The following is a 115343-nucleotide window of genomic DNA, read 5'->3' as shown; positions in this document are numbered from 1 at the left end:
TAAATGTCATTGGTTGGTCGTTTTCTGTCGTTTGGCGAGATTTTTTTTTACAGGCCCAATCACCTCATACTTTTATCATGAAAACCAATTAACAATATTTTTATGAAAAAAATTAACTTAGTATTTATTACGATTTTTTCCATGCTGTTTAGCCTTCAGGTTTCGGCACAAGAAAAAAGTATTACTGGTACAGTAACCACGGCTGCTGATGGAGTTCCCCTACCTGGAGTTTCTGTATTTGTGGTAGGAACTGATAGAGGTACCACAACAGATTTTGATGGTCTATTCTCTATAGAAGCATCTGCAGGTGAGCAATTGAAGGTTTCGTTTTTAGGAATGAAAGATGTTTCGGTAACGGTGGGAGATTCGAATTCTATCACTGTTGCCATGGAAGAAGATTCTCAGGCCTTAGACGAAGTAATCGTGACTGCCCTTGGTATTAAAAAAGAGAAAAAAGCCTTGACATATTCTGCACAAGAAGTTGGCGGTGCTGAATTAACTAGAGTAAAACAAACCAACCCAGTAAATAGTTTATCTGGTAAATCAGCCGGGATTTCTATTACGCGTAGTTCTTCGGGTGTGGGTGGAGCTTCAAAGGTTGTATTAAGGGGTAACTCTTCTACAACAAACAATGATCCTTTGTATGTTATTGACGGTGTGCCAATGCAAAATAGCGGTAACGGTTCAAATGGTGAAGCACCAGGAACAAATGTTTTCGGAAGTCAAACAGGAAACCGTGATGGTGGTGATGCAATGTCTATGATCAATCCTGATGATATTGAGAGTATGTCGGTTCTAAAAGGAGCTTCTGCTGCTGCACTATACGGTTCTCAAGGAGCGAATGGGGTAATCTTGATTACCACAAAAAAAGGAAAAGAAGGTAGATTGTCTGCCAACGTAAGTTCTGCTTTTACAATGGATAATGTGTTTGTAACCCCTAAATTACAATCAGAATATCAATCTAATTCTGTAGGGCAACCTATTGCAGAGAACGGAAATGTTGCAGACCCAAAATCATGGGGAGCTAAAGCAGATGGATTGTCAAATAATGCTGAAGATTTCTTTCAAACGGGATATACAGCAATTCAATCTATTGCTTTAACAGCAGGTACCAAAAAAGCACAAACGTATTTATCTTATGCAAATACTTTGGCAGAGGGAGTTATTCCTCAAAACAAAATGATTCGTAACAACTTAACTTTAAGAGAAACGATGAGTTTTTATAAAGACAAGTTGCAAATCAATGCAAGTGTAAGTTTGTCTGATCAGAGAATTAATAACAGACCTACAAATGGTTTGTATTCAAATCCTTTAACAGGTTTGTACTTGCATCCTGTAGGAATTGATAGAGGTGTTTATAAAAATAAATATGAATATTTCAATGAGGCAACAAATATGATGGATCAATATGCAACCTCTTTTGATGAGAATATTCAGCAAAATCCATATTGGTTGATTCACAGAAATCCATCACAAGATATTGCAGAAAGAGTTTTGGCAAATGTATCTGTAAATTATAAAATTACAGAAGCCTTCTCTTTACAATCAAGAGTTAGTTATGATAAGTCCTTCTTTACGTTTGACAAAAAAATGTACGCTGGTAGTGATTTGACATTTGTGCCTGCAACAGGACGATATATTGTTGAAAAAACAGAAAACACACAGCAATACATTGATTTAATAGCAAATTATAACAAGAATATTTCTGAAAATATTTCTTTAACAGCTTTGTTGGGGACAAGTTTGACAAAATATTCAACTGGTGATCAAATCTTTTTAGATTCTGGAAATGGTACAGGATTAAACTATCCTAACTATTTTACAATTGCAAACTTTACTTCTACAAATGATATTCAACAAACAGTATCTAATAGAGAGGTTCAGTCGGTTTTTGCATCAGCAAACATAGGTTTCTATAACAAAGTATTTTTAGATGTAACGGGAAGAACTGACTGGTCTTCTACATTGGTAAACACTGCATCAGAATCTTTCTTTTATCCATCGGTTGGTTTAACAGGAGTTTTATCTGATATTATTGAGTTGCCAGAAGCGATCTCATTTGCGAAAATTAGAGGTTCTTATGCAGAGGTTGGTAAAGATATTCCACCATATGCTACAATTCCACTAAACTCTATTCCACTAGGACAAGGGAATTTTGCAAAACCTACTTTTGGTGTAAAAGAAGGAGAAACATTAAGACCAGAAAGACAAAAATCATTTGAAATCGGTACAGAATGGAGATTCTTAGGAAATAGAGTAGGGTTTGATTTGACTTACTATAACTCAAAAACGACAGATCAAATATTTTACATCCAAGCAGAGCCTAATACGCAAGGATATGTTCAGAATATTGTAAATGCTGGTGAAATTTCTAACGAAGGTATTGAGTTGGTAATTAACGGTAAACCTATTGTAAATGATAATTTCGTTTGGAATTCTTCATTGAACTTTGCAATGAATAAGAATAAAGTAGTTTCTGTACATCCAGATTTAGAAAATGGTGAAGCGGTTCTTACAGCTCCAGGAGTAAATGGTTATGGATATTCATTAGTTGAAGGAGAAGATTTTGGTTCAATTAGAGGTAGATCAGTTGTTAGAAACGCAGACGGTTTACCAATAGTAACAGATGATGGTGCAGGAAACTTAACCATAGAATCTACAGATTTTGAAACGATTGCACATGCACAACCTGATTATACTTTAGGATGGAACAATAATTTTGAATACAAAAACTTTAATGTAAGCTTTTTGATTGATGCCAAAGTTGGAGGTAGTGTTGTAAGTGTTACAGAGGCGGTAAATGACTTTTATGGAGTGTCTCAAGCTTCTGCAGATACAAGAAACACCAATGGAGGTATGGTAAATGTTGTTGATACAGACGGAAATCCTTTACAAATGACAGCACAAGATTATTACCTAAAAACAGGTGGTAGAGCCGGTATGTTGGGTGAGTATGTTTACGATGCTACTAATGTAAGTTTAAGGGAGTTTTCTGTAGGGTATAATTTAAACTTTAAAGAAAGTGTTGTGAAAAACTTAAGACTTTCTTTAATCGCAAACAACCTTTTCTTCTTTTACAAAAATGCGCCATTCGATCCGAATATTGCGGCTAGTACAGGTAATGGGTTGCAAGGAGTTGACATCTACGGTCAACCTTCAACTAGAAGTGTAGGATTAAATGTTAACGTAAATTTCTAAGACGATGAAAAAATTAATAAAATATACTTTAGCTTCTATGATTGCACTGACTTTAGTGGATTGTACTAGCGACTTTGAAAACATCAATACAAACCCATCAGGGGTTTCTAATGAGAGTTTGACACAAATGAATAATCATATTGGAGGTTCTTTTACTCCTATGTTTTTAAATGTAATGAATGTAACACCTGCATGGAACTTTCAGTTACAGCAAAATTTAAATGGGGATGTGTACTCTGGTTATATGACACCACCGACACCTTTTGCAGGAAACGTGAATAACATGACCTATTCTTTGGTAGATGGTTGGAATGGGTTTCCATGGTCTGATGCCTATGGGAATGTGATGCCTTTTGTTTTGGATATTAAAAATGCGGTAGATAATGGAGGAGATCCTGCGGGAGTGAAATTCGTGTATTTGGCGGATATAATCAAAGTGACTGCAATGCATAGAGTTTCTGATGTATATGGGCCAATTCGTTATTCTAAGTATGATGATTTTGCTACTACTGGAGAATATGATGCGCAAGATGTTGCTTATGCCACTTTTTTCGCTGAATTAGAAGAGGCAATAACAGGTTTAAAGACTTTTGAAGCAGATACTCAATTTGTGCCTTTTGATATGTCGTCTTTAGAAGGAGATATTGCTTTATGGCGTGCATTTGCAAATTCTGTAAGATTACGTTTGGCTTTAAGAGTTGCTAAGGTAGATCCTACACTTGCGAAAACCCAAGGAGAATTGTCTTTGGCTTCTGATGCAGGTTTTTTGGAGTCTGATATGTTTATCAATACCGGATTTGCACACCCTTTAACGGTAATTAGTGGTTCATGGGGAGATATTCGAATGGGAGCAGAAATGGAATCTATTTTGACAGGTTATAACGATGGTAGAATAGAGAAATATTTTTCTCCAGCGGAAGATGAAGCTTTAGCGGGTGCCTACAAGGGAATCCGTATGGGAATTGAAATTGAGGCAAAAACAGAATACGGAGCTCACTCTGCAATTGGTTCTGTTGTGGAAGGAGAAACGATGCAATGGATGACTGCTGCTGAAGTAGACTTTTTACAAGCAGAAGCTGCTTTAAGAGGTTGGGCAGGTGCCGGAACTGCAGCTACGCATTATGAAAATGGTGTAACCGCTTCTTTTGCTCAGCATGGCGTGTCAGATGTGGCAACTTATTTAGCAGATAACACGAGCACACCAGCTGATTTTGTTGATGCTTTGAATAGTGATAATGATATTGCTTATGCAAGCGATGTAAAAATTGCCTATAACGCATCTGGTACGAATGAAGAGCAGTTAGAGCAAATCATTACTCAAAAATGGATTGCAATGTTCCCTGATGGTCAAGAGGCTTGGTCGGAATTTAGAAGAACAGGTTACCCGAGAATTTTTCCGGTAATGGTGAACAATAGTGGAGGTACTATTGATACAGACATTCAAATAAGAAGAATCAATTTTGTGGAAAGCGAAAGAAACACCAATGGAGCAAATGTTGATATTGCTGTAGGATACTTAGGAGGTCCTGATACAGGAGGTACACGTTTATGGTGGGATGTTGCTGGAAGTAATTTTTAAAACATAACCACTGGTTATTTTAAGTTAGGAAGTTTCGATTAGTGATAGGCGGGAGCCTTAAAAAGCTCCCGTTTTATTAAAGAAACAGAAAATGAAAAAGCTAAACTAATTAAAATGTCGAAAAAAAATAATATCGCATATAGTCCAGCTGGGAAATTTGAAGAGACAAGATTTGAGAAAATACACAATGTTATTTTCGATGATTCTAAGCAGGCTTCAATTGAAGTTGCAAATGAAATTGCTAGTTTAATCAAACTAAAGGCTCAAGAAAACAAACCTTGTGTACTTGGCTTGGCAACGGGCTCTACACCGATAAAAGTGTATGAAGAGTTGATAAGACAGCATCAAGAAGAAGGCCTTAGTTTTCAGAATGTAATTTCTTTCAATTTGGATGAATATTACCCAATGAATCCTGAAGATATACAAAGTTACTATTACTTTATGCATGAATATTTATTCAAGCATGTAGATATATTACCTGAAAATATTAATATTCCTGATGGTTCTTTACAAGGAACAGATTTACATCAATATTGCATCGATTATGAATTAAAAATAAAGGAATTAGGAGGCATAGATTTTCAATTGTTAGGAATTGGTAGAACTGGGCATATTGGATTTAATGAACCCGGGTCTCATTATAATTCAGGTACAAGAACCATTACTTTGGATTCTATGACAAGAGAAGATGCTGCACCCGCATTTTTAGGTTTAGACAATGTGCCCAGAAAAGCCATTACAATGGGAATTGGGACGATCACCAAGGCGAAAAGAATTGTTCTTTTAGCATGGGGAATCACCAAAGCAGATATCATAAAAAAAACAATTGAGGGTGAAGTTACTTCTTCAGTGCCGGCTACCTATCTTCAGAGTCAGGAGAATACTACATTTATTTTGGATAAGGAGGCTTCTTCGGAATTAACAAGAAATAAAACACCTTGGTTAGTTACCTCTTGTATATGGACAGAAGACTTAAAGAAGAAGGCTATTTGTTGGTTGAGTGAATTGTTGAATAAATCCATTCTAAAATTAACAGACAAAGATTATAATAATAATGGGATGTCTAGTTTGATTGCTGAGGAAGGAAGTGCCTATGAGTTGAATATAGAGATGTTCAATGCCTTGCAGAATACCATTACAGGTTGGCCTGGCGGTAAACCAAATTCTGATCACACCAAACGACCAGAAAGAGCGACTCCAGAAAAAAAACGAGTGATTATTTTTAGTCCACATCCTGATGATGATGTAATTTCTATGGGTGGGACTTTTGATAGGTTGGTTGAACAAGGTCATGAAGTGCATATTGCATACCAAACGTCAGGAAATATTGCTGTTTCAGATGATGAAGCATTAAAATTTGCTGAGGTTACGGGATACATGAATATTCAATCTGATCTAATGAGAGGGGTAATAAATGATATTCAAAGCAAACAACCTTATAGTATTGATAGTCCAGAAACTAGAAAACTAAAAGGAATGATTCGTAGAGGAGAGTCTCTTGCTGCTACACGTTATTTAAGCTTGCCAGATAAAAATGTTCATTTCTTAGATCTTCCATTTTATGAAACAGGTACTGTTAAAAAAGGAAACCTTACTCAGGCTGATATTACAATTATTAGCGATTTGATAACTGATATCAAACCGCATCAGATTTATGCCGCGGGTGATTTAGCGGATCCGCATGGAACACATAAAGTATGTTTAGATGCTATTTTTGCCTCTTTGGAGGAGTTAAAACCACAGAAGTTTATGGACGATTGTTGGGTTTGGTTATATCGTGGTGCTTGGCATGAATGGGAAACACATGAGATAGAAATGGCGGTTCCAATGAGTCCAGATCAGGTATTAAAAAAGCGACATGCAATATTTTTTCATCAATCTCAGAAAGACGGAGTTATGTTTCAAGGAGATGACTCACGTGAGTTTTGGGTACGTGTAGAAGATAGAAATAGGCTTACGGCAAATAAATACAACCATTTAGGCTTGGCAGACTATGCTGCAATCGAGGCATTTAAACGCTATCATTTCTGATGAAACAGCTAGTTGTGTTATTGCTGTTGGTTGGACTTGTTTCTTGTGAAAAAGAACCGAAGAATAGCATCGTTGGGACTTGGGAGTTACAGACAGGAATTATTATCAAACAAGGTGATTCCGTATTTACAGATTACACGAAAGAGCAACGTTTGATAAAAATCATTAATAGTACTCATTTTTCCTTTTTACGACATGATTTGAAAAAAGGGACAGGTACTAATAGCATTTTTATTGCGGGAGGTGGTTCTTATAGTTTTGATGGAAAAACGTATAAAGAAAACCTTGAGTTCTGCACAGGAAGAAGTTGGGAAGGAAAAGATTTTTCTTTTGAAATGGAATTTAAAAATGACACATTGATCCAAAGAGGATTTGAAAAAAATGAAGAGGTAGGAATTGATCAAGAAATTATTGAAACCTATGTCAGAACAAAAAAATAAGACCATGAAAAACTATATATATCTATTGTTTTTGGGTTTAGGAATATTATTCCCTTTTTCAATACACGCTCAACAGGCGGAAGAGAAATTGAATCTTATGCCTTGGCCTCAGAAAGTTGAAATACACGAAGGGAAGTTTTTATTAAACAAAAATTTTAATTTACGTATTAACGGGAATTATAATGACAGAATTTTTAGTTATTCTAATTCTTTTTTAAGAAGACTTGACGGAAGAACTGGCTTGTTTTTTACACAAGGAATTATTGATAATAAATCATCTTTTTCAGATGAGGCAAGTTTGAATATTGAAATCGAACGCGCTGGAATTGTAGAGTTGCATGAAGATGAATCTTATACTTTAAAGGTTGCCGAAGATGGAATTACTATAAATGCAACTACAGATATTGGAGCCATAAGAGCCTTGGAAACATTATTGCAGTTACAATCCTATACTGAAAACAACTATTATTTTCCTTTGGTCTCTATTTCGGATGCACCGCGTTTTGCATGGAGAGGTTTGATGATTGATGTTTCTCGTCATTTTCAACCTGTGCATGTTATTAAAAGAAATTTGGATGCAATGGCGGCAGTGAAGCTGAATTTGTTTCATTGGCATCTCTCGGATGATCAAGGGTTTCGAGTGGAGATAAAAAAACATCCAAAATTGACACAGTTAGGGTCTGATGGGGATTTTTATACGCAGAGTCAAATAAAAGATGTTGTTGCATATGCTGCAGCTAGAGGGATACAAGTAGTTCCAGAAATTGATGTGCCAGGTCATGCCTCTGCATTGTTAACGGCCTATCCAGAACTTGGAAGTGCCGTGAGAGAAAATTCTATAGAAAGGAATGCTGGAATTTTTGATCCAACTTTAGACCCAACAAACAAAAGAACGTATAAGTTGCTGGCTGATATCTTTAAAGAATTGGCAGCTTTATTTCCTAGTAATTATGTGCATATTGGTGGGGATGAAAACGAAGGGAAAGATTGGGACAGTAATAAGGATATTCAGGCGTTTATGTTAAAGAATGGTTTACAAACAAATCATGATTTACAAACGTATTTTAATATCAAACTTCAAAAAATCCTTCAAAAGAACGGGAAACAGATGATTGGGTGGGAAGAGATCCTAACACCTACCATTCCTACTTCCGCAATTATTCATTCTTGGAGAGGTGAAAATGAAGGCTTACCAGCAAAGCAATCTTTAGTGAATGCTACTAAGAATGGAAATCAGACAATATTATCTAATGGGTATTATATTGATTTGATGTATTCGGTAGAAGATCATTATAAGGTAGATCCTATGCCAAATGTTAGTTTGACAGAGGAAGAAAAAAATAGAATATTGGGAGGGGAGGCTACCATGTGGAGCGAATTAACGACGTCTAGAAGTATAGATTCAAGAATTTGGCCTAGAACCGCTGCAATTGCAGAAAGATTTTGGTCTCCAAAAGAAATAGTATCTATCGAAAGTATGTATAGAAGATTGGAAGTTGTAAATCATCAATTAGAAGAATTAGGATTGTTACATATTTCTAACCGAGCAGTGATATTTAGGAATTTAACGGATAATCAGTCTGTTCAGTCTATTAGGGTTTTGTCTGATGTGTGTGAGCCGCTAAAGGGATATACTAGAAATAAAGACGGAGTGGAGTATCAAATGTATTCTCCGTTTACCTTGTTTGCTGATGCATGTGTTGCTGATGCCAAACAGAAAATAAATTTTGCTTCTTTGGTTGATTCTTTTGTGTCCGATGGAACAAAAACCAGTGAGTTGAGAGAACTATTGTTGCTATGGAAAAACAATTATAATGAATTTGTGAAACTGAAAAGTAATCCAAAATTACAGCAGTTGGAGCCAATGGTTGCAGATTTAGCGACGGTTTCTGAATTGTTGTTAAATAGTATTGAGGCTACTGAAAATGGTGCAGATCGATTTAAGGAATTGGATGCGGCTATTTTAAAGCTGAATGCAAACACTGTTGATGTTGAGTTTGCGATTTTAGAAAGCTTGCAGTCATTGAGTGATTATTTGAAGAATAAAAAATATTTAGAGTCAAATACAGTGTCTCAACAATGAGATAATGTAAGTTTAGTATGTTTAGTTCGGTGTCCCAAATAGAAAGAGATTTTTATTTGGGATTTTTGTATGATACTATTCTAGATATTTAAAAATAGAAAGATTATCATTATTATGAAACAATATAAAATGGGTGGTTCCTTGAATTTCTATTTTTTTTATGGCCTTGGTGTTTTTTTGGACAGGAAAGAAAGGGGTTAATTTACTAGTTAATTCTTTATCTTGAATATTTAAAACAAAACCTTTAGCGGCATCGTATCGAACTGTTTCTACTTCGGCTTCATAGATGTTACCAACTCCAATAAGCTTCTTGTTATTTTGTTTGTCCTGATGTGTTACAAAATCTAAAATAGGACCTAGTTGACAGTTGATAGGTAATTTAATTTCTTTAAATTTTTTATTTCCTAAGTTTTCTAGTAAAATAGATTCAAAAGTATTGGCGTACTGGTGCAGGGCCTTTTCTAGCTTTTCTTTCCCATAAATTTGATCTAAAGTAGCATTTGCAAATTGTTGGTACGTAGCAATTTTTTTTGCTAAAAAAGGGGTTTGTTCCGTAGAGCATTGTTTTCCTCTAACAGGTACTAAATTACCATTTAAGGTTTTACTTAGGATAATATCGAAACTAGAATTATTGTCAAAATAGTCCGCATAGATATGCAAGGGTTTTGTAGGACTAGGATGGAATTTATTGTTTAAACCCATGTTTCCAATGAAATAATCCTGATCTCCGTCTCCATCGTAATCATAAGCTTTAATGGATTGATACCAGCCTTTATTTTTGTCAAGTTTAGGGAGGTTTAGTTTTTGAAATTTACCATTTGTGTTTTCAAATATGCCAATAGATTTCCATTCAGCAGCGAGTATTAAATCTTGATCGCCATCATTGTCAATATCACTGAATATACTTTGATTGATCATCCCAAAATCTCTTAATCCTTTTGAGTATTCATCTGTAATATCTTTAAAAACACCTAGATTGTTTTGTAGTAAATATGAGTTGGGTGCGGTTGGATATTTTCCAGGAACCACCCTACCTGCAATAAAAACATCTAAATCATTATCTTGGTCAATATCAGCGATGGTTATATCATTGGTAGATGACAGCATTTTTGGAAATGAACCTTCTGAAAAAACGCCACTTCCATTATTGAGGTAAATTCTATCTTGTAGCAAAGGAGAGTTGGGTTTCAATTCGTAACCACCGCTGGTTACAATCAAGTCTAAATCAGTGTCTCCATCGGCATCGAAGAAAATCGCATTTTGATCTTCGTATTTGGCATGTTTTATAAAAATTGGATTATGGATTTGGCTAAAGGTTCCTTTGTCGTTTTGTAGTAGGATTTGCCCGGGTTTTCCAAATCCATTTCCCAAAAATAAATCCTGTAATCCATCGTTATTTACATCCCCAATGGCTATAGCCTTACTTTGAGTAGATTGTTTTTGTGGTAGTAATAGTTGAAGTTTGTAATCATTAAAATTATTTTCAAAATGTTGAAATTCAATACCCAGATCTTTGGTAGAGATTTCAAGAAAAGAATTTTTTACTTTTGGTTTTAAGTATTGATTCTTCTGCGCTGTATATTGAAACTCAATGCAAGTATTTGCGCTAATTTGTTTTTTAATTTCTGTGGTTTTATCAGGCCATATCACTTGAATACTATCAATAGTTGTGCTAGATCCAATTCCAAAATTAAGGATGTTACTGATGCTAGATTGATATCCTCTACTGGTATTTTGTGAGAGTAATTGTTTTTGGTTGTTATGATACAAAATCACATCAGCACCTAAGGCATTTTTATTCTTTATGGAGCCTGTTAAGTTTACCTTGAGATAATTATTTTTACTGTTGTTTTTGTAGATAAAAGCATTTTCGTTTTGATTATTTACAATCAAGTCTAAGTCACCATCATTATCTAAATCTGCGTAGGCTGCGCCATTTGAGTTTACTTTTTCTTCTAACCCTGATAGTTGTGAATGATCCTTGAAACGAAGGTCCTTAGAATTTAAATAAAGGTAATTATGTAATTTTTCGGAAGGCATCATATTGATTGCTTCTTGCAAAGAAACTTTTCTTTTGTTTTGAATGTTTCCCTTCAGTTTGTTTCTGAAATCTTGATTGGATAAATCATTTTCTATTCCATTAGTGATAAAGATATCTTTGTAGCCATCATTATTGAAGTCAGCGATTAAGGGTGCCCAGCTCCAATCTGTTTTTGAGATTCCTGCAAGTTGACCTATTTCACTAAATTGTTTAACACCTCTATTTATTTGAAGCATATTTGCCATGTATTGATAATGATATCCTGAGGTTACCAAAGCATTGAAATTATCAGTACTCATGGTAGCCATATTTTTTTTGCTTCGCTTATGATCGGCAGCCATCATATCTAAAACAATTAAATCAGGCAATAAATCATTATTGATATCTGCGAAATCCGAACCCATACTATTGGCAGAAATATGATTGAAAAATTGTTTTGCAGATTCTGTAAATGTTCCGTTTTTATTATTGATATATAAGAAATCAGGTTGTAAAAAATCATTAGCAACAAATATATCTGGATAGCCATCTTGGTTAAAATCACCGATGGAAGCACTTAAGCCCCAAGCACAATTTTTGATTCCTGATTCAGTTGTGATGTTTTTAAAGGTTCCTTCTATATTTTCGAAAAGTTGATCAGACATTTCCAATATTGAGGTTTCTTTCTTTTCAATAATGGCATTGTTTTTAAAATCTGGTCTGTGATTGACTAAATACATATCCAAATCTCCATCGATATCAAAATCAAAAAAATAAGCCTGAGTTGAGAACCCTTGATGGTCTAGCTGGTATTGTTTTGCAGATTCTGTAAATGTTCCGTTTTTATTATTAACAAAGAGTTTATTTTTCCTTTTTTCACTATTTCTTAAAGATCCTGATTTACAAACATACATATCAGGCCAAGAGTCTTGATTGATATCTACAACGGTTACTCCAGTGGTCCATCCTTCTTTGTCTGCTGCGTTTGCTTTTTGCGTGATGTCTTCAAAAATAAAATTTCCTTTATTTAAGTATAGTTTATTTGAATTTTGGTTTGAAGAAAAGTAAATATCCTCTAGTCCATCTTGATTGAAGTCTAAAATAGCTACACCACCACCATTGTAAATATAAGGGTAGTTTAAAAAGTTAAAAGATAGGTTTTCCGTTACTTGGTTGGAGAAATCTATGTTGGATGTTGCAACAGGAACTTTACTAAATAAAATGGTGTTTTCTGTGTTCTTTTCTGAAGATGCATCAGAGCAAGAAAAGATAAAAAATAGAAGGGTACAGTAACTGAAAAATCTCATAATTCACTTTTTTTAAATTTACAAAGAATTTAAAATCAAATGAATTATGAGAAGGTACTTATGTCTATGTTTTTGGGTTGTTTGTCGATAAATTGACTTAGTTAACTAACTCAAATTGTGTTTTTATTGGTACACCATACAACGACTCAAGATCATTTTTGATTTTTTCGTAAAATTTAGTCATCGGAGGAACACTAAAATTTTTCCAAAATTCAGGGTGATAAGGAACCTTAATATCTCCCATGTCAACACCTTCAACCATGTTATCTTTTACTTTTATTTTGTCTTTATCTGTAATTACTTCAAGTACAAAAGCTTCATGTTTGTAGGCAACTGGAAGACTAGTTTTTGTTGTGTTCAAGGCCGCTTGCTGTTGTGGGGTTAATTTTTTACTATGCTTCATTTCTCGTTTGTGATAGCTTAAATATAGTTTTCCATCTTTGTTTTTTTTATAGATATATACAGCGTTGTTAAGTGTTGTTTCAAACCTGTAAACACTATAATTATCTAAACCAACATAAAGTTTGATGCGTAACCATTTGTGCTTTGTACTCTGCCCTTCAACAATAACAACACTTTCTCCATCATAACTTGTATCATCAATTTTGGTCCAGGTATAATTTTTGTCTTTGATTTTTTTTCTAAGAAGGTTTTGATCAGCCATATATTTTATGGCATGTTCCCATTGTTTTGTTTTTAAAAATCTATAGTCCGCAGATTTTCTTCCTTCTACTAATTCAATACTTCGCATTGTAGGAGATGAAGGACCGTTGTCTTTTATTTTCAAATAATGTTCTACAAAAAAACGAGAAACATTGTTTTCAACCGACGATCTTCTATAAAGAACATTGTATTGAAAGGTATTTCTAAGGGTGGTGTTTTTGATGTTTTTTATTGCAAGCTTTGGGTATTCTCCTGTTGCTAGAATTTCAATATCATCAAGCTGTAGGATGTCTTCTTCAATAATTATGGTTTTGTCGTCAAGCTCAATAAAATCTTTTATTAGAATTTTAAAGGTTTTGTAACCAATTGTTGAAATTTCTAAAGTATCGTTTACAACTTCTTTCGGGATGGATAATAAAAATGTTCCTTCGTCAGTACTAGAGGTACCAATGTTTTTAGATGGAATAGTAATCGCCGCATAAGGAATTGTGTAATCATTGGTGTCCTTGATAAGGCCTTCAAAGGTTAATTTTTCTTGCGAGAAGATGCTTTCGCAAAAAAAGATTGAGATGACTCCAAGGAGCATCATTTTTAGTGAGATTGATTTCATATGAGTTCTATTGGTTATTGTTTTACAGAATTTAATCCGTGTTAATTGGTTGTTTTTTTTCGATCAATTTTGAAGTAAACATGTTTTATAAAAATAATATCTTTTCATGAATCTTCCATAATGTTAGAAATTAATTGCTGAGAATAAGACATTTATTCTGTTGTTTTTTTTAGAGATGCAGTTTTTGTGCAGTTTATTTGAGAATATAGGAGGGTGTCCAAATTATGTCCATACTGTATTTTTTTCTTAGTAAAGACGAGGTGGTAACTTTGGAAGAAATTATTTAAACACCTATTTATTTATGATTTATTTAAAAAAAATAAGTTCTGTTGTTGTCTTACTTATGGCGGTATTCTCAATGAATGCTCAAGTATGGAAAGATGCAAATGCAAACATTGATGAAAGAGTAGAAGATCTATTGTCTAAGATGACGCTAGAAGAAAAAATAAGCTATTGCGGTTCAAGAATTCCTGCTATAGAGCGTTTAGACGTTCCTTATTTTGAATGGTATGGTGAAGCGTTGCATGGAATTATTGCATGGAATTGTACACAGTTTCCTCAAAATATTGCAATGGGATCTACTTGGAATCCTGATTTGATGTTTGACGTTGCAACTGCAATTTCAAATGAATCAAGAGCCCTCAAAAATATGGGTAAAAAAGAAGTTATGATGTTCTCTCCTACTGTAAATATGGCTCGTGATCCAAGATGGGGAAGGAATGAAGAATGCTATAGTGAGGATCCTTATTTAATGTCAGAAATGGCTCGAATGTATATTAGAGGAATGCAAGGTAATGATCCAAATTACTTAAAAACAGTTACAACTGTAAAGCATTATGTAGCTAATAATGTAGATAAAGGAAGAGAAAGGTCTCATTCAATGATTGGAAAAAAAGATTTGTATGAATATTACTTTCCAGCATATAAAACATGTATCGTAGATGAGAATGCTACCGGAATAATGACGGCTTTGAACGGGTTGAACGGAGTTCCTTGTTCTGCGGATGAATGGTTAGTAAATGCTGTTTTGAGAAATGAATGGGGATTTGAAGGATATGTGATTGCAGATTGGGCGGCAGTTCAAGGATTAGAAACTCGTATGCGTTATGCTTCTTCACAGGCAGAGGCTGCAGCGATGGCGATTAAAGCGGGTGTAGATCAAGAGTGTTTTAGAAATGCAGTGAAAAAAGCACCGATGGTAAATGCTTTACCGGAAGCTATTAAGCAAGGTTTATTAACAGAAGAGGAAATCAATGTATCTGCAAGGAGAATGTTAAAATTAAGGTTTAGAACAGGAGATTTTGATGCTCCTTCCTTAAATCCTTATTCTAAAATTCCAAAAAGCGTTTTGGAATGTGATGCTCATAAAGAATTGGCATTAAAAGCGGCTGAACAATCTATCGTATTACTGAAAAATAAAAAAGACATACTTCCTTTAAAAAAGACCATCAAGAGCATTGGAGTGGTAGGTCCATTTGCTGATAGATGTTGGTTAGGGATTTATTCAGGAAATCCTAAAAGTAAAGTGTCCCCTTTACAAGGAATTAAAAATAGTACTTCTGCGGAAATATTATATGCTGAAGGTTGTGCTTTGGCCAAAGATAAAGACGATGCAAAAAAAATAGCTGAAGCTGTTGAGGTTGCCAAAAAATCTGAATATGTTGTGGTTTTGGTTGGTAATGATGAGGCTACAGCTACGGAAAATGTAGATAGAAAATCATTGAAATTACCAGGAAATCAGCATAAGTTGATAAAAGCCGTACAAAAGGTAAATAAAAATGTGATCGTTGTGTTGATTCCTAGTGGTGCAACGGATGTTTCTTGGGAGCAGAATAATGTACCTGCGATCATATGCGCTTGGGCAAATGGACAAGAACAAGGAACAGCTTTGGCTAAAATGTTGTTTGGAGATGTAAATCCAGGAGGGAAATTGAATGCAACTTGGTTTAAATCTGATAATGATTTGCCAGATTTCAACGATTATAATGTTCAAAACGGAAGGACTTATATGTACTTTAAGGGAGATGCTTTGTATCCATTTGGTTATGGTTTGAGCTATACTGATTTTGAAGTAGGAAAAATGACTCTTGATACGAAAACCTTAAAACAAGAACAATTTCTTACGGTTACAGCAACAGTTACCAACACAGGTGAAGTAGCTGGTGATGAGGTTGTGCAAGTATATATTAAGGATGTTAAGTCGTCTCAAAAAACTCCTATGAAAGCACTTAAAGGATTTCAAAGAGTGTCTGTAAATGCAGGAGAAAGCAAGACGGTTGAGGTTAAAATACCTTATGAAGCGTTTTCATATTATAATGTTTCAGAAGAGAAATTTAAAGTGGAAGCTGGGAAGTTTGAAATTTTAGTTGGAAATTCTAGTGAGGCAATTAGTGAAGTGAAAACGATAAAGGTGGAAGCAGGTACCATCCCAGACATTAAAGTGGGTGACAAAAGTGGTTACTATAATTTTGATGCTGCAAAGCATGGTAGAAGTTGGGATTATCTCTATAATAAACCATCAGATATGAATAGTGTATCTAAAAAGGAAAAAGATACTTCAAGCTGGGTTGAGTATGAGATTACCTTTATTGATCCTGGTTTTTATGTGAATACTTGGGATGCAGAGTTAACTTTTAAGTCGGCAAGTAAAGAAGCAATTATTGAGACTTTTATGGCTGGGAATTCAATAAAAACCTATACGATTCTGAATAAACAACGAAAATTACAAATTAAGATTCCGATTCCACCAGAATATGGTCAGCCTGTAAGGTTAAGAATTAACACTAGAAAAGGGGATGTAGATCATGAGTCAATTAAAATAATTCCACCAGGTGATGTGAAACCTTTTGTGATTACAAAGATTGTGAATAGGTCTAAGAAATAAGTTTTGTGAGTAGATTATAGTTAGTGAAATTCGGGTAGACTTTGGTTTATCCGAATTTTTTTTAAATAGAATTTATATAAGAAACAAGGTTGTCATCTCTTTGTAAATCTAGTTTTTTTCTGAGACGATATCTAGCTTTATTTACACTGTCTGGTGATATACCAAGTAGATCGGCCATTTCCTTTGTAGAAAAATTAAGTTTTACTAGAGCGCATAATTTCAATTCATTTCTGCTCAGGTTTTTGTGTTTTATTCCCAGTCTTTCGTAAAAAGAACTATTTACTTGGATAAATCTAGCCTCAAACTCATCCCAGGTTTTGGTAGAATTGACCTTTATGGTACTTTTTATTTTGTCAACAGAAGAAAAATTATGTTTGTTTACTTCATCTAAACCTTTTTTTATTTCCTCTAATAATTTGTCTTTTTCTATTAATTGAAGTGCAGTAACAGCTAGTTCTTTTTTCTTAATTTCAATTGCTGCCAAGGCTCTTTCTTCAGTCAGTTTTTTCTCTATGTGGTGTTTTTTTCTCAATAATTTAATCACAATAAATGCAGAAATAATTAAAATTACGATTAATAGGATAGAGAATAATAATTGAGAATTCAGAGTTGCTTTTTGGGCATTGACTAATTTTAATTCTTGTTCTTTTTTGATTCTATTGTTAGCAATAATCGATTTTCTATATGAATCTTTTATTTCAAATAATTGTTTGTTTCGTTCGCTTTGGCTTCCAAATAAACTATCGCCAAGGGTTTTGGCTTCGTTAATCTGTTCGTAAGCTAGTTTGTAGTTTCCAAGTTCTTTATAAAGCAGTGATGTTTTTTCTAATAAACCTACTCTAAGTCCCAATCTGATTTTTTGTTCAGAAATTAACTGTAAGCTTTTTTTGTAAGATTGTAATGCAGCTTTTGTTCGATTTTGCTTCGCGTACAAATCACCCAACATAGAGTATATGATGGATCCATAATTATGCTTTTCTGGAATTTCCTTCAAAAGAGAAGAAATTAATTTTTCAGAAGCTTTATAATCGCCAGTAAGAGTATACAGATGCGCTTGCTCTGTAAGTACATAAATTTGGCTTTTTAAAGGGGTATGTAGTGAGTCAAGAATTATTTTACTAACCGTGAGGTATTGTTGCGCTAATTTATATTCTTGATTCATTCTATAGGTAAGCGCTGCGGTATAATAAAGATTGGATTTTTCTTTCGGATTGCTATACATGCCAGATTTTTTAGCATTATATAACATGGAATCAATAGCAGAAATAGCTTTGGTTTTTTTATTAAAAATGGAGTATAAAAGGGTCAGGTTTTTATAGGCATCGTATTTTATTTTTGGGTTTTGTAAAGAATCAGAAGTTTTTAAAACATCCCATATTTTGTCATATGCTTCTGGGTAATAAGCAAGTGAAGTAAGGTGCTTAGATTCTTTTAGATCTTGTTGAATTTTTAAAACAAGGCTGTCTTTAACAAAAATTGTATCTTTTGATTTCGCTGATGAAATAAATGAAAAACAGCATAAAAAAAATACAATCCATTGACGCATAAGCTATTTTATTTGTGAGGAAATTTAAGGTTACAAACTAAGAATAATATTTAATATAGCCTTGTTTCAACTAAAAAATCCCCTTACTTTTTAAGTAAGAGGATTTAGATTTAGATTTTTGTTAGAACAATTTTTTTCTTTTGTTTGTTCACCATTTCAGCATAGAAGTTTTTTAGGTCTGCATAGAACATGGGTGAAATAATAGGACTGTTAATAGCCTCTTCGGTTTTGATACTTATGCTGTTTCCATTAGCATTAATTAGAAACTTGTAGACTCCTAGATTTTCTGGTAAGCCAATTCCAAAAGTTTCTGGAATGGATTCAATCTGGTATCCGTCTGGTATTTTAATTGAAATAATGTTTTTTTCCTTCCATGGGCTACCGTAATCTACAGGGAATTTTCTGTCTTCTGTTTTAAACGGATTTACTCTTGTGGTAAAGAAAAATAAAGGATCTATGTACATTTTTCCGTTAATCACTTCAATGATATCGTCGCTCTCAAACTGAATCATTTGAGAAATAGGTTTGTATGGAAGATCTTTATTGCTAATTCTAAAATTATTGATTTCAACATGAAATTTGTTTTCTAGTTTTTGAATCAAATCTTCATCCTTTTTTTTGCCGTTTTTATTCCTGTAAGAAAAAGCCTTAAGTCCATCTATTTTACATCTAAGCAAACCTTTTACGTGAAAATTTTCGTCGATAGAGATACTCAAAGAGTTCGTTTCTTCAGAGTATTTTTTAGGAACTAAACTAATTGCCTTAGAACGCCCATCATCCGCAATCATTCTACCGTCCCAATTCAAGTCTCTTAACGGAAGGTTATTTGGTGAGCTGTATTTTTCTGTTGCATCCAATAGAATATAGCCAGATCCTTCAGCATGAACTGCTGCAATGACATAATTATATCCTTCTAAAGTTGGGAAAAATGGGATTCCATGGTCTCTGGTACTCAATAAAACAGGATTCGCTGTAAAGCCTGCTTCTCTTAGCATAGAGACTAACATTAGATTTATTTCTGCAACATTTCCAGATCCTTCTTTGTAAGCTTTCCGCACACCTTGGTTGGTGTATTTTCCTGAATATCCATTCCATTTTACCTTTGATTTAGCAAATTCTAAAATGGTGATTAATTTTTGTTGGTAGGTTGTTTTTCCTTCAAGAATTCTGGCTAGATCCTCTTTAAAATAATTGGAATATTTTAACTCTTGGCCAAAACTTGAGTTTTCAAAAATAGTTTTGCTTACTGATTCCCATGTGGTACTGTATTGTTCTGTATTTGAGTTTGGTAATCTAGTAGAACTTAGTTCGTATTTTACACCACCTCTATAGTTGTTGATACTACTCATATAGGGTTCATTGTCTCTAAGTGCAGGGATGTCTTTTTTACTATAAACCGTGTGTTTTGAAGTATGGTTAATTTTTTGATCGTCATAAGTGGTAGAAACAACATCCCCAGTTGATCTACTTTTATTCGTCCAACTGATACTTCTGTTTAAAGTTTCTTCTTGTGCTGGAATAAAGTAAAAGCCTTTGTTGCGTTTGCTAAAATTAAAGTATTCAGGAATCTCGGTAGAATAGTAAAGTTCTTTGATTGGTATTTCATATTGAAAGTCCAAATCACGAATATCCCAGTAGGGAGAAATTATTGTATAGCTGTATTCAATAATAGATCCTTCGTTTATATTAGGCATTGTAAATTTTTTATTTGCCCAAAATTTGTTAGTTTGATCATGAAAGACATTTTGAGAAGAAAGTTTTTCTTTTTTGATCTTGCCATTTTCAAGGTTATAAGTATAGGCTTTTATTTTATGTACCTCTTCATCGGTAGAGCCCGTTTCAGGGTCATAATAATTAATGGTTACTGTTGCATTATCAAAACCATCTTTATTATATATTTTGATAATTTCATGGACTTTGGTAACCAATTCAAAATTGAATTTCTGTTCGTTAAATACAAAATTTGTTTCTCGTTTTTTATAGAGATAGCATGCATTGGCAAGACTGTCTCTTGCATAAGAAGTTTCTTGAAGTTCTTCTTTTTGTATTTTTCCAAATTTTCTTTTTTGGGCAAATGTCAATGTTGTTACGAGTAACGTAACAAACAATAGTTGTAGGTTTTTCATGCTTATTTTTTAGTTAGTGCAATTCTTAGGTTATCGTATTTTGATATGGTTTTTAAAAAATTCCTATAAGTGTTATAAGATTCCTTAGGGAAAGTGCCATCATAAATTGATAGGCTTCTATGATAGGTAAAATGAGTTTCATCTATTTTTTCAAAATAAACTTCATAATGCCCAAAGTCATTTGTGATCTCTTTCTTTTCTGGTAAGTAGGAGGCTTGATAAGATGCAGGTATTTCAAAAGTATATGCATCAACATCCTTAAAGCCCCTAGAAATCTCAATAGGTAATTTTCTAGAAGCAACCCTAGGAGGTAGTTTTTGATACTTATTGAAAATATTAACTCTAAGGAGTAAATCGTTACCGGCAAAAGAGGCATAGTTGTTTATTTTAACCGCAACATGCTCATTAAAAATTATAGAATCTTTGTTGTTCTTAAACGTGTAAGACTCAAGTTTTAAATTATTGAGATTTTTCCAATAATTAGAGATATAATAGGTTTGTACTTCTTTCGGGTTGTTGTTTTCTAAATGATAATGTTGGTTGTATTGCGTACCCTTTGTTTCAATGTTTATATTGGCTGCAATATTTCCTTCTTCAGTTAAGTTTATTTTCCCTAATGTTTTTTGCAGATTGGTCGCATTTTTATAAATAGCTGTGTGTTTGATAAACCCTCCTTCTGGACTTAGTATCAAAGCATCTCTATCGTCTGTAAACGTACCAAGAAATCCAAAGGGTATCGTTTGGCTGGTACATTCTAACCAATAATCTTTTCCCTTATAAGGTAGATTTAATATTATATGATCTCCTTGGATAGAATGAAAATCTTTTTCAATATTTCTTTTGCTACTTTTGGAGTAGATTTCTGTATAATAAGATGTTATTCCAACGGCTTCTAATAGAGATTTAGTGTAGTTTGTAAGGCCTTTGCAATCTCCATAGCCTAATTTGTCAACATCATTGGAATACGCAGGTGTTAGTCCTCCAATACCATATTGAACACTTATATACCTTGTGTTTTGCTGAACGTAATTATAGATAAATTTAGCTTTTTCTAAGGTGTCTGTTATATGCTCTGTAAGTTTTTGAATTCTTGATTTGGCTTCGTCTGATAGATTGTTTTTTTCTTTGATCAAAACATCGTATTCCCACTTTCCAAATTCTTTCCAATTTGTGGCGCTTCCTTTTAAGCCTTTTATGGCATACGTATCTAACCCAAATAAAACGGTGGGAAATAATTTTGAAATGCTAGGAGCGTAACGCTCATATTGCTGCGCCTTTTGTTTGTTTATCTCATAACTAACTCTGGTTGGTTGTTTTGTTGATTGGATGTCAAAACCTTCAAAATTTCTTTCCTTTGTTCTTAAGTTAATTTCTTTAGGGTTTAGAATAGTATATAGGTTTTTTTCTACGGAAACATGAAAGCCTTCTATGGGAAACCAGCGTGCTATAGCACTTGTTGTATTGGTCTCAATTTCAGATTCTAGAACAACAGTATAAGGATAGGAACTAGCAGTATATTCTAAGTATTTATACCTGCCGTCAGAAGCTAATGTTCCACCATCTGTTGCAGTCACATCTTGGAATTTTGATTTGGAGTATTTTTTAATCTTTTTGCCAGCTGAATTATAAATTGTTGCTTGAAGGGCAATTATTTTTTGATGGTCGCTATAATAGAAAGTTCCATTTAGATTTCGTTTCCCTACTTTATTTAGGATGGTTACTATACGTTTCTTTTTAATTTTCATTTTGTCACTATCCTCAATAATAGCCGTAGTTTCGTTTAACCTAACAACAGCATTTGCATTTTCTTTTAATTCCTTTGGAATTAAAAATGAAGCTAACGAGATTTCTTGAGAAAGTAAGTCGGTATTTGATATCAGAAACACCAAAAAAAATAGGGGTAATTGTTGTAGTTTCATAGCTTGTTTTGAAGGTGTAAAAGTAATAAAATGAATTGTTAAAGGTTTGTTTTTTAACAAATGTTATTTTTACGTTTAACTGTGTTTTTCCGGAGTTTATTCCAAGTGAAATGGTACAGTTTGAAAAACGAAAACCCTATAGACTTGTATCTATAGGGTTGGGAGTATTGATAGTAGTAAATTAAGCCATTTTGATTTTTTTTCTTTTGTTGAAGTTAGAAAACACCTTAAAAGTATAGGAGACTAGAACACCAATTGCAACTGCGAAAATAAGATCCCAAAACACGGTTAAGGTTAAAACTAGAAGCATCACGATAGTGTCTTTTACGGGTTGGGAATGAAGACTTTTTAAACCCTTTTTATCCAAAACACCGATTCCCACAGTCACTAATATTCCTGCAAGTACTGCGTTAGGTATATGCGAGGCAAGTGGACCTAATAACATCAAGAAACATAGAAGTAATACAGCGGCTACCATACCTGATACCCTAGATTTTCCACCAGCATCTATATTGACAACCGTTCTGATGGTGGCTCCAGCACCTGGAATTCCTCCAAATATAGCGGCTATGGAGTTTCCTATTCCTTGTCCAATTAATTCTTTGTTACTGTTGTGTTTTGTGTCTGTCATATTATCTGCCACTACAGAGGTTAATAAAGAGTCTATTGTTCCTAAAAGAGCCAAAGAAAGCGCTGTCAAAAAATATGGAGAAAAAGAAGCTATTGAAAAACTTGTAAAAAGATCGAAGTTTAGTTTAGGAAATCCGGATGGGATATTTCCTATTATTCCGAAAGATTCGGCTGGAAGAAATAGAATAGAAAAAATACTAACGCTTAACAATGCAACTAAAGTGCTAGGTACAGCCTTTGTAATTCTTTTAAATCCATATATGATTGCAATAGTTGCCACAGCAAGCAAAAATTCTATTGTATTGATATGTGTGATTGCGTATGGTATTGTTTTGATAGAGGCTATGACACCTCCAGTTTTAAATCCTAATACATTTGGAAGTTGGGTAATTAAGATGATACAACCAATTCCGCTCATAAATCCGGATACTACGGATGCAGGTATGTATTTGATAAGCGTACCTAATTTTAAGATGCCAAAAAGAATTTGAAATAAGCCTGCTGCAAAAAACACAAAAAGTATAAGTGGTAAAGCTTTAGAAATATCACCGTTATTTGCATGAAGTATGGTAGCTACTGCAACTAAACTTACAGCGGTCATGGGGGCTGTTGGGCCGCTTATTTGTGTGGAGGTACCTCCAAATAATGCAGCGAAAAATCCTATAAATATGGCTCCATATAATCCAGCTGACGCCCCTAAACCTGATTGTAATCCGAATGCGAGTGCTAGAGGTAACGCTACGATTCCTGCGGTTATTCCTCCTAATAAATCTCCTTTAAAATTTTGTAACATAGTCTTGTGATTTTGATACTGTAAAATTATTAAACCACATTGTTAAAAAAAGACTAAAAAGTCTTTTTAACGAAAACGATATATTAATAAATTCACTTATTTAAAGGGATGAATTTGATAGAGTTCAAAAGAAAAGCCCTTTTCAAATGAATGAAAAGGGCTTTTGATATTTGAGTTAAATGTAGTTTTATAAACTAGCTTTTAAGAATTCTCTGTTCATACGAGCAATATTTTCTAAAGAAATTCCTTTAGGGCATTCTACCTCACATGCACCTGTATTCGTACAGTTTCCGAAACCTTCATCATCCATTTGCTGAACCATGCTTAAAACTCTTTCAGTTGCTTCCACTTGCCCTTGTGGTAATAAAGCATACTGCGATACTTTGGCTCCAACAAATAGCATTGCAGAAGAGTTTTTACAAGTTGCAACACAAGCACCACATCCGATACAAGTTGCAGCATCCATTGCCTTGTCTGCATCAATTTTAGAAATAGGCGTAGCATTGGCATCTTGTGTATTTCCAGAAGTGTTTACAGAGATATAACCACCTGATTGTTGAATTCTATCAAAAGCAGTACGGTCTACAACTAAATCTTTAATTACAGGGAAAGCTGTAGCTCTAAATGGCTCAATATGGATTGTATCTCCATCTTTGAAAGAACGCATGTGTAACTGACAAGTAGTGATTCCTCTATCAGGTCCATGAGCTTCACCATTGATGTACATAGAACACATACCGCAAATTCCTTCACGACAATCGTGGTCAAATGCAACAGGCTCTTCACCTTTATTGATCAATTGTTCATTCAAGACATCCATCATTTCTAAGAACGACATATGCTCTGAAATATCAGTTACTTTATAATCCACTAATTGACCTTTGTCATCAGCGTTTTTTTGTCTCCAGATTTTTAGTGTTAAATTCATAGTGTCTTCTTATTTGTATGAACGTTGTTTTAGTTCAATGTCATTAAATTCTAATTCTTCTTTATGAAGTACCGCATCTCCAGGTTCTCCTTTGTATTCCCAAGCAGAAACATAAGCAAAATCTTTATCGTTACGTTTTGCCTCTCCTTCTTGTTCTCCGTCTAATTCAACAGATTCTTCTCTAAAGTGACCTCCACAAGATTCGTTTCTGTTCAAGGCATCTTTAGCAAATAATTCTCCTAATTCTAAGAAATCTGCAACTCTTGTTGCTTTTTCTAATTCCGGGTTCATTTCGTTAGAGTTTCCAGGTACAGTTACGTTTTTCCAGAAGTCTTCACGTAAAGCTTTGATTTCAGCCATTGCTTCTTTCAAGCCTTTTTCATTACGAGACATTCCTACTTTGTCCCACATGATTTTTCCTAACTTCTTGTGGTAATAATCTACTGAGTGTTTTCCTTTGTTCGTCACAAAGAAATTAATCAATTCTTTAACTGATTTTTCAGCCTCATCAAATTCTGGGGAATCTGTTGGGATTTTTCCAGTTCTAATATCATCAGATAAGTAATCTCCGATAGTGTAAGGCAATACGAAGTATCCATCAGCCAAACCTTGCATTAAGGCAGATGCTCCAAGTCTGTTTGCTCCGTGATCAGAGAAGTTTGCTTCTCCAATACAGTAACATCCTGGGATGGTAGTCATCAAGTTGTAGTCTACCCAAACACCACCCATAGTGTAGTGAGTTGCTGGGTAAATCATCATTGGAGTTTTGTATGGATTCTCATCAACGATTTTCTCATACATTTGGAATAAGTTTCCGTATTTCGCTTCAACAACAGCTTGACCTAAGTCATATATTTCTGATGCCGATGCATTGTCAATACCTTTGATTTTAGCCTGTTCTTTTCCGTAACGCTCAATTGCCGCTGCGAAATCTAAGTATACAGCTTCTCCAGTTGCATTTACTCCGTAACCAGCATCACAACGTTCTTTTGCCGCTCTTGAAGCAACATCACGAGGTACTAAGTTACCGAATGCAGGATATCTTCTTTCTAAGTAATAATCTCTATCTTCTTCAGCAATTTCAGTCGCTTTTAACTTTCCTTCTTGAATTGCTTTTGCATCCTCTAATTTAGCAGGAACCCAGATACGACCATCATTACGTAAAGACTCTGACATCAAAGTCAATTTAGATTGATAGTCACCTGATCTAGGAATACAAGTTGGGTGAATTTGAGTATAACAAGGGTTCGCGAAGAATGCTCCTTTTTTATGAATTTTCCAACCAGCTGTAACGTTAGATCCCATGGCGTTTGTAGAAAGGAAGTATACATTTCCATATCCTCCAGATGCAATTACTACTGCATGAGCAGAATGACGTTGAATTTCACCAGTAATCATGTTACGAGCAATAATTCCTCTTGCTTTTCCGTCTACCAAAACTACATCTAGCATTTCGTGACGGTTGTGCATTTCTATCTTTCCACGAGCAATCTGACGGTTCATGGCAGAATAAGCTCCTAATAATAATTGTTGTCCTGTTTGACCTTTAGCATAAAAAGTACGAGATACCAATACCCCACCAAATGAACGGTTGTCTAACAATCCTCCATAGTCACGTGCAAAAGGAACCCCTTGAGCAACACATTGGTCAATAATATTTCCAGATACTTCTGCTAAACGGTGCACGTTTGCTTCACGAGAACGGTAATCACCACCTTTTACAGTGTCATAAAATAATCTGTAAGTAGAGTCACCATCACCTTGATAGTTTTTAGCAGCATTGATTCCTCCTTGTGCAGCAATAGAGTGTGCTCTACGAGGTGAATCTTGGTAAGCAAATGCTTTTACGTTATATCCTAACTCAGCTAAAGAAGCAGCAGCAGAACCACCGGCCAATCCTGTTCCTACAACAATAACATCAATGTTACGCTTGTTCGCAGGGTTTACTAAGTCGATTTTGTCTTTGTAAGTTGTCCACTTATCTTTAATTGGACCTTTAGGAATTTTTGAATTTAAAGTCGTCATATGTATATAAGATTAATGGTTTAAGAAATGAAATACTGCTACTAAAACAAATCCAGCAGGGATAATAATAGAGTATAGTTTACCTGCAGCTTTCACTGTTTTTGTGTATTTGTTGTTGAATCCCATTGACTGGAAAGCCGATTGAAATCCGTGTGCTAAATGCAATCCTAACAATACGAAAGAAACCACATAAGCAAGTACACGTAATGGATTTACAAATTTATGTTGTAATTCTTCAAAGTATCTAAAGTCTTGAGTACCTTCAAGTAAACCACTCATGTCTCCATGAATATATTTTGTGTTTAGTTCAGGAATCCAAAAATCAATAAAGTGTAAAACGATAAAAGCAAGAATTACCAATCCGCTGTAAATCATGTTTCTTGAAGTCCAAGTTGAGTTGGCAGCTCCATTGTCTTTTGCATACTTTACTGCAGTTGCTTTTTTGTTTTTTAATTCTAATACAAATCCCATTACAAAATGAAATACAACACCAAAAATTAAGATAGGCTGTAATACAAATTGAACCATTGGGTTTGTTCCCATAAAGTGAGATAAATGGTTGAATAATGTTTCGCTAAATAATGAAGTTAAATTAACCGATAAATGCATTATTAAGAAAAAGATAAGGAACAGTGCTGACAGTGCCATGGCCACTTTCCTTGCAATTGATGAAGATAGAAATCCGCTCATTTTTAATTTAGTTTTATGAATCGCACAAATGTACTACTTAGATTTTCTTTTGAGAAAAAAAGACACTGTTTTTTTGCTTATTTAGAATGGTTTTAAGAAAACGATTTCGTGCCCATTATCTCAGTGATTAGTAGCTATTTGGTTTTTGGTTCTTTTGATGAATTCGGGGTGTTTTAATTGTTTTATTTACATTTTAAAAAACGAATAACTGCGTATTTATACGTAGTTATTCGTTTGTTTCATGGCTAATTATAAGGCCAAATCATTGGAATTAGAATGATGCTAACGATAAAAAAGATACCTAATAGGATGGCTCCACTTTTAAGATAATCTGTGAATTTATAGTTACCTGCATTCATAACCATTGTGTTTGTAGGGGTTCCAAAAGGTGTTAAAAATGCTGTGGAAGCACTTACCGCCAAGGCCATCATAAATGGATGTGGAGAATATCCTAATTCTAACGAAGCTACCAATACGATTGGCGCCATTAAAATTGCAGTTGCAGTGTTACTCATTACCTGACTTAGGAATGAGGTGATTAGAAATATTCCGGCTAAAAAGTAGGTAGGATGCATATCTCCTAAAAGGGTAATCATAGAGTCCGCAATGTATTTGGCACCACCTGTTTTTTGCAAGGCAACACCCATCGGAATCATACCTGCCATGATAATAATTACATTCCAGTTAATTGCTCTGTAAGATTGGTTCATGTTGATACAACCTCCTGCAATCATTATAAACGCGGTTAGCATAACGGTAATTGAAGAAGAAAAAGGTCCCCAAATAAACATAGATACCATAAACACCATGGCTAGAATTGAAATAACTCCTTTTCTGGTGATTTTACCAACTTCTTTCGATAATTCTTCTGGGGATCCAATGATTAAGAAATCTCTACTTTCTTCTTGAATCGCTTTAATGTCTTCCCATTTGGCTCTTACCAAAATAGAATCTCCTTCTTGCAGGTCAAATTCTCTGCCTCTAATACGTCTGTTGTGCCTGTTCAAAGCCATAACCTGAACATTGTATTTTTCTCCAAATCGCCCAGTGTTAATATGTCTTCCTTTATAGCTAGATTTTGGAGCGACAATCAATTCACAAATACCAACTTCATCAGAAAGTACATTTTGTTTTACAAACTCGCCATCAACTTCTTCAAGCTTTGTAGCAGCAACATTGTGTTTGTCAATAAATCTATTGATACGCATTTCGCTACAATTCACTAAAAGTTCATCTCCTGCTTTGAAGGCTCTATCAAGATCTGGAAATTCGTCTGGTTCAGATTTTTTAAAACCTACTTTTTTAAGGAAAGAGGTTGTAGAGTCTTCTTGAGGAATAATTTTTATAATATTTACTCCCATTGTAGAACCAAGTTTCATCTGTTTGATCGTCTGTCCAATTGCAGAAGAATTGGGTCTAATTCTAACTTTCCAAAACCCTTCGAACAATTGATAAGAATCTTCGATATTCTGAATAGATTCGTCAATATCTTCCATTCTTCTAGATTCGTTGTTTGGAAGTAATTTTGTTCCAAAATATCTCATGTAAACAACAGTTAGAAGAAGTAGCGGAACTCCAATTAATGAAAATTCAAAGAATCCGAATTCTGGAATACCTGCATCAATCATGGCTTGGTTGGTAACAATATTAGTTGGTGTTCCTGTCAAGGTTAACAAACCACCTGTTGCCGCGGCAAATGATAATGGAATCAACATTTTAGAAGCTGGAGTTTTTAAACGCCAGGCTGCAGCAATAATTACGGGCATCAAGGACGCTACAGTTCCAGTATTACTCATAAATGCAGAGAGAATTGCAGAGCCAATAATAATCAAAACTAAAAGCTTATTTGAATTGTTTTTTGAAAGTTGAATGATTTTGTTTCCTAGCCAAGAGGTAAGTCCCGCTCTACTCATCGCTTCTCCAACAATAAATAGTCCTGCAATCAGGATGATACTAGAGTTGCTAAAGCCTGAAAAAGTTTCGTTTACTGTTAAAACCCCTGTCATGCTTAGTGCCATCATACTGGTGAGGGCAACGATATCAGGTCTTATCTTTCCTGAAACGAAAAGAACGATTGTGATTGCTAAAATGATAAATGTAATTTCCATAATTCTGATGTTTATTCTACAAATTTATACCTAACAAAAATGGACAATTATGATATATGTCACTTCTGTTATTGCGGCGTTTTAATGATGTTATTGAAGGCTTGTAACCTCTTGTTTTCTAGCTACGAATACGATATCGTAGATAATTTCAAATATTTATATCTTTTTTTGGTTTGAGTTTATCAAGCATTTAGGATTGTTCCATTCGCCTTTATATTCTTCTAAATTTATTTGTTCTCCGTAACAATTTTGATAGTTGCCTGAGGAGTCTTTTTTTAGGATTATTAATTTACCTTCGTTTATATGCTGGATAACGATCTCAATAAGTTCCTTTTTGGGGGCTTTTTTGTTTTCTTTGAAAATTGAGATGCCAACTTGGTTGTTGTATAAGTCCATTTCCGAAGAGGCCTCATCAGGAATAGTGCCGTCTTCTAGTTTGTTTTTTTTATAATATTTGTAGTTTCCTTTTTCGTGTGCTTTGCCTAAGCTTTTTGCAGATCGTTTTCCGATCTTTTGTGATAAGGTTGCCATCCAATAGGCATGTCTAAAAGCATCTACTTGACCTCCGTTTTTATCTCCATCTAATAGATTTGTAGTTGCAATAGAGTCTGCTGTTTTTTGTGCCGCAATTGAAGCTTTATAGGCTTTTTTCGCTTTGAAAGGATGAAAAATGACCCAGCACTTTTCTGCAGACGAGAGTTTTTTAAACCCAGATGCTTTGGACTGTCCAAAACTTATGTTTAAGCAAATTAGAATACATAGAGAAGAGAGGTGTTTTTTCAAGGCAATGCTAAATTAAATCTAACAATACAAATTTATGGAATTGTAGGTATAGTTTGGGTTAAGGTTTTATATTTTTACGAGACAAAATTTTTATTATGAAATACGATCCAATCAGCAGTAGTTTATTTGTTAAAAATAGAAACAAGTTCGTGTCTCAATTGAAGCCAAATTCAATTGCGTTTTTCAATTCAAACGATATCTATCCGGTGAGCGCCGATAGTACTTTGCCTTTTGCTCAGCATAGAGATATATTTTATTTGACAGGTGTTGATCAAGAAGAAAGTGTCTTGTTTTTGTGTCCGGATGCTAAGAAAAAAGAATATCGTGAGATTTTGTTTGTGAGAGAGACAAATGAACATATTGCGATTTGGGAAGGTGCAAAATTGACCAAGTCAGAAGCTACCAAAACTTCTGGTGTGGAGACTGTACTTTGGTTGGATGATATGAATGCAGTTTTGTCTGAATTGATGCTGGAGGTTGAGAATGTTTATGTTAATATCAATGGTCATTATAGAGCAAAGGTAGAGACAGAGACAAGAGAAGATAGATTTATAAAAAAGGTTAAAAAAAATTTTGGTGGTAAAAATTACGAAGAAAGTAATCCTATTTTACAAAGAATAAGATCTGTGAAAGAGGTAGAAGAACTAGAATTGATTCAAAAGGCTTGTGATATTACTGAAAAAGGATTCAGAAGGCTGCTATCTTTTGTGAAACCAGGCGTTTGGGAGTACGAGATTGAAGCGGAATTGATTCATGAGTTTATAAAAAATAGATCTAAAGGTTTTGCTTATACACCAATTGTGGCTTCTGGGAACAATGCCAATGTGTTGCATTATATTGAAAACAATCAACAGTGTAAGTCTGGTGAATTGATATTGATGGATGTAGCTGCGGAATACGCAAATTATTCTTCGGATCTCACAAGAACGATTCCGGTTTCAGGTAGGTATACTGAACGTCAGAAAGAAGTGTACAATGCAGTCAATAAAATTAAAAAAGCCGCTACAAAAATGTTGGTTCCAGGCACTATCTGGAAAGACTATCAAGAAGAAGTTGGTAAATTGATGACATCTGAATTGATTGATTTAAAGTTGATAGATAAAATAGACGTGAAAAATCAAGATCCTGAATGGCCTGCTTATAAAAAATATTTTATGCATGGAACTTCTCATCATATGGGGTTGGATACTCATGATTATGGAGTTTTGACAGATCCAATGCAAGAAAATATGGTGTTTACGGTAGAGCCAGGTATTTATATCCCAGAAGAGGGGTTTGGAATTAGGTTAGAAGATGATGTGGTGATTCAAAAAGCAGGAGCTCCATTAAATTTGATGGCTAATATTCCTATTGAAGTAGAAGAAATTGAAGAATTAATGAATTCGTGAAAATGAAAGTTTCTTTATGATTTTCTAAAAGTGTACTTTTGCGATCTTATACAATAGAGGAGTAATTTTAGATATTAGAATATGAAAAAAATAACAGTAATCGGTGGTGGAAATATGGGATTCACATATGCGGAATCTATATACAATTCTCAATTGGAAGCGTCTATTCAAGTTTTGGAAAAGTCTCAAGAGAGAATTGAGGAAATAAATGCTTTGCAAACTATTTCTGCTGGAGATAATTTTGAAGTATTGAAAGATGCGGATGTTATTTTTTTGGCTGTGAAGCCTCAGATAGCTCCATTAGTGTTTGAAGAGATAAAGCATTTGATGAATGAGAATCAATTGGTTGTGTCAATTATGGCAGGAACAACAATTGAAACAATTCAAAAAGGGTTAGGTTTGGATAAAGTAGTAAGAGCGATGCCTAATTTACCTGCTCAAGTAAAACTTGGAATGACTACTTATGTTGGTTCAGATCAGGTTTCTAAAGAAGAGCTTGATTTGGTTGCTGCGATTTTAAAAACAACTGGTGATGCGGTTTTAGTGGCTAGTGAAGATGATATTGATAAATCGACAGGGGTTTCTGGAAGCGGACCTGGTTTTGTTTTTTACATGATGAATGCCATGGTTACGGCAGCAGAAAATCTTGGTTTTACTGCAGAGCAATCTAAAGTACTGGTGTCTCAGACTTTTGGAGGTGCTGTAAAGTTATATGAAGAGAATGATATCTCGTTAACAGAATGGATGGATAGAGTTTCCTCAAAAGGAGGTACTACTATTGCTGGATTAAACCATTTAGCGGCTGCTAGTGTGGGGCCAGAGATTCAAAAATGTGTTGAAACTGCGGTTGCCAGAGCTTTTGAATTAGGAGGTAAAAAACTGTAAATATTTTATAGATGTTCGTTTCTTATAAAAATACAGAAATCCATTTTACAGAATCGGGTAAAGGGACTGCTGTTGTTTTATTGCATGGTTTTTTAGAGAATACAACAATGTGGAATACTACTATTGCCTTTTTGTCTCAGAGATATCGAGTTATTGCCATAGATTTGTTGGGGCATGGTTTGTCGGAAAACTTAGGCTATGTGCATACAATGGAGCAAATGGCGGAGGCTGTTCAAGAAGTTTTATATCATTTAAAAATTCGAAAATCATTTTTGATAGGTCATTCCATGGGAGGGTATGTTGCATTGGCGTTTGCTGAGTTTTTTCCGGATAATGTAAAAGGACTTTGTTTGTTGAATTCAACAAGTCGTGCTGATTCAGTTGAAAAGCAAATAGGTAGAGACAGAGCCATTCAAATTGTAAAAGAAAATCACACATCATTTATTAGAAATTCTATTCCAATGTTGTTTAGATCAAAGAATAGAAAGTTGTTTCGATCAGCAATAAATGAAGTGAAAAAGGAAGCTTTAAAAACTTCGAAACAAGGAATCATAGCTGCTTTAGAAGGGATGAAAATTAGAAATGACAGAGAGGTGTTATTGCATTTCGGTCCCTATCCAAAAATGATGATAATTGGTGAAAAAGATCCTGTATTAAAATTGGAAGATTTATTAGATCAGGTAACAGGAACAGAAACCGTTGTGCATAGGTTTTCAGAAGGACATATGTCTCATATTGAAAACAAAACTGAAATGCTTAGTGCAATTTTAGAATTTTTGAAAAAGAATTAATGCTTATTTTATGTAAAGCCAAGCGTCTTTTGCAATACTCTTTTTGATGATTTCTAAATGTTCAGCAGCTTCTTTTCTAGTGGTATAGCTTTCAAAGCTTACTTGAGTTAAGCCCCATTTATTAACTCCCACGATTTGAGCATTGAAGCCTTTTTTCTTTAATTGGTTTACTTTTTTTAAGGCGTTGGCTTTTTCTGAAAAAGCACCTGCAATTAAATGAAACTTTTTAGGGAGTTCTTTTTTAACAACATCAAGATTGATTTCTGGTAAAGGGTTGCTAATTACAAAAGTTGCTTCTTGTATTTTTCTAGAAACGGTTTCTTGGTATTCTTTAGCTAGAGTTGATGCTTTTTTCTGGTATACTGAGTTCCAGCTAAGAGCTCCAATAGTTAAAAAAGCTGCAACAGTAGCTGCATACTTCAAATAACCTGGTGATTTTCGTTTCTCAGAGGTTTCCAGTTGTGTTACCTTTTGTTTGTATTCTACGCGTTTTATTGCGTTTGATTGGAAGCTCCCAAGTCCGAAAGAACTTGCTAGGTAATTTGTTGTTTCAGTTGGAGCAAAAATGATTTTATTTTCATTGTTTAAACGTAACGTTCCAATAGTTTTTAGGTCTATAGGGTTGTTTTGTAGTAGTTTATTCCAATGAGAAACTGCTAGTTCAATTTTGGTAACCGCCTCTTCAAACGAAATGTTTTCTGATGCAGCAATGTAGTTAGCAAGTAGTCCATCATTGTTTACCAATTGACTATTGAAACTAAGTTTCTTAGTCGGAGGGGTAAATGTATGAGTGAATTGATCGATAGTAGATGAAATTGAATTTGAAACAAATCCTCCAAAACCAGGTACGATTACGCATTCGTAACGGTATAATAAATCACTGATGTATTTTGATAACTGCATAAAACAAATATATATAAAATCTTATTTGAGAATGATGATGTTATTAAAAAATTATGAACATTTATTTTGTAACTTATATATCAAATTGTTACAAGATGAAAGATGACGAATTATTATATGCCCTAGCCCTACAAAGGGTTAAAGGGGTAGGAGATATTATCGCAAAAAAGCTTATTGAGACCTGTGGAAGTCCAAAAAGTGTGTTTAAGGAGGGGGCTAATTCGTTGCAGAAAATAAATGGAGTTGGAGCTGTTTTATTGAAAAATATTTTCAATTCGGAGTGTTTGAATGAAGCGGAAAGAGAATTGGATTTTATTCAAAAACAAAAATTGAAAACCTGTTATTTTTTAGAAGAATCCTATCCGAAACATTTAAAAAATTGTATTGATGGTCCTTTTTTATTTTTTCAGGATGGAGATTTTGTTTTTGAGGATAAGAAAATATTGAGCATAGTCGGAACTCGTAATATGACAAATTATGGTAGAAATATTTGCAATGAATTAATTGCAGGTATTTCTTCCTATGATCCAATGATAATTAGTGGTTTTGCTTATGGTGTGGATATTTGTGCGCATCGTGCAGCGCTTGAAAATAATCTTCAAACCGTTGGCGTTTTTGCGCATGGTATGGATCAAGTGTATCCTAAAGTTCATAAAAAATATATGGCGAACATGTGTGAGCATGGTGGTTTTATTTCTGAGTTTTGGAGTGAGGAACAGCCATTGAAAGAAAATTTTTTAAAAAGAAATAGAATTGTGGCAGGTATCTCAGAAGCTACCATAGTTATTGAATCTGCAGCTAGGGGCGGTTCTCTGGCTACGGCAACTATTGCAAATTCTTATGGGAGAGATGTATTTGCGGTACCAGGTAGAAGTACTGATGTTTATAGTGCTGGGTGTAATCAATTGGTGAAATCTAATAAAGCCGCTTTGATTACTTCTGCTTCTGATTTGGTAGAAATGTTAGGGTGGAAAAAAGTAGTATCAAAAAAGGTGATTCAACCAACCTTGTTCCTTGACTTAAAAGAGGATGAGCAAAAGGTATTTGATTATTTAAGTCAGAGGAAAAAGGAACTACTTGATATTATTGCTTTAGAATGTGATATTTTAATTCATAAAACGGCTTCAATTTTGTTTCAGCTTGAGATGAAAGGCTTAATAAGACCACTTCCAGGGAAGCTTTTTGAAGTGATATAGCTGTCTTATTTTAATTCAATCAATTCAATGTTTCCAAAGTCTTTTCCTCGTTGTTGCTCAAATATTTGTATCAATTCTTTTAGTTTTTTTGGATGTGTTTCTGCAAGGTTAGTTTGTTGTCCTTTGTCTAGTGAAAGATCATAAAGTTGATATACGTTTGAGTTTCCAACTTCTATATTTACAGATTCAATAATTGCTTCTCCTTCATATGGAGGGATCATCACCCAGTTTTCATGTCGTAGGGCAGTGCGTGTAGTAGCTTCAATTATAAGGTTGGTTCTTCCTTTGTCAGAAGTTCCTAAAAAGGTATTGATCATTGCTTCACTGTCCTTGGTTTTGATGTCGCTGCCAACTAGTTGTGCTAATGAACTTAATAAGTCCATTTGACAGATGAGAGCATCGGAAGTTTTGGGTTTGATTTTGTTTTTCCAATAGGTAATAAAGGGAACATGTGTGCCAGCTTCGAATAAACTATATTTTCCGCCTCTAAATGGTCCCCATGGAGTATGTTTTCCAAGCTTTTCAACTGCTTCATCGTAATAACCATCATTAAGAACAGGTCCGTTATCACTAGAAAAGATAATCAATGTATTGTCAAGAATTCCTTCTGTTTTTAATGTGTTGATGAATTGTCCAATACACCAATCAGCTTCTAAAATTACATCTCCTCTAGGTCCTAAACCCGAAGCTCCTTTGAACCTTGGATGGGGTGTTCTCGGTACATGTGGTTGTTGCATGGCATAATAAAGAAAAAATGGATTTTCTTTATGTGATTTTACAAATTGTTGTGCTTTTTGCAAAAAATGATCTGCCATTTCTATGTCCTTCCATTTTGCGGCCTCTCCACCTTTCATGAATCCAATTCTGGGTATTCCGTTAACAATTGTGTTTTTGTGTCCGGTGTGCCATTTCATAGTTAAAAGTTCTGGATTGTCGGCTCCCGTAGGTTGCCCTTCGTAGTTGTGTTGATAGTTAACTTCAATAGGGTCTGTGGGGTCAAGGTTTACAACATTTCCGTTTTTTATATACACAGTAGGGACTCTATCTTGAGTGGCGGCCATGATATATGAATAGTCAAATCCAACTTCATTTGGACTCGGGGTAATTTTTTTGTTCCAATCAACAGAGCCGTTTCCTAATCCAAGATGCCATTTTCCTACAATTCCCGTAAAATATCCTTTAGTTTGAAGCATTTTAGGAATTGTGTTTTGCTCTGTTTTTATTAACAATGGTGCTGTTCCGGGTAGGATTTTTGCCTCTTTGTTTTTCCAAGGATATTCGCCTGTCAATAGTGCATATCTACTAGGGGTGCATGTTGCAGAACTAGCATAGCCATTTGTAAAACGTATTCCTCCATGGGCTAAAAAATCAATATTAGGGGTAGAAAGATGTTTCGCGCCATTTGCACTTATGTCTCCATAGCCAAGGTCATCTGTATAAATGATAACGATGTTAGGAAGTTTGTTCTCTGAGGTTTTTGTGGTTTCAGATTTCTTACAGGAAGTAAGAGTTATCAGTGTGAGTGCTAGGGTGTATAGTAATTGTTTCATTTTGTTTTTTAAGTGTGAAAACGTTGTGAAACAAAATTACAATATGTCAAATCTTACTAGAAGGGGGATTTTGATCTAAGGAGGGGGGTAATTCGAGTTTAAAATGAAAAGTACTTAACTGAAAAGATTTTTAAGGAAGTCGTTTTCAAATATTTTTTGAGGATCGATATTTTTTTTATGAGTGTCGAATGTATTCCATTGAGGATACAGGTTTGCTAATTCCTGGAAATTGTAAAAGTGTTTTTTTGCCCAATGTGGTCTTCCTTTATATTTTTTAAATATCTCATGTACTTTATAAAAGTAAGTATCGTGTTCAATTTCTTTTCCAAAAGGTTTGTATGAAATGATACCGATATAACAGGTCTCCCTTGCGTGTGCCATACTTAAAATAGCATCGTTTTTTGGAGCAAACCTAAGTTCTATAGGCATGTGGACTTTGAAGTTTTCTTTTGATATAAGTTCTCTAACTTCTGAGATAGCTTCTTTTGAGTGTTCTAAAGGGATTCCATACTCCATAACGGATTGTTTTACGTTGATGTCCAATGTGAACATCTTGTGAAAATCTCCAACTTCATAATTCCTTTTAGCAAACAATAAATGATGCATGAAATTATTTAGTTTTGGAACTAGTTTTGGCTGAAATGAGCTCAACCAAAGTCCTATTTCATGAATGATGTTTCCTTTAAGGATTCCGTCAATCCAGTTAGAAAATTTATCTTGTTTTGTAGGTGACTTTTGAGTTTTGTTGGCTTTCCATAATTGAACCTTATCTGTATGGGGTACCCACCAAAATCTTACATAATCATTTGAATGAATAAGTTGAAAGCTGTGGAGCATTTCATCAAAGGAGATACTTTTGGCGTTCACTTCTAAGTTATAAAAGGGTACGCATTGTATACAAACCTTTGAAATAACTCCGAGTGCACCCAGATTTATGATTGTTTGGTTGAACAGTGTTTGGTTTTCGGTTTTCTTGATTTTAATTATTTCTCCTTTGGAGTTTATAAGTTCTAAACTAATGATTTGCTGATCTAACGATCCGTATTTGATACCGGTTCCGTGTGTTCCTGTGCTTATGGCTCCAGCGATAGATTGCGGATCTATGGTTCCCATGTTTGCGAGAGCAGCATTGTTGTTCTTTAAGAATACACAGATGTCTTTAAGTGAAATACCTCCTTGAACCGTCAGAGAAAGCGTGTTTGGGTCAAAAGAAATTACGGAGTTGTATTTTTCTAATGATAATAGTATTCCAGAATGGGTTTCAGCAATTTTAGAGCAAGAATGCCCTGAGCCAACAAGTTTTATTTTTGATTTTTGGTCATACGCATCTTTTACGATTCCAATAATTTCTTGTTCAGAAGTTGGAAATAAAATTTGTTCTGGAAAAGAACTAAATGAATTTGACCAGTTTGTCCATTTTAATGTATGCATCAAAAGTGATTCAGTGTTGGTGCAAAAATACATTATTATTAAATGAAAAAACCACTTAGGGAAACTAAGTGGTTTTTATAGATGCTAAATCAAGAAGAATTTATTTCAATTCGATCTCTTTTATTTTTCCAGTTTGTTTTCCTCTAATAGCGGTATATCCAGCTATCATTTCTTCTAGCTTTGCTTTGTTTGTGTTTGCTAGATTGTTTTGTTGACTTGGATCTTCTTTTAGGTTGTATAATTGATATTCTGAAGAATTTCCTAATTCAATATTCACTTGAGTTAATACGGCTTTTCCTTTGTATGGAGGGATCATTGCCCAATCTCCATTGCGATAGGCTGTTTTAGCACTAGCTTCTAATACCAAGTCTTTTCTTCCTTGTGCAGATTTTCCTAACAATGCATCAATTACGTTTTCGCTATCCCCTGTTCTAACATCTGAACCGATTAGGGCAGCTACAGAAGATAACAAGTCCATTTGGCAAACTAAGGCATCAGATACACCTGGCTTGATCGTTCCTTTCCATGAAGTGATAAATGGGACATGAGTTCCTGCTTCGTATAAACTATATTTCCCACCTCTTAATACTCCAGCAGGTGTGTGTTTTCCAAGTTTTTCAACTGCATCATCATAATAACCGTCATTTAAAACAGGTCCATTGTCACTAGAAAAAACAATCAATGTATTTTCTAAGATTCCTTCTTCTTCTAATGTTTTGATAAATTCACCGATGATCCAATCAGCTTCAACAATAACATCACCTCTAGGTCCTAATCCAGATTTTCCAACAAAACGTGGGTGAGGAGTTCTTGGCACGTGTGGTTGTTGCATACCATAGTATAAGAAGAATGGTCCGTCTTTATGTTTTTTTACATACTCTTGAGCTCCTTTTAAAAAGTGATCTGCCATATCAACATCACTCCATTTTGCAGCTTCACCACCTTTCATGTAACCAATTCTTGGAATCCCATTTACAATTGTATTATTGTGTCCATGGTGCCATTTCATAGTTGTTAACTCTGGGTTGTCTTTACCGCTTGTTTGACCAGGGAAATTGTTTTTGTAATCAATTTCAATTGGATCGTTAGGGTCTAACCCAACAACATCACCATTTTCAATATACACTGTAGGCACACGATCTTGTGTTGCTGCCATGATATAAGAATAATCAAATCCTACTTGATTTGGACCAGGAGAAACAGTTTTGTTCCAATCTACATTTCCTGAACCTAATCCAAGGTGCCATTTCCCTACGATTCCTGTTTGGTATCCTTGAGATTTTAGCATTTTTGGTAAAGTTATTTGTTCTGTGCCAATGATAAGAGGTGCAGTACCAGGAAGTATTTTTGCGTTTTTGTTTTTCCATGGATATACTCCTGTTAGTAAAGCGTATCTACTAGGTGTACACGTTGCAGAACTAGCATATCCGTTTGTAAAACGCATACCTCCAGCAGCAAGTTTGTCAATATTAGGTGTTTTTATTTCAGTAGCTCCGTTGGCTCCAATATCTCCATACCCTAGATCATCTGTATAAATAACGATAACATTTGGTTTGGTAGCAGATTTCTTTTCTGCTTTTTCGTTCGACTTACACCCTGTAAGGATGCTCAATGCAACAATTGCGATGAAATGTAATTTGTTCATTTTTTTGTGTTTAAGTTATTTTTTATAATTGTAAAAAATACATTTATAAAAGAGAATGTAAAGCTACTAAATATTATGTAACTTTTTGAATCAAAAATTACCATGATATCTAATAATGCTACAATTTAGGGTAAAATTTGTTCATTTGAATGGAGGTAGGGGGAGTCCTCCGAAAGGAGTTATTTTTTATTAGCTAAAAAACTTTCTATAAAGACCGTAGAAAGTATCAATGCTCCTCCAATTATTGTTAAAAAGTTAGGTATTTCTTTTAGAAAAAGAACTCCTAATAGAATTCCAAAAACGGGTTGGGAACTAGCTATGATACTTGCAGTTGCTACATCAAAATTTTTAAGACTTTTTACAAATACAGTATGCCCAATTGCGGTTGCTAAAACGCCGAGACAAATTATATATGGCATGTACTCTTGGGTTTGATTGTTTGGGATGAACATCAAAAATGGAGTAAAGGCAATTGCAACAAATAAAAATTGATAGAACATTAATACAGAGCTGTCGTATTTAGATGAACTGGATTTCATCATTAGATTTCTCATTGCAAAAAATAACCCTGACAAAACTCCTGCAATAATTCCCTTGGTGCTATTATTTGCAAAATTGATTTCTGGAGCCATAATATAAAGTCCGATTAAAACAATCAAAGCAAGAATTAAATGACGCTTGTTGAATTTTGTTTTGAAATAAAAAGGTTCAATAAAAGCTGTGATAACGGGGAATGTAAAAAGAGATAGCATTCCAATTGCCACAGAAGAAACTTGTAAAGCATAAAAATAACTTACCCAATGTAGGGCAAATAATAAAGATGAAATAAGGAGTCTTCTTCTGTCTTTTTTGTCTGATACTTTAAATGAGGTTTTTTTGAATAGCATCACTGCTCCTAATGCAATAAAGGCAATCACTCCTCTCCAAAAAGAAATTAAAGTCGGATCTAAGGGAATAAATCGAACCAATACAGCGGCACTACTAATTAAGAGTACGGAAAAATTGAGTTCTGAAATATTTTTTAGGGACGACTTATTCACTTTAATTAGTTATTTAAAAGCTTTGATTTAATCGCAGGATAGTTGTTACTTCTTATTGGTAACAAACCATAAAGAGTTTCGCCTGGTTTTATTGTTTTGTTATATAGCTCGTTAGATGTTAGTTCTGTTTTGTATTGTGTGTTGGCGTTACTAGCAACAATCATATTTCCAAAGCAAAGTCCCGGTCCTATTATTAGTCCTACCGGAAACCCTCCAGAGACTTCTTGTTGACCATATTGATTGGTCTCATAAGTTTGAATTTGGATAAAAGATAAAAGTAAATACCATAAATGTGAAGCAGGATGTTGCTTAGTTTTATCAAAGGCTTCTTCAGTTGAAAGAACGGATAACTGTGAACCCGAATACGATGTTAGGACAAAATCTTCTCCAAATGTAAGGTCCTTATCAGTTGTGTTTTTTAGTTTTACTGAAACAATTCGTATGTCATTTCTGTCTGCGTATTTTTTGTATTTTTTTCTTAAAGAATTGTATTTGTAGGAAATTTCTAAGCCGTTTTCTGTTGATTTATCGTTGAATTGATTAGCTTCTGGTTTCAATGCGTGGTAATTATCTGCACAACTAGTTAAGAAAATTACAGATAAGAATAATAAGATTAATTTTTTCATTTAATTATTTTTTTTCGCGAATGTATCAAATATTATCCAATGTATCTAATGCTTTCTTGATGGTGTCAATTCTAATAAAAGTTACTAGCAGTCTTAGTCCGTTTTTGGTCTCTTTTTCTTTCATAACACACATTTTAGAATTCTTTTGAACGTATTTTAAAATGGAGTTGAATTCATCGGTGTTGTAAAATTCACTTTGTTGGTCTGAAAGGAAGTAACCAATCATTCTTTTTTTCTTAAGAATAAGTTTTTCAATCCCGAGTTTTTTGGCGAGCCATTTGATGCGAACACTATCTAGTAGATCCTCTACCTGACTAGGTAATTCTCCAAAACGATCTACAAGTTTTTTCTCAAATTCTTTGAGTTGAGATTCTGTTTCTAATTCTCCTAAATCTTTGTATAACAATAGTCTTTCAGAAACAATATTTATATAATCATCAGGGAATAAAATTTCAAAATCGGTATCTATTTGTATGTCTTTTACGTATTCTTTAGGAATAGATTTGTCCGTTGGGTAGAGTTCTTTAAATTCGTTTTCTTTAAGTTCACTAATAGCTTCTTTTAGGATTTTTTGATAGGTGTCAAATCCAATATCATTGATAAATCCACTTTGCTCACCGCCTAATAAATCTCCGGCTCCACGGATTTCAAGATCTTTCATGGCAATATTGATACCGCTTCCTAGATCAGAGAATAATTCTAGGGCTTCGATTCTTTTACGGGCCTCATCAGTCATCATATGATATGGAGGCGTAATGAAATAACAAAATGCTTTTTTGTTTGATCTTCCAACTCTTCCTCTCATTTGATGTAGGTCAGAAAGACCAAAATTATTGGCGTTGTTGATGAATATGGTATTGGCATTCGGTACATCTAAACCGCTTTCAATTATTGTGGTAGCAACAAGAACATCAAAATCTCCGCGCATAAATGCAAGCATTAGTTCTTCAAGTTTTTTTCCATCCATTTGTCCATGACCGATGCCTATTTTTGCATCCGGTACAAGTCGTTGGATCATGCCAGCTACCTCTTTTATGTTGTCTACACGATTGTGTACAAAATAAGCTTGTCCACCTCTAGAGATTTCATAGGTTAAGGCATCTCTCAATTCATCTTCATTAAATCGAATAACGTTTGTTTCAATTGGATGTCTGTTGGGTGGTGGGGTTGTAATTACAGATAAATCTCTAGCGGCCATCAAAGAAAACTGTAAAGTTCTAGGGATTGGTGTTGCTGTTAAAGTAAGTGTGTCAACATTTTCTTTGATTGTTTTTAGTTTGTCTTTTACACCTACACCAAATTTTTGTTCCTCGTCAATAATAAGTAATCCAAGGTCTTTGAATTCTACTTTTTTACTTACCAATTGATGGGTACCTACGATAATGTCGATTTTTCCATCTTTCAGGTCTTTGATTACTTCATTTCGTTGTTTGGTTGTTCTAAATCGGTTTAAATAATCTACCGTTATCGGGAAATCTTTTAATCGTTCAGAAAATGTTTTAAAGTGTTGAAATGCTAAAATGGTTGTAGGAACTAAAATAGCGACTTGTTTTCCGTTGTCGGCAGCCTTAAAAGCAGCACGAATGGCCACCTCTGTTTTACCAAAACCAACATCACCACAAACCAATCTGTCCATCGGCTGTTCCCCTTCCATGTCTTTTTTTACATCTTGAGTTGCCTTGAATTGGTCGGGGGTGTCTTCATACATAAAACTAGCTTCGAGCTCATGCTGTAGGTAACTATCTTGATTGTATTGGAACCCTTTTTCTAGTTTTCTTTTCGCGTATAAGTTGATCAAGTTAAAGGCTATTTCTTTAACTCTAGCTTTGGTTTTTTGTTTGATTTTTTTCCAAGCTCCTGATCCTAATTTGTAAACTTTTGGAGGTGTTCCATCTTTCCCGTTGAATTTAGAAATCTTATGTAACGAGTGAATGCTGATATATAAGATATCTCTATCTCCATAAATTAATTTGATGGCTTCTTGTTTGTTGCCTTCAACATCAATTTTTTGCAACCCCCCAAATTTACCAACTCCATGATCCATGTGAGTAACATAATCCCCAACCTCAAGATTGGTCAGTTCTTTTAATGTTATGGTTTGTTTTTTGGAGCTGTTGTTTTTTAAATTGAATTTATGATAGCGTTCAAAAATCTGATGATCACTATAACAGGCTATTTTATTTTCGTAGTCAATAAATCCTTCATGAAGTGGGAAAACAATGGCTTTGTATTTTATTTCTTCTTGAGTATCTCCTTCGGTAAAAGAAGAAAGGATATCATGGAATCGTTGTGTTTGTTTTTCATTCATACAACACAAATAATTGGTGATGCCATTATTTGTATTTGCATTCAAATCCTCTACTAGTAAATTAAACTGTTTGTTAAATGAGGGTTGGGGTTTGGTATTGAAATTAAAAGCTCCTTTGGAAGTGCTTTCCTTTTGGTTGGTACTAATTGAAACTCTTGAGTAGTCTAAAAGGTCATTTTTTAGACTGTTACTATTGATAAAAAGCTCGTTTGGCGAAAATTGTTTTACAGTGTTGTTTAGGTTTTCAAATGCTTCTTCAGATTTTTTGAACAGACTATCGAGTTTGTCAAATAAAATATCCGTAGTTTTTGTAAAAACAACAGTGTTTTTTGAAATATATTTTAAAAAGCTTTCTCTATTTTCTTGAAGTTGCTTGTTCTCAACATTAGGCATAATATTTACCTTTTTTAGCGAACGCGTAGATAGTTGTGATTCAATATCAAAACTTCTTATGCTGTCAACTTCATCCCCAAAAAATTCGATTCTATAAGGCTCATCATTAGAAAAAGAGAATACGTCAATGATACCTCCTCTTACAGCAAATTCTCCTGGCTCTGAAACAAAATCTACTCTGTTGAATTCGTACTCAAACAATACTTCATTTACAAATTCTAAGGATATTTGATCCTCTACACCAATTTTTAAAGTGTTTTTTTCAAGTTCTTTTTTTGTGACTACTTTTTCAAATAATGCAGTTGGATAGGTGATGATTATCGCTGGCTGTTTTTGAGAATTAATTCTATTTAATACTTCAGCACGCAATAAAATGTTGGCATTATCCGTTTCTTCTATCTGATAAGGTCTTCTGTAAGAACCCGGGTAGAACAGAACATTTTTTTTACCTAATATTTCTTCTATGTCATTTAAGAAATAAGCGGCTTCTTCTTTGTTGTTAAGAATAACTAAAAAAGGTTTTTCAGTTTTTTTAAAAATTTCAGCAATATTGAATGCTAAAGAAGAACCGAGAAGATTTGAAATATGGAGATGGTTTTTCTCGTTGGATAGTAATTCTGCTATCTTTTGCGTATTATTCGCTTGAGAAATTTTATCTATTATTATTTGTTTGCTCAAAAGAAAAAAATTTTGTCAAAGATAAATTAATTATAAATAGATTTGTAACAAGAAATCAGAATATAACGAGGGTTTTGTTTTGGTAAAGTATAGGGAATAAGAATTTTAAAGAGGTTCTGTTTTCTATAAAAAATTAGAAAATATGTTTAGAAAAAATATTGTTTTAATAATGCTTCTTTTTTGGGGAGTTCAAACCTTTGCTCAAGATAGTACTGTAAAGTGGGCTGTTAGTTTTGGAGGTAGTTTTATTAATTTTTCTGATACTTCTGGGTTTGAAGGAGAAGGAATTAATTTTCAAATTCCGAATATTAGTATTATGCGTTACCTTGATAAGGGATTTACGATTGGAGCAGGTATGACTATTACTGGGATTTCTAGTATTGATGGATTTTATACCAATCAATATGATGTAACTATCATGGACTTTTTTGCAAAATATGATTTTGGTTTGTCTGAAGAAAAGTGGGTTCCAAAATTAATAGGAGGAGTTGGATTGTTGGTGAAAGATGGAAATGATAGGTCTATTTCGTTTAATGGTGGTGTTGGATTAACGTATTGGGTGTTGCCTAAACTTGGGTTGAATGGTCAAATTGTACATAGATTTGTTTCCGAAACAACCAATGAAAATTTTGGATCGCATACTCAGGTTTCTGGAAGTTTGATATTGACCTTTGGAGAAAGTACAGGGAAAAGAAATAAAAGAAGAACAGGATATGGTTTTACAACTAATAATTAGAACCGGATAAAGAATAAAAAAGGGTGATTGAATTTTCAATCACCCTTTTTTTATATTCCAAACTTTAGTCCTACGAAAAATGTTCTAGGCCTTTGTGGGCCATAGTTGTATGTTACATCTCTTTCTGGTCCTTGGTCAAAATCATTTTGATAGGAGTTAAAAATGTTTTGTATTCCCCCGGAAACTTCTAGGTAGGTGTGCTTATGGTTGTCTAAGTAGAATTCGTAAGAACTCTTCCAGTTCAATTCGAAAAAGGATTGTGTTTTTTCTAATTTGTCATTAGGGATGTATCCTGCTAAATGTTGCACATACATAGGACCTGTGTAGACTGCTGATATATTATTCTGAAATTCTTTGATAGGAGCATAGGTAATTATGAAGTTACCATAGGCTTTTGGAGTTTCGTTAAATTCTTTTGTTGCTTGGTTCGGTTCGTCTTCAGACCATTCTATCTTTTCATTGTAGAAGGATCTTTGCAAGGTTCCTCCTGCTTGTATTAGCCATTCTTCATTAGGAGCATATTTTAACTCTACATTTAATCCATAGACCTTTGCGCCAGATGAATTGACTCTAATCCATTCAAAAATTCCTGAGTCTGGTGCTGTTTCAGTTCCCTGCTCCAAAGCAAAAGCATCGTTTAATTGTGTAAAGAAAAGTTCTGAAACTAAAGAAAAGTCACCATAGCCAATTTCTTGAGACCAGTCTAATGAAGTTAAGAAACTATGCGAAGTTTCGGATTTTAAGTCATCAGCGTTTCTCACTCTACTGATTTCTCCTCCTGCTAATCCAGCATGTACATCTTCTCCGTAAATTTGTGGAGCTCTAAATCCTTTGGCGTAGCTAGTTCTCCATCTTAGGTTTTTACTAATGTTGTATAGAATGTTTGCTCTTGGATTAAAAACCACTTTTTCGTCGGCCAAATTATGCATGTCCGCTCTTAAACCACCAAGCAATCTCAGTCTGCTATTTACAATCCATTCTTGTTGTGCATAGATACCGTATAATCTAGTTACCTGAATGATTGGTTCATAATCGGGGTTTTCTTTTCTGTCGTCAATATCGTTGTATTTGTATTCAATTCCTCCGGTAAAGGTTCCCTTGTTGTTCAAGAATTGCTTGAATAAATGTGAAAATTGAAAGCCAGTGACAAAGGTGTTGTCTTTCGATTTTCCATAGCCCTCTATGCTCTGAATGATATTTTCATCGGTAGCATCTTCACCAGTAAGTCCGCCATAAAAATTATTATTTTTTGAGATTGATGTTGAGGCATATAAAGAATATTTATCTCTAAGGTTTTTACTTTGATAATCATAGGTAAGTCCTCCTCCAACAACGGTAGAGTAAATTTCTTCGGTTACATCGCTTAAAAACGGAAGTTCATTTAGTTTATTACCTCCTCTTCTAAACTCATTGATAGCATTGAATTCTGCCGTGATTTTTTTTCTTTGTCCAGGTCTGTTGAATGCTTTGAATCCGAAAGAAGTATTTTCTAATTTCGGGATTTCAGTATAGCCATCACCGTCAGCATCATAAGAATCTCGTTCCCTTTTCATACCAAACAAGGCGATCCCAGAATTAAAGTCTTCGGTTACAATTGTTCCGTTGAATAGAATGGAATTGTCACTAGATTGACCATCAATCAAAGCAAGGTTTGTTCCAATGGAGAATTTGTTTTCAAGTGGGTCTTTAGTGATTATATTTATGGTTCCGGCAATTGCATTAGATCCATATAAGGCAGAACCACCTCCACGAACAACTTCAATTTGTTTGATGATATTTGCTGGGATTTGATCAAGTCCGTATACACTATTTAAGGAGCTAAAAATGGGTCTGCTATCAATCAGGATTTGCGAATATGCCCCTCCTAAACCATTCATTTTTACTTCAGAGGTACCACAGTTTTGACAGTTGTTTTCTATTCTTAAACCAGGTTGAAAGTTCAATCCTTCTGAAAGACTAACAGATTGAGTAGCTTCAAGTGTTTTAGCATCTGTAACAGTTACGATTACGGGTGCCTTTTTTCTATTTAAATGTCCTCTAGTAGCTGTTACAACAACTTGATCTAAACCTAGGATATCTTCTTTAAGTTCTATGTTTAAGTTTTTTGTTTCTCCTTCCAAAAGGTTGATTTCGATTTCTTTTGATTTGAATCCAACAGCGGTAACTAGAATTGTTTTTGCTTTGCTCGATATTTTTAGACTATAGTTTCCGTCGAAATCTGAAGTAGTTCCTGTTTGTGTGTTTTTTACAATAATATTAGCAACCACTGGGGTGTTTTTTGAACGAATCACCCCTTCAAGAATACTTGTCTGAGCTTGTATTCCTATGGAGAATAATAAGATTGAAAAGATAAATAAGTGTTTCATTTCTATTGAAATTGTATACGATGTTGTTTTAAGTCTTGTAGCTAGATAGTTAGCTTTTTAGAATAAATTTTCGCAAATATAAAACATATTTTTAGATTAGTCTAAAAATATGTTTTCGTAAATATAAATTTTGTGTATATATTTGCGGACCATGAATTTAGAGCTGTCTCAAACGGAAGAAAATTATTTAAAGGCAATATTTAGTTTGTCTTTTACTGTCTCAAAGGCAGTAAGTACAAATGCTATTGCAGACAAATTAGAAACAAAGGCATCTTCTGTTACGGATATGGTAAAAAAATTGGCCGAAAAAAAATTAGTCGATTATAAAAAATACCAAGGGGTTTCTTTAACCCAAGAAGGGAAAGCAATTGCGGTTCGTATCATAAGAAAACATCGTTTATGGGAAGTCTTTTTGGTAAAACATTTGGATTTTAATTGGGATGAAGTACATGAAATAGCCGAACAATTAGAACATGTTAAGTCCATAAAGTTAACGAAAGAGTTAGATCGTTTTTTAGAGTATCCAACGCATGACCCTCATGGAGATCCAATACCAGACGAAAACGGAAATATTGCCCATCATACAGATGTAATGCTTTCTTCATTAGAGAAAGGTGATTGCTGTGTTGTTTTGGGAGTAAAAGATTCTTCTAAATCATTTTTGAAATATTTAGATGGTTTGGAGATTAAATTAGGAAGTAGTATTAAAATTATAAATATTGAAGTGTTTGATAACTCTATGAAAATAGAATTAGGTGATAGGGTTGTGTCTATATCGCATCAGATTACTAAAAATTTATTTGTTAAAAAAGAAGTAGAATGTTAGATCAAATTGTAGATTATTTAGAGGGGATAGATCCTGTATTAGCGGCTTTGTATGCCACGTTGTTTACTTGGTTTTTGACTGGTTTGGGAGCGTCATTGGTGTTTTTCTTTAAAACAATGAACAGGGCGGTCTTAGATGGAATGTTAGGTTTTACAGGAGGTGTAATGGTAGCAGCCAGTTTTTGGAGTTTGCTAGCTCCTGCAATTGAGATGAGTTCTGGTGAAGGGTTTGTAAAAGTTATGCCTGCGGCCATTGGTTTTTTTCTTGGCGCTTTGTTTTTGTTTGGATTGGATAAGGTGTTACCACATATTCATATTAATTTTAAAGAAGCGGAAGGGATTAAAACACCTTGGCATAAAACAACATTGTTAGTTTTGGCTATTACCTTGCATAATATTCCTGAAGGACTCGCTGTGGGAGTCTTGTTTGGAGGTGTTGCTGCTGGTTTTGACGGTGCAACAATTGGAGGTGCAGTAGCTCTTGCTATTGGTATTGGACTTCAAAATTTTCCTGAAGGTTTTGCAGTTGCTATGCCTTTAAGAAGACAAGGTGTAAGTAGGTTTAAAAGTTTTTGGTTTGGTCAGTTGTCAGCAATTGTCGAACCGATGGCGGGTGTTCTTGGAGCATGGGCGGTATTGTCTTTTCAACCTATATTGCCATACGCTTTGGCTTTTGCTGCTGGAGCGATGATTTTTGTTGTAATTGAAGAGGTTGTGCCAGAAACACAACAAGATAAATATACGGATATTGCCACGATGGGATTTATTGCAGGCTTCATTATTATGATGAGTATGGATGTCGCTTTAGGATAATTTTAAGTATTCTTTTTTTGATATTTTGTATCTTAGGGAGGGTAACTTTAAAATTATAACATATGGCATTTGCAGATATATACAAGACAGGAGGGCATAAAAGGAATTTAGGACACTTTGCTAATATTATTAAATTAGCATTATCAGATAATAAAATTTCAGAGAAAGAACAGGAGGTAATTAGTCATTTAAAACGTCAATTACATATTTCTGATGCAGATTATAAAAAAGTTTTGAAGGCTCCTAATTCTATTCCAATCAACCCGCCGGCAAATTTAAATGCAAGATTGGAGCGTTTTTTTAATTTGATTTCTGTTGTGATAGCAGATAATAAAATAAAGGAAAAACAACTTCGCTTATTAGAAAGAATATCAATAGGGTTAGGTTTTGTAGTTTCTGATACAAAAAGAATAGTTTCGAAAGCGGTTAATTTTGTAGTGGAAGGTTATGAGTTAGAAAAATTTTCAATGGAGATGAAAAAAATTCTATAATTCTAAAGAAATAAGTTAATTTTAACTACCGAATTCAATATTGGATTCGGTATTTTTTTGTGATATTCATTTATGGTTGATTCAACATCTTTTCAAGTTTATAATGCTTCTGCAGGTAGTGGTAAAACATTTACTTTGGTAAAAGAATATTTGAAAATTTTACTTACTTCTGAGAGTGAGTATGTGTTTCAAAATATTTTAGCCATTACTTTTACCAATAAAGCAGCTGCTGAAATGAAGGAGCGTATCTTGGAGAATTTAAGAAGTTTCGCAGACAATGATCCAAATGATATGTTTGATTTGATTGTTGCTGAGAATAGTTTAGATGCGGTAAAGCTAAAGCATAAAGCTAAAAGGATTTTAGAAAATGTTTTACAAAATTATTCAGCATTTAATATAACTACCATTGATAGCTTTACGCATAAATTAATTAGAACTTTTGCCTTTGATTTGGGTTTGCCCTTAAATTTTGAGGTAGAAATGGATGGGACGAAGTTGATTAGTGAAGCCGTAGATGTGTTAATATCAGAAATAGGGTTGCATAAAGAGCTAACGGATATTTTAGTAGCCTTTTCATTGCAGAAAGTGGAAGATGATAAGGCATGGGATATATCAAAAGAACTTAATACGATTGCCTCTATATTGATAAATGAAACTGATGCAAGCTATATTCAAAGTTTGCAAATGAAGTCAATTGCAGATTTTCAGAAAATTGAAAAATTATTAAAATCTAATAAATCAAAAATAGAAAGTCTATTCTTTGAAAATGGAGAAAAAGGATTAAGTATAATTGACCAAAATGGATTAGAACATAAGAATTTCTCTTATTCAGAGCTACCGAAACATTTTATAAAATTCAAAAAATTAGCAAGTTTAAAGCATGATGATATAAAATATGTTGGGCGTTTACAAAAGAATTTAGATAATGGCGTTTTTTATTCTAAATCAGCAAAAAAGGATATTCAAAATAGCATTGATGCCATTAGTTCTGAATTATTGCAGGTATACGAAGACGGTAAATTGTTGTATGAAAAACATCATGGAAACTATGTTTTAATCAACATGGTTTTAAGTGATATCATTCCTTTGGCAGTATTGAATCATATACAAAAGGAGTTAAATGAGATCAAAGATCAAAATTCAATTTGTTTGAGTGCGGAGTTCAATGCGTTGATCAGCGAAAAAATAAAAAATGAGCCAGCTCCATTTATTTATGAAAGAATTGGAGAGAGGTTTAAGCATTTTTTTATTGATGAAATGCAAGATACTTCCTCTATGCAGTGGCAGAATTTAATTCCATTGGTTAGTAATACTCTTTCACAAGAAGGGGGAAGTTTGATGCTCGTTGGAGATGCAAAGCAGGCAATATATCGCTGGCGTGGTGGAAAAGCAGAACAATTTATTGATTTGTCTTTAGAAGGGAATAAAAGTGTTGCCAGAAATCCTTTCTTTATTGAGAAAAAATTAGAAAATTTAGAAACCAATTATCGAAGTTTTAGTGAAGTAATCGGCTTCAATAATGCTTTTTTCTCACATATTGCTTCTTTTTTAACCAATCCAACGTACGAATATCTATATGAAATTGGAAATCGGCAAAAGTTGAACAAGAATACAGGAGGCTATGTACAGCTGGATTTTTTAGATCAGACAGATCTAGAGAAAGAAGCAAAGGATCTTTCTTATCCTAGAAAAGTTTTAGAGATAATTGAGGGATTGGATTCCGGTTTTAGAAAGAAAGATGTCTGTATAATTGTTAGAACTAAAAAAGATGGTATTCAAATTGCAAATTATCTTACAGAAAATAATGTATCAATTATTTCTTCTGAAACCTTGCTTTTGCAGAATAGTTTAAAGGTTCAGTTTATTATTGATCTATTGATCTATATTCAAAATCCAATGAATTTGAATGCAAAATTTAAGTTGCTGAATTTTATTAAAGATTTTATTTCATTAGACACATCTGACCATTCTTATTACGATGAATTGTTGCAATTAGAGCCTGTTTCTTTTTTTGAGAAACTTTCGGATTATGACATTCAATTTAATTATGAGCTGTTTTTACAAATGCCCTTTTATGAGTGTATCGAATATATTATAAGAGGCTTTAAATTATTAAACTCTACAGATGCCTATGTTCAGTTTTTCTTAGATTTTGTTTTAGATTTTCAAAGGAAAAATCATCATGATTTAGCTGCTTTTTTATTAGAATGGGATCAAAAAAAGGAAAAATTAAGCATTGCTGCTTCAGAAAGTGAAGATGCTGTTAGAATAATGACGATACATAAGTCCAAAGGTTTGGAGTTTCCAGTTGTGATTTTCCCCAGTGAGAGAAGTGTGAATACAGAATTAAATCCTAAGGTTTGGTATGATGCTTTAGAGGAATCCATATTTGGAGATTTACAAGTGTCAAGGGTTTCTTGTAGTAAAAATATTGGCTTGACTGGAGAAAAAGGAGCGCAGTTGTTCGAAGAAAGGCAGTCAGAATTGTTTTTGGATAATTTTAATTTACTGTATGTGGCCCTTACTAGATCTGTAGAACAATTATATATCGTTACAGAATATAAATTGGATGCCAAAACAGGAGAAGAGAATTTGAATTTTTTCTCAGGATTATTTATAAATTATTTAAAAACTTTAACGGATGAAAATTCCTGGGATGTAGCCAAATTATGCTATCAATTTGGAGCAAAAGAAAAATCAAACTTTTTAAAGAAAGAAGATCAAAATGATGGATTTGAATTTCAACAAAATTTTATTTCCAGTCCTTGGGAAAGTCATGATATAAAAATTGTAGCAAATTCTTCTAAGCATTGGGGAGAAGAATATGAATCGGCTGTAAATTATGGATTGTTAGTACATGAAATGTTTTCAAAAATAATTTTGGAAACCGATATCGATTATGTTATTCAATCTTATGTTGATTCAGGTTTGATATTGAAAAGTGAAGTGTTGCCGATAAAAACAAAAATTAAAAAGGTGGTGTTTCATGAACAGCTAAATTCTTATTTTCAAGAAGGAGTTTCTGTTTATACAGAAAGAGAAATTTTAGATGAAAACAAAAACATATTAATTCCTGATAGGCTCATATTCATGGAGAATGATGTTGTGATTGTTGATTTTAAAACAGGGAAAAAAATGCAAAAGTACCAATATCAATTAGAGGCCTATGCGAAAGTTCTTGAACAAATGAATTTTAATGTGGTAGCTAAATATTGTGTTTATATCGATCAAGATGTAGAAATAGTTTCTTATTGACTGTTCTGTAAATTCTTTGTATAACGGTTGAACGTAAGATCTGATTTTTTAAACGGCATTTATCCGGGATTCAACGAAAACTAATTTTATTTTTTTTGGGTTCCGCTACTTTTGATGTATTAATATCGGAGCTGAAGCTAAAAACATGTAATTGGACTAAACTTTACTTGAATTAAACTATTTGTTATAAAAAGAGTGTTGTTTGTTGTTCTTTTGTGGTTTTTAAAAGGGATAACAAATGTTTAGTGATGCCTGTTGTGTCTTGTCTAGCTAATATTTTTACCTAGTTTCGCCGCTGAATTTTTTTCGTTTAATCTAACAAACAATTATGAAAACAATCAAATTAAGTATTATTTGTGCTATTTTATTTTCTTTAAATTTAGTACAAGCCCAAGATGAAAATAATAAGTGGGCGTTGAGTATTGGAATTAATGCGGTGGATATTAACAAAGGTGGTTTTAACGACTTTGGAAATATGGTAAAGGATTACCTAGGAACTAGTGATTGGAATGTTATTCCAGCAATTTCTACAGTATCTGTTTCTAGATATATGAATTATGGTTTGAGTGTAAAACTTGCAGGATCATTAAATAAAATCAATAAGGCTCCTAGTGGAGATGTAGATGGACTTTCATTCTTTGCATTGGATGCAGCTGCTGTTTATGATTTAAATCATTTGTTTGGAGAAACAGGTTGGTGGGATCCTTTTGTAACGTTTGGAGTTGGTAATGCTTGGATTGATGGAGATTCAGGATTTACCATCACACCAGGATGGGGATTCAATAGTTGGTTTAATGATAATGTGGGGATTGCATTTAGCAGCACTTATAATTCTTCTGCTTGGACGGGAGGAAATTTTAAATCTGTAGATGCATCGAGTTATTTTCAACATTCCTTGGGAGTTGTTTTTAAATTCGGTGGTCCAACAAAACAAGATACTGACGGAGATGGTGTAGCAGATGAAAAAGACGCATGTCCTGAAGCTGCTGGAACTAAAGAAAACGGAGGTTGCCCAGATACAGACGGTGACGGTGTTTTAGATAAAGACGATTTATGTCCAGAAGCAGCCGGAACAAAGGAAAACGGAGGTTGTCCAGACACAGATGGTGACGGTGTTTTAGACAAGGATGATGCTTGTCCAGATGCAGTTGGTACCCAAGAAAATGGAGGATGTCCTGATACAGACGGAGATGGAGTTGTTGATAAAGATGATGCTTGTCCTGAGGTAGCTGGTCCTGCAGAGAATAAGGGTTGTGTTTGGCCAGATACAGATGGAGATGGTGTTCCAGATAAGGATGATAAGTGTCCAGAGGTTGCAGGAAGTGTTGAGAAACAAGGATGTCCAGAATTGACAGAAGCTCAGGTGAAGAAATTAGGTGAGTTCTCAAAAACGATTAGTTTTAATTCAGGAAAAGCAACATTTAAGCCAGGAGTAGGAGAACGTTTGGACCAATTGGCAGAAAAAATGAAGGAGTATCCAACAACAGATTTCGTTATTAATGGATATACGGATAGCACAGGTTCTAAAGCAAAAAATCTTGAAATTTCTAAAGCTAGAGCCAAAGCAGTAAAAGATAGATTGGTAAAAGCAGGGGTAAATGCGAAAAGATTAAAATCAGAAGGATTTGGAATCGCAAACCCAATTGCCTCTAACAAAACAGCAAAGGGAAGAGAAGCAAATAGAAGAGTGGAGATAATTGCTCAATAATAGCTGAATTTAAAAAAAACAGAAAACGTTCAAAACTTAAGTTTTGAACGTTTTTTTTATTGAGTTTGTTTTTTTTGTCTGATTTTCAGGGTGATAGGTTCTTGATTTTCTGTAAAGTTAAATTTTTATTTAAAATTAATATTTTTTCGTAGATTTGTTTCATTCTGAGCTGTTTAATGCAATGGTTTCAGATTAAAACGAAACTAAACTAATTTAAATTACAAAAAATGAAAAATTTTAAAATTGCAATGCTTGCATTCTTAATGTTTGCAGGTGTAAGTTCAGTACAAGCGCAGGATGAAGATAACAAATGGGCATTAAGCTTCGGAATCAATGCTGTTGATTTCAACAATGGAGGTCTAAATGATATCGGTAATATGGTAAAGGATTATTTAGGTACTTCCGATTGGAATGTGTTACCAGCAATCTCAACAGTTTCGGTATCTAGATATATGAACTATGGCTTAAGTGTTAAAGTATCAGGTTCTTTAAATAAAATAGATAAAGTACCTTCTGGTGATGTGGATGGATTGTCTTTCTTTGCGTTAGATGCAGCAGCTATTTATGATTTAAACTCGCTATTTGGTCAAACAGGTTGGTGGGATCCTTTCGTTTCTTTTGGAGTTGGAGGAGCTTGGATTGATGAAGATTCTGGTTTTACAATTACTCCAGGTTGGGGATTCAACAGTTGGTTTAATGAAAATGTAGGATTGTCTTTTAGTAGTACATACAATTCTGCTGGTTGGACAACGGGTGATTTTGATTCAGTAGGAGCTAGTTCTTACTTCCAACACTCTTTAGGATTGATTATCAAATTTAACGGTGACGAATAGTCTCTGGAAATCATGGTGAGAACCATGTAAATAATTTTTAAATAACCGTTTTCAAGCAATTGAAAACGGTTATTTTTTTATATTCGTGTATGAAAAGTTTTTTGTCTGAAGTAGTAGAGCAATTGTTAAAAAATAATACCTCCATAGTGGATATGGTGTGTGTCTTGCCCAGTGAAAGGGCTGGAGTTTTTTTAAGAGAGGAGTTGAAAAAGCAAATTCAAGGAACTACTTTTTTTCCTAAAATAATTAGTATTGAAAAATTTATTGAAACCATTTCTGGGTTTCAAAAAGCAGAAACGGTTCCGCTATTGTTTGAGTTCTATAAAGTTTATCTAAGCATAGAAAAGAATAACCCAGAGAGCTTTGATTCTTTTGCACAATGGGCATCTATTGGTTTGCAGGATTTTAATGAGGTAGACCGTCATTTGATTGATTGTAATGATCTATTTAGCTATTTAAAAGATATTAAACGAATTGAAGATTGGGATGTTGAAAACGGAAAATCTACCGAAATGATGACAAAACATCTAAGTTTTATGGAAAACTTAGGTCGTTATTATTTTAACTTTTATGAATACTTAAAAAAAGAAAAAAAGGGATATCAGGGACTTTTATATAGGGAGGCGGCGAACAATATACAAGATTATATAAAAGTTAATGAACATAATAAAATTGCCTTGATTGGATTTAATGCTTTAAACAAAGCAGAAGAGAAAATTTTTAAGGCTTTATTAGATAGTAAAATTGCCAATATTTATTGGGATTGTGATGCGTATTATGTGAATTCAAAAAAAGAGGCTGGTTCATTTTTAAGGAGCTATAAATCTAGCTGGACATATTTTGAATCATATCCTTTTAATAAAATTTCAGATAACTTTAATTCCAATAAAAAAATCACTGAAATTGCTGCTTCTAAAAATATTACGCAGATAAAGGGAGTTGGAGAATTGTTAGAGAAATTAGAAAGTAGTGAACGTACCGCACTTGTTTTAGCGGATGAAAGTTTGCTGTCGCTAACTTTAAATTCTCTACCTGATAATGTTGATAAATTAAATATAACCATGGGGTATCTTTTAAAGGATATGCCCATATCAAGCTTTTTTGAAACAATTTTTGATTTGTATTTGAATCAAGTGAAATTGGATAAAATTGAAGCAAATGAATTTTATTTTAAGGATGTTTTTAGGTTGTTGGAAAATCCATTTACAGTAAAGCTTTTTTCTAATAGCGAATGGTTATCGAAACTCAAACAGAACTTGATCACAGAAAACCAAGTTTTCATATCTTCGGAGTTGGTGGATGGATATATGCGTGAGAGTGAGATGTTTCATCTAGTTGGAAGTTTGTTCAAAATGTCTCAATCTGTTGAGAGGTTTTTAGCTTCTTTAATTAGTTTGATCGATGCTCAAAAAGAGAATTTTGAAGGTTTTGAAAAGGAATGTTTGTATCGTTTTTATAATCTTTTTATTCAGTTGCAAAATTTAAATGGAGATTATAATCATATAAAATCTATTAAAACATTAAAGTCCATTTACAAGCAGCTGGTTGCAACAGAAAAACTTTCCTTTCAGGGAGAACCATTGAGCGGACTGCAATTAATGGGGATGCTAGAAACACGTGTATTAGATTTTGAAACGGTGATTCTGACTTCTATGAATGAAGGGATTTTACCTGCTGGTAAGTCTGAAAATTCATTTATCCCTTTTGATGTTAAGCAGCAATATAAACTGCCAACGTATCAAGAGAAAGATGCAATTTTTGCTTACCATTTTTATAGACTGATTCAAAGAGCAAATAACGTTTATTTATTTTATAATACCGAGACTGATGCCTATGGTGCTGGAGAAAAAAGTAGGTTTTTAACTCAATTGGAGATTGACGGGATTGATATTTCTAAAAAATCGATTGCTCCCTTGGTTACTAGTGATTCAAAAGATGAAATTATTGTAGAAAAGACAGACGAAGTTATATCAGCGTTAAAAAAAATTGCAGCGAATGGCTTTTCTCCTTCAGCGCTAGCAAAATATATTGAAGATCCACTATCTTATTATAAGAGATATGTTTTGAAAATAAAAGATTTGGATGAAATTGAGGAGACTATCGCTGCAAATACGATGGGAACGATTATTCATGATGTTTTAGAAGATTTTTACAAACCTTTTATCAATCAATTTTTGAAAATAGACGATGTAAAATTAATGTTGTCTCAATATATTCAGAAAACTGAGTTTTATTTCAAAAAACACTTTATAAATGGAAACATTGTTTCAGGTAAGAACAAATTAATTTTTGAAGTATCAAAAGATTTTATTTACAGATTTTTAAAACAGGAATTAGAAGTTTTAAAAAGCGGAAGTTCTTTAAAAATATTAGGTACGGAAACGGTTTATTCTTATGGTATTAAGATCCCAAACCTTGATTTTCCTGTAAATATTGGTGGATCTGTTGATAGGATTGATGAGTTAGATGGTGTATTACGAATCGTAGATTACAAAACAGGAAAGGTTACTCAGTCAGAATTAAAAATATTAGAATTTGATAAAATTCCGACGGATTATAAATACACCAAAGCAATGCAAGTAATGTTATATGCATTCTTGTATACCAAAAATAACAATCATACTTTCGCAACACCTTTAGAGGCTGGGATATTTTCTTTCAAAAATAGAAATGCTGGATTTTTAAAATTAAATTTTGGAAAAGGTAGGAGTATGGATAGTATGGTGACAGAGGAAAGAATTATCGAATTTATGGATGTGATACATGAATTAATTGCTGAGATTTTTGATAAGAATATTCCTTTTAAGGAAAATAAAGATAGACCCTTTCAATAAATGAAAATAAAAAATAGAAGTATTCAAGGAGTGCATAACAAGCCCATTTTAATTGATGTTTGTTATCAGAAAAATCATACTAAAAAGCCATTGGTTATTTTTTGTCATGGGTATAAAGGCTATAAAGATTGGGGAGCCTTTGATTTGATGTCGAAAAATTTTATCGAAAATGATCTGTTTTTGGTGAAATTTAATTTTTCTCATAACGGTGGAACGGTAGAGAATCCAATTGATTTTCCGGATTTGGAGGCTTTTGGACAAAACAATTATTCTATAGAACAAGACGATTTAAATTCAGTAATAGATTGGGTGTTGTCAAGTCAAGAATTCTCAGATGAAATTGATATTAAAAATGTCGTATTAGTTGGTCATTCTAGAGGAGGTGGAGCTGTGATTCTTAAAGCAGCTTATGATGTTAGAATAACGAAATTAGTAACATGGGCTGCGGTGTCAGATTACAAATTAAGATTCCCTGAAGGCCCCATATTAGAACATTGGAAAAAGGAAGGTGTGGCCTACATTGAAAACTCACGGACGTTACAGCAGATGCCTCATTATATTCAGTTTTACGAGGATTTTGTGAAAAATGAAGAGAAGTTGACAATCAAAACTGCAGCTAAAAAACTCCGTATACCGCACTTAATTGTACATGGAACAGAAGATGCTACGGTGTCTATAGAAGAGGCTCGGAGAATTCAAAATTGGAGTGCAAAAAGTAGTTTGAATGTGGTAGCAGGTGGTGATCATGGTTTTGGAGCCAAACAACCATGGGAAAGTTCAGAGTTGCCTAAAGATTTTGCTGAGGTTCTTGTAAATACGATAGCGTTTATCAAAACAGAAAATGAGTAAAACCAATAGAGTTGGATTTAAAGAAATTAATAGGCTGGCCATTCCATCCATCATCGCTGGAATAGCAGAACCATTATTATCAATAATTGACACAGCTGTGGTGGGTAATGTGTCTTTTGATTCTATTGAGGCCTTGGCAGCTGTCGGTATTGCTGGCTCTTTTATCTCTGCAATTGTATGGGTGATAGGTCAAACACGAGCAGCTATTTCATCTATTGTAGCCCAGTATGTTGGGAAAAATCAATTAGATAAAATTATCTCCCTACCTGCTCAGATGATTGGTATCAATTTAGTGTTGAGCTTGGTTTTATTTTTTGCAACTTCATTTTTTGCCCATCAGATTTTTGAATTATACAATGCATCAGGTTTGGTGTTAGACTATTCGGTTAGTTATTATAAAATTAGAGCATGGGGATTGCCTTTGTCCTTATTTGTGTTTACTGTAATGGGGGTTTTTACAGGACTGCAAAATACATTTATACCCATGTTAATAAGTATTACAGGTGCGGTTATTAATGCTGTTCTAGACATATTGTTGGTGTATGGAGTTGAGGGAGTGTTGAGTCCTATGCATGTAGAAGGAGCTGCATATGCGAGTGTGATTTCTCAGTTTGTAATGGCTTTTATGGCCTTACTATTTTATTTGAATAAAACACCTTTTAAATTGGTGGCTTTTAAAAAATTCCATTTCGAGATAAAACGTCTTTTGTTGGTAAGTGTAAATTTATTTGTTCGTGCTTTGGCATTAAATTTGGCTTTGTATTTAGCCAATTCGTATGCAACCGATTATGGAAAAGAATATATTGCAGCGCAAACCATATGTTTTCAAGTCTGGTTGTTTTTTGCCTTTTTTGTTGATGGTTATGCTAGCGTAGGTAGTATCATTTCAGGTAAATTAAAAGGAGAAGGTTCTCAGAAAAAACTAAGCTTTTTGGTAAAGGATTTATGTAAATATGGAGTCATAGTTGCCTTGGTGTTGATGTCTCTTTGTTTTCTGTTTTACAATCAAATAGGAAAAGTATTTACCTCGGATACGGATGTGCTAGAAGTGTTTTATATGGTTTTTTGGTTAGTGATCTCAACACAGCCATTAAATGCAATAGCCTTTGTGTATGATGGTGTTTTTAAAGGTTTGGCAGAAGCTGTTGTGCTAAGAAATACAGTTGCCATAGCTACTTGTTTAGGTTTTGTTCCAACGCTACTAATTGCAGATTATTTTAATTTACAATTGATAGGTGTGTGGCTTGCTTTTACCGTGTGGATGTTATTTAGATCCGGAATTTTATATGTTTATTTTAAGAAAAATGTCAGTCTGCTTTTAAAAAGATAGGTAGGGTAGCTGTTCGATATCCTATAATAACGTAAATTTGAATTATGAGTTTAGGAACAATAGATACAAAAATAGAAAATGAAATTGCTACAGTAACTTTTTACCATCCTGCAAGCAATTCTTTTCCAAGCTCCTTGTTGGAAAAGTTAAGTAACGAGTTTAAAGTGTTAAGTAGTCGAGAAGACGTAAAAGTAATCGTTTTACGAAGTAAAGGAGATAGAGCTTTTTGTGCTGGTGCTTCTTTTGATGAGCTTTTGTCTATAAAAACAAAAGAAGAAGGAATGGCATTTTTTATGGGGTTTGCTAACTTGATAAACGCCATGAGAGAATGTTCTAAATTGATAATTGGTTGTGTTCAAGGAAAAGCTGTTGGTGGAGGCGTTGGTTTGGCTTCAGCTTGTGATTATGTTGTCGCATCTGAAGGAGCATCAATTAAATTATCTGAGTTTTTTATTGGTATAGGGGCATTTGTAATTGAACCTGCGGTCACTAGAAAAATAGGAAAGGCCTCTTTTTGTCAATTGTCTATGGAGGCAGCGGAATGGCATTCTGCTACATGGGCTCAGGAGAAAAACTTATATGCAAAGGTTACCACTGATCAAGAATCAATGTTGCACGAAGCTTATCATCTTGCAAAACAATTGGCTGGTTATAATCCCGAAGCCTTAAAACAAATGAAAAAAGTTTTTTGGGAAGGAACGGAAAACTGGAATGAATTATTGAAAGAACGAGCCTCTATTAGTGGTGATTTAGTATTATCAGACTTTACCAAAGAAGCGCTTAGTAAGTTTAAGAAATAATGTAACTTTGCCGAATGAATAAAATTAGAATTACCAAACAATTTGATTTTGAAACAGGACATGCCTTATATGGCTATGATGGGAAATGTAGAAATGTACATGGTCATAGTTATAAGCTTTCTGTAACTGTAATTGGGACACCAATAGATGATAAAAACAATGTTAAATACGGAATGGTAATTGATTTTGGAGATTTGAAAAAAATCGTTAAAAATGAGATTGTGGATGTTTTTGATCATGCTACCGTTTTTAATAAAAATACTCCGCATGTTGAGTTAGCTCATGAACTTGAAACACGAGGACATTCTGTTATTCTTGTGGACTATCAACCTACAAGTGAAATGATGTTGATTGATTTTGCAGCAAAAATTAATGCAAAAATTCCATCGTCAGTGAAACTACATTCTTTGCGTTTACAAGAAACAGGAACCTCTTACGCAGAATGGTTTGCTTCAGATAATGCATAGCAAGTAAAAAAAATAATATTAGTTTAATATAAGGTCGGTGGTAAATCACTGACCTTTTTTTGTATAGTTTTTTATACCATCATGTTAAGTGGTTGTAGAGGTAATGTTCGGCTTTTAAAATTTATACTATGGTAACTTGCAAACCTAACATTTTGTTGAGAAATCAATAAATATTACTAATTAAACTAAAAATAGAAATATGTCAGTTAGGTATGAAAAAATGATGTCCTTGACCGGAGTAGAGACGTCAAACAAATCAAAAGAGCAATTAGAGCTATTGTTTAAAGAAGTATTGAATAAAGGAATGCATGGTTTGTGTTTTAGCCCGTATGAAGAAGGACAACAACCAGGAGATATTCTTACTGAAACTCAAATTAGAAGAAGGTTAGAAATAATAAAACCGTATACGAAATGGGTAAGATCTTTTTCGTGTACAGATGGAAACGAATTGATTCCAAAAATAGCACATGAACTAGGAATGAAAACGATGGTGGGTGCTTGGCTTGGTGATGATGCAGAAATAAACAAAAAAGAAATAGAGAATCTTATTAGGATAGCTAAAGAAGGCCATGTAGATTTAGCGGCAGTAGGTAATGAGGTTTTGTATAGAGGAGATCTAAAGGAAGAGGAGTTATTATCGTTTATTTATGAGGTCAAAAATGCTTTGCCAAATGTTCCTGTGGGCTATGTGGATGCTTACTATGAGTTTGAGCAGAAGCCAAAAGTAACCGAAGCTTGTGATGTTATTTTTGCAAATTGTTATCCTTACTGGGAGGGATGTAGCATGGAGTATTCATTGATATATATGAAAGAAATGTATGCTAGAGCGGTAAAGGCTGCAAAAGGGAAAAAGGTAATTGTGTCTGAAACAGGTTGGACAAATAAAGGACAAACTTTTCATGGTGCGGTTCCTTCTTATGAAAATGCTATTAAATATTTTATAAATGCCCAAAAATGGTCTGCTGAAGAGGATATTGATTTGTTTTATTTTTCTTCTTTTGATGAATCATGGAAAACTGGAGCTGAAGGTGATGTAGGAGCCTACTGGGGACTATGGGATAAAGATGAAAACTTGAAATTTTAGAATAAAATAAAAAAACACCCCATTTGAAAAAATGGGGTGTTTTTTTATGTGAGAAGATGAAATTTGTTATAGTTTTCCTCTACGTTTTACTAATACTTCTTTAATTTCTCTTGCTCTTTTTTCATCTAAACTATAACTCCACATGACCCAAACAGCCAAAGCCGCTGTTATTGCAGGAATAATGATATCTGCAAGTCTTAGTCTGGTTAAAGTCTCAACAGATTGCATGGCTGCATTTTGATCGAATCCAACAATTTTTAATACCAAACCACCTAAGACTAAGGCTAAAGCCTGTCCAAGTTTTACCATCCACCAATAGATAGCTCCAAAGGTTCCTTCTTTCCTCGGCATTCCATTCTCTAGTTCGTCCAAATCACATACATCAGCCGTCATACTCATCATTAAGGTAAATAGGCCTCCGATACCAAAAGAAATAAAAGGGATTGGCATAAACAGTAACCAAGGCATGTCAGGGTCGAATCCCCACCATTTTAGAATATATCCGACAATTGAAATTAGTGTTGAATATATAAAGGCTTTTCGTTTTCCATATTTATTGGACATCCAAGAAACTACCGGAATTACAAGAAAAGCAGTAACAAACGCCATTACGGTTGAAAACCAGGCGGGCCATGTGCCAGCCAATCCATAGTCGCCATTAAACATAAAGAATACAATGATGAAAAAACTGAAGGATGCAACTAGTTGAAATCCGTTGAAAACTAAAAAGGTAGCACCACAGAGTTTCATGAAAGGTTTGTTTTTCGATACTTGAACGATTCCTTGAAATAAATCTTTTACGTTAGAAAACATGGTTTTAAAGGTTATTTTCTTTCTGTTTTCCATATGTGCGGAATCAATTCCTTTGCAAAATAAAGCCGGTAGCAGCCCAAGAACGATACAAATAGAACCTACGATTACCGATAGTTTTTGAACTCCGATGGCTTGCGTTTCAAATACGTTTGGATTTGCAATTAATACCCAAAACCAAGGAACAATCATCCAGGCGATTTGACCAATAATTTGTGAAAAGGCCATTAATCTAGTTCTTTCATTATAGTCAGAAGTCATCTCATAGCCAAGTCCGATTAAGGGCGTTGCAAACATGGTATTTCCAATTAAAAACACCATAGATAAAATTAAGAAATACCAAAAATTGAACATTTGTGAATTTTCAGGATCTAGTTGCCACAGAATAGCAAAAAGAACTCCACTTGCGATGGCTCCTATAAAAATATAAGGTCTTCTGCGTCCCCATTTTGATTTAGTATTGTCCGATATAAATCCCATTATAGGATCTGTAATTGCATCAAATATCCTAGGAAGTCCTCCCAAGAGACCTGCTAAAAAGGGGTCCATACCAAAGGCAGTTAAAAGAAAGAACATAAAAATAGCAAGAGATCCAGGTAGTAAATTTAATACTAAATGCCCTGCTCCAAAGGCTACTTTCTGGCCGATTGGTACAATATCTTCAGGTGCTGTTGTTGGTTTTTTCATAAGTGTAGTTTTGTTATATTAAAAATCGTGGTTAATGATTTTTAGAAACTGTATGGTATTTTTCTTTTACGATGTAATAGGCTTGCTTTGGTGTTCTGTTAATTGTAACAATACCCCAATATTCTTCATTTGGTGTGCCGTCATAGGGAACTCCGCTACTGTTTGGAGCCCATCCTCCAGGATCTAGTTGATTGTTGTTACCCGCTTTCCATAGTTCGTCAACAAAGGCAAATAGCGTAACTCCAGAACAAATGTTTTGATTGTTGAAAATGCTTTTTAGGATGTTTTTAGTAGCATCTGCTTGTGCTTTCTCATTGACTCCCTTAGCGTAGTTTAGTTTTTCAATCGTCATATAACTATCAGTACCTGCTTCCGATAAATACATCGGTTTATCAGAGATAGATTCCCATTCAGAGAATATTTTTTCTGGGTTGTCCCAACGGTATACATTCATGCCCCAAACATCAATACTTGGCGACAATTCCAATGCCAAAGCATCTGGTAATTCGCCATGGGCAGTTGTGATAGGATGCGTTTGATCAATTTTTTTTATTTCATTCGCAGCATTGTTCATCGCGTTATACCAGTTTTTTATGGCCCCATCGAACCATTCAGGATGATAGTTGTATTCATTGCCAAGTTCCCACATTAAGATTGCGGGGTGGTTTTTAAATTTTTCTATATACTGTAAATAACTTCCTGATCGTATATCATAATTGCCATTTTGGTTGTACCCAAAACCGATGATGATTTTCATATTGGCTTGATGAATCTTATCTAAAACTGTTCTGTCGTGTATAGGTTGGTACACACGTATCGTATTGATGTGTGCTGCTTTCATGAGTTTTAAATCCATTTCTAAATTGGAGAAACTTCTGCTGTCTTCGCCTTTAGAAACAGGATGATAGCAAATACCTCTGATAGCATAAGGTTGTTTGTTCACAAGGATAGATCTCTTATGAATCGAGATTTTATCTTGAGTTTTATCTTCACCACAACTAACAAAGCTGAAGCAGATCACTAGAATTATGTAAATGATTTTTTTCTGCATGTTTATTAATAATGTAACTGTTCAGAATAATTTTCTGGTAATTGAACTTGGTTTAAAAGCGCTTCCAGATTCCCTTGGTAAGTTTTTTTAATGGAATGTCCATTTCTTGAAAGTCCTTTAAAATTTCCTTGATCTACTAAATCCCATAAAGCATATTTTGCTTCTCCGTTTAGGGTGAATAATCCAAAATGATTCTCTGATCCTCCCGGGTTATTTGCATCTTTCCATGGTTCATCAAAAGCCTCAAAATAGAAACAGGATATGTTTTTAGAGTTTGTCCATTCCCTCATAAGGTTGTAATAGATAGCTTCTTTGTATTCGTCTGTGGCCTTAGATCCTTCATTCCCATAGAGTTCATTTGAGTAACTAGCCCATCCTGTTTCACCAATGTGTATGGGTTTGTTCGCACCAATGTTTTGCATATAGTTTTTTACACTTTCATATTGTGAAATAGCGTAATTTTTAGATCTTGACATTAGGGAGTCAATTTTATGAATTGATGTTAGTTTAGATTCATCATTTTCTAAGCCCCAAAATATTGGATGGTAATGCGTGTCATGCATAGGATAGGTATGCATAGAAATATAATCAACAGCATGAATCAGATTATTTAAATCTTCTGTGTGGTATTCTCCGTCACCTCCACCCCAAGAGGCAAAATTATCGGAACTTGTAATCCAAATATCTGAGGGTAATTCACCTGATTTTTTTAACTCTTGCAAATGATTTACCCATTTTAAAATTACTTTGGGTTGTACATAATAGCTTGTAGCCCATTTCACCATTGCTTCATTTCCTACAGCAATAATTTTTACAATATCTGCATGTTTTTTAGCTAGAGAAACGGCTCTGTTTATTTCGTCTTGGTTGAATTCACTTTCTTGATTATGGTCAACTGGGTATTCTGTCCAGGCATTTTTACAATCAATCCAAGCTCCAAGCATTACATACATTTCAAAACTTTTATCTTCTTTTTTTAATTCTGTAATGGCTTGTAAAATGTTTTTTGCTTGATCCAGTTGAACGTTATAAGTTCTGATAATTTTTACTCCCATAGCAGCAAGAATTTTCATGTCGTCTTTAAGTTCGTTAAAACTAGGTTGGATGGATCTAGAGTTTTGACGATATCCTCCGTAAGACATCGCTAAGTAATCTGGATTTCCTAATATTTCTGAAGCAGTTTTATTCATGGTTTTATGCTTATTTGAACATCCTAAAAGAGAAAAACTAATAAGCACAATAAGAAGTGATTTATTAATAATTCGCATTTATGTAAAATTTATTTAGTGATTGATACGGTTATCTGCTCAATCTCTCCAGAACGACTAAAGAGTTTATTGCTTATATTTTGCTCAAGTTCTTGTTGGTTAATTGTAATTTGTTGCTTGTTTGAAAGTGCGATTTCAATTGTGTTTTTGTCGCTCAGTTTATAGATGATAGGCGTTTGACAGTAAGTAAAGCATAAGGAGTTTTTCTCAATAAGCAATTCTTTATAAGTTCCCATGAGGTTTTTGTATCGAAAAGTTTTGGCTTCTTTTAAAAATTCCTCTTTGCGTAACATAGTAGGGTTAAAACCAATTTTCCCATTTTTAACATAGATACCTAGTTCACCGAATCTACTTAATACATCTTCCTTTACTTGCCCTGTCATTCCAGGTTGTTGTGCTCCTTTTCCTCCAGGAGTATGTGAATAAGGGTCGGTAGGGAATGCTCCGTATAATTCAGGAGATTTGTGTACTCCGATTCCTTCATTGGCCTCGTAGTAATGGTCAAATAATCTTCCGATAATTTTTGAGTCTTCTTGCTTTTCAACAGCAACTAGACAGGTTTCTTGAATACTTAAAACTAATTTTGAGACCATGTGCCAATAGATGGATCCTAAACCTTCGTATCCAAAGAAAGTACCTGATCTACCTGTAAAAGATTTGTGATCAAAAATTTGTTCAAAGGATTGTAATAGGTAATCTGTATCTTTTTCTACAAGTGCGCTATAGCTTTCAGATAATTTATTTAAGGCTGATTTTAAGCTATCTGCATTGTTAAAGTTTGCATTAAAATGGAAGTTTCCATTAGCATCTTTTTCAACAATTGTTGAGTTGCCATCATTTAGAAGCTGAGCTAATAGTTCTGAATTGTTAATGGTAGTCTTGGAAATATTATTTTTTAAAGAAAATCTTGGAAGGTCTTTGTTTGGATATAAAATATAACTGTACTGATCTTCTCTAAATAGGGCGCTATTTTTTAAGGCATCTAACAATTCTAAAGAGCTTTTTCCTGAAATAAAACCAGAACTTAAAACAGCCACTTGACCTTCTAGCATTTCTGGTAGATAGGAGATAGAAATCTCATAGTCATTCTCAATGGTCATTAAATTATAAGAATGATATAGATTATCTTTCCTTTTATTTGCGACGATTGTTTGATCTAAATATTCTTTAGTAAGTGCAAAGAAATTTAATAGTTCTGATTTAGTAATTGATTTTTTATGACTCGTAAAACCATTTTCATAAATAGAATTTCTATAAGCACTTCCAGCACTTCCTAATCCATCCAAAACATTTTTTCTATCAGCATCTGAGATAGTTGATTTTAGTATGTTTTTGTTCTCATCTAGACTTTTAACAACTTGATGGAAAAACTGAGCTAATTCTTCTGAAACGCCATTGTCTTCCGTTGAGGTTTTTTTTACAATTTCTTCGAAGAAATTTAAAAATCTTCTTAAGTAATAGAGGGTAACCATAGAAACTCCATTTCCAACCAAAGCATTGTTTGCATCATTCCATTCAGGTCTTTGCGTATTCATCCAAATTCCCCCTTCAGGAATAAAATTAGAAACTTTCGCTAGCACAGTAGCCAATAATTTTTCAATCATATTTACTTTGTAAACAGAATGAATTTTATCTGTAATTAAAGCTCCATCTGCGCCAAGCTGGTTTCTTCTTTGATTGATTTCATGATCTAGTTCCTCATCAAAAACAATTGTGTCTTTTGAGTTTTTCAGAATGTCTTCGTAGCTTTTTATTTTATAAGGAACATTTGCATATACAAAAATCTCTTGCTTGAAGTAGGTTTCTAGTTTGTCTGGATAATGATTTTCAATAAACTCTAAAAACTTAAGAAGGTAAATGATTTGATGATCTCCCCAATACCCAATATAAGACCAAGGATCATTAGGTTCAATAATTTCCCAATCAAAACCATCTTTGGTAACTCTATATGGGTTGTAACCATCAAAAGTAGTAGCATTCAAAAATTTGTGAATCATACTATCAATGAATTCTGGATAGGAGTGAGCAAGGGCCTCCCAGTTTTGGAAAATATCTCTCCAATTCCCTTCGTAATCTAATATTTTGGTTCCATCATCACTTGTTGTGTTGATTGAGAATTTGTTCCAAGGTCTACTCGGATCTCCGTGTCTTCGGCTAAATTTTAAAGGCATATATTCAAAAGCCAGTCTTATAAAATTTTTGTCTCTATCATTTTCTGCAAATTCTTTTAAAAATTTTAGTGTAAAAATTTCAGGTAGTTGCTTCAGAACTTCCTCTCTTTTTTTGAAAACTTTTTTGTTCGCCTTTGAGATGTATTTGATAAAATCTTGCTTTTCTATATTGTAGTCATTGTCAAAAATCCCACCTCTCATGATGTTGAAAAGTGTGTTTGAGAAATGTCTTGTGTTTCTCAATTTATCTGCAGATAATTGAAGTCCATCAGAAGTTGAGGTTAGGTCGATTAAATTTTGGGTTCCTTGTTCAATATCGAGTTGTAAAACTTCAGAAAGATTTTTATCGGATTTAATCAAATTAGATATTTCGATGATATTCACCATGGTTTGGTTTACATTGGCAACTAACATCCACTCTTTTCGCTCTTCTGGGTACAATTCGATTTCGGTAGAAACGAAATAGGCACCTTTTTCAGCTTTTATATCTTCCTCTTGATGTAGTTCTTTTCCTTTTCTAAAATTATTTAGTTGGGAAGATGAAATTAGATATGTTGGATTGTCAAGACCCGTTGACCAAGCTATGTTTGCTTTTAACGCCTCACTTGGCTCTGCTTTGTCAACTATAATTGCACTTAAAGCATAGATTCCTAAACCTACTTCTGCTTCTAATTCACCTTTTTTATAGGCGTCAACTAGATTACTGCGGCTGTTTTGTAAGTCTGAAGTTACTCCTGCAGGAATTATGTTTTGAATTCCATCAATAAGTTTTATGCTGATGGAATCAGTTGAGTTGTTGATTAAGCTAGATTTTTTTACAAACCCATATTGATTACTTGAATTCCATTGGTACCTAAAGGTTACACCAAGGTCGATATTGATTTCTTCAAAAATAACTTTATTTCCAAAGCTGTTTTTGTAGAGGTTACGCTGCGTGTTATACAGTCCTTCTTGTCTTATGGAAAAAGGTTCCCAAAGAAAATTATTTTCATTTTTTTGGATATGAAAAATTGATTTGCTTCCTGTGATATCAGCCGATTCAGTAATTTTATCATCTGTGTAATATGGAAATAAGGCAAATTCTGAATTTTTTCTTCCCGCGGTTAAACCACCATTACTAGAAATAAACATCCAATGATTAGAGTCACTTACAATACTCATAAAAAATGGACGCATTTCATCACTGTTTGTGATTTTGTAATATTTTTCGTTTTCAAAAAAAATCAATTTACCTTCAATTTTCGTAGATTCTAAACGAGTTTTTTTGTTTTCTAGGTTGATGTCAGTAGTCTTCATTATATGTGTTTAAAAACAGTAAACTAGCACTGTTGTTTTAGTTATTCTATTAAGAAAGGAATGTTGGTGGTTGCCACATTATTATCTTCGTCATTGGCATAAACGAACAATCGATATGCACCCTTGTTTGGAGTTTTAAATTCAAATTTTCCTTCTTTATTTTTTAAAATTTCAACTTTAATTCCAATAGGTTTTTGTTCTAAATCTCCTCCCTCTTTCAAATCGGTACTTTCTTTTAAGATTTCCCAGGTATAAGTAATTTTGTCATTGTCAGGATCTTCAACAACGATAGAGGCACTAGCTGAGGTATTGGATTTTAGTTTTATATTATGATAAGCAGTTTTTCCGTTTAAGTGAAAACTCTTAACCTGCGGAGATCTGTTTTCTGGCCATTTATTATTCCAGATATAATGCATTACATCTACAGATTCTGTTTCTTTTCCATTGGGAGAGAAAATTCCATACCATGTAGGGGTTCTTTCCTGTTTTTGTCCCCACAAAAAGACATAAGATCCTAAACATTGTGTTTTATCAACTGCGATAGCTTTATTGTATCGGTCTAAATATTTAGCAGCTTTGATAGTACTGTTTTCTTCAATAGGAGCACCCCATTCAGTGGTTGGTACTTCCCAATGACCTGTTGCTCCCCATTCTGTAACAATATATGGTCCAGTCCACCCAAACTTTTTTATTCTCATTGGGAGTTCAGGTAAATCGGCATACAATTGAATAGAAAGTAGGTCTAGATCCCCACACCTGCTTTTGATAAGGTCAACTTCTTTTTGTTGTATTCCTGCTAGTGTAGTAGTGGTTAAGTGGTTTGGGTCTATTTCATGAATCATTTTGGAAATATCATTAACAGCATTCCAAACTTTAGGATTGGTATGATGTAGATTCAATTCATTTCCAATAGCCCAAATAAGGAGTGCCGGATGATCTTTTAATTCTAAAACTTCTGCTTTAACCCGATCAAACTGTGCTTGTACAGCAGCTTTGTCATTGTAATCAAAACCATGTCGTTCCCTGGCAATTTCTATACCCATTGTTACATAAAGTCCTTTGCTATGCGCACTATCTAAAACTTCTTTTCCCGATTGCTTTCCATTATCAGTTCTCCAGGTTCTGAAGGAGTTGGCATTATGATTTGCAAGGGCGTCTATAGCTCCAAATTCCAAACCGGCTCCTTTAATATAGAATGGTTCATTGTTTACCTTTAGCTTAAAAGCTCCATGTAGGTTTTCGATGGTAACTTTTGCTGGCTTCATTTGTTGCCCATAACTTGTTTTACCTACCAATAGGAAAACAGAAAGCAATATTATTGTTTGAAATGTTTTCATTTAATTTTGTATTAATAGGTTTTCAATTTCTTCTAAACTTCTTCCTTTAGTTTCTATCACAAACTTGAAAACAAAAATTAAAGAAAGAAGTGCCATGATGGCATATATGGCAAACGTTAAAGTTGGCCCTAGATTTGTAAGTTCCCAAGGGAAGAATTGTGTTACGGTGTAGCTGACAAGAGAGTTGAAAAAACCGACAACGGATATGGCAATCCCTTTTATGTTTCCCGGGAAAATTTCAGATAACATCGTCCACATAACAGGGCCCAGAGAGATGGCAAATGCGGCTACATATAATAAAATAGCAAATAGTACCAGTGTGGCATTTATTGAAATTAGACTTTTTATTTCATTTTGTTTAAACTCTTTTAATTGAGGTATGTTTAGCAAGGGATCTACCGCTTTAAATAACTCGTTTTGGTTATTGTACTGAGATCCTTGTAATGATGAAATGGCATTTGAAATTTCTGTATTTTGTATTTTTTGTAAATTATTTTGATTGATATCGTAGGTGGCATTATTGAATGCAATTGTTGCCATTGTAAGGGCGATTGTCATGCTTGCCGTTCCTATTATTAATAGTGGCTTTCTACCTAGTCTGTCAATTAAAAAAATTGCTACAAAAGTAAATACTAAGTTGATGAGGCCTACAACGATGGCCTGTAAAAATGAAGCGTCAGAGCTACCACCCGCCTGTTCAAAAATTGTTGGTGCATAATAAAAAATTGCATTGATACCGGTTATCTGTTGAAAGAATGCTAAACCAAAAGCGATTAATAAAATTTTACTAAACTTGCTTTTAAACAAATCTGAGATAGATCCTGTTTTTACCTTGCTATTTTTTCCCTTAATGATTTCTTCAATGGTTTCAATAGCAAAATCTTTCCCTCCAATTTTGATGAGTATTGTTTCGGCAAGAGATATTTTATTGAGTTTTTGAATAAGCCATCTAGGACTTTTAGGAACACCAAAAAGAGCTAGGAAATATATAACTGCGGGAATTGCTTCCACTCCTAGCATCCATCTCCAGCTTTCACCATCTAGATCTTTTAAATAATAATTGGAAAAGTATGCGACAGAGATACCTAAAACTATATTAAGTTGATTTAAAGATACTAGGCTACCTCTAAGTTTCGGTGGGGCAATTTCTGCGATATAGATTGGTGCAATTAAAATTGCAGCGCCAATTCCTATTCCTCCAATGATTCTTGCTATTATAAAAATATAATATTCAGTTGCTAAAGCAGACCAGACAGCAGAAATAGTAAATAGAATTGCCGTAAGGATAAGTATTAGTTTTCTACCATATCTGTCACTTAGTGGGCCAGCAAAAATATTTCCAATCATTGCGCCAAATATCACACAACCTACGGAAAAACCTAATTCCCAGTCCGACATGTCAAAATAATTTCTTATACCTCCTACAGCTCCAGAAATAACGGCGCTGTCAAATCCTAATAAGAATCCTCCTAAGGCAACTATAAAACTGATGGTAATGGTATAAGATTTTTGCATAGTAGTAAGGTTTAGTTGTTAGGTTTCAAAACAATTGATTGAATTGAGTGTGCTAATGCATTAGCACTGGCTGTTTTCCCCTCTAATTCGATGGTGAAACTTTGATTTTCGTCACCTTGGTTCATCACGATAATAACAATACTATTATCAATGTTTTTAAATGCTGTTGAGAGTATTTGATTACCACTCGAGACGCTTGAAATTCGTTTAGCGTCAGGTCTAATAAATTTTGAAAAATGACCTATGTAGTAATAAGAATTTGTGAAAGTCAATTCTCCTGTCTCTGTATTTCCATGTACAGGTGAAAAACATAAATTTCCCACATGATTTGGCCCTCCATTTTGATCCAAAAGAATATTCCAGTCTGTCCAACCTACAGTTCCATTGTTGAAATCATTGATCATAGATTTTCCATATCGTTCCGCTAATTTCGGATCTTCGTTTATTATTCTATTGATGTCATAACTTTCATTACAGCCTTCTGTAAAGAGTAGCTTTTTGTCTGGGTATGCTTCTTGTACGTTTTTTACTTGGTCAAACATAGGTTTTCCATCCTTCCAGTCTTCATACCAGTGGAAACCAGATCCCCATGCGTATTTTGATGCTTCAGGATCGTCAAAAATTGTGTTGGCTCTCTGAAATAATAAATCTCTATTATGATCCCAAACAACTATTTTTTTATCTCCTAATCCTTTGTTTTTTAAAGTAGGACCTAAGTTGTTTTTTAAAAAATCTCTTTCTTCTTCGGCAGTGTAAATACAAGATTCCCATATTTGCTTCGCCATAGGTTCGTTCTGAATGGTCAATCCCCAGATAGGAATTCCTTCTTTTTCATATGCTTTGATAAACTTAGCATAATAATTTGCCCATGGTTGGTAAAACTCTTTTTTTAGTTTGCCACCAAGTAACATATTGTTGTTTGTTTTCATAAATGCCGGTGGACTCCACGGACTTACATAGAAGGTAAGTGAACCTCCAGCTTTTTTTATGGCTTTTTTTATAAAAGGTATTCTTTGCTCTTTATCTTGAGCAATAGAAAAGGTTTTTAGTTCCGTGTCACCTTCTTTTATATAGGTGAAACTTTTTGAACCGAAATCACAACTATGAATGGAAGTTCTCCCAAGACTATATCCTATTCCTTTGTCTTTGTCGAAATAGCTTTCTAAAACTTTTTCTTGAGCTTTTTTAGGCAGTTTAAAAAAAGTCTCAGCAGACGCATCAGTTAAAGCTCCTCCAATTCCAAGTAAAGTCTGAAATTGTCTTTTAGGATTTACTACAATCACCACTTCAGTTTCAGTCGCTTGTTGAAAATCAGAGAATACAATATTGTCCGTTTCAGTAAGTTTTAAATTGCTTTTGTGTGCTGTGGTGTATATGTTAGATGTGTAGTCGATTGAAGTTTTGTTAGGTTTTACAAAAAATAAAAACAAAAGTAAAATAGGAGCACAAATCGCCCATAGAACGTATTTTTTATGTGAAAAATATGTCATAACTGTTAGGTTGTATTGTATTAAGAGTTGATTAAGTGAAAAGAGGGAAACCAATGATTTCCACACTTTTCCGCTTAACCAAACTTAATTTTATGTTTATGCTGTTTTTGGCTATTGATATACTCTTACGTAATCAATTTCCATGGTGCTTTCGGTAAAAGAAGAAGGAATGTTTCCTCCTAGGTCTCCACCCATCGCAATATTTAAGATTAAAAATTGTTTAGCCGTGTAGGGCCAGTTATTTGTGTTTTTGTCAGCAGGGTTGTAGGTAAAGTGTTCAACTCCGTCTACTGTGAATTCAATTTTCTCTGGCGTCCATAAGATTCCATATACATGAAATTCTGAAGTAGCATCTTGAATGTATTGTTCTTCACCAAAATATCCACCTCCATGACCAGCATTATTGTGTATGGCACTAGAAGTCCATCCTGGTCTATTACCAACATGTTCCATAATATCAATTTCTCCACATTCAGGCCAACCAACAGAAGTTATGTTTTCTCCTAGCATCCAAATTGCAGGCCATGTTCCGCCACCTGAAGGTAGTTTTGCACGTACTTCAACTTTTCCGTAAGTAAAGCTAAATTTGTTTTGAGTAAGCATTCTTGTAGAAGTATATTGAGATCCTCTATAAAGCTCTTTAATTGCTGTTATTTTTAAAATGCCATTTTCTACACTAACATTGTTTTCATCGCCATTAGTATAATATTGTTCTTCATTATTACCCCATCCATTACTTCCAGTTCCTACGTCATAACTCCAGTTAGAAGCACAAGGGCTTCCATCTTCGTTGAATTCATCTGCCCATATCAAAACATCGTAGTTTCCTGTTGCTGTATTTGTTGTTGCACCATGGCAAGATGTAGGGTTTTCAGTTGAACCACCATCTGAGTCTGAACTACCACAGCTAAAACAGAATACAAGTGATACAAACAGGAGTTTTATTATTGGATTGTGTTTGATGTTTTTCATTATAGATGATTTGATAGTGAGATTTTATTAAGACCTGAACCCAATTTTGTTACATGGGTTCAGGCTTAAATATTTGAAATGTTACTTTATTAAAGTTGTGATTTCTTATTTGTTAAAATAGATGTTGTCTACCCAAATAGTTCCAAAACCAGCTTCATTCCAAGGATTCCCCGCAAGTTTAAATTGAAAAACTTTTGTTAAGTCTCTGCCTGTAAAATCACTTAAAGGAATATCAATTGAATTCCATTGATTTGGTGTTAAGGTTTTTGTAACAGCTATTTCACCAGTATCATCAATTAAGAAAATATCTATTCCAGCAAGATCGGATGTATAAATGTCAAAATGAAGATTTGTCATTGTACTTACATCAGTAGTTCCGTATTCAATTCCTTGATAATTGATATTACCATATTTGATTACATCATTTCCATCAACTGTTTCTGCTGCATATGAACCTGCTTGTCCCCAACCAGGGTTAAAGTTTGTTCCAACAACATCAGTATATGCATTACTGTATATTGATATTACATTTGCAGCATCAATATTTGGAGTTGTTGCCGCGGTAGAAGGTCCAGTCACAGCAGGACATCCATCTTCTGTGTCAGCCGCTACATTAGGACACGCATCATCTACATCATTTACCCCGTCTCCATCTGTATCGGTGTCAGGAACAGAAGCTCCAGGAGTACCCTCTCTTGCGAATTTAAATTGCCATACACCTGCACCATAATCACATTGTACAGTCATTGTATTTTTGTCTTGAGAAAACGAAACACTAGTATATGTAACACTTGTAACAGTGCTTGCGTTTGCTAAGTCAAATTCAACATTAGCTACTTTTGGTAAACCTAAGAATGCACCTGAACCAGTGATAACGATTGTACCAGCTGCTTCATCATGTGACCAAGTCGCTGTTGCCGTTCCGTCGTATGGAGCAACTGGCGAAGCACAAGCTTCTGGATCCGTTCCAGACCATGGTTCTCCCCAAGTTTGATCTCCCAAGGTGTTTTTAAAACTACCATCCGCTTTGAATTCGTAAACATCATCGAATAAGCAATCTCTTGTAACAATATCACCTAAACTACTTGACCACCAACCTAAATTGGTAGCTGATTCTCCTACAGCTAAAGCTCCTGCTTCATGAAGTAGAACCCATCTACCTAAAGCATCCGTTGTAGGAGCCTCAAATGCGGCGATAACTACGTCTTTAGATAAACTAACATTTTCAGCAGAAGAGGCAGAGGCAGTTACATTAATGCTATAAGTAGTAGCCATATCTGCGTTTGGATAAGTATAAGATACAGCAGGGCCTGCAGTAGCTAATACATCAGCATTATTTTCTGCTGCTGGATCACCAAAGTCTACAGAGTAACTTGAACCACCTGTAGATGATGGGAGTACAGAAACAGAGTTTCCGGTAATTGTAGCTTCGAAAGCTAAGTTCGTAATTGTTGAGGCATCACCTCCTGTGTTGTCGTCATCGCTTTTACACGCAACAGTAAGACTTAATGCTAGTAGGAAATATATCCCGTTTTTTAGTAATTTCATAATGTCTGTTTTTAATTTAGTTTATATTTGGTTTTGCTTATTCTCTATATTTGGAAGACTCATAAGAGTTTTATCGGTTGATTAATATCCAGGATTTTGTCCCCATCTTGTAGTTGCATTCGCTAGGTCTAATTCTACGGTAGGGATTGGGAATATTTCATTTTTATTGGTTTCATATGTGATTTCTTCAAAAACTTCAGATCCTGAAATACTTGCATTATATGCTGCGAAAGCTGCTTCTGCTTTACCAGTTCTTACTAAGTCAAAGAAACGATGTCCTTCACAAGATAATTCTAGTCTTCTTTCGGTATATATTGCTTCTAGCAAGTCGCTTTCTCCGTTGTATGGGTAATCATGGCTATTGTCTCCAAAAGCTCTTGCTCTCACTTCATTTAAGTAGGTAGTTGCGTTTGCTCCTGAACTTTGAGCTTCAGCTTCAGCTGCCATCAATAAAACATCAGCATATCTTATTGCACGATAGTTGTTTTCGTAATTCAAAGGGTCACTACCATTTCTCGTACTTTCATTTTCCTGAGTAGGTAAATATTTTTTTGAAAAATATCCTGTATTTTCACGACTTACCGTGTAGTCAGTAGTAGCTGGTTGTAATAATGTAACATCTCTCCTTACATCTCCCGTGTCAAAAGCATCATACAATTGTTGCGTTGGTAAGCTAATTCCCCATCCAAACTTGTATACTGGTCCAGAAAAGTCTCTCGGAGCATTGTTTTGAGGTAGATAATTACCTTCACTACATTGAATACAATCCCAGCCAGCTCCTTCAACACTTGTGTATTGAACTTCGAAAACGGCTTCATCGTTGTTTTCGTGTTCGTTTTCAAAAAGAATTGTGTAGTCTACTAGACTATACAAGCCACTGTTGATTACAGCATTTAGTTGTGTAGCAGCATCACTGAATTTAGATGTGTCGTATTTACCATGATATAAGTAAACTTTTCCTAGTAAAGATTGAGCAGCACCTTGTGTTATTTCATAATCTTCAACAGTATCAGATTTTAAAGGTAAGTCAGGAATTGCTTGTTTTAAATCTTCTTCGATTAATGAATATACCTTTGCTTGACTTCCAACTCTATTGACCTCGTATTGCTCTCCTAGAAAAATTCTTTTGTTAAGTATTCTTGTTCCTGATTCGTCTAATAAAAGAGGAATATCCCCAAACCATTTCGTTAATTCAAAAGTGTAGTAAGCTCTTAAAAAGTAAGCTCTTGCAATAATTTCTTCCTTTCCTGTAAAATCAGTTTTATCTTGAAATTCTAAAATGAAATTAGCTCTGTTTAAAGCAGCATACATAAACCCCCAGATATCTCTTAGTTGATTGTTATCAGCAGGAGTATGATCCATTTTATCTACTCTTTGCAAAGTTGGTTGATCATAGGTGTTTGGATCACCTCCAGTAATTACATCGTCAGAAGCTATGGTAGCAACCATAACATTTAGATAAGTAGTTTGCAGCATGTCATAGGCTCCAATAAGTGCTTTTTCATACTGCTCAGGACTATTAAAATAGTCGTTAGCTGTCTCACCTTTTGGTGTAAGTTCTACAAAATCATCACAAGCTGTAAGTGAGCCAGCACAGATTAGGGCAATCACACAATGTGTGATATAATTGCTAGGTAGAATATTTGAAATAAATTTTTTCATGTCTGTTCGTTTTTTCAATTAAAAGCTTAGGTTAAGTCCTAACATGTATGTTCTCGCAACTGGATAAAAACCTCTGTCGATTCCTCCTCCTACAGGATCCCCAGAACTAGCCGATGGGTCATAACCAGAATACTTGGTGAAGGTGTGTAGATTGTTGGCAGAAACATAAACTCTCAGTTTATCCATTCCAATTTTTGAAATTTTATCTTGAGAGAATGAATATCCGACTTGAACGTTTTGAATTCTTAAGTAAGACGCATCTTCCACAAAGTAATCTGAGAATAAATCTGTATTTACTGAGGCCCCAGAGGTAACCCTTGGCGTGGTGTTGCTAGGGTTTGTTGGGGTCCAAGCATCTAATATTCTTGTGCTTTTGTTTGCGTATAAATTAACACGTTCATAATCTCGAACCATGTCGTTACCAAGTGATGCAATTGCAGAAGCACTAAAGTCAATGTTCTTATAGTTAAATCCAAGATTTAATCCCATTGTCATATCAGGAATAGGATCTCCAATGTAGGTTCTATCGTCTTCAGTAATTTGACCGTCGCCATTTGTGTCAGAAAATCTTAAGTCTCCCGGTTGTACTGTTTCAGTGTGATATGTTCCATTAGGAGCGGCAGCGTTTAGAGCATCGATTTCAGCTTGGGTTTGATAAATACCTTCAGTTTTGTATCCATGAAAGTATCCAATGGGAAGTCCTGGAGTCATTCTAGAAGGTAGAATTCCAGATCCAACCGCAAAAGCACCTCCTTCAATAAACCCTGCAAGGTTACTTACTTCTGTCACTTCGTTTTTTAGTGTAGATAAGTTGAAACTAGAGGTGAAATGAAAATTTTCTGAAAAATCGTCATTATAACTAATTAAGAATTCAACTCCACTATTTTTTACAGAACCAGCGTTAATTACTGGTGCAGATGCTCCAATTCCTTTAACACCTGTTAAACCAGAAGCTTCAGCAGCAATTAATAAATCTTCAGTAGTTTTATTAAAAGCATCAACAGAAATTCCAATTTTGTTGTCGAAAATAGAAAGATCGAAACCGATATTTCCTGTCACTTGATTTTCCCATTTTACTTCAGGATTAGATAGTCTACCTTCGGCAACTCCAATAAGTAAATCATCTTGTGTTACTTCTACATTGTTGCTATATACTCCTTCACCGTCAAGACGAGATATAAAGGCAAAGTCGGCTATTTTATCATTACCAATAACTCCATAACTAGCTCTTAGTTTAAAAGAGTTAATTACTGGGTTGTTCTGTAAAAAAGCTTCTTCTGAAATATTCCAACCTACTGAGGCAGAAGGGAAATAACCAACAGCATTGCTTGGTCCAAAACGTGACGAGGCATCTCTTCTTATTACTCCAGATATTAAATATTTCTGTTTGTAGTTGTATTGTAGACGTGTAAATACAGAGAATAAACGGTTCTCAAATTGATTGTTACCCAATTCTTTTTGTGAATCATTAAATCTTGGGAAAACTGTTGTTGGATCGGCATTGGAAATACTTGCTCCATTCCAAGAATTAACTGGAACACCATCGATAGTTAAATCATTTCCAGATTGACCTGAATAAAAACCTTTTTCAGCCCAAATAGAAGTGGCTAATAAAACTGTTAAATTATGGTTTTCATTAAAAGTGTCTTGGTATGTCAAATAGTTATCCCAAGTGTAATCGTCATATTTGTCTACATTGTTTGTATATGAATTTCTATTTTCATTATTGGCTGATTTTCCACCTCCATAATAAGCTAAAGGCCTCATTACATTGCTCACAACCACTGCATGGTTCATTTGGTATTTTGAACTTGCGGTGAATTTATTTAAGAATTTGTAATCTAAACCTAAAGTTGGACTGATCTTGTCTGTGAAGTTTCTATTGTATGTATTAGAAATTTGAGCCAATGGGTTTGAAACTTCAATTGCACTTGTTCTAACGATTCCGTATCCATTTCTCAATTCTTCGTATCCAGAATCAGGTAAGGGTGTAGGGTCTTTTACTAAGGTTAGAGGATCAGCATTTGTAGCATTATACAAAATGGCTCCAATGCCCCCTTCAGGTAAAGAGTTTTTTTCTTCATGCGTATAAATAGCGGTCGTAGATAATTTTAAATTTTTAGTGATGTCATATTGTAAATTCATTCTAGCAGTTAATCTATTGTAGTTTGATTTGTCCCCTCCAACAATACCATCTTGATTTAGATAAGATGTACTAAAAGAATAAGCTAACTTTTTTGTACCCCCACTAACGTTGATATTCGCGTTGTACATAGGAGCGTTTTGGAAAACTTCTTTTTGCCAATCTGTATTTGCTTTTATCGGTTCAGTGGCGCTTACCCCTGGCTCAAATATTTCACCTGTGGTGGGGTGAATAAAAAATGTATTCGTACCAGATGCATCATTGATGTATTGTGCAAAATCTTTTGCCCCTAATAAATCTAGAGATTTGCTGCTTTGTTGAAAAGCATAGTAAGTGTCAACATTTACTTTTAAATCACTTTCAGTTCTACCTTTTTTAGTTTCAATAAGGATAACTCCATTTGCGGCTCTTACACCATAGATACCAGCAGTGGCATCTTTTAAAACGTTTACACTTTTAATATCATTTGGATTGATCACTGACAATTCTGTAATTGGGTTTCCATCAACTAAAATTAATGGTCTGCTATCTCCATTGGTTGAGACTCCACGAATTCGAATGTTTGCGCTAGCACCTGGTGCTCCAGATGAAGATGTAATATTTACACCTGAAATTTGTCCTTGCAACGCCTGCTCCACACGAACGGGATTCAGTTTTTCAATTGCTTTGGAATCAACCACAGCCACGGCACCTGTAACTTCTTTTTTTCTTTGAGACCCGTATCCAACGACCACTATTTCGTCTAGTAGTTGATTGTCAGGAGAAAGAGTAACGTTGATCGTTGATTGTGAATCAATAAGTATAGTGGAGGATGCAAAGCCAATGTAGCTTATTATAATAGAGTCTCCTTTTTCCACAGTCAGTTGATAGTTACCATCAAAGTCCGTTGTGGTTCCTGCATTTTTACCCTGAACTAAAATGTTAGCTCCGGCGATAGGAAAATTGTCCTCTGAGGAAATTACGGTTCCTGAGATTTGCATTTGCTGAGCAGTGACTGATGCAGCTGCGCAGAAAAACAAAAAATAGAGTAATTTAATTTTCATTGGTTTTTGGTTTTAGTTAAATCAATTTCCATTTAAATGGAATCTTTTTTAATTTCTTTCGTTCGTTGGAACTGAAATTTCGTTAGTTGGTTGTTTTTTGTAGATAAAAGTCTCGAGCCTTTTCCTAATTTTAAAACTTATTTATAACCTTTATATGAACTTTATTTGAGGTGATAAATAACGAGAATAGTTTTTGCTAAATCTCTATCTCTAAATTACGAACGTAAAGATGTAAACAATAAAAAAACACCTATACATAGACACTACAAATAATATTTTTTTTAATGTAAAATTTACAATAAACAATATAATATACTTAAAAACAGGTGCTTATAAAAAACCTAAACCAATGTTAATAAAACATTGGTTTAGGTTTTTTTGTTGTTGAAAATTGATTATGTTAAGGTAATGTATGAGAAAAAAGAAGACTATATTTCTAAGATATGATGAATTAAATTGTCTTTTTTTGCCAATCCCATCTTTTTTCTAAGACGGTAACGTTTTATTTCAACACTTTTGTGGGAAATATTTAGTAACGGAGCTATTTCTTTTGAGGATAGGTTTAATCTCAAATAGGCACAAAGACGCAAATCATTTGGGGTTAATTCAGGGTATTTATCTTTTACCTTGGTAAGAAAGTCTTTATCAGCATTGTTAAAGGCTTCTTGGAATAGTTTCCAATCACTAGTGTTATTTAAATTTTTATCAATTATTTTAATAACAGGTTTTATCAAATCGTTGTTTTCAAGCTCTGTTAGCTCTTTTTTAATACTATTGAGGAATTCATTCTTTTTTATAATGCTCATGGTGGATGCAGCTAATTCACGATTTTTACCTTCAATATCCCCACGTAATTTGTCGTTACGCAATTTCATGATTTCTTTTTCGTTTTCCAGTTGAGAACGTTCAAATTCTCTTTGAGTTTTATCTAGCAGTTCTTGTTTTTGCCTTTTGTAATACTGTTTATAAATATTATGAATGATAATAATGAAAATAATGGATAAGACTAGATACAACAGAATAAACCGGTTGCTTAAATACCATGGTCGTTCAATGGTGAAATCAAAAACTATTTCATTTGAAGAAATAATGTTACCAACCATTGCCTTTGCTCTGAAGGTGTATTTTCCAAAAGGTAAATTTTTAAATGAAGCCTTGCCTTCATTTGTCCACTCGCTCCAGTGTTTGTGTCTCCCCTCTAATATAAATTGATATTTGATTTCCGAAAATTTTTCATAGGAAGGAGCGCTAAATGAAAAATCAAGGTTGTTGTATTGGTAAGAATAGTTGTTGTTGTTTATCAACGGAACTATTTCAGTAAGATCATTTAATTGTCTCTTTTCTACTTTTGTTAATTCAATTTTGTATTTTTTTTTGTTAAGTTTCTTAGTGTCAATGATAAGAAATCCAAAGGAAGTTCCTAAAAGATATTTTTCTTCTGAAAGAGCAGTTATATTTTCAAAGCCTATATAGTTTTTTCTTAGTTTTGTTGGTAGGTAAATCTTTGTTACCTCTGGGGTTGTATTGATTTTTCCTGGCGAGAAATACAATATGTTTTCTTCGGTGAAGGCCCATAGTTTTGAATTATTAGTGTTTACAAGTTTCCCAGAGACATAAGTTTCGTTTGTTGTTAATGGGATATGGAATATTGAGTCGATTTCAAAAGTATCCGAGTTTCTGTTGTATTTTAAAAGTCCCTTGTCGAAATGGTATAACAGGGAGTCTTGATAGTTTACGATACTTGATTTTTCACCTTTTAATTGCGTGTTGATTTCTATATTTGTAAAACTTGTTTTTAGATCATTTAGATCTAATTTGTAAATTCCTTTTTGTTCGTGTGTAACTATCAGTTTTGATGGGGTTATAAACTCGAAATACCTACTAGAAATATCAAAATTTTTTATTTTATGTGAGAAACTCCAGATGCCATTATTCTTTTTTAAGATGCAGAACCCTTTGTAATTTCCTTGTATTATTATGTTTTTCGATTCTGGAATCATTTCTAGTTTCCAAGTTCCAGGAACGGAGGATATCAGTTTGGCTTCATTTTCCTTAATTGTAAAAGTCCCAGAATTATGACCACAAAAAAGCGTGTTGTCTATGAGTTGGAGATTCCAAACTTGACCTTCTGTACCAGAGATTAATTGAAAATGATCTTTTGAATGGTTTTTTCTGTAAAACAAACCTTGGTTTGTTCCAAGGTATAGAAAATCTTTGTGTTTTAAGGAGGTGTATGTAGTTCCGAGTTTACCGTTTTTGTCATAAAAAACTTGAAATGGTGCATTGTAATTTAGGCAGCTAATACCGTTATCAAGTCCAGCCCATATGTTTTGGTTGCTGTCTTCAAAGATATTTAAAACAGTATTGTTGTTTAGTCCTTTTTCTTGGTCTATTTTTGCTACAATGTTACCAAATTGATCAAGCTCATATACCCCATGAGATATAGTTCCAATTATGATTTTTTTATCTGTGGTCTCCAAGCAGCTATAAACACTAGTATTAGAGAGTACAGAGTCTGATTTAGTTTTCCATTTAGTAATTTTATTGTTTTTTAAAATGAAGAACCCTTTTTCTTGTGTTAGTATTAAGAGGTTTTTGTTGTGACTAAAAATACCCACAATGATGTTTTGTTGTACAATTTTTTCGTTTGAAATTAATTGACTTTCTCCCTTTTCAATTTTGTATAATCCATCGTTAAATTTTTGAAAATATATAGTATTGTCTATGTTGAATATTTTGGATAAGAGCGTTTTAGAATTGATGATTTTAAATTCTTTATTTATTGAATTGTAGATATATATTCTATTTAAAGATTGGAATAGGATCCATTCTCCCATTTCAAGAATATTCCAAAACTCTTCATCTTCAATAAGGTTAAGATTGTGTTCTTTGGAGAGAGAGTGGTATCGTAAAATACCGGAGTTGTTCTTTTTCCAATAACCAAAATCCATATAACAGCCGGTATAGATTTTTTCATCGATTACTTTTACCGATCTAATAATAGAGTGATTAGGAGAGTTGTATAAATTCCATGATGCACCATTGAACTCTAGCAAGCCTTTGTTGTTGGCAACATAAATAAAGTTGTTTTCTGTTTGAGAAATTGACCAGTTTTGGTTTTCTGCATTGTAAGTTTCAGGTGTATAGTTAAGAATTGGAGGTATTTCTTGTGATATACTGTTTGTAAAGGTGAAAATAAATAGTACAAAGAGTGTCTTTTTGATGTGGTACAACATAAAATGATAGCTAAGTTTAGTAAAAATGGTATGTGTGGTTGATTTAAATTTACAAAAAAAATATAATATAATTGTTGATTCACCTTATATGTAGAGTGTGTGTTAAGTTATTTATGAAGGAAGGGTTGTTTGATTATATGATTTTATCTTTTTAATTCTTTAGTGTTTCATAACTTTGTGGAAGTATGGAATCGGAAAATGGAACAGATCTAATAACTTCAAGGAAAATTATCCATGTAGATATGGATGCTTTTTTTGCATCTGTAGAACAATTGGATAATCCAGAGCTAAGAGGGAAGCCGATTGCGGTAAGTGGAGGTGAGATCAGAGGCGTTGTTTCAGCAGCAAGCTATGAGGCTAGAAAATTTGGCGTTAAATCTGCAATGGCTGGGGTTTTAGCCAAAAAGCTATGCCCAGATTTGATTTTTGTACCTGCTAGGTTTGAGAGGTATAAAGAGATTTCTAAAAAAATTAGAAAAATATTTTTTGAATACACAGATTTGGTAGAGCCTTTGTCTCTTGATGAGGCATATTTGGATGTTACCAAGAATAAAAAAGGGATGGTTTCTGCCACACATATTGCGACTGAGATACGAAATAAAATAAGGGATGAAGTTGGTTTGCATGCTTCTGCAGGGATTTCTGTCAACAAGTTTATTGCAAAAATAGCTTCAGATATAAATAAGCCTAATGGACAAAAAACGATTCCAGAAGAAATGGTTACCTCTTTTTTAGAGGAATTGCCGATAGAAAAATTTTATGGAATTGGAAAGGTAACAAGATTGAAGATGTTTAAATTAGGCGTTTTTTCAGGAAGAGATTTGAAGTCAAAGTCTAAAGAATTTTTAATAACCCATTTTAATAAATCTGGAGCTTATTATTACGATATTGTTCGTGGTATTCATAAAAGTGAAGTACAGCCTAATAGAATCAGGAAATCGGTTGCAGCAGAGCATACGTTTTCTGAAAACTTAACTTCTGAAGTTTTTATGATTGAGAAGTTAGAACGTATTTCCATAGAGTTAGAAAAGCGCCTTTTAAAAGCAAATGTTGCCGGGAAAACAGTAACGTTAAAAATTAAATATAGTGATTTTACTCAGCAAACTAGGAGTAAAACATTGCCTTATTTTGTGAAATCAAGGTCAATATTATTATCGACAGTTAGAGAATTATTATATCAAGATAAACTTAAAGATTCGGTTAGGTTGTTAGGTATTTCTGTGACTAATTTAAATAGTGCTACAAATAACAATAAGACGGTTGCCGATGTTCAACTAAAATTAAAATTTTAACTGATGCAATTAAAATTAAAAAATAAATTAAAGTTTGCCTGTGAAAGTTTTGTGTCTTCAAAAATGGATACAATTCAAAAAACGATACAATCAAATAAAGAATCTTTAGATTCAGAGTCAAAGAGCTCAGCAGGTGACAAGCATGAAACAGGAAGAGCCATGTTGCAACTTGAGATGGAGAAAGCGGGTCAGCAATTAAGTCAAGTGCGTCAAATGAAATTGATGGTAGAAAAAATAGATGTATCTAACTTATCTAAGATAGCGGCATTGGGTTCTGTGATTAAAACAAATTTAGGCACTTATTTTATGGGAATTAGTATCGGTAAGATTACAGTTGCAGATGAAGATTATTTTGTAATCTCTCCTGGATCTCCCTTAGGTCGTTTGCTGTTGGGAAAGAAAGTGGGGGATGTTTTTTCTTTTCAAGAGAAAGAATATCAAGTTGTTGAGTTGTTTTAAATCAATTTTATGTTTCTTTTTATATTGATTGCTCTTTTATTGATTTTTTTGTGGTTGTGGTTTTTTATTTGGTATCCGAATAATAAAAGTTTGTGGAAGAAACCAAGCGTGCAATTCTCTGACGAGTGGAGGGAAATACTTATAGATAAGGTTCTTTTTTATGTTTCTTTAGGGGATTCCGATAGAGCGAAATTTGAATTAAGAGTGCAGGAGTTTTTGTTGAATTGTAAAATTATTCCGGTAAGGACAAGTATTGATGATGTAGATAGGTTGTTGGTGGCTGCGAGTGCAATTATTCCCGTTTTTGGATTTAAAGATTGGAGGTATTATGATTTAGAGAAGGTGTTGATTTATCCGACTACTTTTAATGAAAAATTAGAGACAGTTGGAGCTGGTAGAAAAATTTTAGGCATGGTTGGAAATGGTCCTATGGATGGAAAAATGATTTTATCTAAAGAAGCCTTAAGGATTGGATTTAAAAATGAATCAGATAAAAAAAATACGGCAATTCATGAGTTTGTCCATTTGATTGATAAAAGAGGGGGGACTATAGATGGACTTCCTTCTGTGTTGATGCAGAAGCAGTATGCAATTCCTTGGTTGGACTTTATAGATTCAAAACTGAAAGAAATTTATTCTGGTGATTCAGATATTAATCCTTATGGTGGTACAAATAAAGCTGAATTTTTTTCAGTTGCAAGTGAGTATTTTTTTGAAAGACCAAAATTATTAAAAAGAAAACATCCCGAATTATATAACCACCTGAGGTATTTTTTCAATCAAGATATGTCTGAGAGAAAATTAAATCCTAAAACAGTTGAGATAGGTAGAAATAGTCCATGTCCTTGCGATAGTGGAATGAAATTCAAAAGATGTTGTGGTTTAAATTAAAAAAAGCTGCTTGAGGTTTCTCAAGCAGCTTTTTAAAAATTTATGATATCGTTTATTTAAAACTTTTTTCCATAACTTTTTTCATAACTGAGTACGAAGTAGAAGCCCCAGGAGAAGCTCCCAATAAAGCACCAATAGTTTTGTCTTTAGAAATAATTATTTCCGTACCAAATTCAAGTTTTCCGAAGCCTTTTTTATCTCTTTTAATAATTTGAACTCGTTGTCCTGCTACTACAAGTTTCCAATCATTGTCATCTGCTTCTGGGTAAAATTCTCTTAGCATTTCCATTCGGTCTTTAAAATTAAGGCTAACTTGTTTGATCAAGTAAGCTACCAAAGGAAGGTTTTTGTAACCAGCTCCTAAAAGACTCATGATGTTGTCAAATTCTACAGATTTAGGTAAATCGAACATGGAACCATGTTTTAAGAATTTTGTTGTGAAACCAGCATAGGGTCCAAATAATAATTCTTTACGTCCATTGATCATTCTTGTATCCATATGAGGTACAGACATAGGAGGAGAGCCTTTTTTTGCTTTTCCATATACTTTTGCCTCATGACGTTCTATAATTTCTGGGTTGGTGCAACGTAGCCATAATCCGCTAATTGGGAATCCACCATAACCTCTTGCTTCTTTAATTCCTGATTTCTCTAATAAAGAAAGCGCACCACCACCAGCACCAATAAAAACGTAATTAGAAACTAGTTTCCAGTGTTTTCCAACACTTTGCCCTTTGATGGTAAGCAACCAGCGTTTGTTGTCGGTTTTTTGTAGGTTGTAAACATTACTTCTGTTCAATAATTGAACATTATCTTGCTTAGAAAGAAATCTGAATAATTGCTCTGCAATTTCACCAAAATTTACATCATATCCTTCTTTTACAAAAGTAGCAGCAACATGTTGTTTCTTACTTCTTCCTTCCATCATCAATGGAAGCCACTTTTGAATTTCATCATAGTCTTTAGAAAAAATCATTTCCTTGAAATATTCAATTTCTTTCAAGGCATTGTATCTTTTTTCTAAATATTTACAATTGCTTTTTCCTTCTACAAAACTAATATGAGGAACCGTTGAGATACATTTATCAATATTATGTAAGTATCCTTTTTCAGCGCATTCTTTCCAGAAGGCTAATGTTTCATTAAATTGCTTTGCCGTTTTTACAGCTTTTGAAGTGTCAACCTCTCCGTTTTTTTCCGGTGTGTAGTTTAATTCACAGTTACCTGCATGTCCTGTTCCTGCGTTATTCCAAGCTTCAGAACTTTCTTCAGCCATTTTTGGAAGTTTTTCAATGATTGTGATCTTTTTACCGGGAAATCTTTCATAGAGCATTATTGCTAATGTGGCACTCATGATTCCTCCACCAATCAATACAAACTCAGAATGTTTTATAGTTTTAGACATTTGTAGGTCTTAAAAATTGAATTAAATTATTTGCCTGCAAAGATAGGGCTTTGTTATGATATTTATCATATTTGCAGCTTGTAAGATTGATGGAATTTTACGACTTAAATTGAAAATAAAACAAAAAAAACATGACAGAATTATTAACAAAACAAGCCTTTTTTGAAAAGGTGTTTAATTTCGAAGAAAATAAAGACTGGAAATTTAACGGGGAGATCCCATGTATCATAGATTTTTATGCAGATTGGTGTGGACCATGTAAGTCGTTAGCTCCTATTTTAGAAGTGTTGGGCGAGGAATATAAGGGAAAGGTCAATATTTATAAAGTTGACACAGAAGCAGAACAAGAACTTTCTGGTGCTTTTGGAATTAGAAGTATTCCTTCTATGTTGTTTGTTCCGATGGAAGGACAACCTCAAATGGCGCAAGGAGCACTTCCGAAACAAGAATTGGAAAGAATTATTGCAGATGTATTGTCCGTAGAAAAGTAATTTTTAGTTTTTTAATAAACAAAAGAGTGCAATTTATTGCACTCTTTTTGTTTTATATGTGGGTTTTTATAAACATCATTATAAATCATTTTTACTAATTTGCACATCTTAAACTATATCAAAACCATAAACTAATGAAAAAGCAAATTCCTCTTTTGGTATCAATCCTTTTTGTATTTAATGCAATTTTTGCACAAACAGAGAAAGTAGTTATTGATGGTGAGCTCAAAAAGTGGCATAAAGTAACATTAAACTTTCAGGGGGAGATTCTTTCTGAAAATGGTGATAGCAATCCGTTTTTGGATTATCGACTAATGGTGACGTTTACCAATGGAAAAACTACAATGAAAATTCCTGGTTTTTTTGCAGCGGATGGTAATGCAGGAGAGTCAAGTGCAACTAAAGGTTCTATTTGGAAAGTTCGGTTTAGGCCTAATTTAACAGGGGAATGGAGTTATAAGGTTTCGTTTAGAAAAGCTAAGGCTATTGCGGTAAGTGATGATGTAAAGGCTGGTAAACCTATTTGGTTTGATGGTGTTTCAGGTACATTTAATATAGATAAGTCTGATAAAAAAGGGGATGATTTTAGAGCAAAAGGAAGGTTGACTTATACTGATAAAGGTTATTTACAGTTTCAAGAAACAAAAGATTATTTCTTAAAGGGAGGAGCTGATAGCCCGGAGAGTTTTTTAGGGTATTATGAGTTTGATCAAACCCCAGCTTCTCATAAATATGAAGCGCATGCTAAGGATTGGAAAGAAGGAAATCCAACTTGGAAAAACGGAAAGGGAAAGAATATTGTGGGAACCTTGAATTATTTAAAGTCGAAACAAATGAATTCTGTTTATTTTTTGACAATGAATGTGCAAGGAGATGGAAAGGATGTATGGCCATGGAATGATATCAATGAACGTTATCGTTTTGATTGTAGTAAGTTGGATCAATGGGAAGTTGTTTTTGATCATATGGATTCGCTAGGATTGATGTTGCATATCGTAACCCAAGAAACAGAGAATGAATTATTGTTGGATATTGGTGAGTTAAAAACACAACGCAAGCTTTATTATAGAGAGTTGATTGCTAGATTTGGACATCATTTGGGTGTGACTTGGAATCTTGGAGAAGAAAATGGTCCTTTGCATTGGACACCAAAAGGGCAAACTGATAAGGATCGTGAGGATATGGCACGTTATATTAAAACCCATGATCCTTACAAAGGATTTGTAGTATTGCATACACATGCCGATCCAAAGGCACAAGACTTGTTTTTAGAGCCTTTATTAGGTTATGACTATTTAGATGGACCATCATTTCAAACCCATGATCCTAAAACTATTCATGAAATCACAAAAAAATGGATTGATAAGTCTAGGAAGGCAGGGAAACGTTGGATTGCTTGCCAGGACGAAATAGGCCCTGCAGATAAAGGTGCACTTCCTGATGCAGTTGACCCAGAGCATAATGAGATAAGAAATCATGTTTTATGGTCTAACCTTATGGCTGGCGGAGCTGGTGTAGAATGGTATTTTGGTTATAAATATGCACATAATGACTTGAATTGTGAGGATTGGAGGTCTAGGGATATTCTTTGGGAGCAAACGCATCATGCCTTAGATTTTTTTCAAAAATATCTTCCTTTTACAGAAATGAAATCAGCCGATGGGTTGACTAAAGATAAGAGTGATTATGTTTTTGCAAAAAACGGAAGTTGTTACGCAATTTATATTCCTGAAATAAAAGATAATGTTGTTTTAGATTTATTCGGTGTTGATGCAAAATTTGACGTAAAGTGGTACAACCCGAGAACAGGAGGAAAATTACAGAAAGGCTCTGTTAAAAGAGTTTATGGGGGAAAGGAAGTTTCATTAGGGATTCCTCCTGCTAAAAATGGAGATTGGGTAGCTTTGGTGATTAGCAAGCAAAAAGGAAAGTCAAGTATAACACTTGCTCCTGAAAAAATGGAGTTAAATGCTTTAAAAGATTTTACTATTTCTCAAAATTCAGATGCAGTTTATTATGTAGATAAAAAATCAAAAGTTCTTGGGATTAATGCTGGTAACAAGAAGTATAGAGATGTTTATGCCGCTGCTAAAATGAGCTTTAAAGGACAGACCGGAATGTATAAAGCTGTTTTCGTTTCCTATACCGAAAATGATGGGGAATCCGATTATAGGATTAAAGTGAATGGAGAAACTGTTGCGAAGGTAAAGAATAAAGAAACGGAAAAGCCATTGGCTAAATTTGATAGTAATCTTGGTTTGCTTTACTTGGAAGATGGAGATGTTATTGAAGTGATGTCAAGAGCGGTTACGAATGGGAAAATTCCGGAAAAAGATGAAACAGCATGGGCTAGAGGTAGGTGGCAATCTATTTTTTTAACACCCAGTCCAGTTATAAATTTAAGAAATGAATTGAAAAATGCCAAAGCTTTTGGGTCGAAGAACGGTGTTATAGAAGTAGAGGCAGAAGCCTATCATTTTAAAAGTAATAATGGGTCTCCAAGAGATTGGTATGTGAGAAAATCTGGAGAGACTATTGGTATTGAAAAATTAGAAAATCACATGGCAGGTGCTAGCGGAGAAAGTTATTTAGAGGCTTTGCCTGATACTAGAGTTACCCATAGTGATGCGTTAGTTGTTGGTGAAAATTTTTTCCCTTTTCCTGGTTATGGAGGAGTGGTTGCCTATAAGGTTAAAATTAAATCACCAGGGAAATATTACGTTTGGACAAGGGCTTACTCTAGTGGGCCAGAAGATAATGGTTTGCATGTTGGGTTGAACAATACATGGCCAGAAAGTGGACAAAGAATTCAATTATGTCAAGGAAAAAATAAATGGACATGGACATCAGCTCAAAGGGTACCTGAGAATCATTGTGGTGTTCCGAATACCATTTATCTAAAGTTTCCTCATAGAGGTGAGTACATTGTTACTTTTTCAATGAGGGAGGATGGATTTGAATTTGATAAATTTATTCTGACTAAGAATAAAAATTACAAACCTAAAGACTAATACTTAAGATTAGTAGTTTGTTATTTCAGAACAATTTTAGTTGGACCAGAAACTAAATCAATATGGCAGCAATCTGCAGTGACCACGTAGTTGGCAGAAACTACTTCTTTATTGTTTATAGATCCTGAAAATTTTATTTTTATTTCTTTGAGTGCGATTTCATTTTGATAACTGTCATTGATAATAGGATAGAAATTTTGGTGGGAATTTTCATTTAATTCAATTTCTTCTTCTGTGTCTTCTCTGGTTATTCTGTAAGAGTCTAAAATCATAGGGTTATCTTGCGAATCAACTATTTCTAAAGTAATTGTTCTAAACTCTTCTGTACAAACGATATCAATAAGATGGCAATCATTTTTAAGGTTGTCTATTTTACTCTCAGAACAGGCGGTTGTTATAAGGGAGGTAAGTAGAAAAAATATTTTTTTAAACATCATTTTATAATAAAGCGTGGCACATCCAAAATTAATCTATTTTTGTCATTAGTAATGAGTGATAAAGTTAGAGATATATTTGAAATAAAATCTAGCCAAGATTTTAATAAAAAAGCTTTGGAGACTTTCCGTTTTCAAGCGAAGAATAATTTGGTGTATAAAGAGTATTTATCTCATTTGAAAGTATCAATAGATGCTGTTCAAAATCTCTCTGAAATTCCTTTTTTACCGATACAGTTTTTTAAATCTCATAAAGTAGTTTCCTCAAGAGATGTAGAGCAACAAATATTTTTAAGCAGTGGAACAACTGGTTCAGTTCAAAGTAAGCATTTTGTTTCGGATTTGTCTCTTTATGAAGACAGTTATTTGAAAGGCTTTACTCACTTTTATGGAGATGTCAAAGAACTTGTAGTGTTAGCCTTGTTGCCTTCTTATTTGGAAAGAGATGGTTCTTCTTTAGTGTATATGGTTAATGATTTGATACAAAAATCAGAACAAGTGGAGAGTGGCTTCTATCTGGATAATTTGGATGAGTTGTGCGAAATATTGTTAGATTTAGAGACAAGAGGTAAAAAGGTACTGCTAATAGGAGTGTCTTTTGCTTTGTTAGATTTGATTGAAAAACATCAGTTTGCTCTAAAAAATACCATTGTTATGGAGACGGGCGGAATGAAGGGAAAACGTAGAGAAATGATTCGAGAAGAATTGCATGCAGTATTAAAAGAAGGTTTCGGTGTAGATACGATTCATTCGGAGTATGGTATGACCGAATTATTAAGTCAAGGATACTCTAAAGGTCATGGTGTTTTTGATTGTCCACCTTGGATGCACATATTGATTAGAGATACTGAAGATCCATTTCATTTTTTGTCTAATGGTAAAACTGGCGGTATAAATGTGATCGATTTGGCGAATAAAAATTCGTGTTCTTTTATTGCAACTCAAGATTTAGGCAAAGTTTTAGAAGATGGTTCTTTTGAGATTTTAGGAAGATTTGATAACTCAGATATTCGAGGTTGTAACTTATTGATTTCCTAATTTTTTTCTTTTAAAGAAAAAAAATCAGCGAAAAAGACTTTTTTTTATTGAATAGATTTTGATAATTAGTTATCTTTCTATGTATCGAAATATTTAAGTGAGACAGAAATCTTCTTAAAAAATAAATAACTTCCGTTTTTATAAGTCATAATTATATTCGGTTTTTGTTTGTGGTGTTTAGGTAACGAACTTTTTTTTAGAAATTTCAGTAAAGCAAAAATTAAAAATATGAAAAGGTATATCTTTCTCAGTGGGTTGGTAATCTCGCTTTTGTTTGGTTGTAATGATCGGAAACAGTCACCAAATAATACTTCAATAGATGTAAAAGTTGATTCGTTATTATCAATAATGACGCTTCAAGAAAAAATCGGTCAAATGAACCAATACAATGGCTTTTGGAATGTAACAGGTCCAAGTCCTAAAAAGGGAGCTGCTAAATTGAAATACAAACATCTAGAAGAAGGTTTAGTTGGTTCTATGTTAAATGTTAGGGGGGTAGAAAATGTATTAGCAGTTCAGAAAATTGCTGTAGAAAAAACAAGGTTGGGAATTCCCCTAATTATTGGTTTTGATGTGATTCATGGATATAAAACTTTGACACCAATCCCTTTAGCAGAATCAGCAAGTTGGGATTTAGAAGCTATTAAAACGTCTGCAAAGAATGCCGCTTTGGAAGCATCTGCAGCAGGAATCAATTGGACTTTTGCACCTATGGTTGATGTTTCAAGAGATGCAAGGTGGGGACGTGTAATGGAAGGGGCCGGTGAAGATCCTTTTCTAGGTAGTTTGATTGCAAAGGCTAGAATTCAAGGTTTTCAAGGTGATGATTTGTCAGATCCAACCACGATTGTCGCATGTGCCAAACATTTTGCAGGATATGGATTTGCGGAGGCTGGTAGAGATTATAATACTGTAGATGTTGGTACTAGTACTCTGTATAATATTATTTTTCCGCCATTTATGGCAGCTACAGAAGCAGGAGTTAGAACTTTTATGAATTCTTTCAATGAGTTGAACGGAGTTCCTGCCACAGGGAATGCATTTTTACAAAGAGATGTGCTTAAAGGAGCATGGGGTTTTGATGGTTTTATTGTATCGGATTGGGATTCAGCTGGTGAAATGGTGGCGCATGGTTATGCAAAAGATGATAAGCATGCTGCGGAGTTAGCGGTAAATGCAGGGTCGGATATGGATATGGAATCCTACTCATTTGTGACTTATTTGAAGGAGTTGGTTGAGGAAGGAAAAGTAAAGGAATCTTATGTAAATGATGCCGCTAGAAGAATATTAAAAGTGAAATTTGAGTTAGGGTTGTTTGATGATCCCTATAAATATTGTGATCTAGCAAGAGAGAAAGAGATTACAGGGAGTGCTAAATTGCATGAGGCTTCATTGGATATGGCCAAAAAATCTATCGTTTTATTGAAAAATGAAACACAACTTTTACCACTTGATAAAAAAGGTTTGAATATTGCTGTAATTGGTGATTTGGCTGATGATAAAACAAGTCCTTTAGGGAGTTGGAGGATTGCATCTGAGGATCATACAGCTATTTCAGTATTAGAGGGATTAGCAGCTTATCCAAATAACAAAGTAACCTATCAGCAAGGACCAAAATTAGCCATTGGGAATCCAAGTTTTACAAAGGAGGTTATGATTAATTCTAAAGATAGATCTGGAATTAGTGAAGCAGTGAAAGCAGCAAAGAATAAGGATGTAGTTATAATGGTTTTAGGAGAACATGGTTTTCAATCAGGAGAGGCTAGAAGTAGAAGTGATTTAAAATTACCCGGTTTACAGCAGGAATTATTAGAAGAGGTATATAAGGTAAATAAAAATATAGTTTTGGTGTTGATGAACGGACGTCCGTTAGCAATCAATTGGGCAGACAAACATATTCCGTCTATTGTAGAGGCTTGGCAACTCGGTTCACAAAGTGGAAATGCGATCGCACAAATTCTGTACGGAGATTATAATCCATCAGGTAAATTACCGATGACTTTTCCAAAAAATGTGGGGCAGGTACCTATTTATTACAATTATAAAAATACAGGTAGGCCTTTAAAAGTGAAAGCAAATGATGTTTTTCATTCACATTATCAAGATGTTTCAAATGCTCCTTTGTACGAATTTGGTTATGGTTTGTCATACACATCTTTTGAATACAGTGGGTTGCAACTAAGCTCTGAAACTTTGAAAGTCAGCGGTTCCATAGAAGTTTTCGTAACCGTAAGTAACACGGGTAAGTACTCAGGGAAGGAGGTTGTTCAATTGTATGTTAGAGATTTATTTGGAAGTGTAACAAGGCCAGTAAAAGAACTGAAAGGATTTGAAATGATTTCATTAGCTCCAGGAGAATCAAAAGAAGTGAAATTTATCATAGATTCCAAAATGCTTCAGTTTTATTCAGTCAATAATAAATGGGAAGCTGAGCAAGGTGATTTTAAGGTTTTTGTAGGAGGTAGTTCTTTAACAGATTTAGAATCAAATTTTACTTTGATAGAGTAAATTAGTTTTTTTAAAAATAAATAATTGTTGTCCTTCAGAACCCCTTAATTTGCTGGTTTTTTGAAAGGTAACTGTGTTTTTACGTAAGTCATTTGTTTTGTCGTTAAAACCATATCATTCCTTTGTGAGGGAGATATTAGGGTAGTTTTGAACTCGTATTTTAACCACTAAAACAAATTTATTATGATTAAAAAATTACTTTTACTTATTGCAATTATTGCAACATCAATTTCAAACGCACAAAGTCCAACAGGTGCTTGGACAATAACTCCTCCAACTACTGAGGGACAAGGAGCTACGTTAAGTCTTGAGGGGACATTTGATGCAGGTGGCGCCGGAATTACTGTTAACGGCAATGTTTTTGTAGATTTAGCTTTGACAACAAATAATGGAGTTAGTTTTACACAAGTGAGTGGAGCAGCAACAAGTCAAAATAAAAATGGCCTAGAGAGCGGTTCAATAACAGCAAGTATCACTATCCCAAATGAATTGACACCTAGTGCTGATTTACCCGCAGATAATTTTTATGTATTGAGGTTGTATATGGAGAATTCAAATGGAGTCTGGGGAGGTGTTGATGAGACTCAGATAACAATAACCGAAACCACTACTCCCTTTATTAGTATTACAGTTCCAGAACAGACTTTGGTTGATTTAAATGGAGCATATAGTATAACTTATTACGTGAATCATAGCGGAACAATATATGCAGAACTGAAAAATCAAAACGATGTATCGGTGGCCGGAAAAAATATTACCACTCCAGTAGTTGGGGTTGAAACAACTGTAAATTACACGGGTTTGAACGTATGGGGTACGGTGAATATAGGCGATGTAATGACCTGGGGAGCTTCACAATTTGGTCCTAAAATATCGGCTGAAAGCATGAGTTTTAATGTAGTTGACGTTCTTAGTGATGAAGATGAGAGATTAGATGAAATAAGTTTATTTCCAAATCCAACCTCAGGAATTGTTAATATTTCTGATGTTTCTAACGTAAATTTGATTACCATATCCAATGTAAACGGTCAAATTATTAAAACTTTTGGTGCTCAAAATTCAATTGATATTTCTGATTTAACTGCTGGTATTTATGTTTTGAAGACTGATAATGGCTTGATTAGAAAAATTATAAAAGACTAGTAAATGCAATGCTATTTTGTTGATCAAAAGTCCAGATTATTATCTGGACTTTTTTTATGCTTCGTAATAAAATGAAACTTGATAAATGTGATTTATTTAAATTTTATTGATGTAATGAGTATTGATTTTGTACGTCCAAATGTTTAAGTAAACTATAATTATGAAAAATCTAGCATTATTACTATTTATACTATCTGCAATATCAGTTGTTGCTCAAAAAGAGATTAATATAGATAAAAAAGGATATGCCGCAAATGGCTATGATGTAGTTGCATATTTTGAAAATACGGCAGTGGAAGGAGATAAAAATTTCCAAACTGAAATTGAAGGTGTGAAATACAAATTTTCAAGTCAGAAAAATTTAGAGCTTTTTAAAAGTAACCAAGAAAGGTACATGCCTCAATATGGTGGTTGGTGTGCTTATGCAATTGGTGCAAAAAACGAAAAAGTTGAAATTAACCCAAAAACGTTTGAGATTAGAGGTGGTAAATTGTATTTGTTCTATAATTCATGGGGTATCAATACGCTCAAATTGTGGCATAAAGAAGGGGCTGAAAATTTAAAGGCCCAAGCTGATAAAAATTGGAATAATTATTAGATTAGGGGTAGTTTAGTAATTTAAAAAGCCTCTAAATTTTATTTAGAGGCTTTTGTGTTTTTAGTAATCGTTATTATGAAATTACTTTGAGTAAAAAATATTTTTTCTTTCCTCGTTGTAATAAAACATAAGAATCTGCAATTAAATCATTGCTTGAAATTGAAAATCCATCCTGAACTTTTTCTTTGTTCACAGAGATAGAATTTTCTTTAAGTGCTCTTCTAACCTCTCCGTTAGATTTTAAAAATCCTGTATCAGCAAAAGCCGCTACGATATCTAATCCCTCCTCTATCAGAGATTTATTTACTTCCGCTTGTGGGACTCCAGAAAAGACATCTAAAAATGTTTGTTCATCTAATGATTTTAAATCATCAGCAGTAGATTTTCCGAAAAGAATAGAAGATGCTTTTACGGCATTTTCATAATCTTCTTCAGAATGTACTAATATGGTTACCTCTTTTGCAATTGTTTTTTGAAGCAGTCTTGTATGTGGAGCTTCGTTGTGTTCTGCAATAAGTCTATCAATTTCTTCTTTCGATAAGAATGTGAATTTTTTTATAAAATCAACAGAGTCCTCGTCGGAAGAATTTAACCAATATTGGTAGAATTTATAAACTGAAGTTCTTTCTTTGTCCAACCAGATATTCCCTCCTTCAGATTTTCCGAATTTTGTTCCGTCTGCTTTGGTGATTAATGGACAAGTCATAGCATATGCTTTTCCTTGGGCTTTTCTTCTTACAAGCTCAGTACCGGTTGTGATGTTTCCCCATTGATCTGAACCACCCATCTGAAGCTTACAGTTTTTGTGTTCGTATAAGTGCAAGAAATCGTAACCTTGGAATAATTGATAGGTGAATTCTGTAAACGACATTCCGTCTCCTTCTCCGCTTACACGTTTTTTTACAGATTCTTTGGCCATCATATAGTTAACGGTCAAATGTTTTCCTATATCACGTACAAAATCAATCAATGAAAATTCTTTCATCCAATCGTAATTGTTTACTAATTCGGCTCCGTTTTCTGTGTCGCTGTTAAAGTCTAAGAATCTTTCAAGTTGGCTTTTTACACCGGCAACATTTCTGTTTAAGGCAGCTTCATCTAATAGGTTTCTTTCTGCAGATTTTCCTGAAGGGTCTCCAATCATCCCAGTAGCGCCACCAACCAAAGCAATTGGTTTATGACCTGCTTTCTGGAAATGCATTAAAATAATGATAGGAATTAAACTACCAATATGTAAAGAATCAGCAGTCGGATCAAAACCGATATAACCAGAAGTTACTTCTTTATTTAAAAGTTCTTCTGTTCCAGGCATGATGTCATGTAGCATACCTCTCCATCTTAATTCTTCAACAAAATTTGTAGTCATATGTGTAAATTTTTGGCAAATATAGTGATTCGCTTGTAAGAGACAAAGGGACAACAGTTGAGATTTAGCAAGGAGAATTCATTATTTTAGGCTATTTTCGTTGTATGATTTTAGTTACAGGAGGTACAGGAATGGTAGGCGCTCATTTGTTGTTGCGATTGACACAAAATGGTCATGCGGTAAGAGCAATTTACCGGAAAGAAAAGTCTATAGAAAAAACGAGGAAGGTGTTTTCTTATGTTGGAAAAGATGCTGAGACATTGTTTTCAAAAATAGAGTGGGTTGCGGCTAATATTACCGATGTACCTGCTTTAGAAACTGCTTTTGAAGGAGTTGAAAAGGTGTATCATATTGCTGCCTTGGTTTCTTTTGATGAAAGGTTGGCCAAACAAATGCGTACTGTAAATATTGAGGGAACGGCTAATATTGTTAACTTGAGTATTGCACACAAGGTTTCAAAGTTGTGCTTTGTAAGTTCAATTGCAACCATTGCGAAGGCTGTTGAGAAGCCTTTGATTGATGAAGAAGATGACTTTAATTTAATGACGAATAATTATAGTTACGCTATAACTAAGTACGGAGCCGAGATGGAGGTTTGGAGAGGGGCCCAAGAAGGTCTTAAGGTTTTTGTTGTAAATCCTGGAGTTATATTGGGAACTGGATTTTGGAATGAGAATTCAGGTGTTTTGTTTTCAATGATAAACAAAGGAACTCCATTTTATACAGAGGGTGTGACTGGTTTTGTAGGAGTTGATGATGTTGTGTCTGTCATGGTGAAAGGTATGGAATCTACTATTTCAAATGAACGATTTGTTTTAGTTTCTGAGAACATTGGTTTTAAAGAAGTGTTTCATTTAATAGCGGATGCATTGCAAAAGAAAAAACCAAGTATTAAATTAAATACATTTTTGGCAGAAATAGGCTGGAGATTGTCTTTGGTCAAATCTATTATTACGGGTAAGTCAAATAGTTTTACACGTCATGCTGCTAAATCAGCCAATAACAAATGCTATTACAATTCTGATAAAGTGGTGAAAATGTTAGATTTTAAGTTTCAAAAAGTGGCAAAAGTAATAGAAGATACTGCCGAGCAATTTAAAAAGGATATCGTATAATTATTCTCTCTGTGAATGATTTTCCTGGATAAAATTTTCTTTTTGTACTGAATCTATAGCATTCAAAATCTTTTCAGGTTGCAAGGAGTCTAGCGATTCAGATAGCTTTAAACTGTCTTGAGTTTTTTGGTTTTTCTTTTTGGCTTTTTTTATAGAATCTCTTATGTGTCTAGCACGTTTTGTACTATCTCTTTTGATAGAATCCTTTACTTTTTTGATGGCTTTGAATTCGACGTTTAGAGCTTTTATTTTGGTTTCTACCTCTTTGTAGATTTTCTCGTAATCATCAATTTTAGTGGTGTAATAGTGATTGCTTCTTCTGAACCTGGCACTATCTATCCCGTACTTTTCAAATACTAAAAATGTATAATCAATATTTCTTTCATCGAATTTATTTTTATAAACTTTGGAAGAAGTCGCTAGATATAAATCTGAAAGTAACAGAACCATTGAATCCTTAGAGATAAGGTCATCTGGTTTTTTGAAAATAGTATTACTTGTACAAGAAATCATGCAAGTAATTAAAAGTATAAGTATACTATTTTTCATTTTTTTTATCGATTAAATGTGATTCTTTCTCCTTTAGTAATATCATCAAAGTTTCCTTCGTTATAGATTAAATTACCGTTGATAAAAGTTTGTGTGATCGTAGATTTAAATTCTGTTCCTTCAAAAGGAGTCCATCCACATTTGTAGAGTGTATTTTCTTTAGTAGCCGTCCATGATTTTTCTAAGTCAACCAATACTAAATCAGCGTAAAATCCTTCTTTAATATAACCTCTTTTTTCAACTTCAAAAAGAATCGCTGGGTTGTGTGCCATTTTTTCAACCACTTTTTCTAATGTTATTTTGCCTTCTTTTACAAAATTGATCATGGCTGGTAATGCATGTTGTACCAAAGGACCACCACTAGGGGCTTTGGTGTAAACATTTTGTTTTTCTTCTAAGGTATGTGGAGCGTGATCTGTAGCGATAACGTCAATTCTATCATCTAATAGAGCCTTCCATAATCCGTCTTTATCCGAGGCAGATTTTACTGCAGGATTCCATTTGATAAAAGTACCTTTCGTTTCATAGTCCTTGTCTTCAAAGGTTAAATGGTGAACACAAACTTCAGCAGTGATTTTTTTATCTTTTAAGGGAATGTCATTTCTGAATAAAGCAGTTTCTTTTGCTGTAGATAGATGAAAGATGTGTAGTCTAGCGCCTGTTTCTTTTGCAAGTTCGATTGCTTTTGAAGAAGATAAGTAGCAAGCTTCTTCACTTCTAATAATTGGATGATATTTTAGTGGAATGTCATCTCCAAATTTATCTTTGTATTCTTGGAAATTTCTTCGAATAGTTCCTTCGTCTTCACAGTGAACAGAAATAACCATATTGGTTGAAGAAAATATTTTTCTTAAAACATCTTCATCGTCAACAAGCATATTTCCTGTAGAAGATCCTAGGAATAATTTGATACCGGCAACTTTTTTAGGGTCCGTTTTTAATAATTCTTCTAGGTTGTCATTCGTTCCTCCAAACATGAATGAATAATTTACATAAGAGTCTGTGCTTGCTGTCGTAAATTTCTTTTCTAATTCTTCTTGCGTGGTTGCTTGCGGAACTGTGTTTGGCATTTCAATAAAAGTAGTGATACCACCTGCTGCGGCAGCTCTACTTTCAGTAGCAATATTTGCTTTATGTGTTAATCCTGGTTCTCTAAAGTGCACTTGGTCATCAATAGCCCCTGGTAACAAGTATTTTCCTTTAGCGTCAATAATTAGCGCATTTTCTGGTGCGGTAATGTCGTCGCCAATGGATTTTATGAATTTACCTTCAATTAAAACATCAGCATTGATGGTTTTACCTTCGTTTACGATGTTTGCGTTTTTTATAAGTGTAATTTTCATGATATATGTTTAGGAAAGTCCTTTTAATCTTAATTTTATAACTCCAAAAATAGCTTCAGTCACAATAGATCCGCTCATTTTAGAAGTACCTTTTGTTCTATCTGTAAATACGATGGATACCTCTTTGATTGGAAATTTATGTCTCCAAGTCTTGAATTTCATTTCTATCTGAAACGCATATCCAACGAATTGGATTTTATCAAGGTCGATGGTTTCTAGAACGCTTCTATGGTAGCATACAAAACCCGCTGTGGTGTCGTATAAAGGTATATTTGTAATAAATTGAACATATTTAGATGCAAAATAAGAAAGTAATAACCTTTTGATATTCCAGTTAATCACGTTTACATTATTATTCACATATCTTGAGCCGACTGATAATTTTGCTCCATCTTCAATGCATGCGTTGTATAACTTTATCAAGTCTTTTGGGTTGTGAGAGAAATCAGCATCCATTTCGATGATATACTCATATTGCTTTTTTAAAGCCCATTTAAAACCATGTATGTATGCACTTCCAAGGCCTTTTTTTCCTTTTCTCTTTTCTAAAAAAAGACGCTCTGGAAATTTTTGCATTAATTCTTCAACAGCTTCTGGTGTTCCGTCTTTAGAATTGTCATCTACCACTAAAATATGAAATTTCTTTTCGTCGCTGAAAACAGCAGAAATAATTTCATTAATGTTTTCAATTTCGTTTAGCGTTGGAATTATTACAATAGTATCAGACATAGACTTAAAAATTGACTACAAATGTATAACTTTTTATTACTAATTTTGCGTTAAAGGTTTTGTTAATTTGGATTTAGTTTTAAGAGATTGTTTGCTATGGGGTACGGGATAGAAAGGTCTTTTGAGAACAACGATATTTACAGTGTTGTTTTTGTTTTTATATTGTTGCTGTTGACGGTTATAAAACTTAAATATCCAAAGATTTTTCACGGAATGCTTACTAGTGTCTATTCTAAAACTTTTTTTTTAGACTATGATAATGAGCTAAAATCTAATTTCAATGGTTTTAAATTATTGCTGTTTCTTGTGCAAAATTTAATTTTTTCAGTTTTTTTTACAAAGCTTTATCAAGTTAGGATAATAGACAGTCATATGGAGTTGTGGCCCTTGCTGCGTAATATTTTTTTAGGCTTGAGCGCGTTTTTAATAATCAAATATTTAATCACATTAGTGATTGCAAAGGTTTTTAATTTTGTTGAGGTTTTTAAGGTTTTTCATATTCAGAAATTCACTTATTTTAAATTAAGTACTCTTATTATGCTGCCATTTTTATGGTTTCTGATTTATGCGGATGTTAACCATCAGTCTTTCTATATGATGTTGTCTGTCTGTGTTTTTATACTGTTAATGGTGTTAATAGCTGTGTTTGTTGTGTTTAAGAATATTAAAGTTATAATTGAAAATTTGTTTTATTTTATTGTGTATCTTTGCACACTTGAAATAGTACCGATATTATTAATTTTTAAGATCACGGTAGATAAATAGTATATTATATGAAAGTGAAAACTATTCTAGTCTCACAACCTGAGCCTAAAGAGAATTCTCCTTATTTTGAATTGTCAGAAAAGCAAAAGGTAAAAATTGATTTTAGATCATTTATTCATGTTGAAGGTATTTCTGTAAAAGAAGTTCGCGCAGAAAAAATCGATTTAAAAGAATTTACCGCAGTTATTTTAACGAGTAGAAATGCTGTAGATCATTTTTTTAGAATTGCTGAAGAAATGAGGTTTACTGTACCTGCTGAAATGAAATATTTTTGCCAGTCTGAAGCAGTCGCTTATTACTTACAGAAATATGTTGTTTACAGAAAGAGAAAAATTTATGTAGGTCAAAGAACTTTTCCAGAGCTTGGAAAATTGATTAAAAAGCATAAGACTGAGAACTTTTTATTGCCATCATCAGATAAATTAAAGGCATTGGTTCCGAATACTTTAGAGGAGTTAGGAGTAAAGTGGACTCGTTTGGATTTATATAAAACGGTAATGAGTGATCTTTCTAATTTAGAGAATGTATTTTATGATGTGTTGGTTTTCTTTAGCCCATCAGGAATTGATTCTTTATTTAAGAACTTTCCAAATTTCAAACAAAATGATACCCGAATTGCAGTTTTTGGAAATACAACTGTAAAAGCAGCGACAGAAGCTGGGTTGAAAATTGATATTTCCGCACCTACGCCAGAGACTCCTTCTATGACAATGGCGCTTGAGAAGTATATAAAAGAAGTGAACAAGTCAAAATAATATTGACAACAAAATATAAAAGCCGTTTGTACTACAAACGGCTTTTTTTTGTTAGAATAACAAAGCGTAAATTTCTTCTATTTTAGAGACACAAACTATTTGAATTCCCTTGGTGTCTTTTTTGTATTTGTTGAATTTTGAGATAAATATTTTGTCGAATCCAAGTTTTTCTGCTTCTGCGATTCGTTGATCTATTTTGTTCACCGGACGTATTTCACCGGCAAGTCCTATCTCAGCGGCAAAAGTGTAGTTTTGTGGAATGGCATCATCTTCATTAGAAGATAAAATGGCGGAGACAACTGCTAGATCAATGGCTGGATCTGCAACCTGAATTCCTCCAGTAATATTTAAAAAGACATCTTTAGCTCCTAATCTAAATCCGGCTCTTTTTTCTAGCACAGCAAGAATCATATTGAGTCTTTTTAAGTTATATCCAGTTGCAGAGCGTTGAGGAGTTCCGTAAACCGCGGTACTCACTAAAGCTTGTACTTCAATCATTAAAGGTCTCATTCCTTCGAGCGTCGCAGCAATCGCCGTTCCGCTTAGGTCAGCATCTTTTTCGCTAATAAGAATTTCAGAAGGATTTGTTACTTCTCTTAAGCCTGTTCCAAGCATTTCATAAATTCCAAGCTCCGCTGTAGAACCAAAACGGTTTTTCTGAGATCTCAGAATTCTATAAGTGTGGTTTCTGTCTCCTTCAAATTGTAATACCACATCTACCATGTGTTCAAGTATTTTTGGTCCAGCAATCGTTCCTTCTTTATTGATGTGGCCAATCACAAGTACTGGTGTTGCTGTTTCTTTTGCGAATTTTATAAGTTCAGCAGTCGTTTCTTTGATTTGTGAAACGGTTCCAGGTGAGGCGTCTATTTGGTTTGTATGGAGAGTTTGTATAGAGTCAATAACCAGAATGTCTGGGTCTAAATTCTCTATGTTTTTAAAAATGTTCTGCGTGTTCGTCTCTGTTAGAATGAGGCAGTTTGAGTTTTTGTTTTGCAGTCTTTCGGCTCTCATTTTTATCTGAGATTGGCTTTCTTCTCCAGATATATATAGGACTTGTTGTTGCATTTCTAATGCAATTTGCAATAGCAGGGTAGATTTTCCGATGCCAGGTTCTCCACCGAGTAAAATGACTGACCCGGGTACTAAACCTCCTCCAAGAACATTATTTAGTTCATTGTTATGTGTATGGATTCTGTGTTCCTTATTAATTTCTATTTCAGAAACAGGAAGTGGTACGTTGGCTGTTTTTTTACTTGTAGATTGTTTCCAATTACGTTTTTCTTCTTTTTGAACTATCTCCTCAACAATCGTATTCCATTCTTTACAGGATGAACATTGTCCTTGCCATTTCGGAAATTGTGTTCCGCAGCTTTGACAGAAAAAAGTCGTTTTTGTTTTTGCCATAATGAAAGTCTTCTATGGCAAAGAAAAGAAAATACTCTGAAATATTATGCGCTTATCTTTTTTGATTTGTTGTAAAGTGGAAGCAGTAAGAAGGAGAGTCCTCCAAAGACCAAAACCATAAGTGTTTGAGAAGCCCACATAATCCAGCCAAAGCTAAGTCCAGCCACTTCGTTTACACCATAAAGTAAAAGTGCACTTTGAATTGCAAGGGGATAAGCTCCAATACCTCCGTTAGTTGCAGCATAGCTAAAAGTTCCGATAACAAAACTTATTAGAACAGCATTGATAGATAAGTCAGCAGTTTCTGGAATTGCGAATTTTGCAACATAGAGCATCATTATGTACATGATCCAAATAAAGAAAGTATGAAAAATAAAGGCCCATTTTTTCTTCATAGTAAAGATACTTTTGACTCCTACAATCAATCCAGAAATAAAGGTTTTCAATTTTAAAACAGATTCTTTCTTAGAGTTTTTCAACCATTTTAAAAATAAATATCCGATGATTCCAATAACAACTAGTCCAATAACAGTGTATAGAGGGTTTTCGGGTAATTTTTTCGAGAGTTCTGTTTTGATTAAATCATACTGAGCAAAAAAGGCAAGAAAAATAAATAAGGCATACATTACTAGGTCTGCTACTCTTTCTGCTACAATAGTTCCGAAACCTTTTTCAAATGGAACATCTTCATATTCGGCTAATGCTGCCGCTCGAGATAGTTCTCCCGCTCTTGGGATGCCTAAGTTTACCAAATAGGCAATAATAACTGCCATAGCACTGTTTAAGAATTTAGGCTTGTATCCAAGGGGTTCAAGCATAAATTTCCATCTGTAAGCTCTAGAAAAATGACTCAAAACACCTAAAACTAGAGAAAGTAATACCCACCAATAATTGGCTGTTTTGAAGGATGTTTTTACGCTTTCAATGTCTTCGGGGGTTAATTTGGATAGTGAAATCCATATTAAAAATACACCCAAAGCCAATGGGATTGTTTTTTTTAGAAGGCTTTTTACAGATAGTGCCAAATTATGAAAGGGAATTGTTTGTTTCGTTAGGGAAAACTAGGGATGGTTTGAAAGATTTAGCCTCTTCAAAGTCCAATATTGCATAGGAAATTATGATAACAATATCTCCTTTTGCTACTTTTCTTGCTGCGGGTCCGTTCAAGGTTATTTCTCCACTTTTTCTCGGTCCAGGGATAACATAAGTTTCTAATCGTTCTCCATTGTTGATATTAACAATTTGAACTTTTTCACCTTCAATTAAATTTGATGCATCCATCAAGTCTTTATCGATAGTGATACTTCCAATGTATTGTAAATCAGCACCAGTAACGGTAACTCTGTGTATTTTAGATTTTACTACTTCTATTTGCATGCTGCAAAATTAGTGAATTTGTATATAAGTAGAAACATAGGGAGTTCAATTTGTTAGAAATTGAACAAGTTCTTTATTGTAGTGATATATTGTCAATCAATCTTATTTTTCCTGCATAGACTGCTATAAATGCTCGGTAGTTAATTGCTGCAGATTTGGAATCAACAGTTTGCAGTGTTTGTTCGTTGGCTATTTCAAAGTATTCAAGATCTAGAAAAGGATGGGATTCGAATTCCTTTTGTATCCATTGGTTGATGTTTTGAATAGTATCTGTTTGAAATAATTGAAACGCTTGAGTTAATGTTTTGTATATAAAGGGTGCTGCTGCTCTTTGGGTCTGAGTAAGTCTGGTGTTTCTTGAACTCATTGCGAGTCCGTCTATTTCTCTAAAAATAGGGCAACCAATAATTTCTATTGGAAGTTCATGTTTGGTTGTCATGTTTCTGATGATCTGCAATTGTTGAAAATCTTTCTCACCAAAATAGGCTTTGTTAGGTTGAATTATTTCAAAGAATTTCTTTACAATTGTGCCAACTCCGTCAAAATGATTAGCACGATGTTTTCCTTCCATTTCCTTTTCAAGTCCATCAAATGAGAAAGACTCTGGGTTGATTTTGTCATCATACATTTCTGAAGCGCTTGGGGTAAAAACCAGATCGCAGTCAGTCTTATTTAAAAGGTCTAAGTCTGCCTCAAGCGTGGTTGGGTAGTTGTCCAAGTCTTCTTTTTTATCAAATTGTGTTGGGTTGATGAAAATAGTAGTAATGGAAAAGTCATTTTCTTTAGCGGCTTTTTCAATCAAAGAGATGTGTCCTTTATGCAGTGCTCCCATCGTAGGGGTGAGTCCAATTGTCTTTTGAGATGATTTTAAGGAGGTTATAATCTTGCTGATTTCCTTAATATTTGTAACTACTTTCATTTGATGTAACGCTAAATTGTGTGCAAACTTAGTATTTTAACATGAAATTAGCATAAAAATTCGTATTTTTGCAAGAATCTATAAATTTAAGTGTTTTGACCATGAAAGATAAGAGAGTATTGTACGTTTCTTCTGAAGTTTTACCCTATTTACCAGAGACAGAGATGTCGTCAACGTCGTTTGAAGCTGCAAGAAAAGCGCATCATAAAGGTGTTCAAACAAGAATTTTTATGCCAAGATACGGTGTCATTAATGAAAGAAGATATCAGTTGCATGAGGTAATTCGTTTGTCAGGAATGAATTTAATTGTAAATGATATGGATATGCCATTAATCATTAAAGTTGCGTCTATTCCAAAAGAGAGAATGCAAGTTTACTTTATAGATAATGAAGAGTACTTTAAAAGAAAAGGGACTGTGAAAGATGAAAACAGTGAATTGTTTTCAGATAATGATGAGCGTGCTATTTTTTTTGCGAAAGGAGTTGTTGAGACTGTTAAGAAATTAAACTGGGCGCCAGATATTATTCATGTACACGGTTGGATGGCTTCTCTTTTACCTTTATACCTAAAAGAATACTATAAGGATGATCCTTTGTTTGCAGAAAGTAAAATTGTGACTTCATTATATAAATCTGATTTTGAGGGTGCGTTGAATTCTGAGTTGATCAACAAAGTGAAATTTGATAATATTTCTGATGAAAAAGCTGAAATATTGAAAGATCCAAGTCATATGAATATTTTAAAGAGTGCGATCGAAAATTCAGACGGTGTGATTCAGGCAACTGAAGAACTTTCTTCTGAGTTGACGGATTTTGTGTCAGAGCAGAATAAGCCTACTTTAGATTTTCAACCTGAAGAAACTTTCGCAGATGCCTATTTAGACTTCTATTCGAACGAAGTTTTAAGTTAAATACCGAATTATTTTTTATGACAATAAAAGTTTGGAATGCTATGAAAAGTATTAGTTTACTTTCACTGCTGTTATTGTTAATAGTTTCTTGTTCTGATGATGATTTAAATAGTATCGATGCTGGATTTATTGATAACTTAAATTTTGTTACGAAAGATACTGTTTTTGAAGTCGAGTTCGTTAATGAGTATATCGATAGTGTAGAGTCAGAATTAAGTGGTCAGTTTTTATTGGGTGTTTACGATGAGGCTAATGTCGGTAAAATAAGATCGTCATTTGTGTCCCAGTTAATGTTGCCTGATACCATTGAGTATTATTCAGAGGTGATTCATCCGGATACCATTGTAACAAGACATATGGATGCGGTAATTCTTAACATTCCATATCATTCTACTGTTAGGACCATAGAAGACGAGGTTAATATTTACCAATTGGATTCTGTTTTTGGTGAAAGCTCAACCGATACCGATGATAATGTGATTTATAATGGCTTTAATGTTAAGGTACATGAATTGGCTACATTCCTGAATCCACTGGATCCAAGTGATCCTTCTGCTGTAAATAAATACTATTCAAATAGAGATTATGATGTCGCTGCTTTGTTAAGAGCTGAGGCTGCTGTTACGGTTTCACCTTTGGATACAGCAGCATATTTTGTTAAGTCTTTAACAGGAGATATCTGGCGAAAGTCATTTTCTGATAGATCTCCATTCATGTCTATGCACCTAGATCCTTCGTATTTTGAAACGAAGTTGTTGGATATTCTTCCAGAAAAAGACGGAACGGTACCGGATGTGTTGCAAAGTCAAGAAAGTTTTATTAGGTATATGAAAGGATTGTATGTTGAAGTAACTTCTACGATTGGTGCTTCAACTGTTACTTTTCCTTTGACGGATGCTTTTGTAGATATGCATTATTCTAATGTTATTTCTTTGGTCTCTACAGGATTGGATATAGATACAATTGCAGCTACAAGAAGATTTGATTTAGGTGGAGTAAAAGCAAGTAAGCATGAGCCGCTTGATAAAGCTTCGTACCCTAGAGCATCAGATAAGATATATATCCAAGGTACTGCAGGGTCTTTGGCTAATATAAAGCTGTTTGATTATGATGATCAACCGGGTAATGAGACTATCGTTAGTGATGAATTGATGGATTTGAGGAATTTAGCAAATGATGATAATGATAATATGTTGTGGTTGATCAATGAAGCGAATCTTTTGTTTTATGTAGACGGAGAGGATAAGCCCAGTATTGATAAATTATTTTTGTATAAAAAAGTTCCTTCTATCAATGGAGCGCTGCCATACAATTCTCAATTGTTAGATTATATTACCGCCTCTAATTTATCTGTTGTAGATGGGGATTTGACCGAGGAAATTGATGAGGATAATAAAACAAGCTATTATTATAAGTTTAAAATCACGGATTATATAACAGATTTGTTGTCTGGTGATGGAATAGTTAAAAATGAAGGGAATCCAAATGAGAACAACCGAAATGTTGATAATTTTGGTTTGAAAATTTATAACCCTGGAGATTACCCAACTTCTACTATTGACTCCCTAGTTAGAACACCAAATTGGAACCCAAGAGGGGTTGTTTTATTTGGGGGTACCGGGGATGGTGATACAAATGAAAAAAGAGTCAAATTGAATATAAATTATTCATATCAGAAAAGATAAAAACACAATGCTATGTGCGGAATTACTGGGTATATAGGTTCAAGAGATGCCTATCCAATAGTTATAAAAGGATTACAAAGATTAGAGTATAGAGGTTACGATAGTGCTGGTTTAATGTTGTATAACAATGGTGAATCAACAGTTTTTAAAACCAAAGGAAAGGTAATAGACTTACAAGGGATTGTAAGTGAAGAGAATCAACAAGGGAATATCTGTATCGGTCATACTAGGTGGGCTACTCATGGAGTTCCTAATGATGTAAATTCACATCCTCATGTGTCTAACTCTGGAAATATTACCATAATTCATAACGGAATTATTGAGAATTATGACACGATTAAAAATGAGTTAACTCAAAGAGGTTATATTTTTAAAAGTGATACAGATACAGAAGTACTTGTAAATCTTATTGAGGAGGTTCAGATTCAAGAAAAATGTCCTTTGGCTAAAGCGGTTCAGTTGGCGTTGAATGATGTTATTGGGGCCTATGCAATTGCTGTCTTTGATAAAAGAGATGATAAAAAAATAGTTACGGCAAAATTAGGCTCTCCTTTAGCGATAGGTATTGGTGATAATAATGAAGAGTTTTTCATTGCCTCAGATGCGTCTCCATTTATTGAGTATACAAAGAATGCAATTTATTTACAGGATGAGGAATTGGCTATTGTAGAAAAAGGTAAAGAGATTGAAGTAAGAAAAATTCATGATGACTCTTCGGTTGAGCCTGAGATCCATGCTTTAAAATTAAATTTAGCTCAAATAGAAAAGGAAGGTTTTGATCACTTTATGCTAAAAGAGATTTATGAGCAGCCAAAAGCTATTGTAGATACCTACAGGGGGCGACTATTAGCGAATGAGGGAATCATTAGGATGGCTGGAGTTGAAGAATATATTGATCGTTTTAAAAGTGCAAATAGGATCATAATAATTGCCTGTGGGACATCATGGCATGCTGGTTTGGTGGCAGAATATTTATTTGAGGATATTGCTAGGATACCAGTAGAAGTTGAATATGCGTCTGAGTTTAGGTATAGAAACCCAATAATAACTGAAAAAGATGTGGTAATTGCTATTTCTCAGTCAGGAGAAACAGCAGATTCCTTAGCCGCTATTAAAATGGCTAAAGCGAGTGGAGCATATGTCTTTGGGGTTTGTAATGTCGTGGGGTCTTCTATTGCTCGTGAGTCGCATTCAGGTGCTTATACACATGCAGGGCCAGAGATTGGTGTGGCATCTACCAAGGCATTTACTACGCAAATTACTTTGCTTACTTTAATTGCATTGAAGCTAGGTAAGGAAAAAGGAATTTTATCCAATTCTGATTTTCATGCTTATTTGCAAAATATGGAATTGATTCCATCAAAGGTAGAAGTGTTGTTAAAGCAGAATGAAATTATAAAAGAGATTGCTTCTGAATTTGCCACAACTCCAAGTTGTTTGTTTTTAGGTAGAGGATATAACTTTCCTGTAGCTTTGGAAGGAGCCTTAAAGTTAAAAGAGATTTCTTATATACATGCAGAAGGGTATCCTGCGGCTGAAATGAAGCACGGACCTATTGCGTTGATTGAAGATGGTTACCCGGTTATAGTGGTAGCTATTAACAAAGGTCATTACGAAAAAGTAGTGAGCAATATCCAGGAGATTAAATCTCGTAAAGGAAAGATTATTGCTATTGTAACTGAAGGAGATGTAACAGTAAAGGAAATGGCAGATCATGTGATTGAGATTCCTGAAGTAGATGAGGCTTTGAGTCCGTTGCTAACAACGATTCCACTACAGTTATTGTCTTATCATGTAGCTGTGTTAAGGGGTTGTAATGTAGATCAACCAAGAAACTTGGCAAAATCAGTTACGGTAGAGTAATAGTAACTTGAATTTTTAAATAATAAAATCCCGATACCTTTATGTATTGGGATTTTTTGTATCCAAAAATAATTCTTGAATGTTAGTGCTGAATAATTTTATGGTGATGGCGAATAGAATGACACCAAAAAAGTTTTTTGAATAATTTCGATTCCAGTGACTCCAATAATTCTTTCAAGTTGAAATTCATATTTTTTTTAATGAGGTATGAATTTACAAAAAGTAAAAATGAATTAATTTTGAATAATTCCATGAGAATTTTTCCATTTGAATCTGTATTTTTGTAGCATGTTTCAGTTAGGAAAAACCATAGTATCAGAAGATATAATAGAAAAAGATTTTGTTTGTAATCTTTCAGCTTGTAAAGGCGAGTGTTGCGTTGCTGGAGATGCAGGAGCTCCTTTAGAAGAAAGTGAGCTTCAGATAATGAAAGATATTTATAAGGAAGTCAAACCTTTTTTAAGAGAAGAAGGTGTAAAGGCTATTGAAGAACAAGGGGTTTACACTACTAATGAGTATGGTGAGCATGAAACAACTTTGATTGATGGTGCGGATTGCGCTTATGTAATTTTTGATGATAAAAACACGGCGCTTTGTGGGATAGAGGAAGCATATAATAGTGGTTTAATCGATTGGAAAAAACCGATTTCATGCCATTTGTATCCTATTAGAGTACGTGAGTATTCTGAGTTTTCAGGGGTGAATTATGATAAATGGGATATCTGTGATGATGCATGTAGTTTGGGGAAGGAATTACAAGTGCCGATTTATAAATTTGTGAAACAAGCTCTTGTCAGAAAATTTGGTGAGGATTGGTATACTGAATTAGAAAAAGTAGCTGAAGGTCTTAATAAAGATAAAAAATAGCTGGTTATAAAGCCACAACGATGAAAGTAAAGTAATATTGTTTTTTGTTATTGAATTTAGCGTTTTAAACTTCTTTTTTGTTGGTGATTTCGTGTTTTCTGAGACGTGTTTTTAGTTTTGTTTTGCTTTTTTTGAAGAGCTGTTTTTGGTCATTTTCTTGTCTTGAAATTATCATTTAAGCAGGGGTTTTGAACATTAATATTATCAGGGTTTTAGCTTCTTTGTCGTGTTTAATGTTCTGTTTTATAGGTAGTTGTTTGTGTTGGTATTTTTAAGTTTTTCCTGGGTTTTTAAGTGTATTGTTAAGAACTTCGTGGTTTTGTGAATAAGTAAGACTTTCATTTAGCAGCATTTTTTCCAATCTTTGTGAAGCGCAATAAAATGAATTAATTACTCTTTAAAAAAATTCCATAAAAAATGTCTAAAATAGAACCGATTTTACAGCCAAATGACAATAGATTTGTGATTTTTCCCATTCAACACCAAGATATTTGGGAATGGTATAAAAAACAAGAAGCAAGTATTTGGACAGCTGAAGAAATAGATTTACATCAAGATGTAATTGATTGGGAAAATAAGTTGAGCGATGATGAACGTTACTTTAT

81 protein-coding genes (1 of these 81 cut by a window edge) are annotated in these 115343 nt (G+C 34.0%); 40 read left to right on the top strand and 41 right to left on the bottom strand.

What is annotated here, in order from left to right; all coding sequences use genetic code 11:
* The first annotated feature begins 102 nt into the window (after positions 1 to 102).
* The 5 genes from AC2DZ0_RS10170 (at position 103) to AC2DZ0_RS10150 (ending at position 9331) form a co-directional block, all read left to right on the top strand.
* On the top strand, positions 103 to 3198 hold the full coding sequence (locus AC2DZ0_RS10170; RefSeq protein ID WP_484641637.1) for a SusC/RagA family TonB-linked outer membrane protein: 3096 nt from the start codon (positions 103 to 105) through the stop codon (positions 3196 to 3198).
* A 4-nt stretch (positions 3199 to 3202) separates the two neighbouring features.
* A complete protein-coding gene (locus AC2DZ0_RS10165; protein WP_484641636.1) occupies positions 3203 to 4777 on the top strand; it encodes a RagB/SusD family nutrient uptake outer membrane protein in 1575 nt (524 codons plus the stop codon).
* A 114-nt stretch (positions 4778 to 4891) separates the two neighbouring features.
* Positions 4892 to 6808 carry a glucosamine-6-phosphate deaminase gene (gene nagB, locus AC2DZ0_RS10160; protein ID WP_484641634.1) on the top strand — a complete coding sequence of 639 codons (1917 nt, stop codon included), beginning with the start codon at positions 4892 to 4894 and terminating at the stop codon, positions 6806 to 6808.
* A complete protein-coding gene (locus AC2DZ0_RS10155) occupies positions 6808 to 7248 on the top strand; it encodes a hypothetical protein (protein ID WP_484641633.1) in 441 nt (146 codons plus the stop codon). Before nagB ends, AC2DZ0_RS10155 begins: the two co-directional genes overlap by 1 nt.
* 4 nt (positions 7249 to 7252) lie before the next feature.
* Positions 7253 to 9331, top strand: coding sequence for a beta-N-acetylhexosaminidase (locus tag AC2DZ0_RS10150; RefSeq protein ID WP_484641632.1), 2079 nt, complete (start codon positions 7253 to 7255; stop codon positions 9329 to 9331).
* 75 nt (positions 9332 to 9406) lie between these two features.
* Here the strand turns inward: AC2DZ0_RS10150 and AC2DZ0_RS10145 are convergent, their stop codons facing one another.
* On the bottom strand, positions 9407 to 12658 hold the full coding sequence (locus AC2DZ0_RS10145; protein ID WP_484641631.1) for a VCBS repeat-containing protein: 3252 nt from the start codon (positions 12656 to 12658) through the stop codon (positions 9407 to 9409).
* Positions 12659 to 12755: 97 nt separating this feature from the next.
* Positions 12756 to 13931 (bottom strand): carboxypeptidase-like regulatory domain-containing protein, encoded by a 1176-nt coding sequence (locus AC2DZ0_RS10140; RefSeq protein WP_484641629.1) that lies wholly within the window; start codon positions 13929 to 13931, stop codon positions 12756 to 12758.
* 301 nt (positions 13932 to 14232) lie between these two features.
* Here AC2DZ0_RS10140 and AC2DZ0_RS10135 point away from each other — a divergent pair, with 301 nt between their 5' ends.
* On the top strand, positions 14233 to 16815 hold the full coding sequence (locus AC2DZ0_RS10135; RefSeq protein WP_484641628.1) for a glycoside hydrolase family 3 C-terminal domain-containing protein: 2583 nt from the start codon (positions 14233 to 14235) through the stop codon (positions 16813 to 16815).
* A gap of 61 nt (positions 16816 to 16876) precedes the next feature.
* Here the strand turns inward: AC2DZ0_RS10135 and AC2DZ0_RS10130 are convergent, their stop codons facing one another.
* The 9 genes from AC2DZ0_RS10130 to AC2DZ0_RS10090 all read right to left on the bottom strand — a co-directional run bounded on the left by AC2DZ0_RS10130 (position 16877) and on the right by AC2DZ0_RS10090 (position 30363).
* On the bottom strand, positions 16877 to 18361 hold the full coding sequence (locus tag AC2DZ0_RS10130) for a tetratricopeptide repeat protein (RefSeq protein ID WP_484641627.1): 1485 nt from the start codon (positions 18359 to 18361) through the stop codon (positions 16877 to 16879).
* 110 nt (positions 18362 to 18471) lie between these two features.
* Positions 18472 to 20487 carry a DUF3857 domain-containing protein gene (locus AC2DZ0_RS10125; protein ID WP_484641626.1) on the bottom strand — a complete coding sequence of 672 codons (2016 nt, stop codon included), beginning with the start codon at positions 20485 to 20487 and terminating at the stop codon, positions 18472 to 18474.
* 2 nt (positions 20488 to 20489) lie between these two features.
* The gene (locus AC2DZ0_RS10120) at positions 20490 to 22406 is read right to left on the bottom strand and encodes a DUF3857 domain-containing protein (protein WP_484641624.1); all 1917 of its coding nucleotides are present in this window, start codon (positions 22404 to 22406) and stop codon (positions 20490 to 20492) included.
* Positions 22407 to 22587: 181 nt separating this feature from the next.
* Positions 22588 to 23829 carry a SulP family inorganic anion transporter gene (locus AC2DZ0_RS10115; RefSeq protein ID WP_484641622.1) on the bottom strand — a complete coding sequence of 414 codons (1242 nt, stop codon included), beginning with the start codon at positions 23827 to 23829 and terminating at the stop codon, positions 22588 to 22590.
* 187 nt (positions 23830 to 24016) lie between these two features.
* Entirely contained in the window at positions 24017 to 24757 is a 741-nt protein-coding gene (locus tag AC2DZ0_RS10110; protein WP_484489935.1) for a succinate dehydrogenase/fumarate reductase iron-sulfur subunit, read from the bottom strand.
* Positions 24758 to 24766: 9 nt separating this feature from the next.
* Positions 24767 to 26782, bottom strand: a complete 2016-nt coding sequence (locus AC2DZ0_RS10105) for a fumarate reductase/succinate dehydrogenase flavoprotein subunit (protein ID WP_152285972.1) — start codon at positions 26780 to 26782, stop codon at positions 24767 to 24769.
* A gap of 12 nt (positions 26783 to 26794) precedes the next feature.
* Positions 26795 to 27472 (bottom strand): succinate dehydrogenase cytochrome b subunit, encoded by a 678-nt coding sequence (locus tag AC2DZ0_RS10100; protein WP_484641620.1) that lies wholly within the window; start codon positions 27470 to 27472, stop codon positions 26795 to 26797.
* Between the two features lie 245 nt (positions 27473 to 27717).
* Positions 27718 to 29580, bottom strand: coding sequence for an SLC13 family permease (locus AC2DZ0_RS10095; RefSeq protein ID WP_484641618.1), 1863 nt, complete (start codon positions 29578 to 29580; stop codon positions 27718 to 27720).
* A gap of 156 nt (positions 29581 to 29736) precedes the next feature.
* Entirely contained in the window at positions 29737 to 30363 is a 627-nt protein-coding gene (locus AC2DZ0_RS10090) for a DUF6973 domain-containing protein (RefSeq protein ID WP_484641617.1), read from the bottom strand.
* 95 nt (positions 30364 to 30458) lie between these two features.
* Between AC2DZ0_RS10090 and AC2DZ0_RS10085 the strand changes: the two genes are divergently transcribed.
* The 3 genes from AC2DZ0_RS10085 (at position 30459) to AC2DZ0_RS10075 (ending at position 33427) form a co-directional block, all read left to right on the top strand.
* Complete coding sequence (locus AC2DZ0_RS10085) at positions 30459 to 31751, top strand: aminopeptidase P family protein (protein WP_484641615.1); 1293 nt, start codon at positions 30459 to 30461, stop codon at positions 31749 to 31751.
* An 81-nt stretch (positions 31752 to 31832) separates the two neighbouring features.
* The gene (gene proC, locus AC2DZ0_RS10080) at positions 31833 to 32636 is read left to right on the top strand and encodes a pyrroline-5-carboxylate reductase (protein ID WP_484641614.1); all 804 of its coding nucleotides are present in this window, start codon (positions 31833 to 31835) and stop codon (positions 32634 to 32636) included.
* An 11-nt stretch (positions 32637 to 32647) separates the two neighbouring features.
* Positions 32648 to 33427, top strand: a complete 780-nt coding sequence (locus tag AC2DZ0_RS10075) for an alpha/beta fold hydrolase (RefSeq protein WP_484641613.1) — start codon at positions 32648 to 32650, stop codon at positions 33425 to 33427.
* A gap of 3 nt (positions 33428 to 33430) precedes the next feature.
* Here the strand turns inward: AC2DZ0_RS10075 and AC2DZ0_RS10070 are convergent, their stop codons facing one another.
* Positions 33431 to 34330: an HU domain-containing protein gene (locus tag AC2DZ0_RS10070; protein ID WP_484641612.1), complete on the bottom strand. Its 900-nt coding sequence runs from the start codon at positions 34328 to 34330 to the stop codon at positions 33431 to 33433.
* Positions 34331 to 34425: 95 nt separating this feature from the next.
* Here AC2DZ0_RS10070 and dprA point away from each other — a divergent pair, with 95 nt between their 5' ends.
* Positions 34426 to 35526, top strand: coding sequence for a DNA-processing protein DprA (gene dprA, locus AC2DZ0_RS10065; RefSeq protein WP_484641611.1), 1101 nt, complete (start codon positions 34426 to 34428; stop codon positions 35524 to 35526).
* 5 nt (positions 35527 to 35531) lie between these two features.
* Here dprA and AC2DZ0_RS10060 read toward each other — a convergent pair whose 3' ends face one another.
* The 6 genes from AC2DZ0_RS10060 to mfd all read right to left on the bottom strand — a co-directional run bounded on the left by AC2DZ0_RS10060 (position 35532) and on the right by mfd (position 45197).
* Positions 35532 to 37076, bottom strand: coding sequence for a sulfatase-like hydrolase/transferase (locus AC2DZ0_RS10060; protein WP_484641609.1), 1545 nt, complete (start codon positions 37074 to 37076; stop codon positions 35532 to 35534).
* Positions 37077 to 37190: 114 nt separating this feature from the next.
* Positions 37191 to 38507 (bottom strand): D-arabinono-1,4-lactone oxidase, encoded by a 1317-nt coding sequence (locus AC2DZ0_RS10055; RefSeq protein ID WP_484641608.1) that lies wholly within the window; start codon positions 38505 to 38507, stop codon positions 37191 to 37193.
* A 100-nt stretch (positions 38508 to 38607) separates the two neighbouring features.
* Positions 38608 to 40152 carry a sulfatase family protein gene (locus AC2DZ0_RS10050; protein ID WP_484641607.1) on the bottom strand — a complete coding sequence of 515 codons (1545 nt, stop codon included), beginning with the start codon at positions 40150 to 40152 and terminating at the stop codon, positions 38608 to 38610.
* Positions 40153 to 40331: 179 nt separating this feature from the next.
* On the bottom strand, positions 40332 to 41192 hold the full coding sequence (locus AC2DZ0_RS10045) for a DMT family transporter (protein WP_484641606.1): 861 nt from the start codon (positions 41190 to 41192) through the stop codon (positions 40332 to 40334).
* A 5-nt stretch (positions 41193 to 41197) separates the two neighbouring features.
* Positions 41198 to 41818 carry a putative periplasmic lipoprotein gene (locus tag AC2DZ0_RS10040; protein WP_484641604.1) on the bottom strand — a complete coding sequence of 207 codons (621 nt, stop codon included), beginning with the start codon at positions 41816 to 41818 and terminating at the stop codon, positions 41198 to 41200.
* 25 nt (positions 41819 to 41843) lie between these two features.
* Positions 41844 to 45197 carry a transcription-repair coupling factor gene (gene mfd, locus AC2DZ0_RS10035; RefSeq protein ID WP_484641603.1) on the bottom strand — a complete coding sequence of 1118 codons (3354 nt, stop codon included), beginning with the start codon at positions 45195 to 45197 and terminating at the stop codon, positions 41844 to 41846.
* Positions 45198 to 45339: 142 nt separating this feature from the next.
* Here mfd and AC2DZ0_RS10030 point away from each other — a divergent pair, with 142 nt between their 5' ends.
* Entirely contained in the window at positions 45340 to 45933 is a 594-nt protein-coding gene (locus AC2DZ0_RS10030; RefSeq protein WP_484641602.1) for a hypothetical protein, read from the top strand.
* Between the two features lie 50 nt (positions 45934 to 45983).
* On the opposite strand, the gene AC2DZ0_RS10025 is transcribed toward AC2DZ0_RS10030, so the two are convergent.
* The gene (locus AC2DZ0_RS10025) at positions 45984 to 48299 is read right to left on the bottom strand and encodes a TonB-dependent receptor (RefSeq protein ID WP_484641601.1); all 2316 of its coding nucleotides are present in this window, start codon (positions 48297 to 48299) and stop codon (positions 45984 to 45986) included.
* A 151-nt stretch (positions 48300 to 48450) separates the two neighbouring features.
* On the opposite strand from AC2DZ0_RS10025, the gene AC2DZ0_RS10020 reads away from it, so the two are divergent.
* The 12 genes from AC2DZ0_RS10020 to AC2DZ0_RS09965 all read left to right on the top strand — a co-directional run bounded on the left by AC2DZ0_RS10020 (position 48451) and on the right by AC2DZ0_RS09965 (position 63588).
* Positions 48451 to 49125, top strand: coding sequence for a metal-dependent transcriptional regulator (locus AC2DZ0_RS10020; protein WP_484641600.1), 675 nt, complete (start codon positions 48451 to 48453; stop codon positions 49123 to 49125).
* Complete coding sequence (locus AC2DZ0_RS10015; RefSeq protein WP_484489917.1) at positions 49119 to 49937, top strand: ZIP family metal transporter; 819 nt, start codon at positions 49119 to 49121, stop codon at positions 49935 to 49937. The genes AC2DZ0_RS10020 and AC2DZ0_RS10015 overlap by 7 nt, the downstream gene beginning before the upstream one ends.
* Before the next feature lie 62 nt (positions 49938 to 49999).
* Positions 50000 to 50428 (top strand): TerB family tellurite resistance protein, encoded by a 429-nt coding sequence (locus AC2DZ0_RS10010; protein WP_484641598.1) that lies wholly within the window; start codon positions 50000 to 50002, stop codon positions 50426 to 50428.
* 72 nt (positions 50429 to 50500) lie between these two features.
* On the top strand, positions 50501 to 53683 hold the full coding sequence (locus tag AC2DZ0_RS10005) for a UvrD-helicase domain-containing protein (protein ID WP_484641597.1): 3183 nt from the start codon (positions 50501 to 50503) through the stop codon (positions 53681 to 53683).
* 328 nt (positions 53684 to 54011) lie between these two features.
* On the top strand, positions 54012 to 55391 hold the full coding sequence (locus AC2DZ0_RS10000; RefSeq protein WP_484641596.1) for an OmpA family protein: 1380 nt from the start codon (positions 54012 to 54014) through the stop codon (positions 55389 to 55391).
* 227 nt (positions 55392 to 55618) lie between these two features.
* Positions 55619 to 56224: a hypothetical protein gene (locus tag AC2DZ0_RS09995; RefSeq protein WP_484641594.1), complete on the top strand. Its 606-nt coding sequence runs from the start codon at positions 55619 to 55621 to the stop codon at positions 56222 to 56224.
* A gap of 89 nt (positions 56225 to 56313) precedes the next feature.
* Positions 56314 to 59058 (top strand): PD-(D/E)XK nuclease family protein, encoded by a 2745-nt coding sequence (locus AC2DZ0_RS09990; RefSeq protein ID WP_484641593.1) that lies wholly within the window; start codon positions 56314 to 56316, stop codon positions 59056 to 59058.
* Positions 59059 to 59907, top strand: a complete 849-nt coding sequence (locus AC2DZ0_RS09985; protein ID WP_484641592.1) for an alpha/beta hydrolase family protein — start codon at positions 59059 to 59061, stop codon at positions 59905 to 59907.
* A complete protein-coding gene (locus AC2DZ0_RS09980) occupies positions 59900 to 61237 on the top strand; it encodes an MATE family efflux transporter (protein ID WP_484641590.1) in 1338 nt (445 codons plus the stop codon). Before AC2DZ0_RS09985 ends, AC2DZ0_RS09980 begins: the two co-directional genes overlap by 8 nt.
* A gap of 44 nt (positions 61238 to 61281) precedes the next feature.
* Positions 61282 to 62037 carry an enoyl-CoA hydratase/isomerase family protein gene (locus tag AC2DZ0_RS09975; protein ID WP_484641589.1) on the top strand — a complete coding sequence of 252 codons (756 nt, stop codon included), beginning with the start codon at positions 61282 to 61284 and terminating at the stop codon, positions 62035 to 62037.
* Positions 62038 to 62051: 14 nt separating this feature from the next.
* The gene (locus AC2DZ0_RS09970) at positions 62052 to 62504 is read left to right on the top strand and encodes a 6-pyruvoyl trahydropterin synthase family protein (protein ID WP_484489908.1); all 453 of its coding nucleotides are present in this window, start codon (positions 62052 to 62054) and stop codon (positions 62502 to 62504) included.
* A gap of 199 nt (positions 62505 to 62703) precedes the next feature.
* Positions 62704 to 63588 carry a glycoside hydrolase family 17 protein gene (locus tag AC2DZ0_RS09965; protein WP_484641588.1) on the top strand — a complete coding sequence of 295 codons (885 nt, stop codon included), beginning with the start codon at positions 62704 to 62706 and terminating at the stop codon, positions 63586 to 63588.
* A 66-nt stretch (positions 63589 to 63654) separates the two neighbouring features.
* Here the strand turns inward: AC2DZ0_RS09965 and AC2DZ0_RS09960 are convergent, their stop codons facing one another.
* The 12 genes from AC2DZ0_RS09960 to AC2DZ0_RS09905 all read right to left on the bottom strand — a co-directional run bounded on the left by AC2DZ0_RS09960 (position 63655) and on the right by AC2DZ0_RS09905 (position 85817).
* Positions 63655 to 65085 carry an MFS transporter gene (locus tag AC2DZ0_RS09960; protein ID WP_484641586.1) on the bottom strand — a complete coding sequence of 477 codons (1431 nt, stop codon included), beginning with the start codon at positions 65083 to 65085 and terminating at the stop codon, positions 63655 to 63657.
* A gap of 31 nt (positions 65086 to 65116) precedes the next feature.
* Positions 65117 to 66136, bottom strand: coding sequence for a glycoside hydrolase family 2 TIM barrel-domain containing protein (locus AC2DZ0_RS09955; RefSeq protein WP_484641585.1), 1020 nt, complete (start codon positions 66134 to 66136; stop codon positions 65117 to 65119).
* Between the two features lie 5 nt (positions 66137 to 66141).
* Positions 66142 to 67326, bottom strand: coding sequence for a glycosyl hydrolase family 17 protein (locus AC2DZ0_RS09950; protein WP_484641583.1), 1185 nt, complete (start codon positions 67324 to 67326; stop codon positions 66142 to 66144).
* 89 nt (positions 67327 to 67415) lie between these two features.
* Entirely contained in the window at positions 67416 to 70871 is a 3456-nt protein-coding gene (locus AC2DZ0_RS09945) for a hypothetical protein (RefSeq protein ID WP_484641582.1), read from the bottom strand.
* Between the two features lie 41 nt (positions 70872 to 70912).
* Positions 70913 to 72208, bottom strand: coding sequence for a glycoside hydrolase family 2 TIM barrel-domain containing protein (locus AC2DZ0_RS09940; protein ID WP_484641581.1), 1296 nt, complete (start codon positions 72206 to 72208; stop codon positions 70913 to 70915).
* Positions 72209 to 73723 carry a sugar porter family MFS transporter gene (locus tag AC2DZ0_RS09935; RefSeq protein ID WP_484641580.1) on the bottom strand — a complete coding sequence of 505 codons (1515 nt, stop codon included), beginning with the start codon at positions 73721 to 73723 and terminating at the stop codon, positions 72209 to 72211.
* Between the two features lie 11 nt (positions 73724 to 73734).
* Entirely contained in the window at positions 73735 to 75213 is a 1479-nt protein-coding gene (locus AC2DZ0_RS09930) for a glycoside hydrolase family 30 protein (protein WP_484641578.1), read from the bottom strand.
* Between the two features lie 111 nt (positions 75214 to 75324).
* The gene (locus tag AC2DZ0_RS09925; protein WP_484641577.1) at positions 75325 to 76185 is read right to left on the bottom strand and encodes a glycoside hydrolase family 16 protein; all 861 of its coding nucleotides are present in this window, start codon (positions 76183 to 76185) and stop codon (positions 75325 to 75327) included.
* Between the two features lie 105 nt (positions 76186 to 76290).
* The gene (locus AC2DZ0_RS09920) at positions 76291 to 77733 is read right to left on the bottom strand and encodes a hypothetical protein (RefSeq protein WP_484641576.1); all 1443 of its coding nucleotides are present in this window, start codon (positions 77731 to 77733) and stop codon (positions 76291 to 76293) included.
* An 81-nt stretch (positions 77734 to 77814) separates the two neighbouring features.
* The gene (locus AC2DZ0_RS09915; protein WP_484641575.1) at positions 77815 to 79395 is read right to left on the bottom strand and encodes a RagB/SusD family nutrient uptake outer membrane protein; all 1581 of its coding nucleotides are present in this window, start codon (positions 79393 to 79395) and stop codon (positions 77815 to 77817) included.
* An 18-nt stretch (positions 79396 to 79413) separates the two neighbouring features.
* Positions 79414 to 82581: a SusC/RagA family TonB-linked outer membrane protein gene (locus tag AC2DZ0_RS09910; protein WP_484641573.1), complete on the bottom strand. Its 3168-nt coding sequence runs from the start codon at positions 82579 to 82581 to the stop codon at positions 79414 to 79416.
* 428 nt (positions 82582 to 83009) lie between these two features.
* Positions 83010 to 85817, bottom strand: coding sequence for a triple tyrosine motif-containing protein (locus tag AC2DZ0_RS09905; RefSeq protein ID WP_484641572.1), 2808 nt, complete (start codon positions 85815 to 85817; stop codon positions 83010 to 83012).
* A 185-nt stretch (positions 85818 to 86002) separates the two neighbouring features.
* Here AC2DZ0_RS09905 and dinB point away from each other — a divergent pair, with 185 nt between their 5' ends.
* The 3 genes from dinB to AC2DZ0_RS09890 are packed head-to-tail and all read left to right on the top strand — an operon-like array spanning position 86003 to position 88459.
* Positions 86003 to 87109 carry a DNA polymerase IV gene (gene dinB, locus AC2DZ0_RS09900; protein WP_484641571.1) on the top strand — a complete coding sequence of 369 codons (1107 nt, stop codon included), beginning with the start codon at positions 86003 to 86005 and terminating at the stop codon, positions 87107 to 87109.
* Positions 87110 to 87112: 3 nt separating this feature from the next.
* Positions 87113 to 87568: a GreA/GreB family elongation factor gene (locus tag AC2DZ0_RS09895; RefSeq protein ID WP_484641569.1), complete on the top strand. Its 456-nt coding sequence runs from the start codon at positions 87113 to 87115 to the stop codon at positions 87566 to 87568.
* A 9-nt stretch (positions 87569 to 87577) separates the two neighbouring features.
* Complete coding sequence (locus AC2DZ0_RS09890; protein ID WP_484641568.1) at positions 87578 to 88459, top strand: zinc-dependent peptidase; 882 nt, start codon at positions 87578 to 87580, stop codon at positions 88457 to 88459.
* A 52-nt stretch (positions 88460 to 88511) separates the two neighbouring features.
* On the opposite strand, the gene mqo is transcribed toward AC2DZ0_RS09890, so the two are convergent.
* On the bottom strand, positions 88512 to 89864 hold the full coding sequence (gene mqo / locus AC2DZ0_RS09885) for a malate dehydrogenase (quinone) (RefSeq protein ID WP_484489891.1): 1353 nt from the start codon (positions 89862 to 89864) through the stop codon (positions 88512 to 88514).
* Between the two features lie 131 nt (positions 89865 to 89995).
* Here mqo and trxA point away from each other — a divergent pair, with 131 nt between their 5' ends.
* Together trxA and AC2DZ0_RS09875 are read left to right on the top strand one after the other, a co-directional pair.
* On the top strand, positions 89996 to 90355 hold the full coding sequence (gene trxA / locus AC2DZ0_RS09880) for a thioredoxin (RefSeq protein ID WP_484489890.1): 360 nt from the start codon (positions 89996 to 89998) through the stop codon (positions 90353 to 90355).
* A gap of 134 nt (positions 90356 to 90489) precedes the next feature.
* A complete protein-coding gene (locus tag AC2DZ0_RS09875; protein ID WP_484641566.1) occupies positions 90490 to 93366 on the top strand; it encodes a DUF5060 domain-containing protein in 2877 nt (958 codons plus the stop codon).
* Between the two features lie 20 nt (positions 93367 to 93386).
* Here AC2DZ0_RS09875 and AC2DZ0_RS09870 read toward each other — a convergent pair whose 3' ends face one another.
* Positions 93387 to 93803 carry a hypothetical protein gene (locus AC2DZ0_RS09870; protein ID WP_484641565.1) on the bottom strand — a complete coding sequence of 139 codons (417 nt, stop codon included), beginning with the start codon at positions 93801 to 93803 and terminating at the stop codon, positions 93387 to 93389.
* Between the two features lie 51 nt (positions 93804 to 93854).
* Between AC2DZ0_RS09870 and AC2DZ0_RS09865 the strand changes: the two genes are divergently transcribed.
* From AC2DZ0_RS09865 to AC2DZ0_RS09850, 4 genes are all read left to right on the top strand, one after another.
* Positions 93855 to 94838, top strand: coding sequence for an acyl transferase (locus tag AC2DZ0_RS09865; RefSeq protein ID WP_484641564.1), 984 nt, complete (start codon positions 93855 to 93857; stop codon positions 94836 to 94838).
* Between the two features lie 228 nt (positions 94839 to 95066).
* Entirely contained in the window at positions 95067 to 97346 is a 2280-nt protein-coding gene (gene bglX / locus AC2DZ0_RS09860; RefSeq protein WP_484641563.1) for a beta-glucosidase BglX, read from the top strand.
* 183 nt (positions 97347 to 97529) lie between these two features.
* Entirely contained in the window at positions 97530 to 98489 is a 960-nt protein-coding gene (locus AC2DZ0_RS09855; protein ID WP_484641561.1) for a T9SS type A sorting domain-containing protein, read from the top strand.
* Between the two features lie 160 nt (positions 98490 to 98649).
* Positions 98650 to 99087, top strand: coding sequence for a YHS domain-containing (seleno)protein (locus AC2DZ0_RS09850; RefSeq protein WP_484641560.1), 438 nt, complete (start codon positions 98650 to 98652; stop codon positions 99085 to 99087).
* Positions 99088 to 99160: 73 nt separating this feature from the next.
* On the opposite strand, the gene tyrS is transcribed toward AC2DZ0_RS09850, so the two are convergent.
* On the bottom strand, positions 99161 to 100453 hold the full coding sequence (gene tyrS / locus AC2DZ0_RS09845) for a tyrosine--tRNA ligase (RefSeq protein WP_484641559.1): 1293 nt from the start codon (positions 100451 to 100453) through the stop codon (positions 99161 to 99163).
* Between the two features lie 104 nt (positions 100454 to 100557).
* Here tyrS and AC2DZ0_RS09840 point away from each other — a divergent pair, with 104 nt between their 5' ends.
* Positions 100558 to 101568 carry an NAD-dependent epimerase/dehydratase family protein gene (locus tag AC2DZ0_RS09840; protein WP_484641558.1) on the top strand — a complete coding sequence of 337 codons (1011 nt, stop codon included), beginning with the start codon at positions 100558 to 100560 and terminating at the stop codon, positions 101566 to 101568.
* Here the strand turns inward: AC2DZ0_RS09840 and AC2DZ0_RS09835 are convergent, their stop codons facing one another.
* Genes AC2DZ0_RS09835 through AC2DZ0_RS09825 form a run of 3 tightly spaced genes read right to left on the bottom strand, consistent with a single transcriptional unit; the run spans position 101569 to position 104189 of the window.
* Positions 101569 to 102117, bottom strand: a complete 549-nt coding sequence (locus AC2DZ0_RS09835) for a DUF4296 domain-containing protein (protein WP_484641556.1) — start codon at positions 102115 to 102117, stop codon at positions 101569 to 101571.
* A gap of 5 nt (positions 102118 to 102122) precedes the next feature.
* Positions 102123 to 103460 (bottom strand): dihydroorotase, encoded by a 1338-nt coding sequence (locus tag AC2DZ0_RS09830; protein ID WP_484641555.1) that lies wholly within the window; start codon positions 103458 to 103460, stop codon positions 102123 to 102125.
* 9 nt (positions 103461 to 103469) lie between these two features.
* Positions 103470 to 104189: a polyprenol monophosphomannose synthase gene (locus AC2DZ0_RS09825; protein WP_484489880.1), complete on the bottom strand. Its 720-nt coding sequence runs from the start codon at positions 104187 to 104189 to the stop codon at positions 103470 to 103472.
* A 96-nt stretch (positions 104190 to 104285) separates the two neighbouring features.
* Here AC2DZ0_RS09825 and AC2DZ0_RS09820 point away from each other — a divergent pair, with 96 nt between their 5' ends.
* Both AC2DZ0_RS09820 and AC2DZ0_RS09815 read left to right on the top strand, forming a co-directional pair.
* Positions 104286 to 104954: a DUF4271 domain-containing protein gene (locus tag AC2DZ0_RS09820; protein ID WP_484641554.1), complete on the top strand. Its 669-nt coding sequence runs from the start codon at positions 104286 to 104288 to the stop codon at positions 104952 to 104954.
* An 8-nt stretch (positions 104955 to 104962) separates the two neighbouring features.
* Entirely contained in the window at positions 104963 to 105709 is a 747-nt protein-coding gene (locus AC2DZ0_RS09815) for a uroporphyrinogen-III synthase (protein ID WP_484489878.1), read from the top strand.
* A 51-nt stretch (positions 105710 to 105760) separates the two neighbouring features.
* Here the strand turns inward: AC2DZ0_RS09815 and radA are convergent, their stop codons facing one another.
* From radA to panC, 4 genes are all read right to left on the bottom strand, one after another.
* A complete protein-coding gene (radA, locus tag AC2DZ0_RS09810) occupies positions 105761 to 107116 on the bottom strand; it encodes a DNA repair protein RadA (RefSeq protein WP_484641552.1) in 1356 nt (451 codons plus the stop codon).
* Positions 107117 to 107160: 44 nt separating this feature from the next.
* On the bottom strand, positions 107161 to 108141 hold the full coding sequence (locus AC2DZ0_RS09805) for a lysylphosphatidylglycerol synthase transmembrane domain-containing protein (RefSeq protein ID WP_484641551.1): 981 nt from the start codon (positions 108139 to 108141) through the stop codon (positions 107161 to 107163).
* Position 108142: 1 nt separating this feature from the next.
* Positions 108143 to 108493, bottom strand: a complete 351-nt coding sequence (gene panD, locus AC2DZ0_RS09800) for an aspartate 1-decarboxylase (protein ID WP_484641550.1) — start codon at positions 108491 to 108493, stop codon at positions 108143 to 108145.
* A 73-nt stretch (positions 108494 to 108566) separates the two neighbouring features.
* Positions 108567 to 109412 (bottom strand): pantoate--beta-alanine ligase, encoded by an 846-nt coding sequence (gene panC, locus AC2DZ0_RS09795; protein ID WP_484641548.1) that lies wholly within the window; start codon positions 109410 to 109412, stop codon positions 108567 to 108569.
* A gap of 101 nt (positions 109413 to 109513) precedes the next feature.
* On the opposite strand from panC, the gene AC2DZ0_RS09790 reads away from it, so the two are divergent.
* The 5 genes from AC2DZ0_RS09790 to AC2DZ0_RS09770 form a co-directional block, all read left to right on the top strand.
* Positions 109514 to 110323, top strand: a complete 810-nt coding sequence (locus AC2DZ0_RS09790) for a glycogen/starch synthase (RefSeq protein WP_484489873.1) — start codon at positions 109514 to 109516, stop codon at positions 110321 to 110323.
* Positions 110324 to 110340: 17 nt separating this feature from the next.
* A complete protein-coding gene (locus AC2DZ0_RS09785; protein WP_484641546.1) occupies positions 110341 to 112008 on the top strand; it encodes a DUF4270 family protein in 1668 nt (555 codons plus the stop codon).
* Positions 112009 to 112020: 12 nt separating this feature from the next.
* Positions 112021 to 113871, top strand: coding sequence for a glutamine--fructose-6-phosphate transaminase (isomerizing) (glmS, locus tag AC2DZ0_RS09780; protein WP_484641545.1), 1851 nt, complete (start codon positions 112021 to 112023; stop codon positions 113869 to 113871).
* Between the two features lie 288 nt (positions 113872 to 114159).
* Positions 114160 to 114738, top strand: a complete 579-nt coding sequence (locus AC2DZ0_RS09775; RefSeq protein ID WP_484641543.1) for a DUF3109 family protein — start codon at positions 114160 to 114162, stop codon at positions 114736 to 114738.
* 417 nt (positions 114739 to 115155) lie between these two features.
* On the top strand, positions 115156 to 115343 hold the 5' portion of the coding sequence (locus AC2DZ0_RS09770; RefSeq protein WP_484641541.1) for a ribonucleotide-diphosphate reductase subunit beta. 784 nt of this gene lie beyond the right edge of the window; 188 of the gene's 972 nt are visible here — the first part of the coding sequence; its start codon is at positions 115156 to 115158; its stop codon lies off the right edge, out of view.

It is taken from the genome of Flavicella sp. IMCC45668, from assembly GCF_057219105.1.
Note: the sequence above shows the minus strand (reverse complement) of the source record. Positions and strands in the feature narration are given on the sequence as shown.

Bases quoted from the DNA above. Each gene is read 5' to 3' on its own strand.
- proC (WP_484641614.1), top strand. From the start codon at position 31,833: ATGAAAAAAATAACAGTAATCGGTGGTGGAAATATGGGATTCACATAT.
- AC2DZ0_RS09890 (WP_484641568.1), top strand. From the start codon at position 87,578: ATGTTTCTTTTTATATTGATTGCTCTTTTATTGATTTTTTTGTGGTTG.
- AC2DZ0_RS09775 (WP_484641543.1), top strand. From the start codon at position 114,160: ATGTTTCAGTTAGGAAAAACCATAGTATCAGAAGATATAATAGAAAAA.
- bglX (WP_484641563.1), top strand. From the start codon at position 95,067: ATGAAAAGGTATATCTTTCTCAGTGGGTTGGTAATCTCGCTTTTGTTT.
- AC2DZ0_RS09965 (WP_484641588.1), top strand. From the start codon at position 62,704: ATGTCAGTTAGGTATGAAAAAATGATGTCCTTGACCGGAGTAGAGACG.
- AC2DZ0_RS10140 (WP_484641629.1), bottom strand. From the start codon at position 13,931: ATGAAATCAATCTCACTAAAAATGATGCTCCTTGGAGTCATCTCAATC.
- AC2DZ0_RS10015 (WP_484489917.1), top strand. From the start codon at position 49,119: ATGTTAGATCAAATTGTAGATTATTTAGAGGGGATAGATCCTGTATTA.
- AC2DZ0_RS10130 (WP_484641627.1), bottom strand. From the start codon at position 18,361: ATGCGTCAATGGATTGTATTTTTTTTATGCTGTTTTTCATTTATTTCA.
- AC2DZ0_RS10145 (WP_484641631.1), bottom strand. From the start codon at position 12,658: ATGAGATTTTTCAGTTACTGTACCCTTCTATTTTTTATCTTTTCTTGC.
- AC2DZ0_RS09840 (WP_484641558.1), top strand. From the start codon at position 100,558: ATGATTTTAGTTACAGGAGGTACAGGAATGGTAGGCGCTCATTTGTTG.
- AC2DZ0_RS10095 (WP_484641618.1), bottom strand. From the start codon at position 29,580: ATGGAAATTACATTTATCATTTTAGCAATCACAATCGTTCTTTTCGTT.
- AC2DZ0_RS09925 (WP_484641577.1), bottom strand. From the start codon at position 76,185: ATGAAAAACATCAAACACAATCCAATAATAAAACTCCTGTTTGTATCA.
- AC2DZ0_RS10165 (WP_484641636.1), top strand. From the start codon at position 3,203: ATGAAAAAATTAATAAAATATACTTTAGCTTCTATGATTGCACTGACT.
- trxA (WP_484489890.1), top strand. From the start codon at position 89,996: ATGACAGAATTATTAACAAAACAAGCCTTTTTTGAAAAGGTGTTTAAT.
- AC2DZ0_RS10170 (WP_484641637.1), top strand. From the start codon at position 103: ATGAAAAAAATTAACTTAGTATTTATTACGATTTTTTCCATGCTGTTT.
- AC2DZ0_RS09865 (WP_484641564.1), top strand. From the start codon at position 93,855: ATGAGTGATAAAGTTAGAGATATATTTGAAATAAAATCTAGCCAAGAT.
- AC2DZ0_RS09960 (WP_484641586.1), bottom strand. From the start codon at position 65,085: ATGAAAAAACCAACAACAGCACCTGAAGATATTGTACCAATCGGCCAG.
- AC2DZ0_RS09995 (WP_484641594.1), top strand. From the start codon at position 55,619: ATGAAAAATTTTAAAATTGCAATGCTTGCATTCTTAATGTTTGCAGGT.
- AC2DZ0_RS10120 (WP_484641624.1), bottom strand. From the start codon at position 22,406: ATGAAACTACAACAATTACCCCTATTTTTTTTGGTGTTTCTGATATCA.
- AC2DZ0_RS09785 (WP_484641546.1), top strand. From the start codon at position 110,341: ATGACAATAAAAGTTTGGAATGCTATGAAAAGTATTAGTTTACTTTCA.
- AC2DZ0_RS10105 (WP_152285972.1), bottom strand. From the start codon at position 26,782: ATGACGACTTTAAATTCAAAAATTCCTAAAGGTCCAATTAAAGATAAG.
- AC2DZ0_RS10135 (WP_484641628.1), top strand. From the start codon at position 14,233: ATGATTTATTTAAAAAAAATAAGTTCTGTTGTTGTCTTACTTATGGCG.
- AC2DZ0_RS10110 (WP_484489935.1), bottom strand. From the start codon at position 24,757: ATGAATTTAACACTAAAAATCTGGAGACAAAAAAACGCTGATGACAAA.
- nagB (WP_484641634.1), top strand. From the start codon at position 4,892: ATGTCGAAAAAAAATAATATCGCATATAGTCCAGCTGGGAAATTTGAA.
- AC2DZ0_RS10060 (WP_484641609.1), bottom strand. From the start codon at position 37,076: ATGAAACAATTACTATACACCCTAGCACTCACACTGATAACTCTTACT.
- panC (WP_484641548.1), bottom strand. From the start codon at position 109,412: ATGAAAGTAGTTACAAATATTAAGGAAATCAGCAAGATTATAACCTCC.
- AC2DZ0_RS10115 (WP_484641622.1), bottom strand. From the start codon at position 23,829: ATGTTACAAAATTTTAAAGGAGATTTATTAGGAGGAATAACCGCAGGA.
- AC2DZ0_RS09950 (WP_484641583.1), bottom strand. From the start codon at position 67,326: ATGAATAAAACTGCTTCAGAAATATTAGGAAATCCAGATTACTTAGCG.
- dinB (WP_484641571.1), top strand. From the start codon at position 86,003: ATGGAATCGGAAAATGGAACAGATCTAATAACTTCAAGGAAAATTATC.
- mqo (WP_484489891.1), bottom strand. From the start codon at position 89,864: ATGTCTAAAACTATAAAACATTCTGAGTTTGTATTGATTGGTGGAGGA.
- AC2DZ0_RS09935 (WP_484641580.1), bottom strand. From the start codon at position 73,723: ATGCAAAAATCTTATACCATTACCATCAGTTTTATAGTTGCCTTAGGA.
- AC2DZ0_RS10010 (WP_484641598.1), top strand. From the start codon at position 50,000: ATGGCATTTGCAGATATATACAAGACAGGAGGGCATAAAAGGAATTTA.
- AC2DZ0_RS09980 (WP_484641590.1), top strand. From the start codon at position 59,900: ATGAGTAAAACCAATAGAGTTGGATTTAAAGAAATTAATAGGCTGGCC.
- AC2DZ0_RS10075 (WP_484641613.1), top strand. From the start codon at position 32,648: ATGTTCGTTTCTTATAAAAATACAGAAATCCATTTTACAGAATCGGGT.
- AC2DZ0_RS09940 (WP_484641581.1), bottom strand. From the start codon at position 72,208: ATGAAAACATTTCAAACAATAATATTGCTTTCTGTTTTCCTATTGGTA.
- AC2DZ0_RS09930 (WP_484641578.1), bottom strand. From the start codon at position 75,213: ATGACATATTTTTCACATAAAAAATACGTTCTATGGGCGATTTGTGCT.
- AC2DZ0_RS09870 (WP_484641565.1), bottom strand. From the start codon at position 93,803: ATGATGTTTAAAAAAATATTTTTTCTACTTACCTCCCTTATAACAACC.
- AC2DZ0_RS09850 (WP_484641560.1), top strand. From the start codon at position 98,650: ATGAAAAATCTAGCATTATTACTATTTATACTATCTGCAATATCAGTT.
- radA (WP_484641552.1), bottom strand. From the start codon at position 107,116: ATGGCAAAAACAAAAACGACTTTTTTCTGTCAAAGCTGCGGAACACAA.
- AC2DZ0_RS09970 (WP_484489908.1), top strand. From the start codon at position 62,052: ATGAATAAAATTAGAATTACCAAACAATTTGATTTTGAAACAGGACAT.
- AC2DZ0_RS09830 (WP_484641555.1), bottom strand. From the start codon at position 103,460: ATGAAAATTACACTTATAAAAAACGCAAACATCGTAAACGAAGGTAAA.
- AC2DZ0_RS09955 (WP_484641585.1), bottom strand. From the start codon at position 66,136: ATGCAGAAAAAAATCATTTACATAATTCTAGTGATCTGCTTCAGCTTT.
- AC2DZ0_RS09910 (WP_484641573.1), bottom strand. From the start codon at position 82,581: ATGAAAATTAAATTACTCTATTTTTTGTTTTTCTGCGCAGCTGCATCA.
- glmS (WP_484641545.1), top strand. From the start codon at position 112,021: ATGTGCGGAATTACTGGGTATATAGGTTCAAGAGATGCCTATCCAATA.
- AC2DZ0_RS10025 (WP_484641601.1), bottom strand. From the start codon at position 48,299: ATGAAACACTTATTTATCTTTTCAATCTTATTATTCTCCATAGGAATA.
- AC2DZ0_RS10070 (WP_484641612.1), bottom strand. From the start codon at position 34,330: ATGCAGTTATCAAAATACATCAGTGATTTATTATACCGTTACGAATGC.
- AC2DZ0_RS09825 (WP_484489880.1), bottom strand. From the start codon at position 104,189: ATGTCTGATACTATTGTAATAATTCCAACGCTAAACGAAATTGAAAAC.
- AC2DZ0_RS09855 (WP_484641561.1), top strand. From the start codon at position 97,530: ATGATTAAAAAATTACTTTTACTTATTGCAATTATTGCAACATCAATT.
- AC2DZ0_RS10050 (WP_484641607.1), bottom strand. From the start codon at position 40,152: ATGAACAAATTACATTTCATCGCAATTGTTGCATTGAGCATCCTTACA.
- AC2DZ0_RS09790 (WP_484489873.1), top strand. From the start codon at position 109,514: ATGAAAGATAAGAGAGTATTGTACGTTTCTTCTGAAGTTTTACCCTAT.
- AC2DZ0_RS10040 (WP_484641604.1), bottom strand. From the start codon at position 41,818: ATGAAAAAATTAATCTTATTATTCTTATCTGTAATTTTCTTAACTAGT.
- AC2DZ0_RS09915 (WP_484641575.1), bottom strand. From the start codon at position 79,395: ATGAAAAAATTTATTTCAAATATTCTACCTAGCAATTATATCACACAT.
- AC2DZ0_RS09945 (WP_484641582.1), bottom strand. From the start codon at position 70,871: ATGAAGACTACTGACATCAACCTAGAAAACAAAAAAACTCGTTTAGAA.
- AC2DZ0_RS10005 (WP_484641597.1), top strand. From the start codon at position 50,501: ATGGTTGATTCAACATCTTTTCAAGTTTATAATGCTTCTGCAGGTAGT.
- AC2DZ0_RS10125 (WP_484641626.1), bottom strand. From the start codon at position 20,487: ATGAAAAACCTACAACTATTGTTTGTTACGTTACTCGTAACAACATTG.
- AC2DZ0_RS09820 (WP_484641554.1), top strand. From the start codon at position 104,286: ATGGGGTACGGGATAGAAAGGTCTTTTGAGAACAACGATATTTACAGT.
- AC2DZ0_RS10000 (WP_484641596.1), top strand. From the start codon at position 54,012: ATGAAAACAATCAAATTAAGTATTATTTGTGCTATTTTATTTTCTTTA.
- AC2DZ0_RS09975 (WP_484641589.1), top strand. From the start codon at position 61,282: ATGAGTTTAGGAACAATAGATACAAAAATAGAAAATGAAATTGCTACA.
- panD (WP_484641550.1), bottom strand. From the start codon at position 108,493: ATGCAAATAGAAGTAGTAAAATCTAAAATACACAGAGTTACCGTTACT.
- AC2DZ0_RS10020 (WP_484641600.1), top strand. From the start codon at position 48,451: ATGAATTTAGAGCTGTCTCAAACGGAAGAAAATTATTTAAAGGCAATA.
- AC2DZ0_RS10100 (WP_484641620.1), bottom strand. From the start codon at position 27,472: ATGAGCGGATTTCTATCTTCATCAATTGCAAGGAAAGTGGCCATGGCA.
- AC2DZ0_RS10055 (WP_484641608.1), bottom strand. From the start codon at position 38,507: ATGCATACATTAAAATGGACAAACTGGTCAAATTCATTTAGTTCTTTT.
- AC2DZ0_RS09990 (WP_484641593.1), top strand. From the start codon at position 56,314: ATGAAAAGTTTTTTGTCTGAAGTAGTAGAGCAATTGTTAAAAAATAAT.
- AC2DZ0_RS09835 (WP_484641556.1), bottom strand. From the start codon at position 102,117: ATGAAAAATAGTATACTTATACTTTTAATTACTTGCATGATTTCTTGT.
- AC2DZ0_RS09895 (WP_484641569.1), top strand. From the start codon at position 87,113: ATGCAATTAAAATTAAAAAATAAATTAAAGTTTGCCTGTGAAAGTTTT.
- AC2DZ0_RS10150 (WP_484641632.1), top strand. From the start codon at position 7,253: ATGAAAAACTATATATATCTATTGTTTTTGGGTTTAGGAATATTATTC.
- AC2DZ0_RS10030 (WP_484641602.1), top strand. From the start codon at position 45,340: ATGTTTAGAAAAAATATTGTTTTAATAATGCTTCTTTTTTGGGGAGTT.
- AC2DZ0_RS10085 (WP_484641615.1), top strand. From the start codon at position 30,459: ATGAAATACGATCCAATCAGCAGTAGTTTATTTGTTAAAAATAGAAAC.
- AC2DZ0_RS09815 (WP_484489878.1), top strand. From the start codon at position 104,963: ATGAAAGTGAAAACTATTCTAGTCTCACAACCTGAGCCTAAAGAGAAT.
- AC2DZ0_RS10155 (WP_484641633.1), top strand. From the start codon at position 6,808: ATGAAACAGCTAGTTGTGTTATTGCTGTTGGTTGGACTTGTTTCTTGT.
- dprA (WP_484641611.1), top strand. From the start codon at position 34,426: ATGAAAGATGACGAATTATTATATGCCCTAGCCCTACAAAGGGTTAAA.
- AC2DZ0_RS09920 (WP_484641576.1), bottom strand. From the start codon at position 77,733: ATGAAATTACTAAAAAACGGGATATATTTCCTACTAGCATTAAGTCTT.
- AC2DZ0_RS09905 (WP_484641572.1), bottom strand. From the start codon at position 85,817: ATGTTGTACCACATCAAAAAGACACTCTTTGTACTATTTATTTTCACC.
- tyrS (WP_484641559.1), bottom strand. From the start codon at position 100,453: ATGACTACAAATTTTGTTGAAGAATTAAGATGGAGAGGTATGCTACAT.
- AC2DZ0_RS09875 (WP_484641566.1), top strand. From the start codon at position 90,490: ATGAAAAAGCAAATTCCTCTTTTGGTATCAATCCTTTTTGTATTTAAT.
- AC2DZ0_RS09985 (WP_484641592.1), top strand. From the start codon at position 59,059: ATGAAAATAAAAAATAGAAGTATTCAAGGAGTGCATAACAAGCCCATT.